Source organism: Streptomyces tuirus (assembly GCF_014701095.1).
In the GTDB taxonomy this organism is placed as follows: Bacteria; Actinomycetota; Actinomycetes; order Streptomycetales; family Streptomycetaceae; genus Streptomyces; species Streptomyces tuirus.
On the sequence record NZ_AP023439.1, the window covers coordinates 5994017 to 6108176 of the forward strand.

Annotated in this window: 103 protein-coding genes and 3 pseudogenes (2 of these 106 cut by a window edge); 51 read left to right on the forward strand and 55 right to left on the reverse strand. The window is 72.5% G+C overall.

Annotation, left to right across the window (positions count from 1 at the left end; translation table 11 throughout):
- A protein-coding gene (locus IGS69_RS27270) for a DUF692 domain-containing protein (protein WP_190903123.1) crosses the window boundary here: on the reverse strand, positions 1-891 show its 5' portion. Its footprint begins 573 nt before the window's first position; only the first 891 of its 1464 coding nucleotides appear in the window; it begins with the start codon at positions 889-891; the stop codon falls past the left edge of the window.
- 182 nt (positions 892-1073) lie between these two features.
- On the opposite strand from IGS69_RS27270, the gene IGS69_RS27275 reads away from it, so the two are divergent.
- The gene (locus IGS69_RS27275; RefSeq protein ID WP_190903124.1) at positions 1074-1646 is read left to right on the forward strand and encodes a potassium channel family protein; all 573 of its coding nucleotides are present in this window, start codon (positions 1074-1076) and stop codon (positions 1644-1646) included.
- Positions 1647-1661: 15 nt separating this feature from the next.
- Here IGS69_RS27275 and IGS69_RS27280 read toward each other — a convergent pair whose 3' ends face one another.
- The 4 genes from IGS69_RS27280 to IGS69_RS27295 all read right to left on the reverse strand — a co-directional run bounded on the left by IGS69_RS27280 (position 1662) and on the right by IGS69_RS27295 (position 4748).
- Positions 1662-2120: a DUF7144 family membrane protein gene (locus tag IGS69_RS27280; protein ID WP_190903125.1), complete on the reverse strand. Its 459-nt coding sequence runs from the start codon at positions 2118-2120 to the stop codon at positions 1662-1664.
- Between the two features lie 69 nt (positions 2121-2189).
- Entirely contained in the window at positions 2190-2951 is a 762-nt protein-coding gene (locus IGS69_RS27285) for a peptidyl-tRNA hydrolase (protein WP_190903126.1), read from the reverse strand.
- A 71-nt stretch (positions 2952-3022) separates the two neighbouring features.
- Complete coding sequence (locus IGS69_RS27290; protein WP_190903127.1) at positions 3023-3202, reverse strand: hypothetical protein; 180 nt, start codon at positions 3200-3202, stop codon at positions 3023-3025.
- Between the two features lie 28 nt (positions 3203-3230).
- On the reverse strand, positions 3231-4748 hold the full coding sequence (locus IGS69_RS27295) for an FAD-dependent oxidoreductase (protein WP_190903128.1): 1518 nt from the start codon (positions 4746-4748) through the stop codon (positions 3231-3233).
- An 85-nt stretch (positions 4749-4833) separates the two neighbouring features.
- On the opposite strand from IGS69_RS27295, the gene IGS69_RS27300 reads away from it, so the two are divergent.
- Positions 4834-5208 carry an ArsR/SmtB family transcription factor gene (locus tag IGS69_RS27300; protein WP_190903129.1) on the forward strand — a complete coding sequence of 125 codons (375 nt, stop codon included), beginning with the start codon at positions 4834-4836 and terminating at the stop codon, positions 5206-5208.
- Positions 5205-5690: an SRPBCC family protein gene (locus IGS69_RS27305; RefSeq protein ID WP_190903130.1), complete on the forward strand. Its 486-nt coding sequence runs from the start codon at positions 5205-5207 to the stop codon at positions 5688-5690. The genes IGS69_RS27300 and IGS69_RS27305 overlap by 4 nt, the downstream gene beginning before the upstream one ends.
- 80 nt (positions 5691-5770) lie before the next feature.
- On the opposite strand, the gene IGS69_RS27310 is transcribed toward IGS69_RS27305, so the two are convergent.
- The 5 genes from IGS69_RS27310 to zapE form a co-directional block, all read right to left on the reverse strand.
- Positions 5771-7153 (reverse strand): PhoX family protein, encoded by a 1383-nt coding sequence (locus IGS69_RS27310; protein ID WP_190903131.1) that lies wholly within the window; start codon positions 7151-7153, stop codon positions 5771-5773.
- 90 nt (positions 7154-7243) lie between these two features.
- Positions 7244-8164, reverse strand: a complete 921-nt coding sequence (locus IGS69_RS27315; protein ID WP_190903132.1) for a slipin family protein — start codon at positions 8162-8164, stop codon at positions 7244-7246.
- Positions 8165-8333: 169 nt separating this feature from the next.
- Entirely contained in the window at positions 8334-9818 is a 1485-nt protein-coding gene (locus IGS69_RS27320; RefSeq protein ID WP_190903133.1) for a SulP family inorganic anion transporter, read from the reverse strand.
- A gap of 8 nt (positions 9819-9826) precedes the next feature.
- Positions 9827-10408: a carbonic anhydrase gene (locus IGS69_RS27325; RefSeq protein ID WP_190903134.1), complete on the reverse strand. Its 582-nt coding sequence runs from the start codon at positions 10406-10408 to the stop codon at positions 9827-9829.
- Between the two features lie 706 nt (positions 10409-11114).
- Positions 11115-12218, reverse strand: a complete 1104-nt coding sequence (zapE, locus tag IGS69_RS27330) for a cell division protein ZapE (RefSeq protein WP_190903135.1) — start codon at positions 12216-12218, stop codon at positions 11115-11117.
- Between the two features lie 37 nt (positions 12219-12255).
- Here zapE and IGS69_RS27335 point away from each other — a divergent pair, with 37 nt between their 5' ends.
- From IGS69_RS27335 to msrB, 4 genes are all read left to right on the forward strand, one after another.
- Positions 12256-13071 (forward strand): pyrimidine reductase family protein, encoded by an 816-nt coding sequence (locus tag IGS69_RS27335; RefSeq protein ID WP_190903136.1) that lies wholly within the window; start codon positions 12256-12258, stop codon positions 13069-13071.
- Between the two features lie 248 nt (positions 13072-13319).
- Positions 13320-13793: a beta/alpha barrel domain-containing protein gene (locus IGS69_RS27340; RefSeq protein WP_190903137.1), complete on the forward strand. Its 474-nt coding sequence runs from the start codon at positions 13320-13322 to the stop codon at positions 13791-13793.
- A gap of 95 nt (positions 13794-13888) precedes the next feature.
- The gene (murC, locus tag IGS69_RS27345) at positions 13889-15280 is read left to right on the forward strand and encodes a UDP-N-acetylmuramate--L-alanine ligase (RefSeq protein ID WP_190903138.1); all 1392 of its coding nucleotides are present in this window, start codon (positions 13889-13891) and stop codon (positions 15278-15280) included.
- Positions 15281-15294: 14 nt separating this feature from the next.
- Positions 15295-15702, forward strand: a complete 408-nt coding sequence (gene msrB / locus IGS69_RS27350) for a peptide-methionine (R)-S-oxide reductase MsrB (RefSeq protein ID WP_190903139.1) — start codon at positions 15295-15297, stop codon at positions 15700-15702.
- Positions 15703-15836: 134 nt separating this feature from the next.
- Here the strand turns inward: msrB and IGS69_RS27355 are convergent, their stop codons facing one another.
- Positions 15837-18749: an ABC transporter substrate-binding protein gene (locus IGS69_RS27355; RefSeq protein WP_190903140.1), complete on the reverse strand. Its 2913-nt coding sequence runs from the start codon at positions 18747-18749 to the stop codon at positions 15837-15839.
- A gap of 642 nt (positions 18750-19391) precedes the next feature.
- Here IGS69_RS27355 and IGS69_RS27360 point away from each other — a divergent pair.
- Complete coding sequence (locus tag IGS69_RS27360) at positions 19392-20330, forward strand: Dyp-type peroxidase (protein ID WP_190903141.1); 939 nt, start codon at positions 19392-19394, stop codon at positions 20328-20330.
- Between the two features lie 14 nt (positions 20331-20344).
- On the opposite strand, the pseudogene IGS69_RS27365 reads toward IGS69_RS27360, so the two are convergent.
- The 3 genes and pseudogenes from IGS69_RS27365 to IGS69_RS27375 form a co-directional block, all read right to left on the reverse strand.
- A pseudogene (locus tag IGS69_RS27365) lies at positions 20345-21068 on the reverse strand (FAD:protein FMN transferase).
- 4 nt (positions 21069-21072) lie between these two features.
- A complete protein-coding gene (locus IGS69_RS27370; RefSeq protein ID WP_190903142.1) occupies positions 21073-21477 on the reverse strand; it encodes an FMN-binding protein in 405 nt (134 codons plus the stop codon).
- A gap of 13 nt (positions 21478-21490) precedes the next feature.
- A complete protein-coding gene (locus tag IGS69_RS27375; RefSeq protein ID WP_190904659.1) occupies positions 21491-22777 on the reverse strand; it encodes a ferredoxin reductase family protein in 1287 nt (428 codons plus the stop codon).
- A gap of 206 nt (positions 22778-22983) precedes the next feature.
- On the opposite strand from IGS69_RS27375, the gene IGS69_RS27380 reads away from it, so the two are divergent.
- From IGS69_RS27380 to IGS69_RS27405, 6 genes are all read left to right on the forward strand, one after another.
- The gene (locus IGS69_RS27380; protein ID WP_190903143.1) at positions 22984-23682 is read left to right on the forward strand and encodes a response regulator transcription factor; all 699 of its coding nucleotides are present in this window, start codon (positions 22984-22986) and stop codon (positions 23680-23682) included.
- Positions 23679-25136: a sensor histidine kinase gene (locus tag IGS69_RS27385; RefSeq protein WP_190903144.1), complete on the forward strand. Its 1458-nt coding sequence runs from the start codon at positions 23679-23681 to the stop codon at positions 25134-25136. Before IGS69_RS27380 ends, IGS69_RS27385 begins: the two co-directional genes overlap by 4 nt.
- A gap of 80 nt (positions 25137-25216) precedes the next feature.
- Complete coding sequence (locus tag IGS69_RS27390) at positions 25217-26338, forward strand: ABC transporter ATP-binding protein (RefSeq protein ID WP_190904660.1); 1122 nt, start codon at positions 25217-25219, stop codon at positions 26336-26338.
- Positions 26335-27039, forward strand: coding sequence for an ABC transporter permease (locus IGS69_RS27395; protein WP_190903145.1), 705 nt, complete (start codon positions 26335-26337; stop codon positions 27037-27039). Before IGS69_RS27390 ends, IGS69_RS27395 begins: the two co-directional genes overlap by 4 nt.
- A complete protein-coding gene (locus IGS69_RS27400; protein WP_190903146.1) occupies positions 27036-27701 on the forward strand; it encodes an ABC transporter permease in 666 nt (221 codons plus the stop codon). Before IGS69_RS27395 ends, IGS69_RS27400 begins: the two co-directional genes overlap by 4 nt.
- A gap of 78 nt (positions 27702-27779) precedes the next feature.
- Positions 27780-28736, forward strand: a complete 957-nt coding sequence (locus tag IGS69_RS27405; RefSeq protein WP_190903147.1) for an ABC transporter substrate-binding protein — start codon at positions 27780-27782, stop codon at positions 28734-28736.
- 66 nt (positions 28737-28802) lie between these two features.
- On the opposite strand, the gene IGS69_RS27410 is transcribed toward IGS69_RS27405, so the two are convergent.
- The 5 genes from IGS69_RS27410 to IGS69_RS27430 all read right to left on the reverse strand — a co-directional run bounded on the left by IGS69_RS27410 (position 28803) and on the right by IGS69_RS27430 (position 33803).
- Positions 28803-29387 carry a GTP-binding protein gene (locus tag IGS69_RS27410; protein ID WP_190903148.1) on the reverse strand — a complete coding sequence of 195 codons (585 nt, stop codon included), beginning with the start codon at positions 29385-29387 and terminating at the stop codon, positions 28803-28805.
- Positions 29374-29733 (reverse strand): DUF742 domain-containing protein, encoded by a 360-nt coding sequence (locus IGS69_RS27415; RefSeq protein WP_190903149.1) that lies wholly within the window; start codon positions 29731-29733, stop codon positions 29374-29376. The genes IGS69_RS27410 and IGS69_RS27415 overlap by 14 nt, the downstream gene beginning before the upstream one ends.
- Before the next feature lies 1 nt (position 29734).
- Complete coding sequence (locus IGS69_RS27420; protein WP_161365739.1) at positions 29735-30166, reverse strand: roadblock/LC7 domain-containing protein; 432 nt, start codon at positions 30164-30166, stop codon at positions 29735-29737.
- Positions 30167-30180: 14 nt separating this feature from the next.
- Complete coding sequence (locus IGS69_RS27425; protein ID WP_190903150.1) at positions 30181-32616, reverse strand: sensor histidine kinase; 2436 nt, start codon at positions 32614-32616, stop codon at positions 30181-30183.
- Between the two features lie 191 nt (positions 32617-32807).
- Positions 32808-33803 (reverse strand): substrate-binding domain-containing protein, encoded by a 996-nt coding sequence (locus IGS69_RS27430; protein WP_190903151.1) that lies wholly within the window; start codon positions 33801-33803, stop codon positions 32808-32810.
- 263 nt (positions 33804-34066) lie between these two features.
- Here IGS69_RS27430 and IGS69_RS35250 point away from each other — a divergent pair.
- Positions 34067-34275, forward strand: a pseudogene (locus tag IGS69_RS35250) (transcriptional regulator); the annotation flags it as partial.
- A 55-nt stretch (positions 34276-34330) separates the two neighbouring features.
- Here the strand turns inward: IGS69_RS35250 and IGS69_RS27435 are convergent.
- From IGS69_RS27435 to IGS69_RS27445, 3 genes are all read right to left on the reverse strand, one after another.
- Positions 34331-35575 carry a cytochrome P450 family protein gene (locus tag IGS69_RS27435; protein WP_190903152.1) on the reverse strand — a complete coding sequence of 415 codons (1245 nt, stop codon included), beginning with the start codon at positions 35573-35575 and terminating at the stop codon, positions 34331-34333.
- Positions 35576-35701: 126 nt separating this feature from the next.
- On the reverse strand, positions 35702-36151 hold the full coding sequence (locus IGS69_RS27440; RefSeq protein ID WP_190903153.1) for a DUF6114 domain-containing protein: 450 nt from the start codon (positions 36149-36151) through the stop codon (positions 35702-35704).
- The gene (locus IGS69_RS27445) at positions 36151-36822 is read right to left on the reverse strand and encodes a DUF6230 family protein (protein WP_190903154.1); all 672 of its coding nucleotides are present in this window, start codon (positions 36820-36822) and stop codon (positions 36151-36153) included. Before IGS69_RS27445 ends, IGS69_RS27440 begins: the two co-directional genes overlap by 1 nt.
- Positions 36823-37491: 669 nt before the next feature.
- Between IGS69_RS27445 and IGS69_RS27450 the strand changes: the two genes are divergently transcribed.
- Positions 37492-38133: a Tat pathway signal sequence domain protein gene (locus IGS69_RS27450; RefSeq protein WP_190903155.1), complete on the forward strand. Its 642-nt coding sequence runs from the start codon at positions 37492-37494 to the stop codon at positions 38131-38133.
- An 18-nt stretch (positions 38134-38151) separates the two neighbouring features.
- On the opposite strand, the gene IGS69_RS27455 is transcribed toward IGS69_RS27450, so the two are convergent.
- Complete coding sequence (locus IGS69_RS27455; protein ID WP_190903156.1) at positions 38152-39075, reverse strand: lytic polysaccharide monooxygenase auxiliary activity family 9 protein; 924 nt, start codon at positions 39073-39075, stop codon at positions 38152-38154.
- Positions 39076-39436: 361 nt separating this feature from the next.
- Here IGS69_RS27455 and IGS69_RS27460 point away from each other — a divergent pair, with 361 nt between their 5' ends.
- From IGS69_RS27460 to IGS69_RS27495, 8 genes are all read left to right on the forward strand, one after another.
- Positions 39437-41224: a S8 family peptidase gene (locus tag IGS69_RS27460; protein ID WP_190903157.1), complete on the forward strand. Its 1788-nt coding sequence runs from the start codon at positions 39437-39439 to the stop codon at positions 41222-41224.
- A 280-nt stretch (positions 41225-41504) separates the two neighbouring features.
- Positions 41505-42152, forward strand: a complete 648-nt coding sequence (locus IGS69_RS27465; protein ID WP_190903158.1) for a ScbR family autoregulator-binding transcription factor — start codon at positions 41505-41507, stop codon at positions 42150-42152.
- Between the two features lie 55 nt (positions 42153-42207).
- Positions 42208-43398 carry a damage-control phosphatase ARMT1 family protein gene (locus IGS69_RS27470; RefSeq protein ID WP_190903159.1) on the forward strand — a complete coding sequence of 397 codons (1191 nt, stop codon included), beginning with the start codon at positions 42208-42210 and terminating at the stop codon, positions 43396-43398.
- A 105-nt stretch (positions 43399-43503) separates the two neighbouring features.
- Entirely contained in the window at positions 43504-45699 is a 2196-nt protein-coding gene (gene cyc2 / locus IGS69_RS27475; RefSeq protein ID WP_190903160.1) for a germacradienol/geosmin synthase Cyc2, read from the forward strand.
- Positions 45700-45973: 274 nt separating this feature from the next.
- Complete coding sequence (locus IGS69_RS27480) at positions 45974-46540, forward strand: PDZ domain-containing protein (RefSeq protein WP_190903161.1); 567 nt, start codon at positions 45974-45976, stop codon at positions 46538-46540.
- A gap of 332 nt (positions 46541-46872) precedes the next feature.
- Positions 46873-48000: an aminopeptidase P family protein gene (locus IGS69_RS27485; protein WP_190903162.1), complete on the forward strand. Its 1128-nt coding sequence runs from the start codon at positions 46873-46875 to the stop codon at positions 47998-48000.
- Between the two features lie 46 nt (positions 48001-48046).
- Positions 48047-49072 carry an aminoglycoside phosphotransferase family protein gene (locus IGS69_RS27490; protein ID WP_190904661.1) on the forward strand — a complete coding sequence of 342 codons (1026 nt, stop codon included), beginning with the start codon at positions 48047-48049 and terminating at the stop codon, positions 49070-49072.
- A gap of 27 nt (positions 49073-49099) precedes the next feature.
- The gene (locus IGS69_RS27495) at positions 49100-49351 is read left to right on the forward strand and encodes a hypothetical protein (protein ID WP_190903163.1); all 252 of its coding nucleotides are present in this window, start codon (positions 49100-49102) and stop codon (positions 49349-49351) included.
- 13 nt (positions 49352-49364) lie between these two features.
- On the opposite strand, the gene treZ is transcribed toward IGS69_RS27495, so the two are convergent.
- On the reverse strand, positions 49365-51110 hold the full coding sequence (gene treZ / locus IGS69_RS27500) for a malto-oligosyltrehalose trehalohydrolase (protein ID WP_190903164.1): 1746 nt from the start codon (positions 51108-51110) through the stop codon (positions 49365-49367).
- A 173-nt stretch (positions 51111-51283) separates the two neighbouring features.
- Here treZ and IGS69_RS27505 point away from each other — a divergent pair, with 173 nt between their 5' ends.
- Together IGS69_RS27505 and IGS69_RS27510 are read left to right on the forward strand one after the other, a co-directional pair.
- The gene (locus tag IGS69_RS27505; RefSeq protein WP_190903165.1) at positions 51284-51835 is read left to right on the forward strand and encodes a DUF1707 and FHA domain-containing protein; all 552 of its coding nucleotides are present in this window, start codon (positions 51284-51286) and stop codon (positions 51833-51835) included.
- A gap of 177 nt (positions 51836-52012) precedes the next feature.
- The gene (locus IGS69_RS27510) at positions 52013-53344 is read left to right on the forward strand and encodes a M14 family zinc carboxypeptidase (protein WP_232543800.1); all 1332 of its coding nucleotides are present in this window, start codon (positions 52013-52015) and stop codon (positions 53342-53344) included.
- 21 nt (positions 53345-53365) lie between these two features.
- On the opposite strand, the gene IGS69_RS27515 is transcribed toward IGS69_RS27510, so the two are convergent.
- The 3 genes from IGS69_RS27515 to glgX form a co-directional block, all read right to left on the reverse strand.
- The gene (locus IGS69_RS27515; protein WP_190903167.1) at positions 53366-54616 is read right to left on the reverse strand and encodes a M14 family zinc carboxypeptidase; all 1251 of its coding nucleotides are present in this window, start codon (positions 54614-54616) and stop codon (positions 53366-53368) included.
- Positions 54617-54794: 178 nt separating this feature from the next.
- Positions 54795-57164, reverse strand: coding sequence for a malto-oligosyltrehalose synthase (gene treY, locus IGS69_RS27520; protein WP_190903168.1), 2370 nt, complete (start codon positions 57162-57164; stop codon positions 54795-54797).
- A gap of 106 nt (positions 57165-57270) precedes the next feature.
- Positions 57271-59445, reverse strand: coding sequence for a glycogen debranching protein GlgX (gene glgX / locus IGS69_RS27525; protein ID WP_190903169.1), 2175 nt, complete (start codon positions 59443-59445; stop codon positions 57271-57273).
- 235 nt (positions 59446-59680) lie between these two features.
- Here glgX and IGS69_RS35100 point away from each other — a divergent pair, with 235 nt between their 5' ends.
- Positions 59681-59872, forward strand: a complete 192-nt coding sequence (locus tag IGS69_RS35100; protein WP_190903170.1) for a hypothetical protein — start codon at positions 59681-59683, stop codon at positions 59870-59872.
- A 77-nt stretch (positions 59873-59949) separates the two neighbouring features.
- Here IGS69_RS35100 and IGS69_RS35105 read toward each other — a convergent pair whose 3' ends face one another.
- Entirely contained in the window at positions 59950-60120 is a 171-nt protein-coding gene (locus IGS69_RS35105) for a hypothetical protein (protein WP_190903171.1), read from the reverse strand.
- A gap of 174 nt (positions 60121-60294) precedes the next feature.
- Here IGS69_RS35105 and IGS69_RS27540 point away from each other — a divergent pair, with 174 nt between their 5' ends.
- Both IGS69_RS27540 and IGS69_RS27545 read left to right on the forward strand, forming a co-directional pair.
- Entirely contained in the window at positions 60295-61566 is a 1272-nt protein-coding gene (locus tag IGS69_RS27540) for an SAV2148 family HEPN domain-containing protein (RefSeq protein WP_190904662.1), read from the forward strand.
- A 151-nt stretch (positions 61567-61717) separates the two neighbouring features.
- Positions 61718-62440, forward strand: coding sequence for a 3'-5' exonuclease (locus IGS69_RS27545; protein ID WP_190903172.1), 723 nt, complete (start codon positions 61718-61720; stop codon positions 62438-62440).
- 24 nt (positions 62441-62464) lie between these two features.
- Here the strand turns inward: IGS69_RS27545 and IGS69_RS27550 are convergent, their stop codons facing one another.
- On the reverse strand, positions 62465-63328 hold the full coding sequence (locus IGS69_RS27550) for a phosphotransferase enzyme family protein (protein WP_190903173.1): 864 nt from the start codon (positions 63326-63328) through the stop codon (positions 62465-62467).
- 159 nt (positions 63329-63487) lie between these two features.
- Here IGS69_RS27550 and IGS69_RS27555 point away from each other — a divergent pair, with 159 nt between their 5' ends.
- Genes IGS69_RS27555 through mgt form a run of 4 tightly spaced genes read left to right on the forward strand, consistent with a single transcriptional unit; the run spans position 63488 to position 67805 of the window.
- The gene (locus IGS69_RS27555; RefSeq protein WP_190903174.1) at positions 63488-64450 is read left to right on the forward strand and encodes a carbohydrate ABC transporter permease; all 963 of its coding nucleotides are present in this window, start codon (positions 63488-63490) and stop codon (positions 64448-64450) included.
- Positions 64447-65280: a carbohydrate ABC transporter permease gene (locus IGS69_RS27560; RefSeq protein ID WP_190903175.1), complete on the forward strand. Its 834-nt coding sequence runs from the start codon at positions 64447-64449 to the stop codon at positions 65278-65280. The genes IGS69_RS27555 and IGS69_RS27560 overlap by 4 nt, the downstream gene beginning before the upstream one ends.
- Positions 65280-66554: an ABC transporter substrate-binding protein gene (locus IGS69_RS27565; RefSeq protein ID WP_190903176.1), complete on the forward strand. Its 1275-nt coding sequence runs from the start codon at positions 65280-65282 to the stop codon at positions 66552-66554. Before IGS69_RS27560 ends, IGS69_RS27565 begins: the two co-directional genes overlap by 1 nt.
- Before the next feature lie 48 nt (positions 66555-66602).
- Positions 66603-67805 carry a macrolide-inactivating glycosyltransferase gene (gene mgt / locus IGS69_RS27570; RefSeq protein ID WP_190903177.1) on the forward strand — a complete coding sequence of 401 codons (1203 nt, stop codon included), beginning with the start codon at positions 66603-66605 and terminating at the stop codon, positions 67803-67805.
- A gap of 24 nt (positions 67806-67829) precedes the next feature.
- Here mgt and IGS69_RS27575 read toward each other — a convergent pair whose 3' ends face one another.
- Positions 67830-68780: a zinc metalloprotease gene (locus IGS69_RS27575; protein ID WP_190903178.1), complete on the reverse strand. Its 951-nt coding sequence runs from the start codon at positions 68778-68780 to the stop codon at positions 67830-67832.
- A 198-nt stretch (positions 68781-68978) separates the two neighbouring features.
- Between IGS69_RS27575 and IGS69_RS27580 the strand changes: the two genes are divergently transcribed.
- The 3 genes from IGS69_RS27580 to IGS69_RS27590 all read left to right on the forward strand — a co-directional run bounded on the left by IGS69_RS27580 (position 68979) and on the right by IGS69_RS27590 (position 71700).
- A complete protein-coding gene (locus IGS69_RS27580; RefSeq protein WP_190903179.1) occupies positions 68979-69296 on the forward strand; it encodes a hypothetical protein in 318 nt (105 codons plus the stop codon).
- Positions 69297-69481: 185 nt separating this feature from the next.
- Entirely contained in the window at positions 69482-69874 is a 393-nt protein-coding gene (locus tag IGS69_RS27585) for a hypothetical protein (RefSeq protein WP_190903180.1), read from the forward strand.
- Positions 69871-71700, forward strand: a complete 1830-nt coding sequence (locus IGS69_RS27590) for a caspase family protein (protein ID WP_190903181.1) — start codon at positions 69871-69873, stop codon at positions 71698-71700. The genes IGS69_RS27585 and IGS69_RS27590 overlap by 4 nt, the downstream gene beginning before the upstream one ends.
- 65 nt (positions 71701-71765) lie before the next feature.
- Here IGS69_RS27590 and IGS69_RS27595 read toward each other — a convergent pair whose 3' ends face one another.
- Positions 71766-74018 (reverse strand): MMPL family transporter, encoded by a 2253-nt coding sequence (locus IGS69_RS27595; protein ID WP_190903182.1) that lies wholly within the window; start codon positions 74016-74018, stop codon positions 71766-71768.
- A 340-nt stretch (positions 74019-74358) separates the two neighbouring features.
- Here IGS69_RS27595 and IGS69_RS27600 point away from each other — a divergent pair, with 340 nt between their 5' ends.
- The 3 genes from IGS69_RS27600 (at position 74359) to IGS69_RS27610 (ending at position 76281) form a co-directional block, all read left to right on the forward strand.
- Positions 74359-74907: a DUF1697 domain-containing protein gene (locus IGS69_RS27600; RefSeq protein ID WP_190903183.1), complete on the forward strand. Its 549-nt coding sequence runs from the start codon at positions 74359-74361 to the stop codon at positions 74905-74907.
- On the forward strand, positions 74900-75274 hold the full coding sequence (locus IGS69_RS27605) for a nuclear transport factor 2 family protein (protein WP_190903184.1): 375 nt from the start codon (positions 74900-74902) through the stop codon (positions 75272-75274). The genes IGS69_RS27600 and IGS69_RS27605 overlap by 8 nt, the downstream gene beginning before the upstream one ends.
- A gap of 179 nt (positions 75275-75453) precedes the next feature.
- The gene (locus tag IGS69_RS27610) at positions 75454-76281 is read left to right on the forward strand and encodes a GvpL/GvpF family gas vesicle protein (RefSeq protein WP_190903185.1); all 828 of its coding nucleotides are present in this window, start codon (positions 75454-75456) and stop codon (positions 76279-76281) included.
- A 4-nt stretch (positions 76282-76285) separates the two neighbouring features.
- Here the strand turns inward: IGS69_RS27610 and IGS69_RS27615 are convergent, their stop codons facing one another.
- From IGS69_RS27615 to IGS69_RS27685, 15 genes are all read right to left on the reverse strand, one after another.
- Positions 76286-77026 carry a sirohydrochlorin chelatase gene (locus IGS69_RS27615; RefSeq protein WP_190903186.1) on the reverse strand — a complete coding sequence of 247 codons (741 nt, stop codon included), beginning with the start codon at positions 77024-77026 and terminating at the stop codon, positions 76286-76288.
- Between the two features lie 5 nt (positions 77027-77031).
- Positions 77032-77928 (reverse strand): ABC transporter permease, encoded by an 897-nt coding sequence (locus IGS69_RS27620; RefSeq protein ID WP_190903187.1) that lies wholly within the window; start codon positions 77926-77928, stop codon positions 77032-77034.
- Positions 77915-78703 (reverse strand): ABC transporter ATP-binding protein, encoded by a 789-nt coding sequence (locus IGS69_RS27625; protein WP_190903188.1) that lies wholly within the window; start codon positions 78701-78703, stop codon positions 77915-77917. Before IGS69_RS27625 ends, IGS69_RS27620 begins: the two co-directional genes overlap by 14 nt.
- 45 nt (positions 78704-78748) lie before the next feature.
- Positions 78749-79852 (reverse strand): ABC transporter substrate-binding protein, encoded by a 1104-nt coding sequence (locus IGS69_RS27630; protein ID WP_190903189.1) that lies wholly within the window; start codon positions 79850-79852, stop codon positions 78749-78751.
- 223 nt (positions 79853-80075) lie between these two features.
- Positions 80076-81410, reverse strand: coding sequence for a sulfate adenylyltransferase subunit 1 (locus tag IGS69_RS27640; RefSeq protein ID WP_190903190.1), 1335 nt, complete (start codon positions 81408-81410; stop codon positions 80076-80078).
- A 2-nt stretch (positions 81411-81412) separates the two neighbouring features.
- The gene (gene cysD, locus IGS69_RS27645; RefSeq protein ID WP_190903191.1) at positions 81413-82348 is read right to left on the reverse strand and encodes a sulfate adenylyltransferase subunit CysD; all 936 of its coding nucleotides are present in this window, start codon (positions 82346-82348) and stop codon (positions 81413-81415) included.
- Positions 82345-82881, reverse strand: coding sequence for an adenylyl-sulfate kinase (cysC, locus tag IGS69_RS27650; protein ID WP_190903192.1), 537 nt, complete (start codon positions 82879-82881; stop codon positions 82345-82347). The genes cysD and cysC overlap by 4 nt, the downstream gene beginning before the upstream one ends.
- A gap of 20 nt (positions 82882-82901) precedes the next feature.
- Positions 82902-83612 (reverse strand): phosphoadenylyl-sulfate reductase, encoded by a 711-nt coding sequence (locus IGS69_RS27655; RefSeq protein ID WP_190903193.1) that lies wholly within the window; start codon positions 83610-83612, stop codon positions 82902-82904.
- Positions 83609-83788, reverse strand: a complete 180-nt coding sequence (locus IGS69_RS27660) for a hypothetical protein (protein ID WP_053667764.1) — start codon at positions 83786-83788, stop codon at positions 83609-83611. Before IGS69_RS27660 ends, IGS69_RS27655 begins: the two co-directional genes overlap by 4 nt.
- Positions 83785-85482, reverse strand: a complete 1698-nt coding sequence (locus IGS69_RS27665; protein ID WP_190903194.1) for a nitrite/sulfite reductase — start codon at positions 85480-85482, stop codon at positions 83785-83787. The genes IGS69_RS27660 and IGS69_RS27665 overlap by 4 nt, the downstream gene beginning before the upstream one ends.
- Positions 85483-85611: 129 nt before the next feature.
- Positions 85612-85695: a putative leader peptide gene (locus IGS69_RS35110; RefSeq protein WP_311241247.1), complete on the reverse strand. Its 84-nt coding sequence runs from the start codon at positions 85693-85695 to the stop codon at positions 85612-85614.
- A 126-nt stretch (positions 85696-85821) separates the two neighbouring features.
- Positions 85822-86394 (reverse strand): GNAT family N-acetyltransferase, encoded by a 573-nt coding sequence (locus IGS69_RS27670; RefSeq protein WP_190903195.1) that lies wholly within the window; start codon positions 86392-86394, stop codon positions 85822-85824.
- Between the two features lie 67 nt (positions 86395-86461).
- Positions 86462-87772, reverse strand: a complete 1311-nt coding sequence (locus tag IGS69_RS27675) for a hypothetical protein (RefSeq protein ID WP_190903196.1) — start codon at positions 87770-87772, stop codon at positions 86462-86464.
- 175 nt (positions 87773-87947) lie between these two features.
- Positions 87948-89225 (reverse strand): helix-turn-helix domain-containing protein, encoded by a 1278-nt coding sequence (locus tag IGS69_RS27680; protein ID WP_190903197.1) that lies wholly within the window; start codon positions 89223-89225, stop codon positions 87948-87950.
- A 278-nt stretch (positions 89226-89503) separates the two neighbouring features.
- The gene (locus IGS69_RS27685) at positions 89504-91138 is read right to left on the reverse strand and encodes an acyl-CoA dehydrogenase family protein (protein WP_190903198.1); all 1635 of its coding nucleotides are present in this window, start codon (positions 91136-91138) and stop codon (positions 89504-89506) included.
- Between the two features lie 110 nt (positions 91139-91248).
- Here IGS69_RS27685 and IGS69_RS27690 point away from each other — a divergent pair, with 110 nt between their 5' ends.
- A complete protein-coding gene (locus tag IGS69_RS27690) occupies positions 91249-92430 on the forward strand; it encodes a YihY/virulence factor BrkB family protein (protein ID WP_190903199.1) in 1182 nt (393 codons plus the stop codon).
- Positions 92431-92501: 71 nt separating this feature from the next.
- On the opposite strand, the gene IGS69_RS27695 is transcribed toward IGS69_RS27690, so the two are convergent.
- On the reverse strand, positions 92502-93371 hold the full coding sequence (locus tag IGS69_RS27695; RefSeq protein WP_232543658.1) for an NmrA family NAD(P)-binding protein: 870 nt from the start codon (positions 93369-93371) through the stop codon (positions 92502-92504).
- 108 nt (positions 93372-93479) lie between these two features.
- Between IGS69_RS27695 and IGS69_RS27700 the strand changes: the two genes are divergently transcribed.
- Together IGS69_RS27700 and IGS69_RS27705 are read left to right on the forward strand one after the other, a co-directional pair.
- Positions 93480-94421: an AraC family transcriptional regulator gene (locus IGS69_RS27700; protein ID WP_190904664.1), complete on the forward strand. Its 942-nt coding sequence runs from the start codon at positions 93480-93482 to the stop codon at positions 94419-94421.
- Positions 94422-94534: 113 nt separating this feature from the next.
- Positions 94535-95224 carry a helix-turn-helix domain-containing protein gene (locus IGS69_RS27705; protein WP_190903200.1) on the forward strand — a complete coding sequence of 230 codons (690 nt, stop codon included), beginning with the start codon at positions 94535-94537 and terminating at the stop codon, positions 95222-95224.
- Positions 95225-95474: 250 nt separating this feature from the next.
- Here IGS69_RS27705 and IGS69_RS27710 read toward each other — a convergent pair whose 3' ends face one another.
- Complete coding sequence (locus IGS69_RS27710; RefSeq protein WP_190903201.1) at positions 95475-96518, reverse strand: hypothetical protein; 1044 nt, start codon at positions 96516-96518, stop codon at positions 95475-95477.
- A gap of 89 nt (positions 96519-96607) precedes the next feature.
- Between IGS69_RS27710 and IGS69_RS27715 the strand changes: the two genes are divergently transcribed.
- Both IGS69_RS27715 and IGS69_RS27720 read left to right on the forward strand, forming a co-directional pair.
- Positions 96608-97195 carry an SUKH-4 family immunity protein gene (locus IGS69_RS27715; RefSeq protein WP_232543659.1) on the forward strand — a complete coding sequence of 196 codons (588 nt, stop codon included), beginning with the start codon at positions 96608-96610 and terminating at the stop codon, positions 97193-97195.
- Between the two features lie 112 nt (positions 97196-97307).
- A pseudogene (locus IGS69_RS27720) lies at positions 97308-97966 on the forward strand (helix-turn-helix domain-containing protein); the annotation flags it as partial.
- Positions 97967-98028: 62 nt separating this feature from the next.
- Here the strand turns inward: IGS69_RS27720 and IGS69_RS27725 are convergent.
- A complete protein-coding gene (locus IGS69_RS27725; protein WP_190904665.1) occupies positions 98029-98424 on the reverse strand; it encodes a VOC family protein in 396 nt (131 codons plus the stop codon).
- A gap of 495 nt (positions 98425-98919) precedes the next feature.
- On the opposite strand from IGS69_RS27725, the gene IGS69_RS27730 reads away from it, so the two are divergent.
- A complete protein-coding gene (locus IGS69_RS27730; RefSeq protein WP_190903203.1) occupies positions 98920-99462 on the forward strand; it encodes a peptidoglycan-binding domain-containing protein in 543 nt (180 codons plus the stop codon).
- A gap of 36 nt (positions 99463-99498) precedes the next feature.
- Here the strand turns inward: IGS69_RS27730 and IGS69_RS27735 are convergent, their stop codons facing one another.
- Positions 99499-99924: a helix-turn-helix domain-containing protein gene (locus tag IGS69_RS27735; protein ID WP_190903204.1), complete on the reverse strand. Its 426-nt coding sequence runs from the start codon at positions 99922-99924 to the stop codon at positions 99499-99501.
- Between the two features lie 179 nt (positions 99925-100103).
- A complete protein-coding gene (locus IGS69_RS27740) occupies positions 100104-101150 on the reverse strand; it encodes a LacI family DNA-binding transcriptional regulator (protein ID WP_190903205.1) in 1047 nt (348 codons plus the stop codon).
- Positions 101151-101485: 335 nt separating this feature from the next.
- Between IGS69_RS27740 and IGS69_RS27745 the strand changes: the two genes are divergently transcribed.
- Positions 101486-103102, forward strand: coding sequence for a carboxylesterase/lipase family protein (locus IGS69_RS27745; protein ID WP_190903206.1), 1617 nt, complete (start codon positions 101486-101488; stop codon positions 103100-103102).
- A 177-nt stretch (positions 103103-103279) separates the two neighbouring features.
- Here the strand turns inward: IGS69_RS27745 and mmuM are convergent, their stop codons facing one another.
- The gene (gene mmuM, locus IGS69_RS27750) at positions 103280-104191 is read right to left on the reverse strand and encodes a homocysteine S-methyltransferase (RefSeq protein WP_190903207.1); all 912 of its coding nucleotides are present in this window, start codon (positions 104189-104191) and stop codon (positions 103280-103282) included.
- Between the two features lie 103 nt (positions 104192-104294).
- Here mmuM and IGS69_RS27755 point away from each other — a divergent pair, with 103 nt between their 5' ends.
- The 5 genes from IGS69_RS27755 to IGS69_RS27775 all read left to right on the forward strand — a co-directional run bounded on the left by IGS69_RS27755 (position 104295) and on the right by IGS69_RS27775 (position 110507).
- Positions 104295-105413, forward strand: a complete 1119-nt coding sequence (locus tag IGS69_RS27755) for an aminoglycoside phosphotransferase (protein WP_190903208.1) — start codon at positions 104295-104297, stop codon at positions 105411-105413.
- 31 nt (positions 105414-105444) lie between these two features.
- On the forward strand, positions 105445-106272 hold the full coding sequence (locus IGS69_RS27760; protein ID WP_190903209.1) for an MOSC domain-containing protein: 828 nt from the start codon (positions 105445-105447) through the stop codon (positions 106270-106272).
- 304 nt (positions 106273-106576) lie between these two features.
- Positions 106577-107713: a glycoside hydrolase family 43 protein gene (locus IGS69_RS27765; RefSeq protein WP_190903210.1), complete on the forward strand. Its 1137-nt coding sequence runs from the start codon at positions 106577-106579 to the stop codon at positions 107711-107713.
- A 227-nt stretch (positions 107714-107940) separates the two neighbouring features.
- On the forward strand, positions 107941-109623 hold the full coding sequence (locus IGS69_RS27770; protein WP_190903211.1) for a DUF2264 domain-containing protein: 1683 nt from the start codon (positions 107941-107943) through the stop codon (positions 109621-109623).
- 62 nt (positions 109624-109685) lie between these two features.
- Positions 109686-110507, forward strand: a complete 822-nt coding sequence (locus IGS69_RS27775) for an isocitrate lyase/PEP mutase family protein (protein WP_190903212.1) — start codon at positions 109686-109688, stop codon at positions 110505-110507.
- A gap of 26 nt (positions 110508-110533) precedes the next feature.
- On the opposite strand, the gene IGS69_RS27780 is transcribed toward IGS69_RS27775, so the two are convergent.
- The 3 genes from IGS69_RS27780 to IGS69_RS27790 form a co-directional block, all read right to left on the reverse strand.
- Positions 110534-111124 carry a TetR/AcrR family transcriptional regulator gene (locus IGS69_RS27780; protein ID WP_190903213.1) on the reverse strand — a complete coding sequence of 197 codons (591 nt, stop codon included), beginning with the start codon at positions 111122-111124 and terminating at the stop codon, positions 110534-110536.
- Positions 111125-111302: 178 nt separating this feature from the next.
- Positions 111303-112598 (reverse strand): jacalin-like lectin, encoded by a 1296-nt coding sequence (locus tag IGS69_RS27785; protein WP_385862848.1) that lies wholly within the window; start codon positions 112596-112598, stop codon positions 111303-111305.
- Positions 112599-112757: 159 nt separating this feature from the next.
- Positions 112758-114160: the final stretch of a glycoside hydrolase family 2 TIM barrel-domain containing protein gene (locus IGS69_RS27790; protein ID WP_190903215.1), read on the reverse strand. It continues 1510 nt past the right edge of the window; 1403 of the gene's 2913 nt are visible here — the last part of the coding sequence; the start codon falls outside the window, past its right edge; its stop codon occupies positions 112758-112760.

Here is a 114160-nt window from a genome sequence, read left to right on the forward strand (position 1 = left end):
ACCGTCGCCGCGGGTCCCCTCCCGCCGTCCGGCGGCCGAGCGGAGTTCCGTCTTCACGCGTTCGACGGCGCCGGCCTCCAGGGCCCGGCGGATCGCGGCCAGCTCGCTCTCCAGCTCCCCGGGCTCCGGGAAGTTCTCGTCCCGTTCCAGGAGGACACCCGGGGGCGTGACGCGGGAGGCGAGGTCCGTGAGGATGTCCAGGACCGGCCGGGGGACCGGGTGGGCGTGGCTGTCGTGCCAGACGCCGTCGCGTTCGACACCGCCCGCGACATGGACGTAGGCGATGGCCTCCAGCGGGAGTTCCGCGAGGGCCTTGGCCGGGTCCTCGCCGCGGTTGACGTGGTTGGTGTGCAGGTTGGCGACGTCGATGAGGAGGCGGACGCCCGTGCGGTCGGCGAGGTCGTAGAGGAACTGGCCCTCCGTCATCTCCTCGCCGGGCCAGCAGACCAGAGCGGCGATGTTCTCGACGGCCAGCGGCACCGGCAGCGCCTCCTGCGCGATCCGTACGTTCTCGCACAGGACGTCCAGGGCGTCCCGGGTCCGCGGGACGGGCAGCAGATGGCCCGCCTCCAGGTGCGGGGACGCCGTCAGCGGCCCACCCGCCCGTACGAACGCGATGTGCTCGGTGACCAGCGGGGAGCCCAGCGCCTCGGCGCGCTCGGCCAGCGCGGTCAGCCGTCCCGCGTCGGGCCGGTCCGCGCCCCCGAGGCCGAGCGAGACGCCGTGCGGCACCACGGTGACGCCGCGCTCGCGCAGCCGCCGCAGCGAGTCGGGCAGGTGCCCGGGGCAGACGTTCTCGGCCACCGCCTCGACCCAGTCGATCCCCGGCATCCGCTCCACGGCGTCCGCGATCTCCGGCCGCCACCCGATGCCCGTCCCCAGTCGCTCCATCGTCCCCTCCTCCACCCGGCCCGCTCCTCGAACGTGACGGGGGTATGGCCCAGCCGCCGGCCCCCGAACCGCGCCCCGCCCTCCTTCAGAGCAACATTTGAGGTTCGCCTGTCCCGCTCCCCGCCCCCACCGACGGACGCACAACGGTCGCGTCCCGCCCCGGTACGACGTAGACCGGACCCATGCCCGAAGGCAGCGAGCAGCCCCGCCACCCCGCGCGGACGCGGGAACCGGAATCGGGGCCGGCCGGTGTGCGCCGGCTGCGGATCGGGGCCGGAACCCTGCTCGTGGCGGCCGGCACCGCCTACTTCCTGCTGCCGCTGGAAGGGCTCGGCGCCGACCGGCCGTGGCTCGGCTGGCCGCTGTTCGTGATCTGCCTGGCGCTCGTCGCCGCGCTGCTGCTGCGCCAGGTGCGCGACGTCGTGCTGGAGAGGCCGCAGGCCCGCTCGGGCATCATGATCTCGCTGCTGATGTGCCTGGCCGTGCTGGTGTTCTCGTCCGGCTACTACGCACTCTCCCGGCAGCCGGGCCAGTTCACCGGCCTGCACACCCGGGTCGACGCCCTGTACTTCACCGTGGTCACACTCGCGACCGTCGGCTACGGCGACATCACCCCGCGCGGGCAGGAGGCCCGGCTGGTGACCGTCACTCAGGTCGTGTACACGTTCGTCTTCCTCACCGCGGCGGCCACCGCGCTGACCCGCCGTCTGCACAGCGTGGTCGCCCAGCGCGACCGGCGCCCGCCACCGTCCTGACTGGCCGGGGCGGTTCTACACCGGGCGGGAGGAGCGGTAGTTGAACACCGACCACAGGACGAACAGGCCGGTCACGATCATGATGATCGACCAGAACGGCTGGTACGGCAGCCAGAGGAAGTTCGCGATCAGCGCCAGGCCGACCACGACCGCGCTCACGGCCCGGGCCCAGTCGGCTCCGGTGAACAGGCCGAGCCCGGCCACCACCACGAGCACGCCGACGATCACATGGATCCAGCCCCACGCGGTCAGGTCGAACTCGAAGGAGTACTGGCCGAAGCTCGTGTACACCTCGTCGCCCGCGATCGCCGCGATGCCCTGGAGCACCGCGAAGAGGCCGTAGACGACCATGAGGACGCCCCCGAGGACGAGACCCCCGGCCGCCCAGTCGCCGGAATCGCCCGCGCCGGAGCCGTCGGGCGTCCGGTCACCGGGGGCGGGCGGGGCTGGGGGAGGGGGCGCGGCGCTGGTCATGGCTGCCTCCGGGGTCGGGTCGGCTGGTAACCCCACTGGAGCACTCGTCCGCGACCGGCGCGCCTGTGGCTACTCCGGACGGGTGGACGCCGCGCGACCGGACCCGTGCGGTTCCCGGCGCAGCGCCGGGTGGTCCGCGACGACCGTGCACGAGCCGGGCGCGATCTCCGTGAACCCCGCGTCGCGGACCAACGGAAGCCCCATGCCGGTCAGTTCGGACCAGCGGGCGGGGTCGGCCGGCCGGACGGCGAGCGGGAACCCCGCGTCGCGCCAGGCGGTCCGCTCCTCGTCGGACAGCTCCCACCAGGCCAGTTGTGCGGCATGCCCGGCCTGGGCCATGGCCTTGCCGGCCGACATGCCGAGGTCGGGGTTCAGCCACAGCACGGGGGCCGCCGGGTCCGCGTCCACGGGCGGCTCCGGGTCGTCGAGGTCGGTGCCGGACACCTGGAGCCTGGCCAGGTCCTTGGGCCAGGCGTCCAGGGGGACGGGCGGGTAGACCCGCACCTCGGCCGACTTGCCGGTGACCGTGATGCCGGGCAGCGCCTGGGCACGCCGCCACTCCGCGCCGCGTGCCCGCCGCACCACCTTGCGGATCCTGGCGTCCTGCCAGTCCCGCATCGCCCCGGCCCACTCGCCCTCGCCGGCCGACCGCTTGTCGGCCAGGATCGTCAGCACGGCCCGGGCGGCCGTCTCCAGCGCGTCCGTGCGCGCCGGCGGTTCCGCCTTCTCGATCCGCACGACCAGCGGCAGCACGAACTGCGGTGCCTCGTCGCGCGCCGAGGGTTCGGACCGGAAGGGACTGTCGCCCACGGGCGTCGGGTCTTCGCTCACGAAACCCAGTGTGCCAGCCGGGAGATCGTGCGGGAGAGCCGCAGGTGACCCCGTGGGCGGCCTCCCGCGGATCACCCCGAACAGGCGGTGCGCTGCGCCTCCTGCCACTCGCAGACGGGGCAGAGCGTGATGCCCTTGTACGACTCGGGGTGCTCCGTCGGCTCCCGGCACAGCACGCAGTCCGCGTACGGCGGCCCGTCCGCCACGGGTGGCCTGGTCGCGTCGATCAGGCAGTAGTCGTCGTCGCTCATATGTCCAGCCTAGGTCCGGGGCGAGCCGTCAGAGGTCCCGCTGTTCCAGGGGTTTGGTCGCCGGGCCCTGGATCACCTTGCCGTCCGTGTCGAAACGGGAGCCGTGGCAGGGGCACTCCCAGGCGCGTTCGGCGGCGTTGAAGTCGACTAGGCAGCCCAGGTGGGTGCAGCGGGCGGAGACGGCGTGCAGGCCACCGTCCTCGTCCCGGTACACCGCGACCCGGTGGCCGTCGGCCCGGACCACGGCGCCCTCGCCGGGCGGCAGGGACTCCACCGGCGGGGCGGGCCGCAGCCGGTCGCCCACGAAGTGCCCGGCGACCTTGGCCTGCGTCTTGAGGAACGTCGGCGCCTCACGCAGCTGGGGCTTGACCCGGCGCGGGTCGTACAGCCCGCTCCACTCGCACTCCTCGCCCGTGATCTGCGCCGTCAGCAGCCGGCCGGCCATGATGCCGCCGGTCATGCCCCAGCCGCCGAAGCCGGTGGCCACGTACGCGTGCCGGGCGCCGTGGTGCAGCGGGCCGACCATCGGCACGGTGTCCGTGGGCTCGGTGTCCTGGGTGGCCCACCGGTGGGTGACCTCCAGGTCCGGGAAGTGGCCGGTGGCCCAGGCGGTGAGGCGTTCGAGACGGGCCCGCGGGTCGGAGGTGCCCGGCGTGAAGTGCTCACCGGTGACGATGAGCAGCCGCCGGTCGCCCTGGTGGGGCGCGGTGCGCACCGAGCGGGTGTCCTCGTCGGGCGTGATGAACATGCCGTCCGGGTCCTGGTCGGCGGGGATCGTCCCGGCGACGACCAGTTCGCGGCGCGTGGACAGGCGGGCGAACAGCAGGGCCCGGTCGAAGATCGGGTAGTGCGTCGCGACGACGACGTCCCGGGCCCGGACGGTCGCCCCGGTCGCGGTCGACAGCCTGCACGGCTCGCCCTCGTCCAAGCCGAGGACGGTCGTGTCCTCGAAGATCCGCCCGCCGCGTTCCACCAGGTCGGCGGCGAGGGCCAGCAGGTACTTGCGCGGATGGAACTGGGCCTGCCCGGTGACCTGGACCGCGCCCGCCACCGGGAAGGGCAGCCCGGTCTCCGTCACGAACGAGGCGGGCAGTCCGGCCTCGGCCGCGGCCTCCGCCTCGGCGCGCAGGTGCGCCACCCGGCCCGGGTCGCGCGCGTAGGTGTAGGCGCTCCTCGTCTCCCACTCGCAGTCGACGCCCAGTTCCTCGGCGATCCTCGCCGCGTGCCCGATCGCCTCGGACTGGGAACGGGCGTAGAGCCGGGCGCCCTCGGGGCCGCGGGTGCGCCGCAGCTTGTCGTAGACGAGCGTGTGCAGCGCGGTGACCTTGGCGGTGGTGTGCCCGGTGACGCCGGCCGCGACTCGCCCGGCCTCCAGCACGGCCACGCTCCGCCCCGCCCGCGTCAGCTCCCACGCCGTGCTCAGGCCGGCGATCCCGGCGCCGATCACGGCGACGTCGACGTCCAGGTCCGTGTCCAGCGCCGGGTGGTGGCCGTCCGGTGCGGTCTCGAGCCAGTACGAGCTGCTGACCTGCTGTTCTTCGCCCATGGCCGGCGAGTACCCCCGTGCGTCCGCTTCAGTGTCGGGCGGGTCGCATTGCAGCGGGGGCGGAACAGGACTAACGTACAACCAAATGGTTGTAGATGAGTGGAGTGACGAGACGGTGGACCGGCTGTTCCACGCCCTGGCCGACACCACGCGCCGGGACATACTGCGCCGCTGCGTGCGCGGGGAGCTGTCCGTGTCCCGGCTGGCCGAGGCCTACCCGATGAGCTTCGCCGCGGTGCAGAAGCACGTGGCGGTGCTGGAGCGGGCGGGTCTGGTCACCAAGCAGCGCAGCGGACGGGAGCAGCTCGTGCGCACCGACCCCGACGCGGTGGGCCGCGCGCGCCAGGCCCTGGACGAACTCGAGGCGGCGTGGCGCGGGCGGGTGGACCGGATGGCCCGGCTCCTCGCCGAGGACCCCGGAACCGAAGAGAACGACACGACGGAAGGACCCGAGCGATGAGTGTCACCAGTGTCGACAAGGACCTCGACACCCTCACCCTCACCCTGGTCGCCGACTTCGCCGCCCCGGTCGAGCGGGTGTGGCGGCTGTGGGCCGACCCGCGGCAGCTGGAGCGCTGGTGGGGCCCGCCGACCTACCCGGCGACCGTGGAGGAGCACGACCTCACCCCCGGTGGAGAGGTCACCTACTTCATGACCGGCCCGGAGGGCGACCGGCACCGCGGCTGGTGGCGGATCACCTCGGTCAGCGAGCCGACGGCCCTGGAGTTCACCGACGGCTTCGCCGACGACGACGGCAAGCCCAAGGACGACATGCCGACCATGACCGTGACCGTGCGGCTCAGCGCCCGCGACGGCGGCACCCGCATGGAGATGCGCTCCCTGTTCGACTCCCGCGAGCAGATGGAGCAGATGGTCTCCATGGGCATGGAGGAGGGCCTGAAGCAGGCCGTCGGCCAGATCGACGCCCTGCTCGCCGCCTGAGGGAGTGCGGCCCCGTGCCTCGGTGGTCCGGCGGGGCACCGGGTGTCGCACCCGGTGCCCCGGTCGGAGCGGAGCGCCGGCTACCGGCGCCAGGGGCCCGTCACCGCGAACGTGGTGCCGGGCGTGTAGCAGTTGACGTACATCGTGTCGCCGTCCGGGGAGAAGGTCACCCCGGCGAACTCACCCCACTCGGGCTCCTCGGGGGTGCCGATGTTCTGCCGGTTGCGGGCCATCGCGTAGACCTGGCCGCGCCTGGTGACGCCGAAGACGTGCTGGGCGCCGTTGCCGTCCTCGCAGACCATCAGGCCGCCGCTGGGCGCCAGACAGATGTTGTCCGGCGACTCGCCCGGCAGCTGCACATCGGTGTCCGGGCCGAAGACGATCACCAGGGTGAGCCGGCGGCGCTCCGGGTCGTAGCGCCAGACCTGCCCGAAGTGGTCGGCGGCCGAACCGTCCGACCGGCGCGCGAAGGACGACACGAAGTACACCGAACGGCCGCCCCAGTAGCAGCCCTCCAGCTTCTGCGCGTGGGTGATGCCCTTGCGGCCGAAGTCCTGGAACCGGATCGGCGTCTGCGCGGCCTGCGGGTCCGGGACGTCGACCCACTCGATGTGGTCGAACTCGGCGCCGACGTCCTGGATGGACGACAGGTCCGGCACCCCGGGCACGCGCATGGCCTGGAGCCGCCCGCCCGCGCGCAGCGAACCCCTGCCGCCCAGCGGCCGGTCCGGCAGGAAGCGGAAGAAGAGACCGAAGGGCTTCTCGAAGGCGTCCTCGGTCTCGTACACCACACCGCGCCGGGGGTCGACGGCGATCGCCTCGTGAGCGAAGCGGCCCATCGCGGTCAGCGGCACGGCCCCGGTGCGGTGCGGGTCGGCCGGGTCGACCTCGAAGATGAAGCCGTGGTCCTTGGTGTAGCCGTTGGTACCGGCCTTGTCCTCGGTCTCCTCGCAGGTCAGCCAGGTGTGCCAAGGGGTGGGCCCGCCCGCGCAGTTCACGGCCGTGCCGGCGATCGCGACGCGCTCCGACTGCACCCTGTTGCGGGAGTCCAGCGTCAGCGCCGTACAGCCGCCCTTGCCGGCCGGGTCGTAGGTGAGGCCCTCGACGGTGGGGACCGGGGCCCTGCCGTCGGCGCGGTTCTCGTGGTTGCGGACCAGGTGGACCCGGCCGCCTCTGCCCGGGAAGGCCGACATGCCGTCGTGGTTGGAGGGCACCTTGCCCTCGCCGGAACGGAGTTGGTCCCCTTCGCGGGAGAGGATCCGGTAGCCGAACCCCTCCGGCAGGTCGAGGATGCCCTTGGGGTCGGGGACGAGCGGGCCGTAGCCGGTGCGGCCCATGCCCTGTGCGGCGGCGGTACCGGCGAAGAGTTCGGACAGGGCGCCGGAGAACGCGATCCCGACGCCCAGGGCGCCCGTTCCGGCGAGCATCTGACGTCGTGTGGCGGAGCGACCGGATTCGGTCATGGGGAAACCTTCCTGCTGGCGGACAGGAACTGTGATCCCGCTGTGTCTATCACCTGGTGCGGGCAGCGGGAACCACGCGCGTAGCGCGGGTCACTGCTCCACCGCGCGCCGCAACTGCTCCATGGCGGCTCCGGCCTGCTCAGTGAGGTCGGCGGCGCGCTCCCCGATCTCCGCGCGCTCCGTGCTCCCCGCGTGTCCCGACGCCTCCACCCGGCCCGGGCTCTCCGCCTGTCCCGAGCCCTCCGCGGGAGGCTGCCCGCCCCGCTCCAGGAACCGCAGAAGCTCCACCGGAATGGGCAGGACGAGGGTCGAGTTCTTCTCCGCCGCCACCGCCATCACGGTCTGCAGCAGCCGGAGCTGGAGCGCCGAGGGCGTGTCGGCCATCTGCCGGGCGGCCTGGGCCAGCTTCTTGGAGGCCTGGTACTCGGCGTCGGCGTTGATGAGCCGGGCCCGCCGCTCCCGGTCGGCCTCGGCCTGGCGGGCCATGGAGCGCTTCATGGTGTCCGGCAGGGAGACGTCCTTGATCTCCACGCGGTCGATGGTCACTCCCCACTCCACGGCGGGGCTGTCGATCATGAGCTCCAGGCCCTGGTTCAGCTTCTCGCGGTTGGACAGCAGATCGTCCAGCTCGCTCTTGCCGATGATGGAACGCAGCGAGGTCTGGGCCATCTGCGAGACGGCGAACCGGTAGTCCTCGACGTTGACGATCGCGGCCGCCGGGTCCACGACCTTGAAGTACACCACCGCGTCGACCCGCACGGTGACGTTGTCGCGGGTGATGCCCTCCTGGGCCGGCACGGGCATGGTCACGATCTGCATGTTGACCTTCCGGAGCCGTTCCACCCCCGGAACGATCAGATTGAAGCCGGGCAGCCGCACGTCCCCGTGCAGACGCCCGAGCCGGAAGACGAGCCCCCGCTCGTACTGCTTGACCACCCGCGCCGCGGAGGCCAGATACACCAGCGCGCCGGCCCCGACCGCGGCCACCACGCCGACCACCTCTTCGACCATGCCGACCTCCCCGTTCAGAGGTCCGAATCCGTCTGCTTCTGTAACGATATGCCTCAACCGAGACATGGGGCCATGCCCGGTGACCGGGCCGAACGGGGGCGGACGCGCGTGGTCCGGGGCGCGCCGGCTGCGCGCCCCGGACCCGTGCCCGGGTGATCCGGCCGGGCGGCTAGCCGGCGGTGACCTTCTGCGCCGGGGCCTCCTCGCCCTCCGTGACCTTCACCGGCTCCGTACCCGTGTCGCTGTGGCGTGCGGCCCAGTTCTCCAGGGCCGTGCGGCAGGCGTGGTCGAGGTGGTGCAGACCCGAGAGGTCCAGCTCGACCGGGCGGTCCTGCGGCAGGCCCTCCAGGCTGTCGAGGATCTTCGGCAGCCGCAGGAAGGTCGCGTTGCCGGACAGGTGGGCCTGGATCGGGCCGGCGCCCTTGTCGACGATCTCCAGCTTGATGTGCGAGGCCTCCCAGGCGGTCTTGACGACCGACAGGGCCAGACCGATGAGCACGCCCTCGAACATGTTCACCGCGACGATCGACACGGCGGTGACGACCAGGATGAGCGCCTCGCCCCGGTGCTCCTTCCACAGCGGCACGATCTTGGCGAACGGGATCAGCTTCCAGCCCGCGTGGACCAGGATGCCGGCGAGGGCGGGCAGCGGGATCAGCGCCAGCGTGCCCGGCAGCAGCGCGGCGAACAGCAGCAGCCACACACCGTGCATCACCCGGGACGCCTTGGTCCTGGCGCCCGCGCTGACGTTGGCCGAGCTGCGGACGATGACCGCGGTCATCGGCAGTGCGCCGAGCACACCGCAGACGGTGTTGCCCGCGCCCTGCGCCATGAGTTCCTTGTCGTACCGGGTGCGCGGGCCGTCGTGCAGCCGGTCCACCGCGGCGGCGCTGAACAGGCTCTCGGCGGAGGCGATCAGGGTGAAGGCGACGATCGTGCCGATGACGCCGACGCCCACACCGCCGAAGGCGTCCGGGCCGGGCGGCTGGATGGAGTCGAGCAGGCCCTTCACCTCGACCGTGGCGACCGGCAGGTCGAAGACGGCGTTGGCCGCGATCGCCAGGATCACCGCGGCGAGCGCACCGGGCACGGCCTGGGCCTTCTTCGGCAGCTTCTTCCACAGCACCATCACCGCGATGGTGGCCGCGCCGAGCACGAGGGAGGTGAGCGCCGCCGTGCTGCCGGCCGCGTCGACGGCGGCACCGGGCAGGCCCAGGATCTTGTCGACGCCGGAGGCGGGTGCCTTCAGTCCGGCCGCCGCATACAGCTGGCCGGCTATGAGGACCAGACCGATTCCGGCCAGCATGCCCTCGACGACCGAGACGGATATCGCGCGGAACCAGCGGCCGAGCTTCAGCGCGCCCATGACGAGCTGGAGCAGACCGGCGGCCAGCACGATGACGCCGAGCGCGGGCAGCCCGTAGGTGTCGACAGCCTCGAAGACCAGCACGGTCAGGCCGGCGGCCGGCCCGGACACCTGAAGGCTGCTGCCCGGCAGGAATCCGGTGACGAGGCCGCCCACGATGCCGGTGACCAGGCCGAGTTCGGCCGGGACTCCGGAGGCGACGGCCACGCCCACGCACAGCGGGAGTGCGACCAGGAACACGACGAGCGAGGCCGTGAAGTCCTGCCTGAGGTAGGGGAACTTGGTCATGCTGCCCCTCACAGCTTCTCGAAGGAGTCGGTGTCCGCGCGGTGTTCGCGCACGATGCCGGTGTGCACTTCGTAGAACCAGGCGCGCAGGCCGAGCCGCCCTTCCGCCAGCCGGCGCTCGACGCAGGGGTACGACCGCAGGCGCAGGACCTGGGCGAGGGCGTGGTTGCGCACGGCCTCGGCGACGGTCGGGTCGGCGGGGTCCGAGCAGGCGGGCTCGTCGGCGGCGCGGGCGAGCCAGTCGCGCACCGCCGGTACGGCGGCGAGGTCGTCGCCGCGCACCACCGCGCCCACGGCGCCGCAGTGCGAGTGGCCGCAGACCACGATCTCCTTGACGCCGAGGACCTCCACGGCGTACTCGATCGTGGCGGCCTCCGACGTGGGGTGCTCGAAGGAGTGCGGGGGAACGACGTTGCCCGCGGTGCGCAGCTCGAAGAGCTCGCCGGGACGGGCGCCCGTGATCAGGGCCGGGACGACCCTGGAGTCGGAGCAGGTGATGAACAGGACGTCGGGGGACTGGCCCTCGGCGAGGTGGGCGAACTCCTCAGGGCGCTGTCCGAAGATGCGGGCGTTGTCGATGAGGGGTTGCATGAGTGTGGTGACTCCTCCTGGCGCGCAGTGGGGGCGCGTCGGACGGGCATGACAGGGTGGGGGGAACTGCCGTACCGCTCAGCAGCGGAAGACCCGCAGGGCTGCCGGCAGGTGCGACACCGGGCATCTCGACGCGTGGTGGTGCGCCGCGCCGGGTCCGGCCGGTTCGGGCACGGACGGCTGGATGTCCCGTCGTAGTGGCCGCTCCGGCGCCGCGGGCGCGGAGTCGGCGGTGTGGGACCGGTGGCGGGTTCGCAGGGGACCGGTCGGATCCCCGTGGTGTCCGGAGCGGCAGGTGGCCGTCTCGTCGCGCGGGGCCTTCCCGGGGGAGTTGGGTCCGGGATGTGAGGTCGTGCCCGAGGGCTGTGTTCCGGGCTGAGCCTTGGCCTTGGCTTGACTGCTTGTATGCGCGGTTGCGAAGGACACGGTCGGAGCGAACAGCTGGAGGGCGAGCAGGGCGGCGGCGAGGGACGCGAGCCCGGTCCATGCCGCCCTGCCTCGGTACATGCGCCCCCCTCGCGGTGCTTCCATGCGTCTAGCGCGGACCAACAGTTGGTCAACGGCTGGTCAAGAAACACGTTAACCCTGCAAAGTCGTTTGCAGGGTTAACTTAACGTTTCAAGCTGAAGAGAGCCTGAAAACCGCAGATGGGATGGCTTGAACAAGCCCTAGCCATGGGCTAGTTGGCGCGGTAATGGAGTTGTGGTCAGCGGGGGTTCACCAGCGTGCCCGCGTCACGGGCCAGCGCGGTGAGCCGGGAGATGGCCCGGAAGTACTTCTTCCGATAGCCGCCGTTCAGCATCTCGTCACTGAACAGCTGGTCGAAGGGCAGACCCGACGCCAGCACGGGCACCTCGCGGTCGTAGAGCCGGTCCGCGAGGACGACGAGCCTGAGGGCCGTCGACTGGTCCGGGACCGGCCGCACACCGGTGAGGCAGACGGCCCTGATCCCGTCGGTCAGAGCCCCGTACCGGCTGGGGTGGACCCGGGCCAGATGCTCCAGGAGCGGCGAGAACGCGTCGAGGGAGGCGCCCTCGGTGGCGTGGGCGGCGCCGGTGACCTGTTCGTCGGAGTACGGCGCCGGTGCCTCGGGAAGACCGCGGTGACGGTAGTCCTCGCCGTCGATGCGCAGGGCCCGGAAGTGGGCCGACAGGCCCTGGATCTCCCGCAGGAAGTCGGCCGAGGCGAACCGGCCCTCGCCGAGCTTGCCGGGCAGCGTGTTGGAGGTGGCGGCGAGCGCCACGCCCGCGTCGACCAGCTTGCCGAGCAGCGTGGAGACCAGGACGGTGTCGCCCGGGTCGTCGAGCTCGAACTCGTCGATGCACAGCAGGCGGTGGCCGGACAGCGTCCGGACGGTCTGCTGGAAGCCGAGGGCGCCGACCAGGTTGGTCAGCTCCACGAACGTGCCGAACGCCTTCAGTTCCGGCTCGGCCGGGGTCGCGTGCCACAGGGACGCCAGCAGGTGCGTCTTGCCGACGCCGTACCCGCCGTCGAGATACACGCCCCGCGGGCCCGCGGGGGCCTTCTTCGGCGCCTTGCCGAAGCCGAACAGCCGCCGCTTGCCGGATCCCGCGGCCGCGCCCGGGCCGAGGCCCGCCGCGAAGCCCTCCAGGACCCGGACGGCCTCCGTCTGGCTGGGCTGGTTCGGGTCGGGGATGTACGTGCTGAAGCGGACCGAGTCGAACCGCGGCGGCGGCACCATCTCGGCGACCAGCCGGTCCGCGGGGACATGCGGCTCACGGGCGCACAGGGACAGCGGGGCCGGGTCGGTTATGGGGCCGGATCCGGAGGGGGCCAGGGGAGAAGACACGGTTCACCATGCTACGGCGCGTGGAACACTGCACGACATGCGACGTCTGTTCCCTGTGACCGATGAAACAGCAGCTCCGGCGCCGGGCGGCGGGTCCGGCGAGGGCGCCGGGCGGGAGTGGAGCCTGGCGGAGCTGGCCGCCGCGTACGCCTATCCCGAGCCGGGGCCCGCCGGGCCGGTGCCGTGGCTGCGCGCCAACATGGTCTCCACGCTGGACGGGGCCGCCCAGCACGACGGCCGTTCGCAGCCCATCTCCAGCGCCACCGACATGCGGATCTTCGGCACGCTGCGGGCGCTGGCGGACGTCGTGGTCGTCGGCGCGGAGACCGTGCGCAAGGAGGGGTACCGGCCGGCCCGCGCCCGGGAGGACTTCGCGGCGCTGCGGGAGGCGGCCGGGCAGCGGCCCGCGCCCGCCATCGCGGTGGTCACCGCCAGTCTCGACCTGGACTTCTCGCTCCCTCTCTTCACCTCGCCCCTGGTGCCCACCCTGGTCCTCACGGGCGCCGCTGCCGATCCGGGCCGCATCGCCACCGCCGAGAAGGCGGGTGCCCGGGTCGTGACCGCCGGGGACGGCATCGGAGTCGACCCCGCCCGCGCCGTCCGGGCCCTCGCCGGCCTCGGGCACACCCGGCTGCTCACCGAGGGCGGCCCACGGCTGCTCGGGCAGATGGCCGCGGCGGATGTGCTCGACGAGCTGTGCCTGACCCTCTCCCCGATGCTCACGGCCGGCGAGGCCCAGCGGATCGCCGGGGGGCCGGCGGTCACGGTCCCGCACCGCTTCGGGCTGGTGTCGATGCTGGAGGAGGACGGCTTCCTGTTCACGCGCTACGGGCGGTCCCGGACGGCGTACTGAAACGCCGGACCGGGGGTAGGAGGTGTCGGCGGCCGGGGAGTACGGCCGGTGATCGGTTCGTCCGGAAGCAGGGGTGAACCTCACTGCCAGTCCGTTAATCAGCGGAATATGCCGTTCTGTTTGGTTTCCGGAGGGCACACTGGATCCGGCAGTACCCGTGCCGGCACGGGGCAGGATGGTTTCCGCAGGCCCGGTGCGGTCCGCGGAGGAGTGGGGGCCACGGGCCCCCGGAGGAGAAGGGGCGCCTGGTGTTCACAAGCGTATTGATGATCGAGAAGGCGCTGACGTCGGCGGACGTGGAGTTCGTCACCACCTTGCACGGCGAGCAGCAGGTCGCCTTCCAGGTGCTGCTCCAGCCGCGCGGCGAGCAGGCGGACCGCCTGCTGCGGGCCATCGACGACGTGGCGCTCGGCGAGCTCGACGAGGCCGTGCGCGAGGGGGAGACGCCCGAGGGGGAAGAGGCCCTGAGCGTGGGCCAGCGGGCGCTGGAGGTGTCACTCGCCGCGCTGCGCACCTCGGGCAGTCCCGCGCAGGGACGGCTGATCGAGGACCATCCGCTGGACGCGCTGAAGTCCCTGGTGGAGGAAGCAGGCGCGGACGAGGTCATCGTGCTGACCGATCCCCACTACGTGGAGGAGTTCTTCCACCGCGACTGGGCGTCCCGGGCCCGTCACAAGGTCGGGGTGCCGGTGCTGAAGCTCTTCTCGCACAGCAAGGCGTAGGGGCGGGTCGCGGGTCCGCGGGCCCGGCGCGGCCCCGGGCGCTCCTGAAATAGGGTGGGTGCGCTCACTCTCGTCACCCGAACTTGGAGACACGCATGGCAGCCGGCCTTCCTCCCGCCATGGACCGACCGCACTTCATCGGGATCGGTGGGGCCGGCATGTCGGGGATCGCGAAGATCCTCGCGCAGCGCGGTGCCGTCGTGGCGGGCAGCGACGCCAAGGAGTCGGCCACGGCCGAGGCGCTGCGGGCGCTCGGGGCGACCGTGCACATCGGCCACGCCGCCGAGCACCTCGCCGACGACGCCAGCTGTGTGGTGGTGTCGTCGGCGATCCGGCAGGACAACCCCGAGCTGGCCCGCGCGGCCGAGCTCGGCATCCCCGTCGTGCACCGGTCCGACGCCCTCGCCGCCCTGATGGACGGGCTGCGGCCGATCGCCGTCGCCGGTACGCACGGCAAGACGACCACGACGTCGATGCTGGCCGTGTCGCTGAGCGAGCTGGACCTGAAGCCCTCCTACGCGATCGGCGGGGACCTGGACGCCCCCGGCTCCAACGCGCTGCACGGCGAGGGCGAGATCTTCGTCGCCGAGGCCGACGAATCGGACCGCAGCTTCCACAAGTACGCCCCCGAGGTCGCGATCGTCCTCAACGTCGAGCTCGACCACCACGCCAACTACGCGTCGATGGACGAGATCTACGCGTCGTTCGAGACGTTCGTGGACCGGATCACCGACGGCGGCACGCTGGTGATCGCCGCCGACCACGAGGGCGCCCGGGAGCTGACCCGCCGCGTCCGGGACCGCGACGTGACCGTGGTGACCTACGGCGAGTCCGACGACGCCGACGTGCGCGTCCTGTCGGTCGTGCCGCAGGGGCTGAAGAGCGAGGTCACCGTGGTGCTGGAGGGGCAGGAGCTGACCTTCGCGGTCTCCGTCCCCGGCCGGCACTACGCGCACAACGCGGTCGCCGCGCTGGCGGCGGGCGTGGCCCTCGGGATCCCGGCGGCCGACCTGGCCCCGGCGATCGCCGCGTACACGGGCGTGAAGCGGCGGCTCCAGCTCAAGGGCGAGGCCGCGGGCGTCCAGGTCATCGACTCCTACGCGCACCACCCCACCGAGATGACCGCCGACCTGGAGGCCATGCGCGCCGCCGCCGGTGACGCCCGGATCCTGGTCGTCTTCCAGCCGCACCTCTTCTCGCGGACCCAGGAGCTCGGCAAGGAGATGGGGCAGTCCCTCGCCCTCGCGGACGCCTCCGTCGTGCTGGACATCTACCCGGCGCGCGAGGACCCGATCCCCGGTGTCACGAGCGAGCTGATCATCGAGGCGGCCCGGGCCGCGGGCGCCGACGTGACGCCGGTGCACGACAAGGCGGACGTCCCGTCGGTCGTCGCGGGAATGACGAAGCCGGGTGATCTCGTTCTCACCATGGGAGCGGGCGACGTCACCGACCTCGGCCCGCTCATCCTGGACCGTCTGTCGAACTGAGGGGCTGGAGGCTCATGCCGTACGACGTGGAGAAGCCGGACGAGCAGTGGCGCGCGGAACTGACCCCGGGCGAGTACGCGGTCCTGCGGCAGGCGGCCACCGAGCCCGCCTTCACCGGTGAGTACACCGACACCAAGACCCGGGGCGTCTACTCCTGCCGTGCCTGCGGCGCGGACCTGTTCACCTCGGACGCGAAATTCGAGTCCCACTGCGGCTGGCCGTCCTTCTTCGACCCCAAGGACACCGACGCGGTGGAGCTGATCGAGGACCGGTCGCACGGCATGGTGCGCGTCGAGGTGCGGTGCGCCCGCTGCGGCTCGCACCTCGGGCACGTCTTCGAGGGCGAGGGATATCCCACGCCCACCGACCAGCGGTACTGCATCAACTCGATCGCGGTGCGGCTCACGCCCGACGCGGACTGAGCGGGTCAGGCGGTTCCTCCGGGCGAACGGCCCGGAGGAACCCGCAGGACCCGCTCGCGGTCGTGCTGCCCGGGTCCTGCGCGCACACCCGCGTGCTCCCGGGCGGAGTGGACGGCGTCCGGTGAGGGCCGTGCTCAGCGGCGGATCCGGCATTCCTTCTGGGTGAGGCGCTTGGTGTCCCCCGCGGTGCGCCTGCACAGCTCGTGCGTGTCGGAGGTGCCGTCGTCGCTGCGGCGGACCTCCTTGAGGACGATGCTGTGCCCCGTGCGGTCGCCGTACAGCGGGGCGCCGGTGAAGTCGATGGTGCCGGTGGCCATGCCCTCGATCCTCACGCTGCGCAGGTTCACCCAGGTCGAGGCACGGCTCTGCGGCCGGTCGCCCCGGGTGGCCGCCCAGAACAGGGCACGGGTCGCGTCATGGGCGAGGGCGGTCTGGCCGCTGGCCAGGGCGGGGCTGTCGTGGCGCAGGCGGTGGTCCCGCAGTCCGGGCAGGTGCTGGGCGGCGTCCTGGTAGAAGGCCGTTGCGGTGGCGGCCTTGCGCAGCTCCGCGAGGGCCGCGTGGTAGAGCGTGACCTTCGGCGCGACGGACTGGCCGCCGCCGGCGAAGTCGGCCTTGGACAGGTCGTCGCCGGTGAGGATGGCCAGGGGCTTCCCGGCGCAGCCCGGCTCAGTGCCCAGCTGGGTCATCAGGGGATCGATGTCCTCGACCCGGCCCGCGAAGTAGATGACGGAGGGGACCCGGCTGCCCCGGCAGATCTCCTGGGCGTGCGAGCGGAGTTCGGGCTTGCCGCCGGTCAGGGTGTAGCGGCGCTGAGGGAGCGCGGTGAAGCCCTGTCTTCGCAGCATCGCCTGGCCGTAGCGCGCCTGTTCGTCGGTGTAGAGGTCGTCGGTTTTCGCCGTGTCGCGGGCGAGGACGAGGGCGTACTGCCGCCGGTCCGGGGTGCGCAACTGGGCGGCGATCAGACCGAGTTGCCGGGTCTGCCACTCGTCGGTGGCGGCCAGGCTGAACCAGTTGGCGAACTCGCGGGGCAGATACGTCGCGGAGTTCGTGCCCGAGACGATCGGCAGGCCGGCCTCCATCAGGGTGCGGGTCGTCGCCCGGCTCGACTTCAGGTCACGGCCGGTGCCGACGACCCCCACCACGGTCGGGTCGTGGGCGGCGTACGCGGCGATCGCCTCGGCCATCTCCTCCTGGTGGCCCAGGTCCACACCGCCGTTGGCGATCAGGACGCGCAGCTTCACGCTGGAGTTCTCGTTGACGACGGCCTGGGCCAGATACACGCCGGCCAGTTCTTCCGCGCCCTTCACGAGCGAGGAGCCGGCCGCGGTGTCGGCGCTGAGCGGCCCGGCGTAGACGACGGTGACGTAGGTGCCCGCGTGGCCGTCGAGGACCTTCGCGTTCTGCCGGGCGATGCGGTCCTCCAGGTCGGCCACCGTCCAGGGCGTCTCGTCGTCGGCCGTGAGCGCCTTGAGGTCGTCGCCCGGCTCGGGCGCGGGCAGCCAGTCGGCGAACCGGAGTCCGTCCGTCGCTATGCCGATGCACTCGGTACGGCCGTCGGGCGCCTGCTCGCGCCGGGTGTCCCGGTTGGCGGTCAGCACGGACGCCGAGCAGTACCGGTCGTGCAGGGCGTCGGCCCGCATCACGGTGGCCGCGGACAGCAGGGCGATCACCAGGACCAGGGTGTGCAGGGCCCACACCAGCCGGGCCGGCGTCGGCCGGGAGGAGGCCCGCAGATGGTGGCGGCCCTCCTCGACAGGACCCAACTGGTCGTGAGGCAAAGGGATCTTCATCACCCACGGCAGGACGGACCGCTCCCGGCTTGGCGACTGCTCGGCGCGCAGGTTGCGGCCCCACTCCCGGTACCAGGTGCGCAGCCGCACACCGAACGTGGGCGGCGTCGCGTCCGGGACGGGCGCCGTCTGGACGACACTGCGCTCCAGGCGCTGCACGTCCTGCGCGCGCATCGCGGCGACCACGAGCAGCGGGTCGAGCTCGCTGCGCCGGCTGCGGACGTCGCTGATGGCCCGGATCAGCTCCACGCCGCCGTTGCGGTCGTCCGCGTGGGGCAGGAACAGCATCGGCGGGCGCGGGCGTTTGAAGCCGCGCAGGTCCCAGCTCCAGCGCCGGTGGTTGTCCCGCAGGTCCTCGCGCAGCGCCAGCACGCACAGCTGGAGATGGAAGTCGCCGCCCGCCCTGAGCGCCTCGCCCACGTCGTAGGCGCGGGCCGCGATCGCCTTCCAGGAGCGCACCGGCCGCAGCAGCGACACCTCGGTGGACTCCTCCTGGTCCGCCGCCCTCAGGAAGGTCGTCGTCAGGAACCAGCGGCTCTCCCGGCGCAGCCACAGGAAGATCGGCGCCCGCCCCGGCAGGACGTAGTTGAGGACGGTCAGCAGCAGCAGGAAGACCAGGCCGGCGCCGACCGCGACGTACCACTCGCTGCGGGCCAGCAGCGCGGCGAGCACGGTCACGAGGCTCGCCGGGAGGATGTGCGCCATGTCGAACAGCGGCAGGCCCGAGCGCCAGCGCGCGGCGTTCTTCGGCCGCCACCGCTGCTGCGCCAGCTGGTCCAGCAGCCGCCGGTGCTGGTCCTGCCCGGCCTCGGGGCTGCCCGGGGCGGGCGAGGGCCAGCTGTCGCCGAGCGCCGCGACCGCGTCGTCGATGGCGTGCACCAGCCGCAGCCGGGGAAAGGCGTAGCGCCGGTAGAGGGCCTTCCGGCCGCCCCACTTGCGCGGGTCGCTCAGTGCCCGCACCAGGGCCGCGGCCCGGCGCACCTCCGTGGAGCCCTCGTAGGCGTCCTGGGTCACCGCGCAGCGCGTGCCGTGCGCCTCCTGGCCCGCCTGCAGCTGCCGGACCAGTCCGGCCACCGCGTCGTCGTCCCGGCTCTCCTGCGCGTGCACGACGAACACCGGCATCGGCGGTTCGGTGCTCCTGCGGAAGTCCTGGATGAGGATCTCGAGCTGGTTCTGGAGATGACGCCCGGCGTCGCTCTCCGGCATGCCGTCATGGCCCCCAGGGCAGTCCGGCGGCGTGCGTTCGGCGTTCACCATGGGTAACCCCCGTTAACCTTCGGCGACCTACGAGGTTAACCGGTACGGATGGTGCGGGAGAGGGTGACGCACGAAACTCCTGTTCATCTTCGGCGTCCGGCAGTTCCTGCCGAGCTGCAACAGCTTCCTGTGACCGCTGGCTTGTTCGTGTCGGAGCAGCGGCAGTACGACCTGCGACACCGAGGCCCGGGCCCGCACCGGCCTCCAGCCGGGCCGGCCGGCCGGGGCGGCCGGGGGAGACGTACGACGAGTTCGGCAATCTGCGCGACCCGCTGCCCGTCACCGGCACGGGCGTGCTCCCCCTGCCGCCCGGCGCGCACGCCCTGCACTGGGCGGACGGACTGTCGCCGCGGGGCGCCGAGATCCATGAGGCGTACGAGCACCCGCACTTCGGCCGCCGGCCCGCCGCCACCCCACACCACCACGGCGCGGGACGCGCTGCCGGACGCCGTGTACGCCGACGCGGTGCCGCTCGGGCCGTGGGACGTCAAGGTGCTGCGGGAGGGTAGTCCACGCAACCATCCTTCTGACACCGGGAGTTCCGGCCGCCTGTTCGCTGGGCATCGTGTCAGGGGCGTGGGCCGCGCCGTCCCGGAGGGGGAGCGGGCGGGCCGTGCCGTCCGGGCGAAGGGATGAAAAGCCATGACGTCACCGCTGCCCTCGGGGGAAACGCTGCCGCAACCGGTCCTGAACCCGCCGGCGTCGGTCGCGGTGTTCCTGGTCGCCACGATCGAACCCGGCGGGGAAGGCGCCGTGCGGGAGGCGCTGGGAGCGCTGGCGGGCCTGGTGCGGTCCGTCGGCTTCCCCAGCCCCGACGGCGGGCTGGGCTGCGTCGCCGGGGTCGGATCCCGGGCGTGGGGCCGGCTGTTCGGTGGTCCGCGGCCCGCCGAACTGCACCCGTTCCGCGAACTGGCCGGGCCCCGGCACCACGCGCCGTCCACCCCCGGCGACCTGTTCCTGCACGTCAGGGCCGCCCGCACCGACCTGTGCTTCGCGCTGGCCGCCGAGCTGCTGCGGCGGCTGCGCGGCGCCGTCACCGTGCGGGACGAGACACAGGCCTTCTCCTACTTCGACTCGCGCAATCTGCTCGGCTTCGTGGACGGCACCGAGAACCCGGTCGGGCAGGCGGCGGCGGACGCGGCGCTGGTCGGGGAGGAGGATCCCGCCTTCCGGGGCGGCAGTTACGCGCTGGTGCAGAAGTATCTGCACGACGTGGACGCGTGGGACGCCCTCGCCGTCGAGGCGCAGGAGAAGGTGATAGGCCGCACCAAGCTCACCAACCTGGAACTGGACGCGCCCGGTTCGCACAAGGACGTCAACACCGTCCTCGGCCCCGACGGCGCGGAGCAGAGGATTCTGCGGTCGGCGATGCCGTTCGGCAGGCCCGGGCACGGGGAGTTCGGCACCTACTTCGTGGCCTACGCGCGCACGCCCTCGATTCCGGAGACGATGCTGCGCAAGATGTTCCTGGGCGGGCCGGGCTCGGGCCCCGACCCGCTGCTGGACTACTCGCGCCCGGTCACCGGAAGCCTGTTCTTCGTACCGCCCTCGGGCTTCCTGGAGGACCTGCCGGACAGCTGACGAGCGGCACGGGCTCACGCCGACGCGACCGGGCCCGCCACCCCCGGAAACCCGGCGCTGCGCAGCACCCGCCTGTCCGCGTCCACCGCGAACACCTCGCAGTTCTCGCGGGCCGCCGCCCATGCGACACCCTCGGCCCCGAGGGCGAACGCCGCCGTCGCGACCGTGTCCGCCTCCGCCAGGGTCGGGGCCACCACGGTCAGGCTGTGGAGGCCGGTCGCGGGGCGGCCGGTGCGGCCGTCGAGGATGTGGTCGCCGGGCGGAGGTCGCCACGGCCCGGTCCGTGACGTCGAGGACGGTGCAGAGCCGGCCGGCGTGCTCGGGATGGCGGACGCCCACCCGCCAGGGGCCGCCGGAGGCGATCACGTCGCCGCCGGCGTTGAGGCAGAAGCGCATCGCACCGGCCGCCACCAGCAGGTCGGCTCCCTTCTGCACCGACCAGCCCTTCACCACGGCGCAGGGGTCGAGGCGGCGGCCCGGGAGGCGGACGTCGAAGGCGCCCCCGGTCGCGATCCGGAACTCCTCGCACAGGTCCAGGACCTCGCGGAGCCCCGCACTCGGCACGCGGACCTCGCCCCGGTCCAGCCGGGACACCTCGCTGTCGGGGCGGAACGGGCTGAACCGCGCGTCGACTTCGCGCAGCCAGGCGAACAGGTCATCCACCGGGGCCCGCGGGAAGTCCTCGTCGTCGATCCGGACCGACACCGGGAACCCCATGACGTGCTCGACGCGGCGCATGCCGTCAGCCCCTCGCGTCGATGGCGGCCTGGAGCGACTCCTTGTAGCCGTCGCTGGTGACGGTCGCGCCGGACACCGTGTCGATGTCGGCGCTCTGCGCCCGGAGGGTCTCCTCGATCAGCTGCGGCACGGCGGCCGTGGTCTGCGGATGGTCCGGCTGCCGGAGCATCCGCACCGTGGCGATCTCGTCGCCGTCGAAGGTGACTTCGACCTGCACCGGCCCCTTCTCGGTGTCGACGGTGGCCCCCGGCACCACCGTGGAGGTGGTCCCGCCCGACGACGAGACGGAGGGCGTCGAGGCGGGCGCCGCGGCGGCCGGGGACGACCCGGTGTCGTGCGAGGGGGCGTAGCGCCACAGGGGGATCAGGCCCGCGACGCTCAGGACGAGGACGGGTATGGCTCGCTTCACGGCAGTCTCCTCGTCATCCGGCCAGGCTGAAGCGTTCGAAGTGGGTCTGCGGCCCGGGCACGCCCAGCTCGCGCAGGCTGCCGAGGACGGCGTTCATCATCGGCGGCGGGCCGCACAGGTAGACGTCCCGGTCGGCGATGTCCGGCACCAGCCGCGCCAGCTCCCGCGGCGCCAGCCGGTCGGGCACGGGCGGGCCGGTGACCAGGTGCAGCTCGGCGCCCCGGGCGAGCGCGAGGTCGCGCAGTTCGTCGTGGAGGACGGCGTCCCTCTCCGTGGACACCCGGTGGATCACGACCGCGTGGCCGTGCAGTTCCTCCAGCAGGGCCCGGATCGGCGTGACACCGACGCCACCGGCGATGAGCACGGCGTCGGGGCGGGTGCGGTGCAGGGTGGTGAAGGCGCCGTAGGGGCCCTCGGCGAACACGCGCGTGCCGGCCTTCAGGTGCCGCAGGGCCGCGCTGCCGTCACCGGCCCGCTTGGCGGTCAGGCGCAGCGTACGGCCGTCGGGGGCGGCGGACAGGGAGAACGGGTTCGCCTGCCACCAGCGGTCCTTCGTCAGGAACCGCCACAGGAAGAACTGCCCGGCCCGGGCGGGCAGCCGGTCGAGGTCGCGGCCGGTGATGTAGACCGACACGACGTCGTCGCTCTCGGGGACGACCGCCGTCACCCGGAGCCGGTGGCGGAGGTTGCGCCACAGCGGCAGCACCAGCCGGCCGGCGCACACCGAGGCCAGGGCCAGACCCCACACGCCGTACCAGTAGGCCGTCGCCACCGGCGACGAGGCGAACGTCGCCCCCGCGGCGACCTGGTGCGTGAACGCCAGCACCACCGCCACATAGGTGTACAGGTGGATGAAGTGCCAGGTCTCGTACGCCAGTCGGCGCCGGGCGCAGCGGGCCGAGACCGCGCCGACCACGACGATGATCGCCAGGGCGACGATCGCCCGCAGCACGCCCTCGACGGTCTCGGCGAGGTCCACCAGCTGGTTCACCGGGTCCAGCGACGAGGACCGCGCGTAGCCGAAGACGATGAACACGGCGTGCGACAGCAGCAGCCACAGCACCGAGAAGCCGGTCCAGCGGTGGAGGGACGTCAGCCGGTCCATGCCGATCCGCCGGTCGAACCACGGCAGTCGCGCCACCAGCAGCAGCTGGAACGCCATCAGCAGCGCCGCGTACAGCCCGGTCAGCCGGCCCAGCACGATCAGCGCGTTCGAGGCGAATCCGGCCTGCGCGAAGAACACGGCCACCACGACGGCGTTCGCCGGCAGCACCGCGTACAGGCCGGTGCGGCCCACCACTGAGGGGCGCACGCCCGGGCGGGTCGCCGCGGGGGGTTGTCGGAGGGTCGTCACGGTCGGCAGCTCCTCGATCGGCTCCTGGGACACCGAGCTTGGCGCGGGGGAGCTGTCGGGAAGCTGTCGCCCGGCTTTCGGGTCTCTATCGATCCCGCGGGGAGGAGGCAGGTGGCTATGGCGGCACGGGCCGCGTGCAGCACTATGAGCTCGTGGAGAAAGTACGACTTCTCGTCGTCGACGACGACCCGCCCATCGCCGATCTCGTCGCGACCGTCGCCCGCTACGAGGGCTGGGAGGCGGCCACGGCGTACACCGGCGAGGACGCGCTGAAGCGGGCCGCCGAGTTCCACCCGGACATCGTGGTGCTGGATCTGATGCTGCCCGGCGTGGACGGCTTCGGCGTCCTGGACCGGCTGCGCGCCTCCGGCACGATGGTGCCGGTGGTGTTCCTCACCGCGCGCGACGGCGTCGCCGACCGGGTCGCCGGCCTCACCCGGGGCGGCGACGACTACCTGGTCAAGCCGTTCGCCGTGGAGGAGCTGATGGCCCGGCTCCGGACCGTGCTGCGGCGCAGCGCCGGGCCCGCCTCCCAGCGGTCCGTGCTCCGGGTCGGCGACCTCACGATGGACGAGGACACCCGTCAGGTGCGGCGCGGCGCGAGGCTGCTGTCGCTGACCCCGACCGAGTACGAGGTGCTTCGCTACCTCATGCGCAAGTCGCCCACCGTGCTCACCAAGGCGCAGATCCTCGACCACGTGTGGGAGTACGGCTTCGGCGGGCGCTCCAACGTCGTCGAGCTGGTCGTCAGCCGGCTGCGCCGCAAGCTCGACGAGACCGACGACGGCGCCGCCGAACTGATCCACACCGTGCGCGGTTTCGGGTACGTGCTGCGGCAGGCCGCCGAGTGATCGCCCGGCTGCGCCGGGCCTACCGCCGCATGCGGCTCGGCACCCGGCTGGCCCTCGGCCTCGGCGCCCTGTCCCTGGTCGTGTTCGCCGTCGTCGGCACGGCCCTGACCACCTCCATGCGGGACTACCTGTCGGCCCAGCTCGACACCCAGCTCGCACAGGCCCAGATCGCCCAGTCCAAGAGCATCGCGGACTACGGCACCCTCTCGGGCAAGAAGTACTACAGCTGGTTCTACGCCGTGTACGACGTGTCGGACGGCACGCCCGAGCTGCGCAGGCCCGAGGACCCGGCCGATCTCCCCAAGGACGTCGACGACTTCACCTCCCTGGCCCGGGCGCAGACCGCGGCGCACACCGAACTCCTGCGCACCGAGCACCTCCGGGGCGCCGGCTCCTACCGGCTGCGCGCCTGCCAGGTCGAGCCCGGCGTGGTCCTGGTCAGCGCCGCGCCCCTGGCGGACATCGAGGACACCGTCGGGCAGCTGATCACTCTTCAGGTCGTCACCTTCGCCCTCGCGCTGCTCGCCCTGGTCGTGTTCGGCCGGCGGATGCTGCGCCGCGGCCTGAAGCCGCTCAGCGACATGGCGTCCACCGCGCACGGCATCGCCTCGCACGACCTGACCGAGTCGGCGGCCCGGCTGCCGCTGCGCGCCGACGGCCGGGACGGCGGGCCCGAGGTGGACGAACTGCGCACCGCCTTCAACACGATGCTGGAGCACATCGACGACTCCCTCGCCGTGCGCGCCGAGGCCGAGCAGCGGCTGCGCCGCTTCGTCGCCGACGCCTCGCACGAACTGCGCACGCCGCTGATGTCGGTGCGCGGTTACGCCGACCTCTTCCAGTACGCCGCGGCCAACGCCCCCGAGGAACGCGACCGGCACCTGGCCCGGCTGCGCGCCGAGGCCGCCCGCATGGGCATCCTCCTGGACGACCTGCTGCTGCTCGCCCGGCTGGACGCCGCGGAGGTGGAGGCGCCGCTGCGGCTGCGGGACGCCGACCTGGTGGAGCTGGTGGGCCAGGCCGCGGACGCCTTCCGCGCGGGCCGGCCGGACCATCCGCTGACGGTCCTCGCGGGTCCGGGGCCGGTGCGGCTGCCGATGGACCCGCTGCGCATCCGCCAGGTCGTCGACAACCTCCTGACCAACGCCGCGGTGCACACCCCGGCCGGCACGAAGGTGTCGGTGGAGGTGGCCGTCGTGCCCGGCGCCGCCGAGGTGCGGGTCGCCGATGCCGGGCCGGGCATCCCGCCCGACGACCGGGACCGGGTCTTCGACCGCTTCTACCGCGTCGACAAGGCCCGCAGCCGCGACCGCGGCGGCAGCGGGCTCGGTCTCGCGGTCGCCCAGTCGCTGGTCCGCGCCCACGGCGGCCGCATCGAGCTGACCAGCACACCGGGGGCGACGGTGTTCACCGTGCGCCTGCCCGTGAAGCACGTACGCCCTGCGGACCGGTGACAGGCGCCCTCTAGACTCGTCCGGAAACAGCCCGTACGACCATGGCCAATGCTTCCGCCAACCCGAAGGGCTCCGGCGCCTTGATACGGATCGAATCAGTCACCAAGCGGTACCCGGACGGCACGGTGGCTGTCGACCGGCTGTCCCTGGAGATACCCGACCGCTCCATCACCGTCCTCGTCGGACCCTCGGGCTGCGGTAAGACGACCACCCTCCGGATGATCAACAGGATGGTCGAACCGAGCGAGGGAACGATCCTCCTCGACGGCGAGGACATCCAGCGCCGCCCCGTCACCACCCTGCGCCGGTCCATGGGGTACGTCATCCAGAACGCCGGCCTCTTCCAGCACCGCACGATCCTCGACAACATCGCCACCGTGCCCCGCGTGCTCGGCTGGGGCAAGCAGAAGGCCCGGGCACGGGCGGCCGAGCTGATGGAGCGCGTGGGCCTCGACGCCGCGCTCGCCAAGCGGTACCCGTACCAGCTCTCCGGCGGCCAGCAGCAGCGCGTCGGCGTGGCCCGGGCGCTCGCCGCCGACCCGCCCGTACTGCTCATGGACGAGCCGTTCTCGGCCGTCGACCCGGTCGTCCGCAAAGGACTCCAGGACGAACTGCTGCGCATCCAGGACGAGTTGGGCAAGACCATTGTGTTCGTCACCCACGACATCGACGAGGCGATCAAACTCGGCACGACGGTCGCCGTGATGCGCGAGGGCGGCCACCTCGCCCAGTACGCGCCCCCGGCCGAGCTGCTGTCCCACCCCGCGGACGCCTTCGTCGAGGACTTCCTCGGAGCCGACCGCGGCATCCGGCGGCTGTCGTTCTTCCCCTCCGCCGAACTCCCCCTGACCACCGGCCCGGTGATCCCGGTGCACGCCACCGCCGAGCAGATCACCGCCGCGGGCGCCGCCTGGCTCCTGGTCACCGACGGCGAGGGACGGCCCCTCGGCTGGGCCGAGCCGGACGACCTGACCGCAGGCGACATCGACCCCGCCCGGCTCCAGGCGCTCGGCCGGCCCTTCGTCCCCGGCACCGACTCCCTGCGGGCCGCCCTCGACTGCGCCGTGCTCTCCCCGTCCGGCTGGGCCGTCGCCGTGGACGACACCGGCCGGACGACCGGCGTGGTCGCGCAGCAGACCATCGGCGAGGCCATCCGCAGCGCCCACGCCGGCCACACCGACGAGGCCAGGGTCGCGTCGTGAACGGCTTCTTCGACATCCCGAGCGACCTCCAGCACAGCTACGCCGGCCTGATCGGACTGCATCTGCGCGAGGCCCTGCTGCCCGTCCTGGCCGGGCTGCTGCTCGCCCTGCCGCTCGCCCAGCTCTGCGTCCGCTTCCGCTGGCTGTACCCGCCGGTGCTCGGCGCGACCACCATCCTCTACGCCGTCCCCTCGCTGGCCTTCTTCGTGGTCCTCATCGACTACACCGGCCAGACCGAGCTGACCGTGATGATCCCGCTGGCCGTGTACAGCCTCGTGGTGCTCGTGCCGGCCATCGTCGACGGAGTGCGGTCCGTGCCGCAGGAGACCCTGGCCGCGGCCACCGCCATGGGGTTCGGCCCCGTACGCCGTTACGCGCAGGTGCAGTTGCCGATCGCCGTGCCCGCCATCATCGCCGGGCTCAGGGTCGCCACCGTCTCCAGCATCTCCCTGGTCAGCGTCGGCACCCTCATCGGCAACCAGGGCGCCCTCGGCAACCTGCTCGCCGACGCGCAGAAGTACGACCGGCCCGAGCTGGCCGTGAACTCCGTGATCACGACGGCCGTCCTGGCCATCCTGTGCGACGCCCTGCTGGTGCTGCTCCGCGTCGCGCTGACCCCGTGGATGCCGAACGGCAGCCGCAGGCGCCCGAAGCCGAGCACGCGGCAGCAGCTGCCCGCCCCCCAGGACGTGACCCGGTGAACGTACTCAACTTCGTCAACGCCTTCTTCAGCGACGGCGCCCACTGGCACGGCTACGACGGCATCCCCCAACGCCTGCTCGAACACGTCCAGTACTCGGTCCTGGCCCTCGCCCTCGCCGCCGCGATCGGGCTGCCCATCGGCCTGCTGACCGGGCACACCGGGCGGGGCGGCAACGCCCTCGCGTTCATCGCCACCGCCGCCCGCGCGCTGCCCAGTTTCGGCCTGCTGGTGCTGATCGTCATCGTGATGGGCTTCGGCCTGCTGCCCGTGATGATCCCCCTGGTCGTCCTCGCCGTGCCGCCGATCCTGGTGACCACCTACGAAGCGGTCCGCACCGTCGACCCGTCCCCGGTGGACGCCGCGCGCGGCATGGGCATGCACGAGTCGCGGATCCTCTTCCAGGTGGAACTGCCGGTCGCGCTGCCGCTGATCCTGAGCGGTCTGCGCTCGGCGGCCATCCAGATCGTCTCGACGGCCACCATCGCCGCCTACGTGAGCCTGGGCGGCCTCGGCCGGTACATCGTCGACGGGCTCTACCAGCGCGACTACGAGAAGGTGGTCGGCGGCGCCACCCTCGTGGCCGTCCTGGCCCTCGTCACGCTGGCGCTGTTCTGGGCGGCGGGCCGGGTGGCCGTGTCACCAGGAGTGCGCAGACGCTGAGGCCCGGCCCCGGGTCTGTAACAAACCGTGACCAGCACGCTCTTGACTGATCACAAAGCGGCTGGATTGGATCGTTGAATGACATCTACCGCGAAGAGCAGCAGGTCCAGGACGAGGCACACCGGCGCGGCGGCCGTCGCGCTCACCGCCGCTGCGGCGCTGCTCGCGGGCTGTTCGTCCGGCGACTCCTCCGACAACCCCCTGGCCGGCGAGAAGGCGAAGGCCGGCACCGTCGTCGTCGGCTCCAACAACTTCGCCGAGAGCACCCTGCTCGCCGACATCTACGGCGAGGCACTCAAGGCCAAGGGCCTCAAGGTCTCGTACAAGCACAACATAGGCAGCCGCGAGACGACGTACGGGCTGATGAAGAACGGCTCCGTCACCGTGCTGCCGGAGTACAACGGCTCGCTGCTGGCCTATCTCGACCCCAAGGCCGAGCAGAAGTCCGTTGAGGCGGTGAACGCGGCCGTCAAGGCCAAGCTGGACAAGAAGCTGACGCTGCTGAAGTCGTCGCCGGCCGAGGACAAGGACTCGGTCAGCGTGAACGCCGCGACCGCGAAGAAGTACAAGCTCACCTCCTCCTCCACCCTCGCCGACCTCAAGGAGGCCGCCCCGGAGCTGGTGATCGGCGGTTCCCCCGAGTTCCAGACCCGGCAGCAGGGCCTCAAGGGCCTGAAGTCCGTGTACGGCCTGGAGTTCAAGTCCTTCAAGGCGCTCGACGCGGGCGGCCCGCTGACCCAGGCGGCGCTGACCAGGAACACCGTCCAGGCCGCGGACCTCTTCACCACGGACCCGACCATCGTGAAGGAGAAGTTCCTCGTCCTGAAGGACCCGGACAACTTCTTCGGGTTCGCCAACGTGACCCCGCTGGTCAACAAGAGCGGTCTGCCGCAGAAGGGCGTCGACGCACTCGACGCGGTCTCCGCCAAGCTGGACACCAAGACGCTTCTGGAACTCGACGCGCAGGTGCAGCTGGAGAAGAAGGACCCGCTGGACGTGGCGACGGCGTGGCTGAAGTCGGCCGGCCTGAACTGACGGGCCGCTGACCACCGGACCCGGGCGGCGGGAACCGCCCGGGCCGGTACTCCCGGCGGCCGGCCCCTACGCCTGCACCGCCGACGCGATCAGCTGGTCGATCAGGGCGATCAGCACGTCCCGGCACGACTCCCGGTCCCGGGCGTCGCACAGCAGCACCCGCACGTGCTCCGGCACCGCGAGCGCCTCCCTGATGTCCTCCGGCGGATACGGGTGTTCGCCGTGGAAGCCGTTGACCCCGACGACGAACGGGATCTTCCGGCGCTCGAAGAAGTCGATCGCCGCGAAGCTCGACTCGGGCCTGCGCACGTCGACCAGGACCACCGCGCCGAGCGCGCCGAGCGCCAGGTCGTTCCACATGAACCAGAACCGCTGCTGCCCCGGCGTGCCGAACAGGTACAGCACCAGGTCCCGGCTGATGGTGATCCGGCCGAAGTCCAGGGCCACGGTGGTGGCCCGCTTCTCCTCGATGCCGTCGAGGTCGTCGACGCCCAGACCGGCCATGGTCAGGGGTTCCTCGGTGCGCAGCGGGACGATCTCGCTGACCGACCCGACCATGGTGGTCTTGCCGACGCCGAAGCCCCCGGCGATGAGGATCTTGACCGTGTCGGGTGCCGAAGACGCGTCAGGGGCAAGGTCAGAGCCGGCCAAGGCCGTCCCTCACTTTCTGCAGCAGGTCCAGGTCCGGAGTGGTACGGGAGACGAGGCGCGGCGGGCGGACGGTGATGCGGCCCGCCTCCAGCAGGTCGCAGAGCAGGATGACGACCACGCTCACCGGCAGGTCGAGCCGGGCGGCCACCTCCGCCACCGCGACCGGCTCCGCGCACAGCCGCAGGATCCGGGAGTGCTCGGGCTGGCACCGGGCCACCGTGACGGGCGGCGGATCGACCGCCGTGACCGTCGAGATGAGCGTGAAGTCGGCGCGGCTGGGCCGCGTCCGGCCGCCGGTCAGAGCGAACGGCCGGACGAGCCGCCCCGCCGGATCACCTACGTCCACCTCACACGCCGGGATCGACGACGAGGCCGGCCGTGCCCCGCGGCGCCGCGCTGAGGTGCTCGCCGATCTTCTTCACCAGCATGTTCATCTGGTACGCCACCACCCCGACATCCGCGCCCGGCCCGGTCAGCACGACCAGATGCGCACCGGGACCGGCGGAGGTCAGGATCAGATAGCTGTTGGCCATCTCGATGAGCGCCTGGCGCACCGGACCGCCCCGGAAGTCCATGCTGACGCCCTTGCTGAGGCTCATCAGCCCGGACGCGGTCGCCGCGAGCCGCTCGGCGTCGTCGCGCAGGAAACCGGTGGACTTGCTGACCACCAGGCCGTCCTCCGAGAGCACCACGGCCTGGTTCACGTCGGCGACCCGCTCCACGAGGCCGGTCAGCAGCTGGTCGAGCTGGGTGTGCGTGGCGGGGATGGGGCGTGTCATGGGGGTGTCCTTCGTCAGCGGTCGGCGGGCGGAGTCGAGGGGACGGGGCCGGCGGCCTGCCGGGGGACGGCGGCCACCTCCTCGTCGTGGGGCGGCTCGGCGTCGTCGTCACGGGCCCGGAGCGTGCCGCGCTGGAAGCCGGCCAGGGAGGACGCGGCGGCCTCCGCGGAGAAGTCGTCGAGGGAGCCGGCGTCCTCGGCGGGCGCGGGCTCCTCCCGCAACTCCTCCACCAGACTGGTCTGCGGCACCCTGCGGGGGAGCGGGGCGAGACCGTCCCCGCGGGGGACGACCTCGCGCGCGGCGGACGGCGCGGCGGAGGCGGTGCGGGCCGTGACGAGGGGCCGGGGCTCGCGGGCGGACCCGGCGGCGCGTTCGGCCTCCCCTCCGGGGCCCCCTGCGGTTGCCCCTCCGGTCGTCCCTCGCGCGTCGGCGCGCTGCGGCGATCCGCCCGGCCCGGCGTCCTTCGCACCCCGTCCGTCCACCGCCACCAGCCCGTCCTCCGGGGTGTCGCCGTCCTTCGCGTTCTCCCGCACCACGATCTCGTGCGGGATCAGCACGATCGCGGTGGTCCCGCCGTACGGCGACGAACGCAGGGTGACGGCGACGCCGTGCCGGTGGGCCAGCTGGGCGATCACGAACATGCCGAGGCGCAGGTCGTCGGCGAGGGCCACCACGTCGAACTGCGGGGGCACCGCCAGCTGTTCGTTGAAGGACGCGTAGTCCTCCTCCGACATGCCGAGGCCGCGGTCCTCGACCTCGACGGCCAGGCCCTTGGCCACCATGCCGGCCCGTACCGTCACGGGGCTCGGTGCGGGGGAGTACGCGGTCGCGTTGTCGATGAGCTCGGCCAGCAGGTGGATGACGTCGGCGACCGCGGGCGGCGCGACGGACACCTCCTCCTCGGTGAGCACCTCCACCCGCTGGTACTCGGCGACCTCACCGACCGCGCTGCGCAGGATGTCCATGAGGGCCACCGGCTCGGTCCAGCTGCGGCCGGGCCGTTCGCCGCTGACGATGACGAGGTTCTCCTCGTAGCGGCGCAACTGGCTGGCCGTGGAGTCCAGTTCGTACAGGCCCTTGAGGATGTCGGGGTCGGTGTGCTCGCGCTCCAGCGTGTCGAGCTTGCTCAGCTGGAGGTTGACCAGGTTCTGGCTCTGCCGGGCGATGCCCAGGATGATCTTCTGGAAGCCGCGCCGGGTGTCGGCGAGTTCGACCGCGGTGTGCACGGCCGTGCGCTGGGCGGTGTTGAACGCCCGGGCCACCTGGCCGAGTTCGTCATGGCCGTAGTCCAGCTCGGGCGTCGCCGACTCCGGGTCGACCGTCTCGCCCCGGTCCAGCCGTGCCACCACGTCGGGCAGCCGCTCCTGCGCGAGGCTGACCGCGGCCCGGCGCAGGCCGCGCAGCCGCAGGGACAGCGAGCGGGTGATCCGCCAGGACATGCCGACGCACAGCAGCAGCGCGAACAGCCCGGCGGTGCTCAGCAGCGCCGCCTTGAGCAGCAGGGCGTCGGCCTTGTCGGCACTGCGCTCCAGCAGCCCCGCCGTCTGCTGCTCGATGAGGCCCGCGTACTGGTCGGACAGCGTGTCCATGGCGGCGGACCACCGCTTCTGCGCGTCGGGCAGGGCGATCCGGCCGGCGGAGCCGCCGGCGTTGCGCGAGGCCAGCACCTGGTCCTCGACGGACTGCAGCGTCTGCCACTCGCGGCTCACCAGGATCCGCTCGGTCTGCGTCTTGGCGTCGCCCGTCAGCTGCGGCAGGACCTGGTCCTGGACCAGCCAGCGCCGGGTGTTCACCAGCTCCGTGAACTGCGTCCAGGCCCGGTCGTCCAGGTGCCCGGTCGGCCAGGCCAGCGTCAGTTGAGCGTCCTCCCGCGAGACCAGCTCCGCCGCGTGCTCCAGACCGACCAGCGGGCCGGCCTGCGAGGTGAGGTCGCCGTCGTCGACCTGCGACAGCTCCTGGAAGGCGTGGATCTGGTCGTCGATGATCGACGAGTAGTGGTCCAGCGCCTGCTGCGCGGTGATGTCGGTCGGGTTGTCCACCTGGTCCCGGTAGTACTCCAGGCTGCCCACCGAGCCCAGCACCGAGTACAGCCGGTCGGATATGCGCGAGGGCGCCTTCTCGATCTCGTCGGCGTGCTCGACCAGCTTGGCGACCGCCTTGTCGGTCTCCGCGCGCTGCCTGTCGATGGCTGCCCGGGAGCCCTTCGGCGTGGCCAGCCAGGCGGCCGACAGGCTGCGTTCCCGCTGCAGCGCCAGCGTCGCGTCGGTGCCCATGGCGCCGGTCGACCGGCTGAGGTCGGTCTGGTCGCGCAGCCGGAGGCTCTCCGAGAACATCTGGATCGTCGTCACACCCCACATGGCGGCGAGGGTGACGCTGGGCACGAGGGCCAGGAGCACCAGGGAGAGGCGTATGGAACCGAGACGGCGCCGGGCACCTGTCCGTCGAGACATCGTCGTCCTAGGGCGATCAGCGGGCGGTGAGGAGCGGGGAGGCGGAGCGGTCGGGGGGTGTGGGGGACGGGCGCGGGGGTGGTGCCGTCCCTGGCACGGCACATGGGATGGGCAGGATGTTATCCGTACAAGTGGACGTGCGGGCCGGGCCTGACCGAATCTTTGGCGACACCGTCACAGGAAGTGTCCGGTCACCGGGTTCCGGCGGCCGCGAACCGCGCCACGGCGGACACGTTCGACCTCGTCACGAAGGCGGGTCCGGTGAGCACCGGGGCCGTTCCGCCGCCGCTGACGTTGCCGTTGGTCCGGTACAGCCACAGGGCGTCCACCGCGAGATAGCCCTGGAGGTAGGGCTGCTGGTCCACGGCGAACTGCACGTCGCCGTCCTTGACCGCCTTCACCAGGTCCTTGTTCAGATCGAAGGTGGCGACCTTCGCCCGGCTGCCGGACTGCCGCACGGCCTCGACGGCGCTCAGGGCGAACTGGGCGCCGTTGGTCACGACCTCGTCGATGCTCGAGTCCTGCCGCAGCCGGGAGGCGATCGTGGCGGTCACCGCGTCCGGGTCGGTGCCGTCCACGTACAGGTTGTCGGTCTGTCCGCGGAAGGTCTTGCGCACCCCCGCGCAGCGGGCCTCCAGTGCGACGTTGCCCCGCTCGTGCACCACGCACAGGGCGTGCTCGGCCTTGAGGTCGTCCAGCTTGTCGCCGACGGCCCGGCCCGCGACGGATTCGTCCTGGCCGAAGTACTCCAGGAGCCCGGTCGGACGCCAGGCGTCGATACCGGAGTTGAGCCCGACGACCGGAATGCCGGCCGCCTTGGCCTGGGCGACCGGACCGCGCATCGCCGCCGGCTTGGCCAGGGTCACCGCGATGCCGTCGGCCTTGTCACGGACCGCGTCCCGCACCAGATCGGCCTGCGCTGCCGGGTCCGCGTCACCGACGTACGTCAGGTCGACACCGTCCTTGGCGGCCGCCGCCTCGGCACCCCTGCGCACCAGGTCCCAGAAGGCGTCCCCCTGGCCGCCGTGCGTCACCAGGGTGACCCTCATCCCGCCGCCCGGCCCGCCCGCCGCGTCGTCGGCCGCGCCGAGCGCGGAGCAGCCGGACACCAGCAGGCACAGGGCGGACGCCAGGGCTGCGACACTGCGGCGTCTGACGGAGGTGTGTGGCGGGGGAGCAGTCTTCATGAGGGGCGGACCTCGCTGTGCGGCCGAGCAAGAGCAGGGTGAGAGTGCAGGCGGGGCCGCAGGGTGCACCGGGCGCATGACTCTCGCTGGCCCGGAGCCAACCGTGTGTGACCACCGGTCGTCAAGTGAGCAGCCACATGCCGTGAGTTGGTGCTGCCGCATCGTGATGATCTGTCCGGCCGGTCGAACGAGGATCGCCGCGGATGCTCTCACCTCGGCTTTCCGTACCGTCCGTGCGGTTCGCCCAGGCCGGGCGGACCGGCGTGACGGCGGCGGAAAGTGAGCGCGGCGGAGGGTCCGATCCGCCGGCCTCGTCCGCCCGGCCGCACATCGTCCGGACGCAGCCCAGGGCGAGAGCGACGTGACCGGGCTCGCCGAGCGGATCGGCGGGGCCCTGCCCGCGGTCAGCCGGCACCTCACCGAGCTGGAGCCGGCCGGAGGGCGCCGTAGAGCGATTCCCGGGGCACGGCGCCCGCCGCGGGCGCCGTAGAGCCGACTCCCAGGACACGGCGCCGCCGCGCCGCCCGTCAGCCCGTCAGAACCGGCAGCGACCGATGGCCGTGCGAGATGAAGGAGTCCACCGGCGGCAGCCCTTCCTCCGGCGCTGCGAGAGCCAGGCCGGGGAATCGCGCGAAGAGCGCGGGCAGGGCCACCCGCGCCTCCAGCCGCCCGAGCGGGGCGCCGAGGCAGTGGTGGACGCCGTATCCGAAGGCCAGATGATCCTTCGAAGCCCGTGTGACGTCGAAGACGGCGGCGTCCGGGCCGTGCTGCTGCGGGTCGCGTCCGGCGGCGGCGTACGCGGCGAGGATCGCCTCTCCCTTGCGGATCACCGCGCCGTCCGGGCCGCCCAGTTCCCCGAGGGGCAGGTCCTCGACCGCGTACCGCAGCGGCAGGCTGGCCACCGGCGCCTCGGCCCGCAGCGTCTCCTCCACGACGTCGTCCCAGGAGGCCTGCCCACCGAGGACGAGCGCGAGCTGGGCGGGGTGGCCGAGCAGCGCGTGGACGGCGTTGTCGAGCAGGTTGACCGTCGTCTCGTGACCGGCGCTGATGACCAGCATCAGCGTGTCGAGCAGCTCCTGCTCGCTGAGCCGTGTGCCGCCGTCCTCCTCGCGGGCCGAGATCAGCGCGGAGGTCAGGTCGTCACCGGGCGCCGCCCGCTTCGCGGCGACCAGTTCGCCGAGGACGGCGTAGAACCGGGCGTAGATGTCGGCGACTTCGTCCGGTTCCGCCGAGGTGTGGAAGACGCCGTCCACCACGATCCGCAACTCGGCGCCCAACTCCTGTGGCAGGCCGAGCAGTTCGCCGATGACCCGGATGGGCAGCGGGTAGCAGAACTCCTCCCGCAGGTCGACCGCGCGGCCTCCGGCCCCCGCCTCTTCGACGTGGTCGAGGAGCGTCGCGGTGATCTCCTCGATGCGGGGCCGCAGCGCGGTGGTGCGGCGGGCGGTGAACGCCTTGGAGACGAGGGTGCGCAGGCGTTTGTGCTCGGTGCCGTAGGCCGTGAACATGTTCCGCACCGCGACCCAGGTGTACAGCGGCCAGTCCGGCGAGACCTCGCCGTCGATCCAGCGCTGCCAGTGCCGGCGGGGGTCCTTCGACACCCGCGGGTCGGTGAGCAGCCGCTTCAGGAGCGGGGCGCTGCTGATCGCCCAGGCCGGGACACCGTGGGGGAGTTCGACGGGCGTGACGGGTCCGCGCTCACGGATGCGGGCGGCCTCGCCGTGGATGTCGCGGCCGGTCGGGTCGATCACCATCGGGTGGCTGAACTCCATCGGAACTCTCCCTGGGCTGACGGCTGTTCGCGGAGCGCGCGCAAGCCCGGCGGGCGAGCGCGCGAGACGTCCAGCCAAGTGGCCGCGGCCGGGCCGCGCCAGGGGGCCGAGGATCCATGACCTGATTCAGGCGGTCCGGCCGGCCTCCCGCTCCAGGGGCCGCGCCACGGCCTTCGCGGCCCTGGCCTCCTTCCGGCGCCGCCTGCGGCTGACGCGGGGTTCCTGGTCCGGGAGCCAGCCGAAGGCGAGGCAGCTGCCGGTCACGCCCAGGAGCAGGCCGATGAAGAAGCCGCCCAGGTTGGAGGTCAGCCAGGTGCCGAGGGAGACCAGCACCCCGATGACCGAGTAGAACAGGCGCTGGGCGGGGTTGAGGAGGATCAGCACGCCGCACAGCAGCATCACGACCGGCAGCAGGTAGCCGGCCAGGCCCTGCATGCCGACGTGCACGATGACGTCCAGCGACGCCTTCAGCGTGAGCAGGACCTCCACCCCGCCGAGGGCGAGCAGCAGCCCGCCCCAGAAGGGACGGGCGGCCCGCCACTGCCGGAAGGCGGGCCGGACCCCCTCGCGTGGCATCAGCACCCCGATCCGCTGAAGCCCAGCTTCAGACCGGGCAGCTTGAACACGCCTGCGGTGGTGGCGTAGTTGGTCTGCCGCAGGTCGGCGATGTGCACGGTGTCGGACTGCTGGCTGAACACGCCCTTCGGCCCGCGGCCGTTCGGCCCTGCCTTGTCGAGCGTGCCGGCGTCGTTGCCGATCTCGATGTTGGTGAACGCGGCGTCGCCGGTCAGCTCGGTCGAGTCGGTCGTCAGGTCGCTGGCACGGACCTTCTGAGCCCCCTCACCCGCCCTGATGACCAGGTTCGTGCCGCCGAGGTCCACGCTCTGGCACAGCTTGGAGAGCGTCGCGTTCTTGATCACGGACGTGACGACCAGCACCTGACCGCCGGTGTCACCCGCGTTGGGGCTGCCCTCGGCCATCTCGTCCAGGCCGCCGAACTGTGCGAAGCCGGTGCCGTCCAGCTCGGTCGCGGTGACCGTGAACGGCATGCCGGAGATGGCGAACTGCACACCCAGCGCCCCTTGGGCCGTGAGGACCGCGAGGCCCGCGGCGGCCAGGGTGGCCGGTACCGCCATCACCGCGGCCCGGCGCGCCCGGACCCGCCCGCGTCGCGCGGGAGCGGCACTGGCGTCCGGGGCGGCGGCGCCGTCCGGTCTTTCGGGGGTGTGCCCGGCGGGGGAGGTCATGTCTGCTCCAGGTGCGTGTCGGTGCGGATCGGACGTCGGTGGCACGTTGCCCTGGCGCGGACATCGACCGCGTGCGTACGTCTCCCGCAACCCCCGGCGGTTGCAAGGGCTTTCTCGTCACGCCGCAGTAGCCATCGGTGAAGTTACCGGCGGTTACATGAAGGGTCAAGGGAAGTGTGGACAAAGAGTGTTCCTTGTGCGCCGCGGGTGAGCAGCCCCTCTCCCGAAACGCTCATCTCGCGCACAACTCCCTTGCTGAGCCTTGACGTTGACGGATACTCAGGTCTACAACTCTCCTCGTCCCACCGGATCCGTGGCGCCGGATCCGCCACGCGGCACGTCCATGTGTCCCGGACCCGCCCGTCCCGGTACGGGCAACTCGTCGCCCGGTGCGTCCGCACGGGCTTTCCATGCCCGAGTCCCCCGCCACGGCATGGCCGCCTTCCCTGGAGCCGTGCCACCAGCCACCCCCCGCCCGGCCCGGCCGGAGGTCCCTTCCCGTGTGGGCCTCCGGCCGGTGCCGGCCTGCCGTTGCCGGCCCGTCACGTACGGAGAAGGCGTGACGAGCCGGCAACGGCGGACGCCCGGCAGCGCCCCCACCCCCCCGCCATGGAAATCGGCAGCACTCCCCACCCCTTCACCCCCCACCATGGAAAGAGGTACACCCGCATGCGTACGCGCACCCTCCTCGCCCTGACCGCCGCCGTCGCCGCCCTGGGCCTCGGCGCCCCCGCCTCCGCCGCCGACACCCCCGTGCTGACCACAGCCGACGGCGCGGCCGTCGCGGTCGGCGACGCCCTCGACGCGTCCCTGGCGAGCGGCACCGCCGCCACCTTCTACTCCAGCGCGACCGGCACCAGCGGCATCTCCTGCACCCAGTCGGCGTTCTCCGCCACCGTCACCGACAACCCGGCCGCCCCCGGTACCGCCACCGAGACCCTGACCAAGCACAGCTTCGACACCACCGGCTGTACCACCAACGTCGTCGGAGTGACCGGCGTCAGCGGCATCACCGTCGACAACCTGCCCTACACCACCAGCGTGTCCTCCGGCGGCACCGTCTCCGTCACCCCGGCCGCCGGCTCCACCGTCCAGTCCACGGTCAAGCTGCGCACCCTGCTCGGCACCATCACCTGCGTCTACCAGGCCCCCGGCCTGAGCGGCACGGCGAGCAACGCCGACAACAGCATCTCCTTCACCAACCAGCAGTTCACCAAGGTGTCCGGCTCGTCGCTCTGCTTCGCCAACGCCTTCTTCACCGCCACGTACGCCCCGGTGACCAAGGGCGGCGTCGCCGTCAACGTGAACTAGGGCAGCGGGAGCGGTAGTTCAGCGTCGCCGTAGCCGTACGGCGAGGGCGGCGCCGCCGGTGAGCAACAGCACCGCCGCGGCGCCGCCCGCCAGCACGGGCGCGGACGGGCCGGAAGCCGGAGAGGACGTACTGGCCAGTGGCGTCTCGTCGCCACCCCGGGGCCGCGCGCCGGGGGAGTCCTGCACGGCAGGGCTCGCCGCCGGCTCCTCCTTCTCCGGCTCCGTCGTCTGCCCGGGCTCCTTCTGCCCGGGCTCCTTCTTCTTCTGCTCGGGTTTCTCCTCGGGCTGCTGCTCCTTCTTCGCCGCCGGGAAGACCACGTCCGAGCACGAGTAATAGGTGTCCGGCGTACTGCTGTTCTGCCAGACCGTGTACAGCACATGCCGCCCGCTCCGGTCGGACGGCAGAGTGACCCGGAAGCGGTACACGCCACCCGTCAGCGCCGGGTCCGTCACCGTGGCGAACGGCTTCTCGGGCAGGTCGGACCAGTTCAGCGGCCCGGCCGGATCGTAGCCGGGCTTCGTCAGATACATCCGGAACGAGCCGGTGTGCGGGATCGTCGAGACGTACCGCATCGTCAGCGTCGCGCCGGGCGTCATCCGCGTCGACGGCCAGTCGGCGCGGGCGAGATCGAGGCCCCGGTAGGCGAGCAGGCCCCCGCTGCACAGCTTGCCGTCCGGGATGACCTCCCGGTCCCGGCCGCCGACGTTCGCCACCCGCAGGTTGTCCCAGGCCGTGAAGGGCGCGCCGTTCGCGGCGACGGCCGCACGGCACGCGGCCGTTCCCGCACGCTCACCACCCTCCGGGGAGCAGGCCACCACCCGGCTCACCGGGTCCGTCGGGGCCCCGTGCGCCCGCGCCGGCCCGGCCGCCCACAGCGGCAGCAGCACGGGGGTCACGAGGGCGGCCGCGAGTGCGGCGCGGTGTGCGGTCGTACGGGGCATCCGGCTGCTCTCCTCGGCCCGGGGCGGCACGTTCGGTAGGGGAGTACGGGAAATCGGCCCGACGCGTTCATCACGCCACGACCTGCTCGAAAAGGGGCCATTGAGCGGTCGACCGCCCGCCATAGAGGGTGTGGTTCCAGCCGGATCGAGGGTTTCCCCCGTATCCCGCTGACCTCCCCTTTGCCTATCGTTCGAGCACTGCTGACCCACAGGTAACCCCGAACGGGTCCGCTCGCACCCCACGCCTGGCCGGCCACCGCGTCGCTCTTCGCTTTTCGAACCACCCCCCTGCGCTTCGACGACGAAGCGAGTCCACCGCCGCTCCGTCCAGCCCGGAGTCCGGCCACGAAAGGCAACGACCGTGCGTACCTCCCCACAGCTCAGACGGAAGCTGATATCCGTCGCCGCAGTCTCCGCCGCCCTGCTGACCGCGGTCCCCGCCTCGGCCGCAGTCGCCCAGGAGGCCGCCCCCCGCCCGGCCGCCCAGACCGAGGCCGCCCCCGGTGTCCAGGCCGAGCGCCTCATCGTCGGCTACAAGTCCGGGGCCAGCGAGGCCACGTCCAACAAGGCGGCGGCCGCCGACGCCGAGTCCAAGGCCGAGAAGACCGGCGAGGACGTCGACTTCCAGCGCCGCCTCGGCACCGGCGCCGCACTCGTCGAGCTGGGCACCCACCCCACCCGTGCCTCCGTCGCCGACGTCGTCGCCCAGTACAAGGCCGACCCGCAGGTCGCCTACGTCGTCCCGGACCGCCTGAACAAGCCGACGGCCGTCACCCCGAACGACACCGAGTACAGCAAGCAGTGGGACCTGTTCGAGTCGACCGCGGGCATGAACGTCCCCGGCGCCTGGGACACCACCACCGGCAGCGGCGTGACCGTCGCCGTCATCGACACCGGCTACGTCACCCACTCCGACCTGGCCACGAACATCGTCGGCGGCTACGACTTCATCTCCGACACCGCCGTCTCCGTCGACGGCAACGGCCGGGACAGCAACCCGGCCGACCCGGGCGACTGGTACAACGCCAACGAGTGCGGCCAGGGCATCGCCGCCTCCGGCTCCTCCTGGCACGGCACCCACGTGGCCGGCACCATCGCCGCCGCCACCAACAACGGCAAGGGTGTCGCCGGTATCGCCCACGGCGCGAAGATCTCCCCGGTCCGCGTCCTCGGCAAGTGCGGCGGCTACGACTCCGACATCATCGACGCCATCACCTGGGCGTCCGGCGGCACCGTCTCCGGCGTGCCCGCCAACACCAACGTGGCCAAGGTCATCAACATGAGCCTCGGCGGGGGCGGCGCCTGCTCCAGCGCCACCCAGAGCGCCATCAACGGCGCTGTGAGCCGCGGCACCTCGGTCGTCGTCGCGGCCGGCAACGAGAACCAGAACGTCTCGAACGCCTCCCCGGCGAACTGCAGCAACGTCATCGCGGTCGCCGCGACCAACCGCTCCGGCAGCCGCGCCTCGTACTCCAACTACGGCTCGCTCGTCGACATCGCCGCCCCCGGCGGTGAGACCCGCACCTCCACCGCCAACGGCATCCTCTCCACGCTGAACTCCGGCACGAAGACGCCGTCGAGCGAGAACTACGCCTACTACCAGGGCACCAGCATGGCCACCCCGCACGTCGCGGGCCTCGCCGCGCTGATGAAGTCGGCCAACTCCGCCCTCACCCCGGCGCAGATCGAGTCGGCCATCAAGGCCAACGCCCGTGCCCTGCCCGGCACCTGCTCCGGCGGCTGCGGCGCGGGCCTCGCGGACGCCGCCAAGACGGTCCAGGCCGTGAAGGGCGGCACGTCCACCGGCACGACGTTCTCCAGCACCGCCGCCGTCGCCATCCCGGACAACGGCGCCGCGATCGAGTCGCCGATCAGCGTCACCGGCCGCAGCGGCAACGCCCCCTCGGCCCTCCAGGTCGGCGTCGACATCACCCACACCTACCGCGGCGACCTCGTCATCGACCTGGTCGCGCCGGACGGGTCGGCGTACCGCCTGAAGTCCGCCGCGGCGGACTCCGCCGACAACGTGAACACCACCTACACGGTGAACGCTTCCAGTGAAGCGGCCAACGGCACCTGGAAGCTGCGCGTCCAGGACACCGCCGCCCAGGACACGGGCACGCTCAACAGCTGGAAGCTGACCTTCTGATCCTCCTTCGGAAACGCTGAACGAGGCGGGCCACAAGCGGGCGGGCCGGCCGGTGCGGATGGGGCACCGGCCGGCCCGCCTTTACGTCTGGCCCCACATCCCTCACAGTTAGATACCGGACGCGCTGTTTTCTTTCACCAGTCGCGCTTGTTTTGCCGGATGTGCACCCGCACTCCGGCACACTGGAGTGATGAGTGCCGTCTCAGGGTGAGTTATCGTGTACGGGCGGTAAAAACAAACGGCATGACCCGTTCATTTCCGTCCCGGGAGAGTTCAGCCGATGGCCAGGCAGTTGCGAGCCGAGCAGACCCGCTCGACGATCATCACGGCCGCCGCTGACCTGTTCGACCGTCGCGGCTACGAATCGACCAGTCTCAGCGACATCGTGGAACACGCGCACGTCACCAAGGGCGCCCTGTACTTCCACTTCGCGGCGAAGGAGGATCTCGCCCACGCGATTCTGGAACTCCAGTCGCACACCGCCCGCCGGCTGGCGACCGAGACCGACAACCGCGGCCACACCTCCTTCGAGGCGCTGATGCGCCTCACGTTCGGCATCACCCGCATGTCCGTCGACGACCCGGTGCTGCGGGCCGGCCTGCGGCTCGCCACCGGCGGGATCCGCCCCCGGCCGCCTCTGAGCCACCCGTTCACCGAGTGGCTGGACATCGTCACGGCCCGGCTCGTCGGGGCGGTCAAGGAGTCCGACGTCCACCCCGACATCGACATCGACGGCGTGGCCCACTCGTTGGTCTGCTTCTTCGTCGGCACCCGCGTCGTCGGCCGCTCCCGCGAGCCCGTGGCACGCCAGCCCCGCCGGACGGCCGAGATGTGGAACATACTCATCCGCGGCCTGGTCCCGGTGACCCGCCGAGCCCGCTATCTGAGCCTGGCGGCACGCCTGGAGCGGGAGATCGCGCCCGTGTGACCCGAGAGCAGGCGGCTCGACCCCTGCGAGGGGCACGCGCGTTACGGTGTGGCCCATGCCCGACACCCCCTCCGCGCCCCTGCTCCTCGGCAACCAGCCGGGCTCCTTCCCCCACAGTGTGCTGGCCGAGCGGCACCCCGCGATCATCAAGCAGGTCCGCGAGGCCTTCCCCTACGAACCCGCGCAGCACCGCGCCCTGGACGAACTGCTCGCCGAGTGCACCGAGGGCGAGATCGAACCCCTCCCGGCCGACGCGCACGACCGGGACCTCTGGGAGGCCTGGGGGCTGCGCGAGTACACGGGCCGGTCCTGGTTCGACGTGCCGTGGCTCTGGTCCGAGAGCTGGTTCTACCGCCGACTGCTCCAGGCCGTGGGCTACTTCGGCCCGGGCCCCTGGCAGGGCATCGACCCCTTCCGCCCCTTCAAGCTCGCCGAACTCGACTCCGCCGAGACCGACGAGGAACTCGCCGCACTCGACGACCTCGCCGCCCGGCCCGCCGCCGAACAGGCCCGGGCCCTGCTGCACGGCTCCCTGTGGGGCAACCGGGCCGACCTCGGCTTCCGCCTCTCCGCCGAAGGCGCACGGGCAGCGGACGCCGCGCCCGGCCTGGTCGCCGACGACAGCGACCGGCTCTGGTCCCTGCTCGACGCCGCCGGACCGGGGGCCCGGACGCTGTGCCTGGTCGCCGACAACGCGGGCCGCGAACTCGTCCCCGACCTCCTCCTCACCGCCCACCTCCTGGACAGCGGCCGCATCGCACGGGCGGTCCTGCACCTCAAGCCGTACCCGTACTACGTCTCCGACGCCACCACCGCCGACGTCGTCGACGCCGTGCGCCGGCTGACCGGCGCCGGGGGAGCGGCCGCCGCGTACGGCGGGCAGTTGTGGTCGGCCCTCGCCGACGGGCGCCTCACGCTGCGCGCCCACCCCTTCTCCAGCGCCCCGCTGCCCTACGAGGAGATGCCCGGCGACCTGCGCGACGAGTTCGCCTCGGCCACCCTCACGATCATGAAGGGCGACCTCAACTACCGCCGCCTGGTCGGTGACCGGCTCTGGGCCCCGACCACGCCGTTCGCCGACGTCACCGCCCACTTCCCCGGTCCGGTCGCCGCCCTGCGCACCCTGAAGTCCGACGTGATCACCGGCCTCGACGCGCAGACCGAGGCCGCCCTGGACGCGGCCGAGGGCCGGCGCTGGCGCACCGGTGGCACGCACGCGCTGATCCAGGTGAGGGCCCCCGGCTAGGTCAACTCTTCTCCACCACACGCGCGTTCACGTCCGCTTCACGCGATGGTGTGATCATGTCCCGCCCCGCGGATGCCGCCGCGGGGCGCCGGGTAGGGCCCGGCCATGACGCAGCCGTTCGAACTCCCGCACTTCTACCTGCCGCATCCCGCGCGGCTCAACCCGCATGTCGACGAGGCCCGGGCCCATTCGACCGCGTGGGCGCGCGAGATGGGCATGCTGGAGGGCTCCGGCGTCTGGGAGCAAGCCGACCTGGACGCGCACGACTACGGCCTGCTGTGCGCCTACACCCACCCCGACTGCGACGGCCCCGCCCTGTCCCTGATCACCGACTGGTACGTGTGGGTCTTCTTCTTCGACGACCACTTCCTGGAGATGTACAAGCGCAACCCGGACCGCGTCGCCGGCAAGGCGCACCTGGACCGGCTGGCGCTGTTCATGCCGCCGGACCTGTTCGCTGCCGTGCCGGAGCCGCGGAACCCGGTCGAGGCGGGCCTCGCCGATCTGTGGGCGCGCACGGTGCCGGTGATGTCCGAGGACTGGCGCCGCCGCTTCGCGGTGGCCACCGAGCACCTCCTCAACGAGTCGATGTGGGAGCTGTCCAACATCGACGAGGGGCGGATCGCCAACCCCGTCGAGTACATCGAGATGCGCCGCAAGGTCGGCGGTGCCCCCTGGTCGGCGGGGCTCGTGGAGTTCGCGACCGCCGAAGTGCCCGCCGCCGTCGCGGGGACCAGGCCGCTCAGGGTGCTGATGGAGACGTTCTCCGACGCCGTGCACCTGCGCAACGACCTGTTCTCCTACCAGCGCGAGGTCGAGGACGAGGGGGAGAACAGCAACGGCGTGCTGGTCCTGGAGACCTTCTTCGGCTGCACCACCCAGGAGGCCGCCGACACCGTCAACGACGTCCTGACCTCCCGCCTCCACCAGTTCGAGCACACGGCGTTCACCGAAGTGCCCGCGGTGGCCCTGGAGAAGGGGCTCCGGGCGGACGAGGTCGCGGCCGTGGCGGCGTACACGAAGGGACTGCAGGACTGGCAGTCCGGCGGCCACGAATGGCATCTGCGCTCCAGCCGCTACATGAACGAGAACGCGGCGCGCGGCGGGCGCCCCTGGCCGGGATGCACCGGCATCGGCACCTCGGCCGCCGACGTGCGCGCCCTGCTCGCGACGGCCGGGGCCATGGGGGCAGCTCCCGCGCCTTCCGGGCAGCGGGGGAGGCTGCGCTCCCACACGCACGTGCCGTACCAGAAGGTCGGGCCGTCGCGGATCCCCGACATCCCCATGCCGTTCCCGCTGCGGCTCAGCCCGCACATGGACCACGCCCGCCGCGGTCTGCGCGACTGGGCGGACCGCATGGGCCTCCTCGCCGAGGGCGTCTGGGACGAGGACAAGCTCCGCGCCTACGACCTCGCCCTCTGCTCGGCCGGTCTCGACCCGGACGCCACACCCGAGGCCCTCGGCCTCAGCGCGCAGTGGCTCGCCTGGGGCACCTACGGCGACGACTACTACCCCCTGGTGTACGGCCACCGCCGGGACCTCGCCGCCGCCCGGCTGACCACGGCCCGCCTGTCCGACTGCATGCCCGTCGACGGCGCTGCGCCGCCCCCGGCCAACGCCATGGAGCGCGGCCTGGCCGACCTGTGGGCGCGCACCACCGCCCGGATGGCGCCCGAGGCGCGGCAGACGCTCAAGCACGCGGTGAACGTCATGACCGAGAGCTGGGTGTGGGAGCTGTCCAACCAGGTCCTCAACCGGGTGCCCGACCCGGTCGACTACCTGGAGATGCGCAGGGCGACCTTCGGCTCCGAACTCACCCTGAACCTGTGCCGGCAGGGACACGGCCCGGCCGTCCCGCCCGAGGTCTACCGCAGCGGCCCGGTCCGCTCCCTGGAGAACGCCGCGATGGACTTCGGGTGCCTCGTCAACGACGTCTTCTCGTACCAGAAGGAGATCGAGTTCGAGGGCGAGATCCACAACGCGATCCTCGTCGTACAGACCTTCTTCGGCTGCGACTACCCGACCGGGCTCGGCATCGTGCACGACCTGATGAGCCAGCGCCTGCGCCAGTTCCAGCACGTCGTCGAGCACGAACTGCCCCTCCTGTACGACGACTTCCGGCTCACGAAGCAGGCGCGCGCGGCCATGGCGACGTATGTGGCGGACCTGCGGAACTGGATGTCCGGCATCCTCCACTGGCACCGCGAAGTGGACCGCTACAAGGCCGAGTGGCTGTCCCGCCGCACCCACGGCTTCCTCCCGGACCGCCCACCGGCCGTGCCCGTGCCCGCACTCCGCTGAGGCGGCGCTTTCCCACGCACCACTCGCGCCTGACGAGCGCGGCTGGAAGGACGTCCTCAGGGTGCCCGGGAACCGGATGCCGCGCGTCATGGGGACGTTCGACGGCGCGCACGGGGGTCACGGGGAGGGCCGCACCGGCTGATCCCTGACCGCGCCGGGCCCCGGTCAGTCTCACTCGTTCGTGGCTCGTCGGCCGACGGTGCGCCGGGTAGAGCACCTGCCGTGATCGTTCCGGGATCCGCCGGAGGCGATCGGTACCATCCGGAGGCGAGCCATGGAACAGACAGCGCTGCGACCCAAGCCGATGCCGGGCCGGGAGCCCGAGGGGGCCGCGCCGGTGACGGGGTCCGGCCCGACGCGGCCCCGTCCGCACGCCGCGCGGCGACGGGGGCGGCGGCTCCTGAACGTCCTGCTCGCCGGGTTCGCCGGTGCGGTCCTGGTGCTCTCCGGGATCGGCCTCGGGACGATGGGCACCGCGGTGCTCGCCAAGGGCGGGCGCTTCGACCCGCGAGGGTGGCAGCACACACCCTCGCCGCCCGGCCCCACGCCCGCCGCCGCGGCACCCTCCGCGCCCGCCGCCGCGACGCTCGGCGTGCAGGTCATGGACGCCCGCAAGCCGGGGGCCGTGGTCGTGGGACTGCACGTCCCCGGGCCCGCGCAGGCCGCCGGTCTGGTGCGCGGCGACGTCGTCCTGGCCTTCGGCACGACCCGGATCGACACCGCCGCCGATCTCGTCAGGGCCGTCGCCCGCGCCCGCCCGGGCGCCGAGGTCCGGCTGACGGTCCGCCACCGCAGCGGCGGCTACGAGCAGCTGACCCTCGTGCCGGCCGTCGCCGCGTGAGGCGCGCCCTCACGGCACCACGCGGAAGTGACCGGTGAGCCGCCCCGAGTCGTCCAGGACGTGAAGGCGAGCCCGGGCGGCGCCTCCCGGCCGGCGCTCTGCTCGGGCCTGCTCCTCGTACTCCCGCTGCGTGCCGCGAGTACCAGCACCGTCGTACACCCCCTCGATCACCGTGTGATGGAAAAATGCATCTATGCATGAGGTGTAACGCTGGGGCGAGCCGCTGCCGCCGGTCAGGTTGCCGGGGTGAATGCCCGCGGACGGCTCGCGCCGCCCCCTCGGTCCGGGCAGGATGCTGCCCGTAGCCCCTTCGCCCGTCCTGGGAGGCCCGGATGACCGGAAGCACGGCCGCGTCCTTCACCGCCGACGACTACCGGGCCCGCATGGAGCGCGCCGCGCGGACGGCCGCCGACGCCGGTCTGGCGGGCCTGCTGGTGGCTCCGGGCCCGGACCTGGTGTGGCTCACCGGCTACACGCCCCCCGCGGTCACCGAGCGGCTCACCCTGCTGGTCCTGGCCGCCGGGCAGGACCCCGTGCTCGTCGTCCCCGCCCTGGAGGCCCCGGACGCGCGCCGCGCCGCCGGCGCGGCTGCCCTGACCCTGCGCGACTGGACCGACGGCAAGGACCCCTACGCCGCCACCGCCGCCCTCCTCGACGCCTCGGGCCGGTTCGGCGTCAGCGACAACGCCTGGGCCCTGCACCTGCTGGCTCTCCAGCAGGCGATGCCCCGCAGCTCCTACGCCTCGCTCACCGAGGCTCTGCCGATGCTGCGGGCCGTCAAGGACGCGGCGGAGCTGGACCTCATGGCCGCCGCCGGAGCCGCCGCCGACGCCACGTTCGAGGAGATCCGGAACGTCCCCTTCACCGGGCGCCGGGAGTCCGAGGTGGCCGCGGACCTCGACCGGCTGCTGCGCCGGCACGGCCACGAGCAGGTCGACTTCACCATCGTCGCCTCGGGCCCCAACGGCGCCAACCCGCACCACGAGGCCGGCGACCGCGTCATCGCCCGCGGCGACATGGTCGTCCTCGACTTCGGCGGACTGCGGGACGGCTACGGCTCCGACACCTCCCGCACGGTCCACGTCGGCGAGCCCACCGACGAGGAGCGGCGCGTGCACGACATCGTGCGCGAGGCCCAGGAGGCCGGCTTCCGCGCCGTGCGCCCCGGCGCCGCCTGCCAGGACGTCGACCGGGCCGCCCGCGAGGTCATCGCCGCCGCCGGCTACGGCGAGTACTTCATCCACCGCACCGGACACGGCATCGGCGTCACCACCCACGAACCGCCGTACATGATCGAGGGCGAGGAGCGGCCCCTCGTGCCCGGCATGTGCTTCTCCGTGGAACCCGGCATCTACCTGCCCGGCCGGTTCGGCGTCCGCATCGAGGACATCGTGACCGTCACCGGGGACGGCGGGCGGCGCCTGAACACCACCGCGCGCGAGCTGGTCATAGTGGAGTGAGGCCCCGATGTCCCCAGCTCGCCTCCCGAACGGCAACGGCACGACCATGACCCAGGCACCCACACCCACCGCGGACACCGTCCGCCGGCTGGTCCTGTCCCTCCTCAAGGACGCCAAGCAAGGCAAGAACGGCAAGGACTCCAAGGACTCCGAAGGCACCGAGGGCACCGAGCTCGCCCGGGAGGGCCGCGGCGGCAAGGAGCCCCGGACGGGCGGGAGCGGCTCCGGCCCCGACGTCCGGCCCGCGGGCCCGGGCGCCGATCCCGTCACCTGGTGGGTCGGCACCCGTCATGTGCTGCGGCTCGCACCCGACCGGGAGGCCACCGTGCGCCAGCGCCGCGAACTGCGCCTGCGCGACCTCGTCCGCCCGCACGTCCCGGCGGCGGTGCCCACCAGCGTCGCGCACGGCGAGTGGGCCCCCGGGCTGAGCTACACCCTGGACACCAAGGTGCCCGGCGGCTCGGGGGAGGACCACGACGTGTCCGCCGTCGGCGAGGCCGACCTCGCCGCGCTCCTCACGGGTCTGCGCGAAGTGCCGGTCCGGCAGGCCGAGACGCTCGGAGTGCCGCGCGCCGCGCCGCGCTCCCTGGAGGCACTGCGCCGGGCCGCCGTACGCGCCGCCGAACGCCTGGCCGCAGCCGACGAGTTCGACGCCACACGCCTGAACCAGCTGACCCCGCCCGCCGCGTCCCAGCTCGCCGCCCAGCCCGCCTCGGCGGTCCTCACCCACCACAGCCTCACGGGCGGGCACCTGGTGGTCAGCGCCGACGGGCGGGTGCGCGGCGTGCTGGGCTGGGCCGGCGCGGTCGTCGGCGACCCGGCCGAGGACATCGCGGGCCTCGCGCTCGCCGTCGGCTCACCCGCCGCCGTACGCGCCGCCACCCTCGCCGGCTACGGCGCCCGCCCCTGCCTGCGCGGCCTGTGGCTCGCCCGCTGCGACACCGTCGTCCACCTCGCCGAGAACCTCACCGGCAAGGACGCCGGCCTGCTGCGGACCCGGCTGCGCCGCGCCTGGGAGCCGATCCTGCTGGAACGGGTGACGGACCTGGGGGAGGCGGACGACGCCCTGTGACGGGCCGTCCGACCTCGGCCCCGGCCGGTGCGCCCGGCCGGTGAGGCCGGGGGAGCAGCCCTGCGAGGCGTCGGCGAGGAGCGTGTCCGTCGCCGTCACGCCCGGCGGCGGCGCGCCCCGGCCGGTCCGCACCGCCGTCGTCACGCCACGGCGACGTCATCGCCGTCGTCACCCCAGGGCGACGTCATCGCCGTCGTCACCGCCGTGGACGGCGCCCGCAGCGCGAGCCCCGCGGTCCTCGCGCCCGTGATCGAGGCACCGGACGCGAGACTCCGCTGACGCCCCGAGCCGCTCAGTCCTGGGCGAGTACCACGGCCGACTCCCCGGGCAGTCGCACGACCCCGTCCGCCCCGGGCTTGTCCACCGGCCCCCACGCGGCCAGCACGCGCGCGTGGGGCACGCCGAGCGGCAGCACGGCCGGCTCGGCGGCCAGGTTCACCGCCACCAGGACGTCCCCGCGCCGGAAGGCGATCCAGCGGCGCTCCTCGTCGAAGGCCACCTTGGTGTCGGCGAGGTCGGGGTCGGTCAGATCCGGCTGCTCGTGACGCAGGGCGAGGAGCTGCCGGTACCAGGCCAGCATGCGCGCATGGGGCTCGCGTTCCGGCTCGGACCAGTCGAGGCAGGAGCGGTCCCGGGTCGCCGGGTCCTGCGGGTCGGGCACGTCCTCCTCCTTCCAGCCGTGCGCGGCGAACTCCCGCCGCCTGCCCCGCCGTACGGCGTCCGCGAGCTCCGGGTCGGTGTGGTCGGTGAAGAACTGCCAGGGCGTGCCCGCCGCCCACTCCTCGCCCATGAAGAGCATCGGTGTGAAGGGCGCCGTCAGGATCAGCGTGGCCGCGCACGCCAGCAGCCCGGGGGAGAGGAGGGCCGAAAGCCGGTCCCCCTGGGCGCGGTTGCCGACCTGGTCGTGGGTCTGGCCGTAGCCGAGCAGCCGGTGCCCGGCCACCCGCGTGCGGTCCAGCGGGCGCCCGTGGTGGCGCTCCCGGAAGCTGGAGTACGACCCGTCGTGGAAGTAGCCGCCGGTCAGGGTCTTGGCGAGCCCGCCGAGCCGGGCGCGCGCGAAGTCGGCGTAGTAACCCTGCGACTCGCCGGTCAGCGTGGTGTGCAGGGCGTGGTGGAAGTCGTCGTTCCACTGCGCGTGCAGCCCGAGGCCGCCCTCGGCGCGGGAGGTGATGAGCCGCGGGTCGTTCAGGTCCGACTCGGCGATCAGGAACAGCGGCCGGTCCGTCTCGGCCGCCAGGGAGTCCACGGCCTGCGACAGCTCCTCCAGGAAGTGGTACGCGCGGGTGTCCACCAGCGCGTGCACCGCGTCCAGGCGCAGCCCGTCGATCCGGTAGTCGCGCAGCCAGGCCAGCGCGCTGCCGATCAGGAACGCGCGCACCTCGTCCGAGCCCGGCGCGTCCAGATTGACCGCGGCGCCCCAGGGCGTGTGGTGGGTGTCCGTCAGGTACGGGCCGAAGACGGGCAGGTAGTTGCCGGACGGCCCGAAGTGGTTGTGCACCACGTCGAGCACCACTCCGAGGCCGAGTTCGTGTGCCCGGTCGACGAAGCGTTTCAGCGCCTCGGGGCCGCCGTACGGCTCGTGCACCGCCCACAGCGAGACACCCTCGTAGCCCCAGCCGTGCGTGCCGGGGAAGGGGCACAGGGGCATCAGCTGCACATGCGTGACGCCGAGTTCGGCGAGATGGCCGAGCCGCTCGGCGGCCGCGTCCAGGGTGCCCTCGGGCGTGTACGTCCCCACGTGCAGCTCGTACAGCACCGCTCCGGGCAGCGGACGCCCCCGCCACCTCGCGCGCCACGCGTACCGCTCGTGGTCGACGACCGCGCTCAGCCCGTCCGGGCCGTCCGGCTGCCGCCGCGACCGCGGATCGGGCAGCACCGGCCCGTCGTCCACCGCGAAGCCGTACCGGGATCCCTCGCGCGCCTCGGCCTCACCCCGCCACCACCCCGCCCGTTCCGGATCACGCTCCAGCGCGTGTGTGACGTCGTCGCACCGGAGCGTCACACGGTCGGCCTGTGGTGCCCACACCTCGAACTGCACGGACGGTTCCCCTTCGTCTGCTCACCGTGATGTAGCCCGTCCATGGTGCGTCAAAAGAGATCAATCCGCTGGTGCATCCACCCATTTGCGGCGGGTCTACCCGGGTACGCGCGCGGGGCGGCCGATTTCCCGTTTTCTGGACAGCCCGGCCGCGCTGCCCGACAATCACCAGCGTGACGTCGTCCTTCGAGTTCAACACGTTCCCCGCGCGGCTCTCCGACGCGGAGCGGGACCGGGTGCTGAAGGTGCTGCGGGACGGCGTCGCCGTGGGCCGCCTCTCCCACGACACCTTCGTCCACCGCATGGAGCTGGCGCTCGCCGCCCGCCGCCCGGACGAACTCGCCGCGCTCACCGCCGACCTGCGCACCGAGAGCCGCCTCTCGCGCCTGGTGTTCGGCACCGTCGAGGCCGTCTCCGGCTTCTCCGTACGGCTGCGCAGGGCCTGGCAGGCCGAGCGGCTGCCCAAGCTGCAACTGCCCCACCCGTCGCACGGCCATCCGCTGCGCATAGGCCGCGACCCCGCCAGCGGACTGCGCCTCAACCACGAGACAGTCTCCCGCGTGCACGCCGAACTCCGTCACCAGGGCGGCATGTGGGTCCTGCGCGACCTCGGCTCCACCAACGGCACGACGGTGAACGGCAGGCGCGTCGTCGGCGCGGCGATCGTCCGCGAGGGCGACCAGGTCGGCTTCGGCCGGATGACGTTCCGGCTGTCCGACGGCTGACCGGAAACCGAGCCACGCCTCACCTCTGGCCTGGGGGTTACCGAAAGCCGGTCCCGGAGCCCTGGCCGAAATCCCGTTGCCGCCCACGGTGTTGACGTACCCCTGAAGTCGTGACTGACTGTGCGTACGCCATCTACTTTTGGTGAACCGACGGCACCGCATTCGGGGAGGTGTGCCCTGCCGCCCCTGCTGCGCTACCCGACCGTCGACGAACTGGGCGCCCGGGCCGCCGCCCTCGCCGCCCGCCACCCCCGTGACGCCCGGCTGCGCCAGGTCGGCACCTCCCGCGCGGGCACCCCCCTGTGGCTGCTCTCCGTCGGCCACGGCAGCCGCCAGGCCCTGGTCGTCGCCGGCCCGCACGCCAACGAACCGGTGGGCGGCGCCACCGTGCTCCGCCTGGCCGAGCGGGCCCTGGCCGACCCACGGCTCACCGAGGGCGCGGACGCCACCTGGAACCTGCTGCTGTGCCTCGACCCGGACGGCTCGCGCCGCAACGAGGGCTGGCTGTCCGGCCCCTACACGCTCGGCCGGTACGTCCGTCACTTCTTCCGGCCCGGCTTCCTGGAGCAGCCCGAGTGGCTGCCCGACGGCGCGGCCGGCGCCGCCCTGCCGGAGACCCGCGCCCTGCTCGGCCTCCAGGACGAACTGCGCCCGTTCCTCCAGTGCTCCCTGCACGGCGTCGACATCGGCGGCGGCTTCGTGGAACTCACCCACGACCTGCCCGGCCTCGACCGGCGCCTCGCCCACATCGCCGCCCGGCTCGGCATCCCCCGCGAACTCGGCGCGTACGACGCCCTGTACTGGCCCGGCCTCGGACCCGCCGTCTACCGGATCCCGCCGCCGCGCCGGGCCGGTCTCGTCGCGGCCATGACGGAGGCCGCCGTCGAGTCCACGTGGTACCACCCTTACCAACACGGCACCGTCACCGCGGTCGTCGAGGCGCCCATGTGGGGCGTGACGGCCGTGGCGGACGGCTCCCCGCCCGCGGACCGGGACGCCGTGCTCCGGGCCGTCAGCCGCAGCCTGCGCCACGACACGGGCCTCCTGCGGCACGTGCTGGCCCGGATCCGGCCGCACCTCGCCACCACGCCCGACGCCGCCCGCCTGCTCGCCCCGGTCGACGACTACCTCCTGGTCTGCCCCGGCCTCGCCGACGCCTGGGACCCCGACACCGGCGACAGCCCGGGCCATCCCCTCCCGGCCCTGAGCACCGCCCACCTGGTCGCCCTGCGCATCTCCGCGCGGCGGCTCGCGCTGCGCACGGCGGGACTGCTGCACCAGCTCGTCCGGGCCGCCGGCCGCGACCCCGGCGGGGTGCTGCCGGAGCTGGACCGGCTCATCGACCAGTGGTGCGCCGAGTACCGCGACGCCTGTGGGGCGCGCTGGATCCCGGTGGCCCGCCAGGCGGAGTACCAGGCCCGGGTGGTGCTCGCCGCGTTCGAGCTGGCCGGGCGGCACACGCGCGCGTGCCCGGGTCCGGGCCGGCCCGTGCCGCTGCAACAGGACTGAGGAACCGGACGGGGACGCCGGCTACCAGGCCCTCTCGCGCGCGTGCAGCGCCGCCGCGACGACCGTGCGGGACTGGTGCTCCACCTGGTGCTCCAAGGGCACCCAGCGGGCGCGGAAACGCTCCGCGAAAGCGTCGCTCCAGGTCGAGACGAGCTCCTCGAGCTGTTTCGCCGCCGCGTCGTCGGTCCCGCGCAGCACCCGCAGCAGCATGGCCGCCGCCCGCAGCGGCACGCGGCGCGCGAACGCGTCCACGCTGCCGACATACGCCCGGGTGCGGTCGGCGGGCGGCGTGTGGAGCAGGTCCGAGGCCAGGCCCGGCACCAGCTCCAGCCCCCACCGGGCGGCCCGCAGCAACGGCCCGTCCAGCTCCGCCAGCCGGGGCAGCACGCCTTCCAGCACGCGTGACACCTCCAGCGCGTCCCGCTGCAGCCGGCGCGCCAGCAGCCCGATCGCGGCCGCCGGAGCCGGATGCGGAGCCGGGTCGTCGACCAGGTCGCTCGCCCACATCGGCACCTCGACGACCGCGGTCAGCCCGCCGTAACGGTGGGCGTGGAACCAGGTGCTGTGCCGCGCGTCGTCCGGCAGGCTGGGGTACGCCGGCCCGATCCCCGGCGCGGGCATCACATGGACGCCCGGCCCGGAGGCGGGCCAGCCCGCGGCGTCCGACGCGCCGGTCTCCACCGGGATGTGCAGCTCGGCGGCGGACTTGGCGAACGGCTCGGCGAGCCCGGGCACGTCCCTCGTCAGCTGCACCCAGCTGCCGCCCAGGTCCGTGCCGTGCAGCGTGACCTGGAGGTAGGGGCGCAGTTCGTCGATGACGCCCGTCAGGGCCCGGGTCTCGGGCGGCAGCCGGTCCGGCGGCAGCACGGACGGCGCCCACTCGGGCTGCTCCGGGCCCGCAGGCCGGAAGAAGCCGAGGTGGTAGTCGAAGAGACTGCGCGGCGCCGGCGTGACGTGCAGGCTCGCCCCGTCGGGGTCCGCGCACAGCAGGAAGTGCCAGGAGATGCCGTCGCGCAACTCCCGCTGCTGCAGGACCCGCCGGGCGAGCGCGAGCAGAGTGCAGGAGCCGGTCGGCTCGTTGGCGTGGGCGCCGGCCACCACCAGTACGGCACGGCGGGCCCGGCCCACGGACAGCAGGTGCAGAGGCCTGCCCGCGCGTGAGGCACCCACCTGCCGCAGGGCGCACACGCCGGGGCGCTGAGCGGTCAACGCCCGGGCGGCAGAAACCTGTTCGGTCACCGTCGGGTAGCGCAGCTCCGGCAGGACACTCACCCCCGTCACATCCGCCCGAGTTCGCCATCGCAGTACCCCACGGCCATGGGGCGGTGTCAAGGGCGCGACCGGGGAGCCGGCCGGGGCGCCCGGAAGCATTGGCCGCCGGGGCAGGCGCCGCACCGGGCGCGGCCGCCTCCCACCAGGGCCTCGGACACCACCGGCCGGCCATCCCGCCCTAGTCGCCCACCCTCTCCAGCAACGCCACCGGCATCCCCGCGAACAGCTCCGCCACGCGCGCGTGCCCCGAGAACTCCCGGCCCGGCTCCAGCACGTCCGCCCACCGGCCGGGCGGCAGCGGCAGGCGCGTGTCCCCCCAGCCGCCCGCCTCCGCGAGCCGCAGGGACAGTCGGGTCACGGCCGTCAGCACCTCACCGGAGCGGGCGAACGCCAGGCAGTGCTGAGCCGCCGGTCCCTCGGCCGGCAGCGCCTGGTACGTCGCCGTGTCGCCGAAGGCGCCGGGCCGCCGGGCCCGCAGTCCCAGCGCCGCCCGCGTCACCGCCGCCTTCTCCCCGGACGTGCCGCCGGACTCCGCGGGCGGGAAGTCCACCGCCCGCCGGTTGTCCGGGTCGACCAGCGCCCGGTACTCGGCCTCCGTGCCCTGGTAGACGTCCGGGACGCCCGGCATCGTCAGCTGCACCAGGGCCGTGCCCAGCACGTTCGCCCGGATGTGGGGCGCCAGCGACTGGCGGAACGCGGCGATCCGCTCACCCGGCGCCCCGCACGGCCCGGCCGCCACGAACCGCTCCACCGCCTCCTCGTACGGCGGCTCCTGCTCGGTCCAGCTGGTGTACAGGCCCGCCTCCCGCACATGCTTCAGCAGCGCCCCCTGCACCCGCTCCCGCACCCCGGAGGCCGGGCCCAGGCCGAACACCGTCTGCCAGGCCGCCCACGCCAGCTGCGCGTCCGGCACCCCCTCCCCGGTGCGGGTCACGTCCGCGAGCACGTCCGCCCAGCGGTGCGGGCACTCGGTGAGCACGTGCAGCGCCGCCCGGACGTCCGCGCTGCGCTTGGTGTCGTGCGTGGTGGCGACCGTGCCGGTCACCGGCCAGTCGCGCTGCACGCGCGCGCAGTACGCGTGGAACTCCTCCGGCGACAGCGCGGGAGCCCCCGGATTCCCGCCCACCTCGGTCGCCGACAGCAGGGGCACGTACCGGTAGAACGCGGTGTCCTCCACGGACTTGGCCCGCAGCGCCGACGAGGTCTGCGCGAACCGCGTCCGGAACTCCAGCTGCGCGGGACCGTCGCCGTACCGCCCCAGCACCAGGTCCCGTACGACGTCCACCGCACCGGCCTCCTCGGGCACGGCGAAGGCCTGCCGGGCCTCGGCTGCGGCCTCCTCGGTGACCACGGACGCCGCGTCGGCGGACTCGTAGGGCCGGTAGACCTCCATCCGTACCAGGAGCTCCTGGAGCGCCGTGCGCAGTGCCCAGGGGGCGCGGTCGCGCAGGGCCGGCTCCGGGGAGGAGGCGCACAGCCGGCTCGCCACCCGCGTCAGCCGGTCGGTCTCGGTGGCCAGCTCGTGCGTGAGGACCTTGTACGCCGCCCGCCGCACCGTCGCCTCCCACTGCCCGCCCCGGTCCGTCTGCGGGGCCGCGAAGCGCCGGTACTGCCCCAGCAGCTCCCCGAACCCGGCGGGGTCCGTGAAGACCCCGTCCACGTGCCGCAGGGCGTCGTACCCGGTGGTTCCCGCCACCGGCCAGGACGCCGGCAGGTGCTCACCGTCGGCCAGGATCTTCTCCACCACCGTCCAGCGGCCCCCGGTCGCCTCGTGCAGCCTGGCCAGGTAGCCGTCGGGATCCGCGAGCCCGTCGGGGTGGTCGATGCGCAGGCCGTCGATCACGCCCTCGTGCAGCAGCCGGAGGATCGTGTCGTGGGTGGCCTCGAACACCTCCGGGTCCTCCACCCGCACCCCGATGAGCTCCGAGATGCTGAAGAACCGCCGGTAGTTGAGCTCGGTCCGGGCCAGCCGCCACCACACCGGGCGGTACCACTGCGCGTCCAGCAGATGCGGCAGCGGCAGGTCCTCGGTGCCCTCGCGCAGCGGCAGGACGTGGTCGTGGTAGCGCAGCACGTCACCGTCGACGCGCAGCTCGTCGAGCACCTCGCCCAGCGGCCCGCCGAGGACCGGCAGCAGCACCTGGCCGTCCTGCGCCTCCCAGTCGATGTCGAACCACCGGGCGTACGGCGACTTCGGGCCCTCGCGGAGCACCTCCCACAGGGCGCGGTTGTGACGGGGGGCCATGGCCATGTGGTTCGGGACGATGTCCACCACCAGGCCGAGCCCGTGCTCGCGCGCGGTGCGCGCCAGTGCCCGCAGCCCCTCCTCGCCGCCCAGTTCCTCGCGCACGCGCGCGTGGTCGACGACGTCGTAGCCGTGCGTCGAGCCCGGCACGGCCTCCAGGACGGGGGACAGATGCAGGTGCGAGACGCCGAGCGACGCCAGGTACGGCACGACGGCCGCGGCTGCTCCGAACGGGAACTCGGGCTGCAGCTGCAGCCGGTACGTGGCCGTGGGCACCACCGGGTCAGGTCGCTCAGGTGTCATGGAACGTACGTACCCGCCCGGCCGCCGTTCGTGTCATCCCCCGCGCCAGGTGCGCCGCGCGTCGCCCGGACGGGTGGCTTCCGGGCGACGCGCACGCGCTGGGCGGTCAGACCGGCCGCTGGAGCACCGTCATGCTCCGGTCCGGCAGGGTCAGCCGGTCCCCGGCCTGCACCTTCGGGCCGGTCTCCGAGGGGACGCCGGCCGGGAGGGCCGTGTCGACCACGACCTCCCACTGCCGCCCGTGGTTGACCGGGATCACGAACTCCAGCGGTTTCGGCGAGGCGTTGAACATCAGCAGGAACGAGTCGTCGCTGATGCGCTCCCCGCGCGGGCCCGGCTCGGAGATCGCGTTGCCGTTGAGGAACACGGTCAGCGCCGACGCCTGCGCCGAGTCCCAGTCCCGCTGGGTCATCTCCCGGCCGTCCGGGGTGAACCAGGCGATGTCGGACAGGTCGTCGTGCGTGCCCTCCACGGGCCGGCCGTGGAAGAAGCGCCGCCGGCGGAAGACCGGGTGGTTGCGGCGCAGCCACACCATCGCGCGCGTGAAGCCCAGCAGCTCCCTGCTCGGCCCGCCCGGCGTGTCCGAGTCCTTCGCGTCCCCGCCCTGGGCGTCCTCGCCCCGTGCGTCCTCCTCCTGCGGCCACTCGACCCAGGCCAGCTCGTTGTCCTGGCAGTAGGCGTTGTTGTTGCCGCGCTGGGTGCGGGCGAACTCGTCGCCGTGGCTGATCATGGGCACGCCCTGGGACAGCATCAGCGTCGCGATGAAGTTCCGCATCTGCCGGGCGCGCAGCCGCAGCACGTCCGGGTCGTCGGTCTCGCCCTCGACCCCGCAGTTCCAGGAGCGGTTGTGGCTCTCGCCGTCCCGGTTGTCCTCGCCGTTGGCCTCGTTGTGCTTGTCGTTGTAGGACACCAGGTCGTGCAGCGGGAAGCCGTCGTGGCAGGTCACGAAGTTGATCGAGGCCAGCGGGCGGCGCCCGTCGTCCTGGTACAGGTCGGACGAGCCGGTCAGCCGCGAGGCGAACTCCGCGAGGGTGCGCTGCTCGCCCCGCCACAGGTCGCGCACGGTGTCCCGGTACTTGCCGTTCCACTCGGTCCACAGCGGCGGGAAGTTGCCCACCTGGTAGCCGCCCTCGCCGACGTCCCACGGCTCGGCGATCAGCTTCACCTGCGAGACCACCGGGTCCTGCTGCACCAGGTCGAAGAACGACGACAGCCGGTCCACCTCGTGGAACTGCCGGGCAAGCGTCGCGGCCAGATCGAAGCGGAACCCGTCGACATGCATGTCCGTCACCCAGTACCGCAGCGAGTCCATGATCAGCTGGAGCACGTGCGGGGACCGCATGAGCAGGGAGTTCCCGGTCCCGGTCGTGTCCATGTAATAGCGGGGGTCGTCGGTGAGCCGGTAGTAGCGCGAGTTGTCCAGGCCCTTGAAGGACAGCGTCGGGCCCAGGTGGTTGCCCTCGGCGGTGTGGTTGTAGACCACGTCGAGGATCACCTCGATCCCGGCCTCGTGCAGCGCCTTGACCGCCGACTTGAACTCCAGCACCTGCTGGCCCCGGTCGCCCCAGGACGCGTAGGCGTTGTGCGGGGCGAAGAAGCCGATGGTGTTGTAGCCCCAGTAGTTGTTCAGGCCCATGTCGACCAGGCGGTGATCGTTCACGAACTGGTGTACGGGCATCAGCTCCAGGGCGGTGACCCCGAGCTCGGTGAGGTGCTCGATGATCGCCGGGTGCGCGAGGGCCGCGTACGTGCCGCGCAGCTCCTCCGGGAGGCCCGGGTGCCGCATGGTGAGGCCCTTGACATGGGCCTCGTAGATCACCGTGTGGTGGTACTCGGTGCGCGGGCGCCGGTCGTCGCCCCAGTCGAAGTAGGGGTTGACCACGACCGACGTCATCGTGTGCGGCGCCGAGTCGAGATCGTTGCGCCGGTCGGGATCGTCGAAGTGGTAGCCGTAGACCTCCTCGCCCCAGCGGATCGAACCGCTGATCGCACGCGCGTACGGGTCGAGCAGCAGTTTCGCGGAGTTGCAGCGCAGCCCGCGCTCCGGGGCGTACGGGCCGTGCACCCGGAACCCGTACCGCTGCCCCGGCATGATGCCCGGCACATACGCGTGCCGCACGAACGCGTCGCTCTCCCGGAGCTCGATCGCCGTCTCCGAGCCGTCGTCGTGCAGCAGACACAGCTCTACTCGGTCCGCGGCCTCCGTGAAGACCGCGAAGTTGGTACCGGCGCCGTCGTACGTGGCACCGAGTGGATACGCCTCGCCAGGCCAGACCTGCATGGATACGACTCTTTCAGGTGTGCGGCGCCGGTGGGGACGCCTTGGTCCCGAGTCTCCCCGAAAGTGAGGGAACCTCCTATGACGTATGTCCCTCTTACCGGGTGACCAGTGCATACGCGGTATGCCGAACTATTGGGGCAGACACATACTCCCGGGGCCAGGGGGAGTAGGGGGACGACGTGCGCACCCTGGTGCACCGCCACCTGGGGAAGGCGGTGGCCGGTACGCCATCGCGGTGGCCGGGACCGCCGTGCTGGTGGCGGTGACCCTGCCGGGCACGGCGGGGGCGGACGACAGCGGGGTCCGGGCGGACCGGTCCGCCCGGCAGCGGGCGGGCGCCGCGGGGGCGGGCGGCCGGGCCGTGTCGCCGGGCGTCGTGGAGGCGGCCCCGACGAGGAACGGAAGGGCGAGGGCCGCGACCCGCTGACCGACGACGAGCCGGAGCGGGCCGGGAAGATCGCCCTCGGCAAGCGGGCCGGGAAGATCGCCCTCGGCAAGCAGCCCTTACGCGGCAGCGAGAGCGCCGACGGGGATCGCGGCCCGCAGCGGCTCGGCGTCGATCTCGCCGAACCCGGGGCCGACGAGGCCGGCAGGCCGGACGCGCCCCGGCGCGCCGGCCAAGGAACCGGCCGGCGACAGCAAGGCCTGCCGCCGGCGGAGCCCATGCCCGTCCACTGGCAGGGCTTCTCCATCGCCCCGCGCGACGTCACCGCTATGAATCCGCTCACTCCGGCCGGGCCCGGCCGGCAGAACGGCCACTGGCGGCCGCGGAGTTGAGAACTACCGTGGCCATCCGGCTGCACCGCCGACCGCTCCCGGAGTACCCTTCCTTGATCGTTGACAAGGGGAGTGCTCGGGGGAGCGGAAGGCGGTGCGCGGGTGGGCTCGGGAGGGCGGGAGCTGCCCCCTGGTGACGAGGGTCACGAGGGGAACTCCACTGACGTCCCGACCGGTGCCGTGTCGCTGGCGCGGCCGATGGACGCGACGGGTTCGATCGGCCCGGAGCTGGACTGGGACGCCGACGCCTGGCGCGAGGTGCGCACCCGCGCCCAGCGGGCCGGCCGGGCCTACATCTGGCTGAACCTCGTCGAGCAGCGGCTGCGCGCGGTCGTCGCCGCCGTGCTGCGGCCCGTCTACCAACCCGTGCACGGCGAGGACTGGGTGGTGGCCGCCGCGGGGCCGGCCGGCCAGGAGTGGGTGCAGCGCGCGGTCGCGGTCCGCGAGGTCAGCCGTCGCAAGGGCTATCTGCTCGACCCGGCCGACGACAACGTGCTCTCCTTCCTCACCCTGCCGCAGCTGCGCGAGCTGATGGTGCAGCACTGGCCCTGCTTCGAGCCCTACTTCGACGACCGCCGCGACGTCGAGCTCGCCCTGGACGAGCTGGAGGTCACCCGTAACGTCGTCTCCCGCAACCGGGCCCTGTCCGAAGCCGTCCTGAACCAGGCCGAGCGCGCCTCGGCGCGGCTGCTGGAGATGCTCGGCGCGGACGGTGACGTGCCCTCGGCGCGCAGGCTCCCCGTCGACGCCGTCGAGGACCTGGTCGGGGACCGATACGCCGACGTGGTCGCCGTGCACTCGGACCGGGTGCGGCTGATGCGGCAGTTCCCGGCCGAGGACATCTTCGGCGGCGCGCGCCGTCTGGACGCCATCGGCATCGGCCTCAACCTGCTCGTGCAGAACTTCTCCGGCCGGCGCCTGGTGCGGCTGGCCGAGTCCGGCTGCCGGGCGCGGCTGCTGTTCCTCAACCCGGCCTCCAGCGCGGTCAAGCGCCGCGAGCGGGAGCTCGGTATCAAGCGCGGCGAGCTCAGCCGGGCCGTCGAGATGAACATCCTGCACATGCGCCGGGTGCGGGCCCGGCTGCGCGACCCGGGTGCCTTCGAGATCCAGGTCTTCGACGAGACACCCCGCTTCACGGCGTACCTGGTGGACGGCGACGGGGCGGACGGCATCGCGGTCGTGCAGAGCTATCTGCGCCGTACCCGGGGCATGGAGGCACCGGTGTTCGTGCTGCGCAACGGCAGCAAGGTGGTCAAGTCGGGCGACATGGATGAAAGCGGCCTCTTCCCCACGTACCGCGAGGAGTTCGAGGTGATGTGGGCGGATTCGCGGCCGGTGTCATGAACTGTGCCCGGGTGTGCGGTGGTTGTCGGGGCCGCCGCCGGGGCTGAGCGGAACACCGGCCGGGGTAACCGGAACGCGGTCCTTCGATTGTCAGTGGTGCATGGGAAGGTGGAGACCACTGGGGGACGCACCACAAGAAGGGGGACCGCCCATGGGCTGGCACCGGGAGCTGCTGATCGGCTTCGACCTGGAGACGACGGGCACGGATCCGCGCGAGGCGCGCATCGTCACGGGGGCCGTGATCGAGGTCAGGGGCGGAGAGCCGATCGGGCGCCGGGAGTGGCTGGCCGACCCGGGAGTGCCGATCCCCGAGGACGCGGTGGCGGTGCACGGCATCAGCAACGAGCGCGCGGCGGCCGAGGGCAGACCGGCCGACCAGGTGGCGGACGCCCTGGCCGACGTCCTCACCTCCTACTGGAAGACGGGCGTGCCGGTCGTCGCCTACAACGCGACCTTCGACCTCACCCTGCTCTCCGCGGAGTTGCGGCGCCATGGACTGCCGTCCCTGCGCGACCGCCTGGGCGGCGTGGACCCGGCGCCGGTCATCGACCCGTACACCATCGACCGCTGGGTCGACCGCTACCGCCGCGGCAAACGCAACCTCGAAGCGGTCTGCGCCGAGTACGGCGTCGTCCTCGACACCGCCCATGACGCCCTGGCCGACGCTCTGGCGGCGGCCCGGCTGGCCGGGGCGATAGCCGACCGCCACCCCAAGATCGCGATGCTCGGCCCGGCGGCCCTGCACCACCGTCAGATCGAGTGGTACGCGCAGTGGGCGGCGGACTTCCAGAGCTTCCTGCGCGGCAAGGGGGACCTGACCGCCTTCATCGACGGGACGTGGCCCCTGCGGGAGTTGGCGGACGAGCCCGTCTGAGCCGGCTTCGGGCGGGGTCGCGGGTCAGAAGGGATACCACCGCACGGTCTCGTCCCCGTCCCGCAGGGACCGCACCCGCCGCTCGAACTCGGCCCGTGCCTTCGGGTTGCTCGGCGCGTGCTGGGCGACCCACGCACAACTGGCCGTCTCCCGGGCCCCGCGCAGCACACCGCAGCCGTCCCATCCGCGCACGTCCCATCCGTAGGTCTGCGTGAACGACGTGTACGCCTCGTCCGGCAACCCGTACCGGTCGTGGGACAACGCCATCACCACGAGATCGTGCTCGCGCAAGTCCGCGGACACCGTCTCCAGATCCACCAGGACGGGCCCGGCGGGTCCGACGTGCACATTGCGCGGCAGCGCGTCCCCGTGGATGGGCCCCGGCGGCAGGTGCGGCGTGAGCGCGGCGGCCTGCGCGGCGTACCCGTCCCGCCGCTCGCGCAGGTAGGCCGCGTCCGCGGGATCGATCGCATCGCCGGCGAGCCGCAGCCACCGCTCCACCCCGCCCAGCAGATCGCGGGCCGGGAGTGCGAAGGGAGGGAGAGGCAGGGCATGCACGACCCGCAGCAGTTCGGCCAGATCCCGCGGCTCGGCGGGCCGCACGGCGTCCGGCAGCCGATGCCACACCGTCACCGGATGCCCGTCGACCAGCAGCGCCTTCGGCTCGGCCGCCCGCACCGCCGGCACGCCCGCCTCGGCGAGCCACACCGCTACGTCCAGTTCGCGGCGCGCCCGGTCCAGGAGTTCGGCGTCGCGGCCGACCTTGACGACCAGGTCACCGGCGGCGAACACGGCGTTCTCGCCCAGGGCGAGCAGCCGCGCCTCCCGAACCGCACCGGGCAGCACCCCTGCCGCGGCCAGTACGTCCCGCGCGCGTGCCTCGTCCATCGTCCGCCTCCGTCGTCCGTGCTTCGACCATCGGGTTCCGGCCATTCACCGGCCAGTGTCGCATCGGCACAGGTCGGGCGGCGTACGCGGTGCCTTGACGAGGCACATGGCCTTCACGAGCATGACCAGGCCGGACGAGCGTGCAAGGGGGCTGATTCCGTGACAACGGCGACCGAGGCTTCTCCCCCTTCGCCGCCTTCGCCACCGAGAAGAAGGGCCGGCCGCGGAACGGGCGGGAGGCGGCCCCGGCAGGCCGCCGACCACGGCGCGTGGTTCCTGGTGCTGCCCGCCCTGATCCCGATCCTCGTCCTCAGCGTCGGACCCCTGCTGTACGGGATCCTGCTGGCCTTCACCGACGCCCAGTCGGGCCGCACCGCACCCACCCAGTGGATCGGCGCCCTCAACTTCCGGGACCTGCTGCACGACACGCTGTTCTGGGAGTCGTTCCGGATCGGGCTGGTGTGGGCGGTCGGCGTCACCGTGCCGCAGTTCCTCCTCGCGCTGGGCCTCGCCCTGCTGCTCAACCAGGACCTGCGGCTGCGCTGGCTGGCCCGCGCGCTGGCGATCATCCCGTGGGCCATGCCCGAGGTCGTCGTCGGCATCATGTGGCGGCTCGTCTACAACCCCGACGCGGGCATCCTCAACGAGACCCTGCGCGACATCGGCCTGGGCGGCGGCCGGGACTGGCTCAGCGGACTGGCGACCGCGCTGCCCGCCGTGATCCTCGTCGGCGTCTGGGCGGGCATGCCCCAGACGACGGTGGCGCTGCTCGCCGGGCTGCAGAACACCCCACGCGAACTGCACGAGGCGGCGGCGGTCGACGGCGCGGGCCCCTGGCGCCGCTTCCGCACGGTCACCTGGCCCGCCCTGAAACCCATCGCCCTCGCCATCACCGCCCTCAATCTCATCTGGAACTTCAACTCCTTCGCCCTGGTCTACGTGCTGACCAGCGGCGGCCCCGGCGGCCGGACCCGGCTGCCGATGCTCTTCGCCTACGAAGAGGCCTTCCGCTACGGACAGTTCGGCTACGCGGCGGCGATGGGCTGCGTGATGGTGGCCGTGATCTCGATCGCCCTGGCCGTCTTCCTCGCCGGCCGGCTCAAGGGAGGTGACGACGCATGAGGACCAGCACACCGGCCCGCGCCGGCCAGTACACCGCACTGCTCGCGTACCTCGTCTTCCTCGCCTTCCCGTTCCTCTGGCTGCTCTCCACCGCGTTCAAGCCGCCGCGCGAGCTCGGCAGCCTGCACCCGACCTGGATCCCGGAGGACCCCACTCTCGCCAACTTCCGGCAGGCCTTCGACGAACAGCCGCTGCTGCAGGCGGCCCTCAACTCCCTGCTCGCGGCGCTCGCGGCGGCGGTCATCGCCGTGCTGATCGCGACACCGATGGCCTACGTCGTCGCCCGCCGCCGCACCCGGCTGGCGAAGGCCGTGACGGGCTGGGTGGTGGTCAGCCAGGCCTTCCCGTTCGTCCTGCTGATCATCCCGCTGTTCCTCGTGCTGAAGAACCTCCGCCTGATCAACTCCGTGCCGGGCCTGGTGCTGGTGTACGTGGTGTGGGCGCTGCCCTTCGCGCTGTGGATGCTCGCCGGGTATGTGCGGGCCGTGCCGCCCGAATTGGAGGAGGCCGCCGCGGTCGACGGGGCCGGCCGGCTGCGGACGCTGGTGTCGGTGACGGCCCCGCTGCTCGCCCCGGGCATCGTGGCGACGGCGCTGTTCGCGTTCATCACCGCGTGGAACGAGTTCTTCTTCGCGCTGGTGCTCCTCAAGACACCGGAGAAACAGACGCTGCCCGTGGTCCTCACCCACTTCATCGGCGCCGAGGGCGTCGCCGACCTCGGCCCGCTCGCGGCGGCGGCGTTCCTCGCGACCCTGCCCTCGCTCGTCGTCTTCGCGATCATCCAGCGGCGGATCACGGGCGGCATGCTCACCGGGGCGGTGAAGAGCTGATGCGCGCCCGCCTGCTCGCCCTGGTCCTTCTGCTGCTGCTCGCGGGCTGCTCCTCCGGAGGCACCCGCGACGACGGCCGGATCACCCTGCGCTTCCAGTCCCTGGCCTGGCAGGAGGAGTCCGTCGAGGCCAACAAGCGCCTGGTGGAGGAGTGGAACGCCACCCACCCGGACGTCCGGGTCGAGTACGTCCAGGGCTCCTGGGACAGTGTCCACGACCAGCTCCTCACCGCCTTCGAGGGCGGCGAGGCGCCCGACATCATCCACGACGCCTCCGACGACCTCGCGGACTTCGCCTACGGCGGCTACCTCGCCGATCTCACCGGCCTGCTGCCCGCGAGGCTGAAGTCGGACATCCCGCGGCGCAGTTGGCAGACCACGACCTTCGGGGACGGCGTCTACGGCGTGCCGTTCCTCCAGGAACCCCGCGTGCTCATCGCCAACGCGACGTGGCTGCGCACGTCCGGCGTACGGATCCCGACCCCCGCGAAGCCCTGGAGCTGGGCCGAGTTCCGCCGGGTCACCGAACGCCTCAGCGGCCGGGGGAAGTACGGCGTCGCCTGGCCGCTGAAGGAACCCGTGTCCGCCACGCTCAACCTCTCCCTGTCGGCGGGCGGGCAACTCTTCCACCGGGGTCCGGACGGCAAGGTGACGGTGCGCTTCGGGACGGGCGACCAAGTGGTGCCGCGCACGGTCCATGCCCAGGCGAACACCGACCGCAGTGCCTCGCCGACGACCCTCGGCAGCGGTGGTTCCGACACCCTGCCCGGCTTCTTCGCGGGCCGGTACGCGATGGTCCCGCTCGGCTTCTCCTACCGTCAGCAGATCGTCCAGCAGGCCCCCAGGGGCTTCGCATGGCAGGTGCTGCCCGCCCCGGCGGGGGCCGGCGGACTCACCCAGGGCGTCAGCCCGCAGACCCTCTCCATCGCCGAGGACTGCCCGCACAAGAAGCAGGCCGCCGAGTTCCTCGACTTCCTCCTCAGGCCGCCGAACATGGTCCGCCTCGCCCTCGGCGACTGGATGCTCCCCACCGGCACCGAGGCGCTGAAGGACCCCGCCCTGCACCGGACGAAGGACGGCTGGGCCACCGGCACGGCCCTCGCCGGGCACCTGAGACCGGCACCGGCCCAGTCCGTGCGCGGCTACCCCGAGTGGAAGGACAAGGTCGCCACCCCCGCGCTCCAGGAGTACTACAGCGGAGCGATCGGCATCGACGAACTCGGCCGACGACTGGAGGAGGACGGCAACCTGGTGCTGGCGCGCTACCAGCGCTGAACTCCCAGGATGTTGCACGAGACGTCTCGTCTCGCGTAGGGTCGGCGCATGACCAGTCGCGCCCACATCGCCATGTTCTCCATCGCCGCCCACGGCCACGTGAATCCGAGCCTGGAAGTGATCCGCGAGCTCGTGGCACGCGGCCACCGGGTGACGTACGCGATCCCGCCCGTCTTCGCGGGCAAGGTCGCGGACACCGGCGCCGAGGTGAAGCCCTGGACCTCGACGCTGCCCTCGCCCGACGACGACCCGGAGGCGTGGGGGAGCACCCTGCTGGACAACGTGGAGCCCTTCCTCGCCGACGCGATCCAGGCCCTCCCGCAGCTGATCGAGGCCTACGAGGGCGACGAGCCGGACCTCGTGCTGCACGACATCGCCTCCTACCCGGGCCGGGTCCTCGCCCACCGCTGGGGCGTCCCCGCGGTCTCCCTCTCACCGGCCATGGTCGCCTGGGAGGGGTACGAGGAGGAGGTCGCCCGGCCCCTGTGGGAGGAGCCGAAGAAGACCGAACGGGGCCGCGCCTACTACGCCCGCTTCCAGGCCTGGCTCGAGGGGAACGGCATCACGCAGCACCCCGACGACTTCGGGGGCCGGCCAGACCGCTCGATCGTCCTGCTCCCCAAGGCGCTCCAGCCGAACGCGGACCGTGTCGACGAGCGCGTGTACTCCTTCGTCGGTGCCTGCCAGGGTGACCGCACCGCCGAGGGCGACTGGCAGCGCCCGGCCGCCGCGGAGAAGGTCGCGCTCGTGTCCCTCGGGTCGGCCTTCACCAAGCAGCCCGGCTTCTACCGGGAGTGCGTCAAGGCGTTCGGCGATCTGCCGGGCTGGCACCTGGTGCTCTCGGTCGGCAAGCACGTCGACCCGGCCGGGTTCGCGGACGTTCCGGCCAACGTCGAGGTGCACTCCTGGGTGCCGCAGCCGGCCATCCTGAAGCAGGCCGACCTGTTCGTCACGCACGCCGGCGCCGGCGGCAGCCAGGAAGGCCTGGCCACCGCGACGCCCATGATCGCCGTACCGCAGGCCGTGGACCAGTTCGGCAATGCGGAGATGCTCCAGGGCCTGGGCGTCGCCCGCCGGATGTCCACGGAGGAGGCGACCGCGGAGACCCTGCGCGCGGCGGCCCTGGCCCTGGCCGGCGACCCGGAGGTGGCCCGCCGCCTGAAGGAACTCCAGGCGCAGACGGCCCGGGAGGGCGGCACCAGGCGCGCGGCCGACCTCATCGAGGCCGAACTCGCCGCCGCCCGCGGCTAGGACCGCCCTCGCGTCAGGCCGTCGTCACACCGCGACGGCCTGACGGGTCAGGTTCAGACGGGCGTTGTCGAGCGTGGCGTCCATGCGCGCCGACTGGCCCTTGGTGAACATGAACATCGCGGCGTCGTCCGTGTAGTCCATGTAGTTCATGAACATGTCGCCGTCCGGTCCGTTGCCGCACGTCAGATGGGGGAAGGTGGGCGAACCGACGTTGGCGCCGCCCTGGTTGGGGGTGTCCGCCACGAAGTCGCTGCCGCTGCAGCCCTCGTCGTCGTCGCCCCAGATGTGCCGCAGGTTCAGCCAGTGCCCGATCTCGTGCACGGCCGTGCGGCCACCGTCGAACGGCGCCGTGGCGGTGCCGGTGGTCCCGAGGGCGGTGTGGGTGACGACCACGCCGTCCGTGGAGGCGGCGCCGCCCGGGAACTGGGCGTAGCCCAGCAGTCCGCGGCGCAACTGGCAGACCCAGAGGTTCAGGTAGATGTCCGCGGGCCAGGCGTCCTGGCCGCCGCTCAGGCTGAACTTGACCAGGTCGTCGGTGTCCCAGTCGTCGACCGCGCTCTCGGTGCGTGTGATGCCGTCCGTGGGGCGGCCCAGCGGGTCGGTCCGGGCCAGGTGGAACTGCAGGCGCGCGTCGGCCACCAGGTCCTGCCAGACCGCGGGCACCTTGCCCACGTCCGGGTTGCTCGCGCGGAAGTCCTGGTTGAGCACGTCGATCTGACTGTGGATCTGGGCGTCGCTCACGTTCTGTTCGGCGTTGCCGTGCACCACGTGCACGACGACGGGGATGTCGATCAGGCCTTGCCGGGCGGTGATCTGGTCCATCGACTCGTAGGCGAACGCGGTGTTCTCGATCAGGGCCCGGTTCTCGGCGTACTCCGGGTTCAGGGTGAGGAGTCTGCGGTGCACCTCCATGGCGCCGCACCAGCGGCTGTAGTCGGGCGAGGTGGCGCGAAGGAATGCCTGTGCATCGGACATGGCGTGCCCTTCGAGGGGAGCGGGCTTGTGCCGCGCACGCGGCTGCGGAACTGCGCGTCTGAACGCGTCGCGAGGGGCGGGCGCCGTCGGGCGGAGCGGTCGGTTGCCCGTTCCCTCCGAACCCATACACTGATAATTCTAGTCATTTCGGAGCAAGAGACAATGCGGACGGTGTCGGACGAGTGAGGTGGCCGGGTCATGCGAGAGCCCCCGTCGGCCCTGTTCCGTTCGTGGCTCCACTCCTACGAGGAGGACCACGAGGACGTGCGGGTCTACCGGCCGGACGACTTCCCCTTCCCGCCCGCGCGGGGGCGCCGCGGCATGGAGTTCGCACCCGACGGCGGCTTCGTCGACCACCCGCTGGGACACGGTGACGCCCCCGGAGCCGTGCCCGGCCGCTGGCGGCTCGTGTCGGACCGTCACCTCGTGCTCTCCTTCGGGGGCGCGCGCCCGGAGCGGGAGCTGGAGATCGTGCGCTGCGACGAGCGGGTGCTCGAGGTGCGGCGGCTGGTGTAGGGCCCGTGCGCGCGCCTCGATCATCGCAAGTTGAACGAGGAACCTTAACGTTGAGCCGTCAACTTCACCCTGCCCCGGGTGACTTGCCGCCCCGCTCTGAGCAGCGGAAACTGTAAGTGATGACGTAGAGCCCACCGACACTCCGACTCTGCGCCGCCCCGACGGACGAACAAGGGGGTGACCCGGTGGAGAACGAACTGCACATCCTCCTCACCGAAGAGGACGCCGAAGCCGAGCGCGTCGAAGAGCTGACCGGCTATCTGCGCGAGGAACTGCTCGATCTCGACGTGGACGACGTCACCACGCTCCCCGGCGGCCAGGCCCCGCCCGGAACACGCGCCGTGGACGTCACCCAGATCGGCGCCCTGCTGGTGACCCTGGGCAGCTCGGCCACCGCCCTGAACCAGGTGATGACCGTGATCCGGTCCTGGATGGGCCGTCGCCACGACACCCACCCGTCCCTGCACCTGCGGATGGGCGACGACGTCCTGGAGGTGTCCGAGGCGACCGACGACCAGGTCACCGAGGCGTTCAGGATCTTCGTCGAGCGCCATTCCAGGGCCGGAGCCGAGCCATGACGGATTCCAGACACGCGCTGATCATCGCCAACGACCGGTACGCGGACCAGGGACTCAAGAAACTCAAGGCGCCCGCCCAGGACGCCGCGGCTCTCGAACGGGTGCTGCACGACCCGCAGATCGGCGACTTCGAGGTGGAGGTCGTGCACAACGCCTCGGCCGACCTCATGCGCAGACGCATCCAGGGCTTCTTCAACGACCGGCGCCGCGCCGACACGCTCCTGCTGCACTTCTCCTGCCACGGCCTCAAGAGCGAGTCCGGCGAGCTGTACTTCGCCGCGAGCGACACCGAACCCCCGCTGCTGGCCGCCACGGCTGTCGCCTCCCAGTTCGTCCGCGGCTGCATGTCCGGCACCCGGGCGGGCCGCAGCGTCCTGTTCCTCGACTGCTGCTATGGCGGCGCCTTCTCCCGGGGCTCGGCCTCCGTGCGCGCCTCGGGAGACGTCAATGTCCTCGAGTCGTTCGCGAAGGACGAGCCGGTCAGTGGGCGGGGCTGGGCCGTCATCACCGCGTCCGACTCCATGGAGTACTCCTTCGAGGGCGACGAACTCGCCGAGAACTCCGCCCCGCGGCCCTCGGTGTTCACCCACGCGGTCGTCGAAGGCCTGGAGACAGGCGAGGCCGACCTCGACGCGGACGGCAACGTCTCCCTCGACGACCTGTACGAGTACGTCTACCGGCACGTACGGGAGCAGAACCCCCACCAGACACCGAAGAAGGCGGCGGAGCTGCAAGGGGAGCTGCATCTGGCACACAGCCGGCGCGGCGGCATCAAGATCGTCGCCATTCCCTCGCCGTCCGCACTGCAGGCGGCTCTGGACAGCGACGAATTCCTCAGACGGCAGGGCGCCGTCACGGAGTTGTGCAAGCGACTGCGGCGCCCCGAGCTGCCCGTGGCGGAAGGGGCGCGTCAGCACCTGGGGGAGGTCGCCCACGACGAGGTCCAGCCGCTCGCCGATCTGGCGGCCGAGGCCCTGAGCACGATCCGCCTGGCACCGTCCCCGGACCGCCTGGACTTCGGCCGGATCCCGAGGGGCTCGACCTCTCCCGGACTTCCCGTGACCATGCAGGGACCGCCGCTGGCGCGGCACTGCGTGGCCCAGCCCGGACAGCCGTGGCTGCGGGTCGATCCGGCCCGGAGCGGCCTGGAGGTCCACGTCGACACGACCGCCGCGGGGCACCTCTCCGGCGACATCACGCTGAAGGGCGTGGCCGACGAGTCCGTGATCCACGTCGAGGCGGAGGTGACCCCGGCGGACGGTCCCCCGACGCCCGGACCGCACGCCCCGAACGACTCCACGGCGCCGAAGCCCCCGCCGGACGACAAACGGCGCACGGTGGTCATCGATCCCCCGCGCATCCCGTCCGAGCCGAAGGAGCCGCCCAAGCCCAAGGAGCCGCCCAGGACCACCGAAGACCGGGAGCGAACGGACCGCAAAACCCCCTCCCGGCGCGCTCCCGCCCTTGCCGGTGCCGCTCTCGCCCTCGCCGTCACGTCGCTCGCCATGCTCTTCATGACCATCCAGCGGGGAGCCGTGGCCATCGCGGCCCGGGCCGACGCGGGGGAGACCGGCAACGTCGAGGACAACATCCGCGAGTACGGAGCGCTCACGCCGCTCATCGTGTGTCTGATCACCGGTGGGGCGGCTCTGGTCGTGGGCGCGTTCGCCCGGCACGACCTGGGCACCCGGGGGGAGCACTACTCGACGCAGGCGGCGAGCGGTACGCGGACACTGACCTCGGTCGCGAAGGGACTGGCGATCCCCACGCTGGCCCTGGCCGTCCTCGCGGGCATCGCCTATCTGGTGGGCAGCGCTCACTGGTGAGCGCCTGACGCTGTGCTGGAGCGGGCTCGGCACTCCGGCGCAGCTGGGGCACGCCATCGCGGCGATCAGACCTTGAGGGGCTCGCCCTCGTCGTCCCGCGCCACCGGTGCGGCGACCGCCTGCGGCGTCTCGTCGTGCGTGAGGTCCGGCAGCCGGTGCAGCCACTTCGGCAGATACCAGTTGCGCTCGCCCAGCAGCGCCATCACGGCCGGCAGCAGCACACCACGGATGATCGTCGCGTCGATGAGCACCGCCGCCGCGAGGCCGACGCCCATCTGCTTCATGGACTGCATGGACAGCGTCCCGAAGATCGCGAACACGGCGACCATGATGACCGCGGCACTGGTGACCACACCGGCCGTGGTGACCACGCCGTGCCGGATCGCGTCCTTCGTCGCCAGGCCCCGCAGTCGCGCCTCGCGGATCCGGGAGACCACGAACACGTGGTAGTCCATCGACAGGCCGAACAGGATCACGAAGAGGAACAGCGGCAGCCAGGTGATGATCGCGCCGACGCCCTCCGCGCCCACCAGCGACGCGCCCCAGCCGTGCTGGAAGACCGCGACGAGAATGCCGTACGCGGCGCCCACCGACAGCAGGTTCAGCACGATCGACGTGACCGCGATGGTCAGCGAACGGAACGACAGCAGCATCAGCACGAAAGCGAAGACCACGACGAAGGCGAACACCGGGACGACCGCGCCCGCCAGCTGGTCGTTGAAGTCCTTCGACCCGGCCACCTGCCCGGTGATGGGCGCCTCGACCCCCTCGACCTTGCCGAGCGTGGCCGGACGCACCTCGTCCCGCAGCAGGTCCAGGCTCGCGCCCGCCTTGTCCTGGTCGGAACCGCCCACGAGCGGGACGTAGACGAACGCGACGTTCTGCGCGTCGTGCAGCTTGATCTCCACCGGACCCCGCGAGGCGCCCGAACTGATCGCCCGGTCACGGAAGTCGGCGAGCGCGGACTTCACCTCCGGCGCGTTGATGTCATGCGCCTTGACGATCACCTCGGCCGGCTCGGAACCGCCCGGGAAGGCGTCGTTGAGCCGGTTGTACGTCTGCACGATGGGCAGCGAGTCGCCGAACTCCTGGTCCAGGGTGAGCTGTTGCGTCTTCATGCCGAGCGCGGGAGCCGTGATGGCCAGCAGCGCACCGGCCGCCACGGCGACGGCGACCACCGGCTTGGCCAGCACGCGCCGCAGCACGGCCGTCCAGAACCGGCTGTCCTGACGGCCGCCGCCCCGCTCGCGCCGCCGCAGGAACGGCAGACGGCCCTTCTCGACGCGCTCGCCCAGCAGCGACAGCAGCGCGGGCAGCACGGTCACGGACCCCACCATGGCCACGGCCACCACCATCAGCGAGGCCAGGCCCATCGCCTCGAACTCGGCGAGCCCCGTGAACAGCATGCCCGCCATCGCCACGCACACCGTGATACCCGAGACCACGATCGCCCGGCCGCTCGTCGCGGCGGCGATCCGCAGAGCCGTCTGCGCGTCCCGGCCGGCCTCGCGCTCCTCGCGCTCCCGGCGCAGGTAGAACAGGCAGTAGTCGACACCGACCGCCATGCCGACCAGCAGCATCACGGAGTTGGCGGTCTCGCTCATCGGCATGACGTGGCTGACCACGCCCATGAGGCCCATCGTCGCCATGATGGCGGTGACCGCCAGCGCCACCGGCAGCAGCGCCGCGACCAGCGCCCCGAAGGCGATGAGCAGAATGCCGAAGGCCACCGGCACCGCGGAGTACTCGGCCTTCTTGAAGTCCTCGCCGAACGCGTCGTCGAACGTCTTCATCATGCTGGCGGCGCCGATCTCCTCGATCCGCAGAGCCCCGTGATCCTCCTGGACGCCCTCGACGGCCTTCAGCACCGGCTCGACCCGCTCACCGGCGGTGTCCGGCTCGCCGCGCATGTCGAACTGCACGAGCGCGCTGCGGCCGTCCTTCGAGATCGTCTTCGTCTCGTACGGCGAGGTCACCTCGGTGACCCGGCCGGTCCCCTCGACGGCCCGCACGACCGCGTCGACGGCGTCCCGGAACTCGGGGTCCGTCGCCTTCAGCTCACCGCCCCTGGCCTGGATCAGCACGGTCTCACCGGCCGGCTCGTCGATGCCGGCGTCCTCGACGATCCGCGCGGCGGTGTGCGTCTCGCCCTTCAGCTGGTCGCTGTCCTTGACGTCGACCCGGCCCGCGGCCGAACCGAGCCCCATCGCCAGGACGACGAACAGCACCCAGATGCCGACGGCAGCCCATCGGTGCCTGGCGCTCCAGCCGCCGGCCCGGGCGGCGAGGCCCCGCACCCGTATGTCTCCGTTCCCCATGACGGGCCTGCCCCCTCGTGATGCGGTGGCGGCCCCCTGCCGCCCCCTTTCGCTTCGAAGGTAGGGGCCGGACAAAGCCATCTCGTCGTGCTGCCCGGTGAAGTGGGGGAGCCGGAACTCATCCCGACGGAGCGAGCCCTGTCCCCACTGGGGAGGACCTCCACGGACCGTGGTCCCTTACACCTATCCCCGGACATGTCCGGCTCCGCGGGTGTGAGGATCCTGGGTAAACGGTTGTGCCCCGCAACGACCGGTGAGTAATTTACGGGGTCGGGCAGCTGCCCGCGGCGGCCGTCGTGCCCACCCCCACGGGGCACGACGGCCGCCTTATCGTGAGCGGATGACGACGACATACGCGGCCCTGCTGCGCGGCATCAACGTGGGCGGCAGCAGGAAGGTCCCCATGGCCGACCTGCGCACGCTCCTGGCGGACCTCGGCCTCGGCGACGTCCGCACGTACCTGCAGAGCGGCCAGGCCGTGTTCTCCTCCGGCCACGGCGACGAGGAGTCGCTGGCCGGTGAGATCGCGGGGGCCGTCGACAAGCGCTTCGGCTTCGGCGTCGACGTGATCGTGCGCGATCACGCCTATCTGCGGGCGATCGCCGACGCCTGCCCCTTCCCCGCCGACGACTTGGAGCCCAGACAGCTCCACGTCACCTACTTCTCCGCCCCCGTCACCCCCGACCGCTTCGCGGAGATCGACCAGGAGGCCTGCCTCCCCGAGGAGTTCCGCCTCGGCGACCGGGCCCTGTACCTGTACGCCCCGGACGGCCTGGGCCGCTCCAAGCTGGCCGAGCACCTGTCAAAACCGCGCATCACCAGGGGCGTGATCGCCACCAGCCGCAACTGGAACACGGTCGTCAAGCTGGTGGAGATGACCGGTGGCTGAGCACAACCCGGCCGTCGAGGCCGCGATGGAGGGCGAACTCGCCCTGCTCACCCCGAAGGTCCGCCGCTCGCCCGACCGGGTCGGGGCGCTGCTGCACCCCGAATTCCACGAGTTCGGCGCCTCCGGCCGGCACTGGAGCCGGGCCGCCATCATCGCCTCCCTGGCCGCCACCACCGAGCCCGGCGCCCGGCCCGTCGCCGTCTCCGCCCTCAGGGGCGTGCAGCTCGCCCCCGACCTGGTCCACCTCACCTACGACACCGAGTACGACGGCAGCCGCGCGCACCGCAGTTCGCTGTGGCGCCGCACGGAGGGCCGCTGGTTGCTCTGGTTCCACCAGGCGACCCCGTACAGCGAACGGGCCACCTGACACGCGGGCCCCCGGCAGGGCGTGCACGACGTCCCGCCGGCCCTGCCCCCGGGGGCCGGGCCAACCCGTCGGCCGTTCCCGTGAACACCTGCGCCGTCCGCTGCGTACCTACCGACGGACGGCACGAGAACGGAGTCTCGCGAGAGGAATCGCACGGCCACCGACAGGAGCCCGCAGTCATGAGCGACACGAACCTCGTCTACGCCTACGCGGTCATGCGCCGCACCCCCGAGGCCGCTGCGGCCGCGGCCCACCTGCGCGGTGTCGCCGGAGAGCCGGTCCACTTGGTCGACCCGGCGATCACCAGCCCGCCGCTCGCCTTCGCCGTCGGCCACGTCCCGCCCGCCGACTACGACGACGCTCCCCTCCAGGCCCACCTCGACGACCTGGACTGGCTGGAGTCGACGGTCCGCTCCCATCACGCCGTGGTGGCCGCCCTGGTGGCCTCCGGCGCCGCCGTGCTCCCCCTGCGCCTCGCCACCGTCTACCCCGACGAGGACACCGCCCGGCAGGCCCTCGACACCCGCCGCGGCTACTTCCTCTCCCTGCTCGACCGCCTCACCGGCCACGTCGAACTCGGCGTCAAGATCTATGCCACCCCCGACATCATCGCGCCCGAGGCCGACACCGATCCCGAGCAGGACCCGGCCACGGGCCTCGGTGTCGGGCGTGCCTACCAGGTGATCCGCCGCCGCAGACAGCGCAGGAACGAGGAGGCCTGGCGCACGGTCGCCCAAGCGGCCGCCCGCCTCACCGAAACGGCCCGGACCCTCGCCGTCGACCGTGTCACCCACACCCCCGAACGCGGCAGCCTGGCGGGCACGGCCCCCGGCACCAACATCGGCAACGACGCCTACCTCGTCCCGAAGGACCGCGTCACCGCGTTCCGCACGGGCATCCTCACCGCCGCCCAGGGCGTCCCCGGCCTCCGCGTGGAGATCAGCGGCCCGTGGGCCCCCTACTCCTTCGCCCTCCAACCGGAACCGCAGGAGGAGACGGCGGCGTGACCCCTCAGGCGCTCACGGCCGCCGGCAGCGGCATCCGGGCCGCCTCGTACCGCTGAAGCACCACCCGCGCCACCTCCGGCGCCGCTCCCAGGACATCCGCCAGGACATCCGCCTCGGCCGCGCCCCGGGCGATGCGGTCCGGGAGGAAGCCGGGGGCCAGGACGTACGGGGAGACGGCGATGCGGGAGCAGCCGAGTGCGCGCAGTTCGCGGACGGCGTCCTGCGTGCGCGGAAGGGATGCGGAGGCGAACGCAGGCCGCACGGCGCACCAACCGGTGTGCCGCCACTCCCGCGCGATTTCTGCGATCACTGCGATCGCCTCCGGGTCGGTGGACCCCGCCGAGGCCAGCACGACCCCGGTCGAGGACTTGTCGGCGGGGGTCAGGCCCGCCTCGTACAGGCGCCGTTCCAGCGCTGCCAGGAGCAGGGGCGAGGGGCCCAGGACGTCCGCCTGGTGGATGCGCAGCTGCGGGGGCGCGTCCGCGAGGACCGCGGGGATGTCCGCCTTCGCGTGGAACGCCCGGGTGAGGAGGAGGGGCAGGGCGACGACGTCGCGCACACCCTGCACCGCCAGGGACTCCAGGACCCCCTGCACCGAGGGGACGTTGAAGTCCAGGAAGCCCGTCTCCACCCGCACGTCGGGGCGCGTCGCGCGCACCCGGCGTACCAGGGCGTGCACCGTCGCGGCATGGCGCGGGTCGCGGCTGCCGTGGGCGATGACGAGGAGGACGGGCTTGTTCGTCATGGGACTCAGCTCTTCACCAGCAGGCCGCGGCTGCGCAGCACCCACCGCTCCAGCGGGCTGAAGATCAGCAGGTCGATGGCGATGCCGACGATCAGGATCAGCAGGATCGCCTCGAACACCATGGCCATGTCGCTGGCGTTGCGGCCGTTCTCCAGCAACTGGCCGAGGCCGACGCCGAGGTCGGGGAAGGACGCGATGATCTCGGCGGCCATCAGGGAGCGCCAGGAGAAGGCCCAGCCCTGCTTCAGACCCGCCACATAACCCGGCAGGGCGGCCGGCAGGACGATGTGCCAGGTGCCCTTGAGGCCCCTGGCGCCCAGCGTGCGGCCGGCGCGCAGGAACAGCGGGTCCACCTGGTCGACGCCGGAGACCAGACCGTTGGCGATCGACGGGACCGCGCCGAGCAGGATCACCGCGTACATCATCGAGTTGTTCAGACCCAGCCAGATCACCGCCGGCGGCACCCAGGCGACCGACGGCAGGGACTGCAGGCCCGACAGGATCGGGCCGATCGCCGCGCGGACGAACTTCACGCGGGCCACGATCAGGCCCAGCGGCGTGCCGATCAGCAGGGCGAAGAGGAACCCGAGCAGGCCGCGCGAGACGCTGGTCCAGATGTAGTCGAGCAACTCGCCCTGGAGCCACGCCGTCCGCACGACGTCCCACACCGCGGACGGCGCGGGCAGCTTCGTCGGGTCGTCGACGACCTTGAATGAGACCAGCGCCTGCCAGACCGCCAGCACCAGCGTGATGGCGAGGACGGGCGGCAGGATCTTCTGGACGAAGGTCTGCCGGAACGGCGTGCGGAGCGTCTGCCTCGACTCCAGCGCGTCGAGGCCCGCCTCCAGCCCGGCGAGATCGTTGCCGTCCTTGGCGACGGTCGTCGAATCAGTGCTGGCCATGTCGGCGGATCTCCCCACGCAGTTCTTCGGTGATCTCGACGGACAACTCCGCCACGGCGGTGTCCTCGATGCGGCGCGGGTGCGGGATGTCCACCCGCCACTCGCGGGCGATGCGGCCCGGGCGGGAGGACAGCAGCACCACGCGCTGGGCGAGCCGGACCGCCTCGCGCACGTTGTGCGTGACGAACAGGACGGACACCTGCGTCTCGCGCCAGATGCGGGTCAGCTCGTCGTGCAGCACGTCCCGCGTGATGGCGTCCAGTGCCGCGAACGGCTCGTCCATCAGCAGCAGCTTGCTCTCCTGGGCGAGCGCACGGGCCAGGGCGACGCGCTGGCGCATACCGCCCGACAGCTCGTGCACCCGCTTGCCGTGGGCGCCCTTCAGCCGCACCAGTCCGAGCAGCTCCTCGGCCCGCTCCCGGCGCTCGGCCTTCGGCACGCCCCGCAGCTTCAGGGCGAGTTCGATGTTCTTGCCCGCGGTCAGCCACGGGAACAGCGCGTGCTCCTGGAACATCAGCGCCGGCCGGCCGTCCGTCTCGATCTCGCCGACGGTGGGGCGGTCCAGGCCCGCCACCAGGTTGAGCAGTGTGGACTTGCCGCAGCCGGAGGCCCCCAGGAGGGTGACGAACTCTCCGGGCGCGACATCGAGGGTGATGTCGTCCAGGACGAGCTGCTGTCCGGCGGGGCCCGGATACGATTTCGACACGTGTGCGATCCGGGCGGCGTGCGTGGCCGACTCGGTGCCGTCGGCGGCCTTGGCGAGGGTCGTGGCCATGGTCGTCACCTCCTGGGACTCTTCATGCGGCTTCGGGATGCGGGCTTACTTCACGCCGAGACCGGCGTCGTCGACCGCGGGCTCGCCCTCGGCCTTGAGGACCTTGTTCAGCGGCGCGAGGTCGTAGATGCCCTTCAGGTCCGGCTGCTGCAGCAGGCCCGCCTTCACCGCGTGCTCCGCCTCGGTGTTGAGGGTGGAGGCCAGCGGGTCGTCGGTGAACCGGATCGACTTCCACGCCGGGTCCAGCACCTCGGCCGGCAGCGCCTTGCCGGAGTCCGTCTCCAACTGCTTGTTCGCCGCCGCCTTCGCCGCGTCCGGGTTGGCGTTGATCCACTTGTTGGTCTCGACCGAGCCCTTGAGCACGGCCTCGACGACCTTCGGGTGCTCCTTCAGGAAGTCCTGACGCACGATGATGTTCGTGATCACGAACTTCTCGTCCGGCCACAGCGTCGACTCGTCGAGCAGCACCTTGCCGCCCTCGGCGACCAGCTTCGACGCGGTCGGCTCCGGCACCCAGGCGCCGTCGATCGACCCGGCCTGGTAGGCGCCCGGGGTGACCTTGTTGTCGCTGCGGACGACCGTGACATCGCCCTTGCCGCTCTGCGGGTCGACCTTCCAGCCCTGCTCCGCGGCCCAGTTGAGGAACGCCACGTCCTGCGTGTTGCCGAGCTGCGGCGTCGCGATCCGCTTGCCCTCGACGTCCTTCAGCGACTTGATCTTGTCCGGGTTGACCACGAGCTTCACACCGCCGGACGCCGAACCGCCGATGACGCGCAGGTTCTTGCCGGCGGACTTGGTGTAGCCGTTGATCGCGGGGGAGGGGCCGATCCAGCCGATGTCGATGGACTTGGAGTTGAGCGCCTCGATCTCCGAGGGACCGGCGTTGAAGACGGCCGGGTCGACCTTGGTGGCGCCGAGCGCCTTCTGGAGGATGCCCTTCTGCACGCCCACCAGAGCGGTGCCGTGGGTCAGGTTGCCGAAGTAGCCGATCTTGACGGAGTCGAGTCCGTCGATCTTCTTCGCCCCGGCGGCGACCTCGGCGGCGCCGTCGTCCTTGGCCTGGGAGCCGTAGCCGCAGGCGGCCAGCGTGAGCAGGGGAAGCGCGGCGATGACCGCGAGAGAGCGGCGAAGAGCGGATGGAGCAGGCACGGGAGGTGGTCCTCTCGCCAGGCCCGGCGGTCACGGTCTCTCAGGTCGTGGCCGGGAGGTCGGCAGGTTTTCGTCTACGGCGGTGGGGGGTGAGGGCGCGCAGGCAGTGCGCGTACGTCAGCGCACACATCGCGCAACTCCGCCCTGCCCGCTCCCGAGAGCCCCGCTGCCGACGCGGCCGCCCTCCTTGGCGAACATCGAGTAGAAGTCCGGGGAGGTCATGTCAGAAGTCCCACCCGTCGTCCTCGGACTCGTCCTTGACCGGCTCCGGCGCCGCGAAGGACTCGCCGACCATGCCGGCGGTGAGGGTCTGGCCGTCGTTCGGGTCGATCAGGATGAACGAGCCGGTGCGGCGCGAGTCGGCGTAGGAGTCGACCGGCAGCGGCTCGGCGGTACGGATTTTCACCCGGCCGATGTCGTTGGCGACGAGCTGTCCCGGATGCGGGTGCAGGGACAGGTCGTCGAGCGTGAGGCGGGAGGGGATGTCCTTGACGATCGCCTTGACCGTGCGGGTGCCGTGCTTGAGCAGCACCCGGTGCCCGACCGTCAGCGGGGCGTCGGCGACATGGCAGACGGTCGCCTCGATGTCCTGCGTGGTCGCGGGCGCGTCCTTGCTCGGCACGATCAGGTCACCGCGCGAGATGTCGATGTCGTCCTCGAGCAGGAGGGTCACCGACTGCGTCGTCCAGGCCACGTCCACCGGCTCGCCCAGCAGGTCGATGCCGGAGATCTTCGAGGCCCGGCCCGACGGCAGCACCGTGACGGACTCGCCCACGCGGAAGGAACCCGCCGCGATCTGACCGGCGTAACCCCGGTAGTCCGGGTGGTCCGGGCCCTGCGGCCGGATCACGTACTGCACGGGCAGCCGGGCGTGGCAGTGGCTCAGGTCGTGGCTGACCGGCACCGTCTCCAGGTGCTCCAGCACGGTCGGGCCGCCGTACCAGTCCATGTGCGAGGACGGGTCCACCACGTTGTCGCCGACCAGCGCCGAGATCGGGATCGCGGTGACCTCGGGCACGCCCAGCTCGGTCGCGTACGCCGTGAACTCCTCGGCGATGGCGGCGAACACCTTCTCCTCGTAGCCGACGAGGTCCATCTTGTTGACCGCGAGGACCACGTGCGGCACGCGCAGCAGCGCGGCGATGGCGGCGTGCCGGCGGGTCTGCTCGACGACGCCGTTGCGGGCGTCGACCAGGATCACCGTCAGCTCGGCGGTGGAGGCGCCGGTGACCATGTTCCGCGTGTACTGCACATGGCCGGGGGTGTCGGCGAGGATGAACCGCCGCCGGGGCGTGGCGAAGTAGCGGTACGCCACGTCGATCGTGATGCCCTGCTCCCGCTCGGCGCGCAGGCCGTCCGTCAGCAGCGCGAGGTCCGGCGCCTCCTGGCCGCGGCTCGCGGAGACGCGCTCCACGGCCTCCAGCTGGTCGGTGAGGACCGACTTGGAGTCGTGCAGCAGCCGGCCCACGAGGGTGGACTTGCCGTCGTCGACGGAGCCGGCGGTGGCGAACCGCAGGAGCGTGGTCTCCGCGAGTTCCTCGGTGGTGATGGTGCTCATCTCTAGAAGTACCCCTCGCGCTTGCGGTCTTCCATCGCCGCCTCGGACATCTTGTCGTCGGCGCGGGTGGCGCCGCGCTCGGTCAGCCGGGAGGCGGCGATCTCGACGATCACCTTCTCGATGGTGTCGGCCTCGGAGTCCACCGCGCCCGTGCAGGACATGTCACCCACGGTCCGGTAGCGCACGAGCCGCTTCTCCACGGTCTCGCCGTCCTTCGGCCCGCCCCACTCGCCGGCGGTCAGCCACATGCCGCTGCGGGCGAAGACCTCGCGCTCGTGCGCGTAGTAGATCTCCGGCAGCTCGATGCCCTCGCGGGCGATGTACTGCCACACGTCCAGCTCGGTCCAGTTGGACAGCGGGAACACCCGGACGTGCTCACCGGGCGCGTGCCGGCCGTTGTACAGGTTCCACAGCTCCGGGCGCTGCCGGCGCGGGTCCCACTGGGAGAACTCGTCGCGCAGGGAGAACACCCGCTCCTTGGCCCGGGCCTTCTCCTCGTCGCGGCGGCCGCCGCCGAAGACGGCGTCGAACTTCTCCGCCTGGATCTTCTCGGTCAGCGGCAGCGTCTGCAGCGGGTTGCGGGTGCCGTCCGGGCGCTCCTTGAGCACACCGCGGTCGATGTAGTCCTGCACGGAGGCGACGTGCAGCCGCAGCCCGTGCTTGTCGACCGTGCGGTCGCGGTAGTCGAGGACCTCGGGGAAGTTGTGCCCGGTGTCCACGTGCAGCAGCGAGAACGGCACCGACGCCGGCCGGAAGGCCTTCAGCGCCAGGTGCAGCATGACGATGGAGTCCTTGCCGCCGGAGAAGAGGATCACCGGCCGCTCGAACTCGCCCGCCACCTCGCGGAAGATGTGCACCGCCTCGGACTCGAGGGCGTCGAGGTGCGACAGCGCGTACGGACTGCCGGTCTCCTCGGAAACGGTGGCGACGGTCGTCATGCCAGTCCCCTTTCGGTCAGCAGGGCGAACACGGAAGCCGCGGACTCCTGCACGGTCTGGTTCTGCGACTCGATGCGCAGATCGGGCGACTCGGGCGCCTCGTACGGGTCGTCGACCCCGGTGAGTCCGGTGAGCTCACCGGCGGCCTGCTTGGCGTACAGACCCTTCACGTCACGCTCGCTGCACACCTCGACGGGCGTCGCGACATGCACCTCGACGTACCCGGTGCCGTTCGCCTGGTGGCGCTTGCGCACCGCCTCCCGGCTGTCCTGGTAGGGCGCGATGACCGGGACGAGGGCCAGCACGCCGTTGCGGGCGAGCAGCTCGGCGACGAAACCGATGCGCTGCACGTTGGTGTGCCGGTCCTCGCGGCTGAAGCCGAGGCCCGCCGAGATGAACTCGCGGATCTCGTCGCCGTCGAGCACCTCGACCCGGTGGCCCTCCTCGCGGAGCCGGCCGGCCAGTTCGTAGGCGATCGTGGTCTTGCCGGCGCTCGGCAGACCCGTGAGCCAGACGGTGGCTCCGGACGTCACGTCACTCTCCTGAATCGTCGTCATCCGTGCAGTCCGCACTCGGTCTTGCTGCGGCCCGCCCAGCGCCCGGCGCGCGCGTCCTCGCCCTCCAGGACCCGGCGGGTGCAGGGGGCGCAGCCGACGGACGCGTAGCCGTCCATCAGCAGCGGGTTCGTCAGGACGCCGTGCTCGGTGACGTACGCGTCCACGTCGTCCTGGGTCCAGCGGGCGATCGGCGAGACCTTGACCTTCTGCCGCTTGTCGTCCCAGCCGACCACCGGGGTGTTCGCCCGGGTCGGGGACTCGTCGCGGCGCAGCCCGGTCGCCCAGGCCCGGTAGTCCTTCAGGCCCTGCTCCAGCGGCTGCACCTTGCGCAGCTTGCAGCACAGGTCGGGGTCGCGGTCGTGCAGCTTCGGGCCGTACTGCGCGTCCTGCTCGGCGACGCTCTGCACCGGGGTGAGCGTGATGAGGTTGACGTCCATCACGGCCTCGACGGCGTCGCGGGTGCCGATGGTCTCCTCGAAGTGGTAGCCGGTGTCGAGGAAGACCACGTCGACGCCCGGCATGGCGCGGGCGGCGAGGTGGGCGACCACCGCGTCCTCCATGGAGGAGGTCACGCAGAACTGCTTGCCGAACGTCTTCGCCGCCCACTGGAGGATCTCCAGCGCGGAGGCGTCCTCAAGGTCGCGGCCCGCCTGCTCGGCGAGCTGCTTCAGGTCCTCGGTGGCGCGCTCTTCCTGAGCGGTCGTCATATCTGTGCCCCTCCGGAATCGGATCGCTTCAGCCCCTGGGCCAGCAGGCCCAGGAACTTCAGCTGAAAGGCCCGGCTGCACGCCGCGCATTCCCAGGCGCCGTGCCCCTCCTCGCTCGGCCGCAGGTCCTCGTCACCGCAGTACGGGCAGTAGAACGGGGCCATCCGCTCGCTCACGACAGGGCCTCCTCGCCGGCCCGCGCCGCCCAGGTGGCGAACCGCTCGCCGTCCTCGCGCTCGGCCTGGAACCGCTTCAGGACGCGCTCGATGTAGTCCGGCAGTTCGTCGGAGGTGACCTTCAGACCGCGCACCTTGCGGCCGAAGCCGGCCTCCAGGCCCAGGGCGCCGCCCAGGTGCACCTGGTAGCCCTCGACCTGCTCGCCCCGGTCGTTGAGCATGAGCTGGCCCTTGAGACCGATGTCCGCGACCTGGATACGGGCGCAGGCGTTCGGGCAGCCGTTGAGGTTGATGGTGAGCGGCTCGTCGAAGTCCGGCAGGCGGCGCTCCAGTTCGTCGATCAGCTGCGCACCGCGCTGCTTGGTCTCGACGATGGCCAGCTTGCAGAACTCGATGCCGGTGCACGCCATGGTGCCGCGCCGGAAGGAGGAGGGCCGGGCGGTCAGGTCGAGCGCCTCCAGGGCCTCGACGAGCGACTCGACCTTGTCCTCCTCGACGTCGAGGACGATCATCTTCTGCTCGACGGTGGTGCGCACCCGGCCCGAGCCGTGGGCCTCCGCGAGGTCGGCGATCTTCGTGATCGTCGCGCCGTCGACACGTCCCACGCGCGGGGCGAAGCCGACGTAGAACCGGCCGTCCTTCTGCCGGTGCACACCGATGTGGTCGCGCCACAGCTGGGACGGCTGCTCGGGGGCAGGGCCGTCGGTCAGCCTGCGCTTCAGGTACTCGTCCTCCAGCACCTGCCGGAACTTCTCCGGGCCCCAGTCGGCGACGAGGAACTTCAGCCGGGCACGGTTGCGCAGCCGGCGGTAGCCGTAGTCGCGGAAGATCGAGATGACGCCCTCGTAGACGTCCGGCACCTCGTCGATCGACACCCAGGTGCCCAGGCGCACGCCCAGCTTGGGGTTGGTGGACAGGCCGCCGCCGACCCACACGTCGAAGCCGGGACCGTGCTCGGGGTGGACGACACCGACGAACGCGACGTCGTTGATCTCGTGCACCACGTCCAGCACCGGCGAGCCCGAGATCGCGGTCTTGAACTTCCGGGGGAGGTTCGAGTACGCCGGGTTGTTCAGGACCCGGCGCTTCATCTCCTCCAGGGCCGGTGTGGCGTCGATGATCTCGTCCTCGGCGATGCCCGCCACCGGGGAGCCGATCATCACACGCGGGGTGTCGCCGCAGGCGGTGACCGTCGACAGGCCCACGCCCTCCAGCCGGTTCCAGATCTCGGGCACGTCCTCGATCCGGATCCAGTGGTACTGCACGTTCTGCCGGTCCGTGATGTCGGCGGTGCCGCGCGCGAACTCCTGCGAGACCTCGCCGATGACCCGCAGCTGCTGCGTGGTCAGCGCGCCGCCGTCGATCCGGACGCGCAGCATGAAGTACTCGTCGTCCAGCTCCTCCGGCTCCAGGACGGCCGTCTTGCCGCCGTCGATGCCGGGCTTGCGCTGGGTGTACAGACCCCACCAGCGCATGCGGCCGCGCAGGTCGTTCGGGTCGATGGAGTCGAAGCCCCGCTTGGAGTAGATCGTCTCAATGCGTGTCCGCACATTGAGACCGTCGTCGTCCTTCTTGAACTGCTCGTTGCCGTTCAGTGGGGTGTGGTGCCCCACGGCCCACTGACCCTCACCGCGGTGACGGCTCACCTTGCGGCGGGGAGTCGCGGCAGCAGGGTTCTGCGGGGTGGCGGCCATGGTTGATACGTCCTTCGGGACAGGCGAAAATGCGGCTCTGACCTGCGCATGCGTGCGCATGGGCATAGGGCGCGTCATTGCGCAGGGGTGAGGCAGGAAAGGAAGATGTCGGGCGCGGGCTGAGTACGCTCAGTGCGCCGGACAGATGGCGCTGGACATGCGGCCGAGGTCGACGTGCCGCCGACTCACCAAGGCAATTCCAGTTCCAGACATGACGGAAGCGTGTCACGGCGATCTGGACACAGTCCAGCTTCGTCCAAGATGCGGACACCCTTGTCTCGCAGAGCAAGACAAGGGTGTCGTTGGTCACATCGGGGGCTTCCGGGGTGTCCGACCAGGTCAGACGGGGAACGCCCCAGGCCACGGTCCCGGAGTGGCGACGTCCGCCTCCTCCTCGACCTTGGTGTCGAACAGCTTGAAGCCCCGCCGCTGGTAGTTGTCCATCGCGTGCTCGCCGTCCTTGCTGCAGGTGTGCAGCCAGACCCGCTTCGTCGGGGTCAGTCCGGCCCAGCGGTCCGCGAGGTCCCAGGCCCGGGCCGCGCCGTACGACAGCAGGTGCCCGCCGATGCGCCGGCCCCGGAAGGCGGGCAGCAGCCCGAAGTAGACGATCTCCACCACCGCGTCGTCCTGCGCCTCCAGTTCCACGAACCCGGCGGGCGTGCCCCGGTCGTACGCCACCCACGTCTCCACGCCGGGCCGCTCCAGGTGCTCCACCCACCGCGCGTACGACCAGCCGAGCCGGTCCGTCCAGCGGATGTCGCCGCCCACCGACGCGTACAGGAACCGGCTGAACTCGGGCGAGGGCACCTCGGAGCGGACGACCCGGACGTCCCCGTCCGGCGCGACGGCCGGCAGCAGGTCGGTCGGGGCGGTCTGCTCCAGGGACCAGGTGGTCACGGCGATGGTGGTCATGCGAGCCAGAAAATCATCTGACCACCTGGTCTGTCGATCGGTCCCCGGCCCGGGCGACCGGCGCCGGTCAGTCCAGCGCCCGGTCGATCGACGTCAGCGGCAGCGCGAACAGCATCCGCCCCGACTGGGACCACACCTCGCCCGTCGCCTCCCAGTAGGACAGGGAACCCGACCCGCCGCTCCAGCAGTGCCGCGTCCCGTCCGTGCCGCACTCCGTGGCCCCCGCGCCCTCGGTGTCCTGGCGCCACAGCGTCCCGTGCCCGCCCGGGCTGCCCGCCGCGCGGCCGAGGTACCAGCCCGAGCGGTGGGCCAGCACGCCCCGCACGTCGGCCGTCTTCGTCTCATAGGCCTCGACCGGGGCCGCCTCGCCGGAGAAGTCGGTGGTGAGCAGGCCGGTTCGGGCCGGGTCGCGGCTCAGCGCGTAACGCCACAGCCGGGTGTGCCGGTCTTCGTCCGCGGGCACCCACTCGCTCGCGACCAGACTGTCGGGGGAGGTGCTGCGGTCCAGGGAGACGGTGGCCGGGCGGGAGGTGCCGTCCCCGCGGGGCAGGGTGTACGAGCCGACGGCGGGCAGCACGAACCGGTAGCCGTGCGCCGCCCAGCCGCCCCTCACCCGGCCGACCGCGTCGGACTCGACGGTGGCGCGCTGGATGCGGTCCATGTCGTAGACGTACAGCGCGTCCCGGTCGCCCTCGCGGGTCGTCACCAGCAGCTTGTCCTGGTACCAGACCATGCCGGACAGCGGGGAGACCAGCCCCCGGTAGTCCCGCCCGCCGTCCACCGGCACGGCCAGCAGAGCCCAGGTGTAGCGCAGCGCGCCGGGGTCGTTCGCGTCGACGAAGGCGACCTTGGCCAGCCCCTGCCCGGGGGACGGGCCGTCCAGGGAGCCGCCCGCCGCGCCCCTCGTCCAGCCGGAGAGGATCACGCGGTTGCCTCCCCAGAGGCCGTCGTCGTCCGCGTCGCCCGACGTCGTGACCGCGCCGGCCCGCCAGCCCCGGGTGTCGGAGCCGCCGAAGCAGTACGCGCGTGTGGCCGCCGGCTCCACCGGCAGGCTGTGCCTCTCGGCCGTCGAGCAGCCGGCCGCGTTCCGCAGCGGCAGATCGGCGCCCTCCAGCACCGCGCCGACGCCGACGGGCCGGCCCATCTTCGCCGCGAGCCGGTCCAGCCACTGTTCGGGCACCCGCTGCTCGGCCAGCGGCAGCCGCCCGGCCGCGTCGGACGCGGCGACCGGCTTCAGAGCCCCGGGGGCGTCGGCGACGGTGGCCTGCGAGGCGCTGATCAAAGTGGCGGCGGCGGTGAGCGCGAGAGCCGTCCCGGCCAGGGTCGCGCGCAGCGCCCTGCCCCGCCTGCGCCGCCGGTGTCTGCCGCGATGCTTCATAACGTCCTCCCGAGACGGACCAACTGCGCCTGGTGATCCACACGTTGGCGGAGGAGCAGGTGGGGCGGTCCGTAGAGGGATGCTACGGCAGACAGGGGGGTCGGCGGACGAAGACCCTGCAAATATGCGAAAGATGCACCTCTCGGGGCGGCTTGTACGCCACGCGCGGTGAACCTCAGGGCGCCGCCGAGGACCTGCGTTGCCTGCTCACCTCCGGTGCGGTCGAGTGCGGCAGCAGATCCAGCGGATCGTCCGGAAGCAGCACCTCGACCTCGGCCGCCTCGGCGAACCGGTACGGCCGGTGCTCCAGGAACGCCCCCAGATACCGCCGCACCCGCGACATCTCGGCACGCACCGTCACCGTGCGGGAAGGGTCGCCGAACACGTCCCCGGCCAGCTCCGAGGCGCTGCGGCCGCAGCGGTGGACCGCCAGAAGGTACAGCAACTCCGCGTGCCGGGGACTCAGTTCCCTGCTCCAGGAGCCCGCCCCACCGAGCACCTCCACCGACCAGCGCCGCGCCTGCCGGAGGTCCAGCACGATCCGGGCCGGGCCGCGCCGGCCGGCCTCGTCGTCGACCACCCGCAGCAGCCAGCCCCCGGCCAGCGGCTCCACCGAGCACAGCCCGAGCGCCGGCAGCCATCTCGGGCCCGCCGACAGCGACTTCGGCAGCGCCACGCGCCGTGCGTACGGCATCCCGCTGACCGCGGCCGTCCAGCCGTCCGGGTCGACGACCAGGGCACGGCCGGCGAGCCGGGCCAGCACCGGCGCCGCCACCGCCCGCAGCCGCTCCAGCGACTCCGTGTGCATCTCCCGCAGCCGGGCTTCGGCGAGTTTGGCCACCGAGCCGACCCAGGAGAGCGTCGCCGGATGCATCGTCTCCAGCGGGCCGCTCACGTCCACCACGCCGAGCAGCCGGCCGTCCCGCGGATCCGTCAGGGGAGCGCCCGCACAGGTCCAGCAGGACTGGGAGCGCACGAAGTGCTCGGAGGCGAAGACCTGCACGGGCCGGCGCACCACCGCCGGGGTGCCCAGGCCGTTCGTGCCGACGACGTCCTCACGCCAGTCCGCGCCGAGTTCGAAGCCCAGCCCGTCCGCCTTGCGCAGCACCGGCGGACTGCCCTCGCGCCACAGCACCCGGCCGTCCTCGTCGGCCACCACCATGATGTGGTGCGCCACGTCCGCCGCCGCCAGCAGCCCCTCCCTCAGCACCGGCAGCACATGGCGCAATACCGACGTCTCGCGCCGCCGCTGCACCTCCTCGCGGGGGAGCGGATCCGCCCGGACGTCATGGTCGGGATCGACACCGCTGCGCATCATCCGCTCCCAGGACCGCTCGATCACCGGACGCGGCGCCACCGGAGCGGGCTGCCCCGCCAGCCGGGCGGAACGCACCTGGCTGAGGACCCGGGCCGCACGCGTGCTGTCCACGGCGGCCAAGTGCGTGACGTCCATCCGCGTGCGCCCTCCTGAGTCGCTTTTGACTGTGCGTCTCATAGTGCCGCCTGCCCCGCCGGCCCGTGCACCGTCCGCACACAGTCAGCAGCAAGTTGCAACCCCTTGCAACCCTGGTGGACGGCCCGGCCGTGTCCGAAACTTGAGCGGCGCCGTGCCGAGCGGCGTTCAGTGGCTCGAACGGGCCAGTGCTGCGGGGGTGGTGCCGTGTCGGCGCAGCACCACCCTCGCTTTTTCGCGCGCCGGAACCTCCGCACACGCGGAACAGCGGGACCGGTTCAGGACACCGGACGCGCCCGTTCCACCACCGACGCCAGGTCCAGGGTGTGCGGCAGCGTCCCGAACGCCGCGCCCGAGTCGCCCCCGAGCCGTCCCGCGCAGAACGCGTCGGCGACCTGCGGTGGCGCGAAACGCACCAGCAGCGACCCCTGGAGCACCAGCGCGAGCCGCTCAGCCAGCCGACGCGCCCGCCCCTCCACGCCCTCCAGGTCGGCCAGTTCGGTCAGGAGGCTCTTGATGGCCGCGTCGAGGCGGTGATCGGCGCCGCGCGCCTGCCCGACCTCCCGCAGATACGCGTCCAGCGCGCCCGGCTCCCGCCGCAACGCCCGCAGCACGTCCAGCGCCTGCACATTTCCCGCGCCCTCCCAGACCGAGTTCAGCGGCGACTCGCGCACCAGCCGGGGCATCTGGGACTCCTCCACGTACCCGTTGCCGCCGAGACACTCCGCCGCCTCCACGGCAACGGGCGGGCACCGCTTGGTCACCCAGTACTTGGCGGCCGGCACCGCGATCCGCAGCAGCGCCCGCTCCTGCTCGCCGCCGTCGTCGTACGCCGCCGCGAGCCGCAGCGCCAGCGTCGTCGCGGCCTCCGACTCGAGCGCCAGGTCGGCGAGGACGTTGCGCATCAGCGGCTTGTCCACGAGCTTCCCGCCGAACGCCTCGCGGTACGTGCAGTGGTGCACCGCCTGCGCCACGGCCTGCCGCATCAGCCCCGCCGAGCCGAGCACGCAGTCCAGCCGGGTCGCCGCGACCATCCCGATGATGGTGCGCACCCCGCGCCCCTCCTCCCCGACCCGGCGCGCCCACGTCCTGTCGAACTCGACCTCGGCCGACGCGTTCGACCGGTTGCCGAGCTTGTCCTTGAGCCGCTGGATCAGGAACACGTTGCGCGTGCCGTCCCCGAGCACCCGCGGCACCAGGAAGCAGGTCAGCCCGCCCGGAGCCTGGGCCAGCACCAGGAAGCCGTCGGACATCGGCGCCGAGCAGAACCACTTGTGCCCGGTCAGCTCGTACGTCCCGTCCTCGGCGAGGGGCCGCGCCGAGGTGGTGTTCGCCCGGACGTCGCTGCCGCCCTGCTTCTCCGTCATGCCCATCCCGAACAGCGCCCCGGCCTTGAGGTGCGCGGGCCGCAGCTCACGGTCGTAGACCATGGACGTCAGCAGCGGCTCCCACTCGGCGGCCAGGTCCGGGTCGGTGCGCAGGGCGGGGACCGCCGCGTGCGTCATCGACAGCGGGCAGCCGTTGCCGGCCTCGACCTGCGTCCACACCAGGAAGGCGGCGGCCCGCCGCAGATGCCCGGCCGGGCGGTCCCAGGCCGCCGTCAGACCGGCCGAGGCCCCCTTGCCGAGCAGCCGGTGCCAGGCGGGGTGGAACTCGACCTCGTCGAGGCGGTTGCCGTACCGGTCGTGCGTGTGGAGCCGGGGCGGGTTCTCGTTGGCCTGCCGCCCCCACTCCTGCACCTGGGCCGAGCCGGAGGCCCGGCCGAGTGCCGCCAGCTCGCCGAGGACGTCGTCGCGCAGCTCCGGATCGAGATGCCGGTCGACCGCGTCGGTCAGGGACCGGTCGGCGGAGAAGACGTCGTACCCGACCAGCGGCGGGACCTGGTTCGTCACGGTGTGGGTGCTGCCTGCCATGGTGCGAACGTACCCCGGGGCAGCACCTTGGCACCCGGTGAAACCGGACCGGTCGGCGAAGACCCGGCCTGTGGGTGAGTGGGCCAGGGCACGGCGGATACCGTTAGGGGGTGCAGCCAGCAAGTGAGACCCCCGACACGCCCTCCGGGCGCCTCCACCGGGCGCGGGCCCTGTACCGGAACGTTTCCAAACGCAGGACCGCCTGGCTGTTGGTCAAGGACACCGTCAACTCCTGCGTCGAGTACCGCATCCTCGGCCTCGCGGCCGAGGCCGCGTTCTTCACTCTGCTGTCGGTGCCGCCGCTGCTGCTGAGCATGATCGGACTGCTCGGCTACGTCGACGCCTGGACCGGCGCCGACACCATCCAGAGCCTCCAGACCAACCTCCTGGAGGCCTCCCGCACGGTCCTGTCCGACCAGGGCGTCCGCGAGATCGCCCAGCCGATCCTGCACGACGTGACGAAGGGCGGCCGGCCCGACGTCATCTCCATCGGCTTCCTCTTCGCCCTGTGGTCGGGCTCTCGCGCGGTGAACGTCTTCATCGACACCATCACCGTGATGTACGGCCTCGACGGCGTCCGGGGCATCGTCAAGACCCGTCTGATGGCCTTCCTGCTGTTCATCGTGGCCCTGCTGATCGGCTCGGTCGCTTTGCCGCTGATGGTGGCCGGGCCGGACGCCGTGGTGCGGATCGTGCCGTGGTCGACGACGGTCGTCCAGGTCCTCTACTGGCCCACGGTGATCCTCCTGTCGATCGCCTTCCTGACGACGCTGTACCACGTGTCCGTCCCGGTGCGCTCCCCGTGGATCGAGGACGTGCCGGGCGCGCTGGTCGCCCTCGGCATGTGGGTGCTGGGCAGCTTCCTGCTGCGGATCTACCTGACCAGCACGGTCGAGGGCCCCACGATCTACGGCTCCCTCGCCGCGCCCGTCGCCGTGCTGCTGTGGATCGGTGTGTCCGCGTTCGCCGTGCTCGTCGGGGCCGCGGTCAACGCCGCCATCGACCGCGTCTGGCCGGCCGCCGCCACGGCCGCGGCCCGCGAGGCCAACGAGCGGCTGCGGCAGGCGCAGGTCGCCGAGTACGTGGCCCGTGCCGGCGCCGCGGGCGAGGGCGACCCCGACATGCCCTCCGAGTTCCCGGAGCGCTGGTCCCGCTTCCTGCCGCCCGAGGACGTCTCGGCCCGCCTGCGCACCCATGTGAAGAGCACCCACGCCAAGAACAGCCACGTCAAGCACACCCACGCGAAGAGCACCCAGGTCGACGGGGAAGGGCCGCCGTCCGAGGAGAAGTGACGGCCGCCGCCCTCGGGCCTTCGCCGCCATCTCCCTTCTCAGACTTTCCAGGTCCCCGCGGCGGCCTCCTCTCAGGCCTTCCAGGTCCCCGCCGCGGCCTCCTCGCGCACGAAGTCCCCGAAGTCCCGGGGCGGGCGGCCCAGGACCTCCCGCACGCCGTCCGAGAGGTGCGCGTTGCGGCCGTCGAGGAGGGTGTCGAAGATCGCCGTCATGCCCGCCACCTCCTCCGGCGGCACACCGAAACCGACCAGCGCCTCTCCGTAGTCCCGCGTCGGGACGGCCCGGTACGTCAGCGGCCGCCCCGTCGCCCCGGCGATCTCCGCGACGGCCTCCCCGAAGGTCAGCAGCCGTGCCCCGGAGAGCGTGAGAGTCCGTCCCACGTACCGGTCGCCGGACGTCAGAGCGGCCACCACGACGTCCGCGATGTCCCGCACGTCGAGGAACGGCTCCCGCACCTCGTCGGCCGGGAAGACCAGCTCACCGCTCTCCCGCAGCTCCGCCACCAGCGGCCCCTCGCTGAAGTTCTGCGCGAACCACGCGGCCCGTACGACCGTCCAGTCCGCCCCCGAGGCGTGCAGCGCCTTCTCGGTGGGCAGGGCCTGGTCCTCGCCTCGCGCGGACAGCAGCACCAGCCGCCGCACCCCGAGACCGACCGCCTCCCGCGCGAGCGCGCCGACCGCCTCGGCGGCACCCGGGGCGCCGACGTCCGAGGGGTGGGCGAGATAGGCCGCGTCGGCGCCGCGCAGGGTGTCCGCCCAGGTCGAGCGGTCCCACCAGTCGAAGCCCGTCGCCCGCGACGCCGCCCGCACCGTGAGCCCGGCCGCCTCGGCGGCCCTCGCCACCCGGCTCCCGGTACGGCCCGAGGCGCCGGTCACCACCACCGTCATGCCCGGTGTGTTCCCTGCCGCGTTTCGTGTCGTGTTCTCCGCCGTGTTCGTCATGCTCCCGAGTCAACTGCCGTACCCCGCACGGAACCATCGCTGAACGGCTCATTCCCATACGACCGCGTCTACGCTGGTCGCATGGACCCGCCACGCTCGAACACGGTCATGCGGGGGGACCCCCTCGCCGGTCTGCTGGAGGGGCCCCGCGCCCGGGGCGCGTTCATGATCAGGGCCTGCTTCGACCCGCCGTGGGCGGTCCGCGTCGAGGACCGGGCCCCGCTCACCGTGATGCTCGTCGTGCGCGGCGAGGCCTGGATCGTGCCCGAGCGGGGCGAGAGGGCGCGGCTCGCGGCCGGGGACCTCGCGATCGCCCGCGGCCCGGACCCGTACACCTGCGCCGACGCCCCGGGCACGGCACCACAGGCGGTGATCCTGCCGCACCAGGAGTGCCGCTACCCCGACGGGCGGCCCCTCAACGGCTCGATGGACCTGGGGGTGCGCACCTGGGGCGACCGGCTCGACGGGGACACCGTGATGCTGATCGGCACCTACCCGGTGCAGGGCGAGGTCGGCGGGCGGCTGCTGGACGCCCTGCCGCCGCTGCTCACCCTCACGTCCGACGTGTGGGACTGCCCGCTCACGCCCTACCTCACCGAGGAGATCACCCGCGACGAGCCGGGGCAGGAGGTCGTCCTGGACCGGCTGCTGGACCTGCTGGTCATCGCCGCGCTGCGGGCCTGGTTCGCACGCCCCGAGGCCGAGGCGCCGGCCTGGTACCGGGCCCTCGCCGACCCGGTCGTGGGCGGTGTCCTGCGCCTGCTCCAGGACGACCCGGCCCACCCGTGGACCGTCGCCACGCTCGCCGCGAAGGCCGGGGTGTCCCGGGCCGCGCTGGCCCGCCGCTTCACGGGCCTGGTGGGCGAGCCCCCGATGAGCTACCTCACCGGCTGGCGCCTCGCCCTCGCCGCCGACCGCCTGCGCGACTCCGCCGACACCCTGGACGCGGTGGCCCGCAGGGTGGGCTACGGCAGCGCGTTCGCCCTGTCGACGGCGTTCAAGCGGGTGTACGGGGTGAGCCCGGTGGAGTACCGGGGGCGGGTGGCGTAGGGGCGGGCGCGGGACCCCTGCCCGCTGTCGGAACGGCGCCGGTGCCTGGTGCCTTGCGCCTGCTGTCCTCCTGGCCCCTGCCTGTCACCCGCTCGCGGCGTAGCCTGGCCCACGTGTACGTGGAGCGGGCGTCGCGGTTGCCCGGGGCGGTCGTGTGGACCAACACCCCGTCCCGGCCCGGGGTGGGGCGGGTCCTGCCCGACGGGTGCATGGATCTGCTCTGGCACGACGGGCGGCTGATGGTCGCCGGGCCCGACACCCGCGCGTACCTCCCCGGCGGGACGACCGGCCCCTGGGCCGGAGTCCGCTTCTACCCGGGCACGGCACCCGCGCTCCTGGGCGTGCCGGCGCACGAGCTGCGCGACCGGCGCGTCGAGCTCACGGACCTGTGGCCCGCCTCGCAGGTACGGCGTCTGGCCGACCGGGTGAACGCGGCCCCCGACCCGGCGAGCGGTCTGGAGGAGCTGGCACTGCGGCAGGCCGCCGCCGCCGAACCCCCCGACCCACTGCTCCGGCAGGTCGTCACCGCCCTGGACGCGGGCCGCCCCGTCGCCGCCACTGCCGATGAACTAGGCCTGGGCGCACGCCAGTTGCATCGCCGCTCGCTGTCCGCCTTCGGCTACGGCCCCAAGACCCTGGCCCGCGTCCTCCGGCTGCGGCGCGCCCTCGCACTGGCCCGGGCCGGTGTGCCCTTCGCGCAGACGGCCGCCCGGGCCGGTTATGCCGACCAGGCCCATCTGGCCCGCGATGTGAGGGAGTTGGCGGGGCTGCCGCTGGGGGAGCTACTCCGCGGCGGTGGCTAGTGCTGTGACCACATGGGTTCGCCGGGTTCGCCGTCGAACCCGCTGACCCTTGACTGCGCAGGGCGACGGTGTAGCCGTTGCGCGCGAATTTGCGGCCCATCACCGCCAGGCAGCACACGCCAAGTATGGCTGAACTGCTCATCTGGTGGTCTCCCACTCAATCGCAAGGTCGGGTTCCTGGGCGTTGGAGTGACCATGTCGGCGTATCGTCATACCGTGCGCACGGCACGACATGTCCGGGTGTGCGGGTTCAACACCCGTCGAGTCGCCACAGGTAGACGAGCGTCTGGTCCTGGGAGACCGTGTACCAGGTGCCGTGGCCCGCCCCGCGAGCGCTCCCGTGGACGGGGAAGGGGTAGGCGATCCGGCCGCGCAGCGTCATGGTGGCTGGGTCGACGAGCCAGTGGCGGGGGTCGCCGGTGTCGTACTCGGTGCCCACGACGGCGGCGTCGTCGTGGGGGAAGGCCGCCTCGTAGTCCCAGCGCGCGTGGTCGTCGCCCGGGGGCGGCGGCACCGCGTCCGCGGCGGCGAGTCGCCGCAGCTCCTCGCCGTCCTCCGCCTGGCAGAGGTAGAGGCACCACTGCCCCGGATCCGTGGCCAGGAAGTGCCGGCCTGACGGGCTCACGGCGAGGAGTACCTGCTCGTCGAGTCGCCGGACGGAGAGCGTCCGGCCGTCCCAGTGCCCCCACAGGGCGGATGAGTCCTCGTCACCCTCGCCGACGGTCAGGCCCATGTACGCGGGGTCTGGGTGGGGGGTGGGGAACGAAGACCCCGTCGTCCCCGTCCCGGCCCGGCCCAGGACCGTGCCGTCGGCGGGGTCCAGGACCAGCCACTCCTCCAGATCGTGCCCCGAGTCGCTGCGGACGTGCGCCCAGAGGAGCTTGCCGTCGGGGGAGAAAGCAGCCGAACCAGTGTCGGCGTGGCGGTGGTAGTGGTCGTCGGCGTATTCGACGAAGGAGGTGTGGGCCTCTTCGCACACGGCGGAGGACCAGCAGCCATGCCGGAACTCCCACAGCACGGCACCCGCACCGTCCACTGCCCGCAACGCGTGCACGCCGGCGAACACGGCCACGTCCCCCGCCGGGGAGACCGTCACCGAGCCGAATCGACGTGGCCACGGCGCGGGGAAGCGGACCTCCGGCCCGTTCCGGTCCAGGTCGCGGACGGACACCTCGGTGTCGCCGCGCTGCACCAGCAGCCGGTGGCCGGGCCCCCACAGCACGTGCGGGGCGTCCGCCGACGCGGGGTTCAGCAGTGTGGGGATGGTGGCGAGGAGACGGGCGGAGACAGGCACGGAACTGGACCCCCACGGACGGCATGGACGATGTGTGTGGGATGGTTCCACAGTTCGTAACGAGGCGTCGTCGGAGGGGAGTCCACCAGGTGGCCGAGGAGAACGGCTCGGGGCAGTACACCCCTCACTGGGTGCGCCCCGGCCATTGGGCTGAGGACGACACGCTCGACCTGCCCGCGGCGGACGCGCCCGAGGTGGCCGACTGGCCCCCGCCGGTACGGGAGGCGTTGGAGGTGGCCCGCGGGTACGGGCTGCCGCACGGGGACACGATGTGTCTGCCGGTGCCCGGCTCGGCGCCCTTCTCGCGCGTGGCAGGCCACTTCTGGACTCTCGGACTGACCGATACATGGCCCGCTCCTGAGTACGTACTCGACGAGACGGGCCGTGTGTGGGTGCTCGCGGAAGGCGTCGATCCCGCCAAGCGGTTCGTCAACTCCTCCATGATCGCCTTCCTCGACGCGCTCGCCGCCTGGGAGTACCGCTGCGAACACGTCGACGACTTCGACGACTTGGAGCCGCCGGACAACTACGAAGGCGACGACGACCCCGCCGGGGAGGCCCGGGTCGCCTTCGGGATGAAGATCAGGGACCGCCTGCGGGAGCTCGACCCGCCCGCGTTCGAGATGGACACCTGGTGGGACCGGGTCTACGAGGAGGTGGGATACGACGCGATCTGACAGGCAGTCACCATGAGCGAGATCGACATTTTCGAATTGCTTCGCAAGATGATCCTGCTCCAGTGACCCTCCGCGACCGCTCCCCAAGATCTGTGCCAGAGCCCGTTCTCGCGTCGCGAAGCTGGTGCAGGCCGATGAGGACACCGTCCGGGATGTGATCCACCGGTTCAACGAGATCGGCCTGGCCTGTCTGGACCCTCGGTGGGCGGGAGGCCGTCCCCGCCTACTCAGCCCGGACGACGAGGACTTCGTCGTGGCGACGGCCACCACCCGCCCGACCAAGCTCGGTGAGCCCTTCACTCGCTGGTCCATCCGCAAACTCGCCGATTACCTGCGGAAAGTGCACGGCCGTGTCATCCGGATCGGCCGCGAGGCGTTACGGTGCCTGCTCGCCCGCCGCGGCATCACGTTCCAGCGCACCAAGACGTGGAAGGAGTCGCCCGACCCCGAACGCGACGCCAAGCTGGACCGCATCGAGGAGGTGCTGGAGCGTTTCCCGGACCGTGTGTTCGCGTTCGATGAGTTCGGGCCGCTCGGGATCCGGCCCACCGCCGGGTCGTGCTGGGCCGAGCAGGGCCGGCCCGAGCGGCATCCCGCGACCTACCCCGCACCCACGGCGTGCGCTACTTCCATGGCTGCCATTCGGTCGGCGACGACAGGCTGTGGGGCGTCAACCGCCAGAAGAAGGGCGCCGTGAACACCCTGGCCGCGCTGAGGTCGGTCCGCGCGACCCGCCCGGACGGCGCCGGTGTCCAGGACACCGTCAGTGCCAAAGCCTCACGACCGCTCACGCCGTTCGGTCGAACCCCATCCGACACTGTGAACGTTTGCGGTCAGGGCACTAGCGGGGCGTACAGATCCACTCCGTTGCCGTCCGGGTCGTGGACGACGGCGTACCGCTGCCCCCAGAAGGCGTCCCATGGCTTGAGCTCGCCGTGGTACCCCGAGCCGACCAGTTCGCCGTAGAGCGCGTCCACCTCCTCCGGTCCGTCGCAGCGCAGGGCCAGCGAGGCCCGGCCCCCGCCCGCGGGCGGCCGCCACTCGGGCAGGAAGGAACGCACCGTCTCCTCGGTGTCGAACATCAGCCGCAGCCCGCCGGGCAGTCCGGCCTCGGAGTGCGGCTGGTCCTCGGCGCCGTCCGGGAAGGCGAACCCGAGCCGGCGGTAGAACGCGACGGAGGCGGCCATGTCGGAGACGACCAGGCCGATGGCATCGAATCGTGCAGTCATGGAGCCACCGTAGGCAGCCCCGCGACATCCGGTCTTGAACGAATCGGACACCTGAGCCGACACCGAGGCGGACACCTGAGCCGACATTGAGGCGGACACCTGATCCGACACTGAGGCGGACATCTGAGCCGACCGCGAGGCGGACACCCCGGTTCGGCCGAGCCGGGCGAAAATCTCGGTCTCCGCAGGGGCATCCCCCATGGCCCCCCATCCGGACCCGGCGGCCCTCGAACAGCCCCTGGACGACCGCGCGGCCGTCGTGTTCCTCTCTTGCCGCGCCTACCGCCGCCGGCCCCGCGACCCGGGCGGCCCCGGGCCGACCCGTCCCCGGGTGGGACACGCGCCGCCCCGCGCCTGAACCGTCCCTGGGCGGTCCGGGTCCGCGGCCAGGGCTCGCCGGGAGTGCCCTCGGCCCCCGACGCTGTGCGGGCCAGACGAGACGAGCCGCCCCAGGGGAAACCCGCAGGGGGACGGCGGTTCGGAAAGGACAACCGCATGAGCATGCGTAATCGGGCCGTGGCGATGGTGACGACGGCCGTGCTGCTGGGAGCCGGGGGGACCGGCATCGCCCTGGCGCCGGCGGCGAACGCCGCGCCCGCCTACTTCGGCATCGACGGCAAGGGTGCCGTCACCAACGACTGGGAGGACGAGGAGAACCTCGGCGTCGACGGCTACGCCAGGGGCAACGCCATCGCCCTGTGGGAGACGGTGCTGTGGGCCGACGGCGCCGAGTGGGAGGACGACGAGGGCGAGTGGCAGCCCTTCAGGAAGAGCCGGATCGACGGCTCGTTCGGGCCGGAGACCGAGTCGGCGACGCAGTGGTGGCAGAGCCGGCACAACCTCCCCGAGACCGACGGCACCGTCGACAGCGAGAGCTGGGACTTCGCCCAGACCCGGCTGCAGAGCCTGCCGGGCAACATCGTCCAGTACAAGGGCCTCGTGCGGAACGTCAACTTCAAGCGCGTGGGCGGCAAGTACCAGGTGAAGCTGAAGAACGTCGGGCCGTGGAAGTACGCCCACTACCGCACGCTCGGCTGAGCGACACCGTCGCCGGGGAGCGGAAGGCCGTCACGGTCACCCCCTCCCCGCCGGCAACACCCACAGCAACCCGGCCAGCAGCACCACGATGACCCCGAACGACACCAGGGCCGCCGCCCGCCAACGCCGGTACTCGGCACCGGCCGGCGGCTCGTCCGGCATCCGCTCCGCCGGCTCGCCCGCCACCGCCGCCCCGTGCGGCCACGTCCGGTCGGCCAGATCCCACAGCGTCAGCAGCCGCGCCTGCTCCGCCCCCGCCATCCTGCACAGCGCCTGCACCGCTCCCCGCGGCGGCTGCTTCGCCCCGCTGAGATACCGCTGCCACGACGACTTGCTGTAGGCGGTGCGCCGGGCCAGCTCGGCGAGGCTCAGACCCGTACGGTCCTTCAGGGCCCGCAGCTGCTCGACCAGGTGCCGCGCCTCCCTCGGCAGTACGTCCGGAAGCGGCCGCCAGCGTGTCATGGTCGTCCCCCCACTGCTCGCCGCCGCCCCGCCCCCGGGCACCGGCCCCTCCCCACCGCATCGTTCGACGCCGGCCCGTCCCGGCGAGTTCCCCCCGATGGCGGGCGCGCGACGCGCACAAGGGGGTGTGCGGCGGACACCCGCACGACCACGGTTCGGGCGGGAGCACCTCCCGGGTGTCATGCGAGCGGCGGCGCCGCCGTACTCGCCCGCTCCACCAGCCGCGTCGACAGCTCCGTCCGCGTGCTCTCCGGGTGATGGCCGTCCATCAGGCGCAGCAGCGACCGCAACGCCGTCGCGGCCATCTCGGACAGCGGTTGGCGCACGGTGGTCAGGGCGGGGGAGGCCCAGCGCGCCTCGGGCAGATCGTCGAAGCCCACCACACTGAAGTCGGCGGGGACACTCAACCCCCTTTCGGCCAGGGCCTCGTAGACCCCCAGCGCCATCCGGTCCGAGCAGACGAAGACGGCGGTCGGCGGCTCGGGCAGGTCGAGGAGTTCCCGCATGCGGCTGCGGGCCACGCTCTCGTCGAAGCCGGCGTGCCGGACGTAGTCGGCGCGGTGGCGGACCCCGGCCGACGCCAGCGCCGAGCGGTACCCGGCGACCCGGGCGCTGCTGCACATCGTGCGCCGGGGGCCGGCGATGACGGCGACCCGCTCGTGGCCCAGGGACAGCAGGTGCTCCGTGGCCGTCAGCCCGCCCCGCCAGTTCGCCGCCCCCACCGAGACGACGCCCTCCGGCGGCTCCTGCACCGGGTCGATCATCACGAACGGGATGCGGTGCTGCTCCAGCCACGCGTACTGCGAGTCGCTCAGTTCGGCCAGGTTGAACAGGACCCCGGAGGAGCCCCGGGCGACCAGCTTGTCCAGCCAGCCGCGTTCCGGGCGGCCGGCCCGGGAGCGGATCAGCGCCGCCGACACCACGACCTCCAGGCCCGCGTCGTGCGCCGCCTCCTCCACGCCGTGCAGTACCGCCCCCGACCAGGAGCTCTCCAGCGAGTGGACGACCAGGTCGACCAGCCGGGGTGGCTTCGCCGCGTCGAACCGGGGCCGGCGCACGTAGCCGAGCCGGTCGAGGGCCTCGGTCACGCGGCGGCGGGTCTCGGGTGCCACGTCCTCACGGCCGTTGACCACCTTCGACGCGGTCGGCACCGACACCCCCGCCTCGCGCGCCACGACCGCCAGTGTCGGACCGGCCGCCACGCTCGCACTCGCCGTACGCACCATCGGGGAACCCACCTCTCCGGCCCGCCCGTGGGCCGTGGAAAGTTTCGACCAGCGCTGCCCACGGCGGTCGCGAGATCCGGCCGGGCAGAAAGCGCTTCCTACTGTAGGTGCGGCGCAGGACGCCGGGAAGTGAAAGGGAATTCGCTCCGGTTCGGCACGCTGTGCGCGAAGTCGCCGTGTGTGTCCGGTAACTGACCGCGCCGCGTGACTGTGCACGCAACGTGACCGCGTAACCCGAACGGCTCTCTCATTCGCTCGTGCGCCGGAATACCGGAACACAATGAGTTGCTCTGATCTTCACGGTGCACGAGCGCGGTGAGGAGGCTGGTGAACGCATGACGGCAGACCAGGCGGATCCCGTGGCGGATCCCGTGGTGAGTACGCCCCATGGTGCCCTGCGGGGCCGGTACGAGCGCGGTGTCGCGGTCTTCCGCGGCATCCCGTACGCGGCCCCGCCCTTCGGCCCTCGCCGATTCCGCCCGCCCGTGCCGCTGCCGCCCTGGGACGGGGTCCGCGACGCCGGCGCCTTCGGCCCCACCCCGCCGAAACCGCCGTACTCCGACGCCTTCGCCCACTACCTGTCCGACCCGGTCGTGCCCGGCGACGACTGCCTCAACCTCAACGTCTGGACCCCGCAACCCGATCCCGGAGCCCGGCTCCCCGTCCTCGTCTGGTTCCACGGCGGCGCCCTGACCAGGGGATCTTCTGCGGTACCCGTCTACGACGGGCATGCCTTCGCCCGCGACGGCGTGGTCTGTGTATCCATCAACTACCGGTTGGGCGTGGAGGGCTACGGACTGTTCCCGGACACGCCCCCGAACCCCGGCCTGCGCGACCAGATCGCCGCCCTGACCTGGGTCCACGAGTCGATCGAGGCCTTCGGCGGCGACCCCGGCCGCATCACCCTGTTCGGCCAGTCCGCCGGGGCGATCAGCATCGGCGCCCTCATCGCCGCACCGCAGACCCAGGGGCTGGTCCGCCGGGCCGTCCTGCAGAGCGGGCCGCCCGAGGCGTCCGAGCGCGCCAAGGTACGGCGCATGGTCCGCAGGATGGCCTCCCGGCTGAGGATCCCCGCCACCGCCGAGGCCTTCGCCGCCGTCGACCGCGACCTGCTGCTGCGCACCCAGGCCGAGGTGAGCAAGCTGAGCAGCCCGGTGGTCGGCGGCCCCGCGTTCGGCCTCGTCATCGACGGCGACGTCGTCCCCCGCGACCCGCTGGAGGCTCTCACGGACGGCGGCGCGGCCCCCGGCGTCGAACTGATGCTGGGCTGGACCCGCGACGAGTACCGGCTCTGGCTGGTGCCGGGCGGGCTCCTGGAGCGTGTCGACCGGCTCGGAGCCGTCGCCCTCGCGGGCGCCATGGCCCGCTGCCACTGCGGCAGCGAGGTCCCGCGCGGCTACCGCACCCTGCACCCCGAGGCCGGCACCTCGGAGATCGTCGGACAGCTCGTCACCGACCACCTGCTCCGCATCCCCCTGCACCACCTGGCCGACGCCCGCACGGAACCGTCGTACGTCTACGAGTTCGCCTGGCCCTCGAACCTGCCCGGCCTCGGCTCCTGCCACGCGCTGGAGCTGGGCTTCGTCTTCGACACCGGGGACGTCGCCGAGTCACGGAAACTGGCGGGGGAGGGCGCGCCGCAGGAGCTGGCGGACGCCATGCACACGGCCTGGGTGCGGTTCGCCACGGACGGCGACCCGGGCTGGGAACGCTGGGACGACGCGCACCCGGTGCGGGTGTTCGGAGACCGCGCACCGGACGCCGAGGACGGGCTCGCCTACACCGCCCACGGCCCCCGGGACCGCGAACTCGCCCTCTGGAAGGCCGACGCGCTCACACCTGCGGAGCCCGCACCCACGGTGGTCCCGGCCGACGTCTCACCCACCCGCAGCGCCGAACTGCGGTCGGCGGTACGGCGACTCCGCCGCGCCGGGGCCCTGCGACGCCACTGACGAGACGTGCACCGGCGTCACCGGCGGCGATGTCCTTCAGGACGAAGGCGAGGGTGGGCGTGTCGGCCCCGGCGCTCGCCTTCGCCCGGGCGCCGGCCACGTGGTCCAGAGCGCGGACCGCCCGCATCACGCTCCGGGGTGTGCGCGTACTGCCGGGACCGTGCGCGGTGCGCCGGGTCACGCCGCTTTCAGGGCCTGCGCGATGTCGGCGATGCCCTCCGGCCCCACCCGGCAGCAACCGCCGATCAGCCGGGCTCCCGCCTGCTGCCAGCCCGTCACCTGGCCGGCGGTGAAGGTGGAGCGGCCGGCCCAGGCACGCGCCTCGGCGTCCCAGGTCTCGCCGCTGTTGGGATAGACGACGACCGGTTTGCCGGTGACCCGCGCGGCCGTCGCCGCCGCGGCCTCCACGTCCTGCGGGGCACAGCAGTTCACCCCCACCGCGATCACCTCGTCCGCCTCCGCGGCCAGGGCGAAGGCCTCCTCCAGCGGCTGCCCGGCCCGTGTGCGGCCACCGGCGACCGAGTACGTCAGCCAGGCCGGCACCCCGAGTCCGCGCACCGCCCGCAGCAGGGCCGCGGCCTCGTCGGCGTCCGGGACGGTCTCCAGCGCCAGGACGTCGGGCCGGGCCTCGGCCAGCACCTCCAGGCGCGGCCGGTGGAAACGTTCCAGCTCGTCCACGCTCAGCCCGTAGCGGCCCCGGTACTCCGAGCCGTCCGCGAGCATCGCCCCGTACGGACCGGCCGACGCCGCCACCCACAGGGGCCGCGCGACGCCCGCCCGCCGGGCCGCCTCCCGGGCCGACTCCACACTCAGCGCCATGAGTCCGGCCGCCCGGCCACGGCTGATCCCGCGCTTGGCGAACCCCTCGAACGTCGCCTGGTAGCTGGCGGTGATCGCCACATCCGCCCCCGCCCGGAAGTAGGCGAGGTGCGCCTCGGTCACCGCCTCCGGCTGCTCGGCGAGCAACCGCGCCGACCACAGCTCGTCGGTCAGGTCGTGCCCGGCCGACTCGAGCTGGTTGGACATGCCGCCGTCGAGGACGACCGTCCCGGCGGCGAGGGCCTCGGCGAGGGAGAGGGTGCTGGTCATGCCACCGACGGTAGTCGAGAACCGGCGGCGGACCCCGGCCGAGTGTGTCCAGTGGCTGCGGGGACGCAAGGACACGGCGGAGGCGGCGGCATAGCATCGGGGGATGCCCGAGGTCGCTGCAGCGCAAGCCGAAGTACGTGAGGTCCTTGGAGTCCCCGCGGCCAGGGCGGTGTTCGAGCCGCTCACCCACAATCCGTGGAACGGCGTCACGGCCGGGGTGTGGCGGGTCACCGGCGGCGACCGCTCGGCCGTCCTGAAGGTCCTGACGCGGACCAAGGAGACCGACGTCAGCTGGTCGGCGTCCAACGATCCGCGCCACTGGAACTTCTGGCGCCGCGAGGCGTACGTCTACGGCTCCGGCCTCGCCCAGGTCTGGCAGCGGCACGGCATCCGCGCACCCCGGCTCCTGGAGTGCGCCGAACGCCCCGACGGAGACGTGGCGTTGTGGCTGGAGGACGTGCCGGGCGGACCCGCCACCGTCTGGCCCCTGGCCCGTCACGTCGACCACGCACACCGCCTGGGCGTCGCCCAGGGCACGGTGGGCGCTGGGCAGGACGCCGCGTGGCTCTCGCGGCGCTTCCTGCGGGACTACACGGCGGGAAAGACCACGGGCGAGGCCCTGCTCGACACCGACGAGGCGTGGCAACACCCCCTGGTCCGACGGCACTTCCCGCCCGGCCTGCGCGAGGACATGGTCCGCCTCCACCACGACCGCGAATGGTTCCTCACGGTCATGGAGTCGCTGCCCCGCACCTTCTGCCACCTCGACCAGTGGCCGGCGAACCTCCGCTCGGACGGCCCCGGCGCGGGCGTCCTGCTCGACTGGGCGTTCACCGGCGACGGCGCACTCGGCGAGGACCTCGGCGCCTACCTCCCGGACTGCGTGTTCGACCTGTTCGTCCCCGCCGCCGACCTGCCGGGCCTGGCCAAGGCGGCCTACGACGCCTATGTGCAGGGACTGCGCGAGAGCGGCTGGCGCGGCGACGAAGCCCTCGTACGGCTCGGCGTGTGCGCCTCCGCGGTCAAGTACGACTGGCTCACGGCACTGATGCTGGCGCGGGCGGACGAGCAGCCGGTGGCCTACGGCGGCGAGGGCACCGTCTCGGCCGAACTCCGCTACCGGGAACGGGGAACGGCCCTCGCGTTCCTGGCCGAATGGGCGGCCGAGGCCCGACTGCTGGCTCCCCGGCTCGGGTTCCCGGAAGCCCCCACCGGCCGCTGAACCGCCGCACCGCCGTACGGAACGGAAGGTCATGGCACGAGTCGTCGCGTTGTCGTACTACCCGGTCAAGGGCTGCGCCGGTACGTCGGTGCGCGAGGCGCTGCTGACCCCGGCGGGACTGGCGCACGACCGCAGCTTCATGGTGGTGAGCGAGGAGGGCGTGTACCGGACGCAGCGCCGCGATCCTCTGCTGGCCGTCATCCGCCCCCTCATCACCCCCGACGGCGGCCACCTCACCCTGACCGCGCCCGAGGCCGGGCCTCTCCACCTCCGGGTGGACACCTCCGGTACCCGGCAGAAGGTGGACCTGTTCGGAACAGCTCACCAGGGCATCGACCAGGGCGACGAGGCAGCGGACTGGCTCTCGGACCTGCTCGGCGTACCGAGCCGGCTGGTACGGACCCCGCCGGAACACCACCGCGTGACCGACGGCCTGACACCCGGCACCTCCGGCTACGCCGACAGCTGCGCGCTGCACGTCCTGTCCCGCTCCACCCTCGGCCTCCTCGACACCAGGCTCACCGCCCGCGGCGCCAGCCCTCTCCCCGTCGACCGCTTCCGCCCCAACCTCGTCGTCGACGGCTGGGACGAACCCCACACGGAGGACCGCGCGCACAGCCTGCGCATCGGCACCACGGAACTGGGCTACGCCAAGCTCGCCATCCGCTGCGCGGTCACCCTGGTCGACCAGCACGCCGGCACCCGGACGGGCCCGGAGCCCCTGCGCACCCTCGCCGGCTACCGCCGCGCCGCGCAGGGCGGCGTCGCCTTCGGCACGAAGTACGCGGTGCTCCGGCCCGGCACGGTGGCGTTGGGGGACGAGGTGGAGGTCACGGTGTGGGGCGAGTCCGAGCTGTGAGGACCGCCCGTCACCGCCGCGCGCGGCCCGCATGCTGCCCATGTCTCCGCCGGTGACAGGAAATCGGCGCTCGCTGTACCCGGAACGAGCCCGGCGGATTGGTCACCGAGCCCGGCGGATTGGTCACCGAGCCCGGTGAATTCGTCGCCGGGCCGGGCGGGTTCGTCCTGTCAGACCCGTTGACCTCCACGTGCCACCCCCTTACCTTTTCGGCGTTCGTAATGACAGATGGTGTTCGAAATCCCGGACTGTCGCATGTGGCGACGACGCCGTGTGTCCCCCAGTGAGAGGCAGGCCCCACCGCATGAGCCGCGACCGCGACCACGCTCTGCCCGAACCCCCCAGCCGCAGAATGCTGTTGAGGGGCGCCGCGGCCGCCGGCGCCTTCGCCGCCGTCCCCGCCCTCCCCGGCGTCGCCGAGGCGGCGTCCCAGGGAGAAGCCGCTGCCGGACCAACCGCTGCCGGACCGACCGCCGGGCACCCGAAGCCGGCCCCCTTCGTGAACCCCCTGGTCCGCAACCGTGCCGATCCGCACATCAACCGGCACAAGGACGGTTTCTACTACTTCACCGCCACCGCCCCCGAGTACGACCGCATCATCCTGCGCCGCTCCCGCACCCTGCGCGGCCTCGGCACCGCCGACGAGTCCGTCATCTGGCGCGCCCACGCCACCGGACCCATGGGCGCCCACATCTGGGCGCCCGAGCTGCACCGCATCGGCGGCAAGTGGTACATCTACTTCGCCTCCGCCCCCGCCGAGGACGTCTGGGCGATCCGCATATGGGTGCTGGAGAACGCCCACCCCAACCCCTTCCAGGGCACCTGGGTGGAGAAGGGGCAGATCAAGACGGCGTGGGAAACCTTCTCCCTGGACGCCACGACCTTCACCCACCGGGGCAAGCGCTACCTCGCCTGGGCCCAGCACGAGCCCGGCCTGGACAACAACACCGGCCTCTTCCTCTCCGAGATGGCCGACCCCTGGACCCTGAAGGGCCCGCAGGTGCGGCTCTCCACCCCGGAGTACGACTGGGAGTGCGTCGGCTTCAAGGTCAACGAGGGCCCGTACGTCCTCCAGCGCAACGGCCGCCTCTTCATGACGTACTCGGCCAGCGCCACGGACTTCAACTACTGCGTGGGCCTGCTGACCGCCGACGCCGGCAGCCACCTCCTGGACCCCCTGAGCTGGACCAAGTCGCCGACCCCGGTCTTCACCAGCAACGACACGACCAAGCAGTACGGCCCCGGCCACAACTGCTTCACCGTCGCCGAGGACGGCCGCACCGACGTCCTCGTCTACCACGCCCGCCAGTACAAGCACATCAACGGTGACCCGCTGAACGACCCCAACCGCCACACCCGCGTCCAGAAGCTCGGCTGGAAGCGCGACGGCACCCCCGACTTCGGCGTCCCGGTCGCCGACACGCAGGCGCCAGGCGCATGACATGAGACGTGCGCACGCCGCCCGGCGTACGGCTCGCAGACGGCGTTCGTCCTGCCCGTGCAGGGCCTCTGCGGCCTGCACGGGCCTCGTCCGTGACGAACTCGTCGTCCCGCATCTGGTGCCGGAGGGCTCGGTGCGGGTGGGATGGACCCCTGGGGCGCCCCGACCGGAACCGGGGCGCTCCAGGTCTCATCCGTTCCGGCCGGCCCGAGCACGAAAGACACCCGATGCAACTGCCCCGCGCCGACCGCACGACGTCCCCGTTCACCGGTTACACCCGCGCCCACTGGGAGGCCGCGGCCGACTCCCTGCTCGCCGCGGTCGAGCCGTACGCCACCGAGGACCGCGCGCTGTACCACCTGCCCGGGGACCGAGCCAGTTGGTCGGGCCGCCTCTCCGACGGCCTGGAGGGCTACGCCCGCACCCTGCTGCTCGCCGCCTTCCGCCGCGACGAGAAGGCCCTGGAGCGCTATGCGACCGGCCTCGCCGCGGGCGTCTCGGGCGTCTGGCCCCGCATCGAGGACCGCGGCCAGCCCCTGGTGGAGGCGGCGTCCGTCGCCCTGGCCCTCCGCCTCACGCGGGACCTGCTCTGGGACCGCCTGGACGAGGGCGTACGCGGGCGGACGGCCGCCTGGCTGGCCGACGCCCTCACGGCCGAGCCCTTTCCCTGCAACTGGGAGCTGTTCCCGGTCACCGTGGGCGGCTTCCTCGCCGAAATCGGTCACGAGCCGGACGCCTCCCGGGCGGCGATCGACCGCGGTCTGGAACGCATCGAGCAGTGGTACGCCGGCGAGGGCTGGTACACCGACGGCGACGGCCGCACGTACGACTACTACAACGGCTGGGCGATGCACCTCTACCCGGTGCTGCACGCCTGGCTGGAGCAGGACGAGCGCCTGCTGGCGCTGTACGGCGACCGCCTCTCCCGGCACCTCTCGGACTACGCCCGCCTGTTCGGCGGCGACGGCGCCCCCATGCACCAGGGCCGCTCGCTGACCTACCGTTTCGCCACGACGGCCCCGCTGTGGCTGGGCGCGCTGACCGGCCGTACGCCCCTGCCGCCCGGCGAGACCCGGCGGCTGGCCTCGGGCGCGCTGAAGTACTTCCTGGACCGGGGCGCGGTGGACGACCGGGGCCTGCTCTCCCTCGGCTGGCACGGCCCCGACGAGTCCGTCCTCCAGGGCTATTCGGGCCCGGCCTCCCCGTACTGGGCGAGCAAGGGTTTCCTGGGCCTGCTCCTGCCCGCGGACCACGAGGTCTGGACGGCGCCGGAGGAGGCCGCCCCCGCCGAACGCGCCGACCGCGTCACCCCCGTCGGGCCGCCCAACTGGCTTCTGCAGTCGACCCGTTCCGACGGTGTGGTCCGCCTCCACAACCACGGCAGCGAGGACGTCCGCTACGACCCGTACTACACGCGGCTGGCGTACTCCACGGTGACGACGCCCTCGGACGCGTACGACAACAGCGTCCTGGTCGCCGGCGACCCGGGCCGCACCGGCATCGAACCGCTCGGCGTGGGCGAGGGCTGGGCGGCATCCCGGCACACCGCCGGCGGGGGAGCGCGGGTGACCAGTGTGGTGCTGGCGCGTGGAGCGGTGGAGGTGCGGGCGCATCTGGTGGAGGGGGCGGCGCCGGGAACGGCGGTCCGGGTGACCGGGTGGAGCGCATCGGAGGGCGCCCGGGCCGAACTGCTGCCCGCGGTCGGCCTCGACGACGACCTCACGGGTGTCACCACCGGGGACGCCACCCTGTTCGTCGCCCTGGCCCGGCTCACCGCCGAGGCGGACCCCGCCCCGCTGACGGAAACCGTCGCCGTAACCGCTTCCGGCGAGGGCGAGTTGACGGTTCGCTGGAGCGAGGGGCCGGACGTGCGGGTCCGGCTGGACGGGGCCGGCGTGCTCGTCGACTGAGGCCCGCGACCCAACCGCTCTCTTCGGTCCGCGCCGAAGCGAGCGGGGCCTAGCGTGGCGGCATGACCACAGACCCGCAGCGGAAGACCTCCGGCCCGGCGGCAGCCGCCACCGCCTTCGCCGGCCTGCACCACGCCGGGGAGCCCCTGCTCCTGCCCAACGCCTGGGACCATGCGTCCGCCCGGGCCCTCGCGGGGCAGGGGTTCCGCGCGGTCGGGACGACGAGCCTGGGCGTCGCCGCGGCCGCCGGTCTGCCCGACGGGGCGGCGGCGACCCGGGAGGAGACGCTGCGGCTGGCCATGGCCCTGGGGTCCGGGCCGTTCCTGCTGTCCGTCGACGCGGAGGGCGGATTCAGCGACGACCCGGACGAGGTCGCGCAGTTCGCACGGGAGCTGTACGCCGTCGGAGCCGTCGGCATCAACCTCGAGGACGGCCTCGGACCGGCCGCCCGCCACGCTGCGAAGATCGCGGCGGTCAAGCGGGCCGCTCCCGGCCTGTTCGTCAACGCCCGAACCGACACCCACTGGCTGGGCGACGGCGACGGCACCCTCGCACGCCTGGACGCCTACCGGCAGGCGGGCGCGGACGGGGTGTTCGTACCCGGCCTCACCGACCTGCGCGCCATCGAGGCCCTGGTGCGCCACCTGGACGTGCCCCTCAACGTCCTCTACTCACCCGGCGGCCCGGCCGTCCGGCATCTCGCCGACGTCGGCGTACGCCGCGTCAGCCTCGGCTCGCTGCTGTACCGGCGAGCGCTGGGCGCGGCCCTGGAGGCGGTGGCGGACCTGCGTGCGGGCCGCACACCGACGGGCCCGACACCGTCGTACGACGAGGTGGCGGGATGGGCCGCGCCAGGTCGCGGGCCCGGCCCGGTGCTGCCGTAGTTTCCGATCGTTGCCCGGGCGCGTGTTCAGCCATCGGATGTTCTCTTCTCGCTGGGCCAGTTCCGCAGCAGTACGTGCAGGGCGTCGATCGCCCTGTCCCAGGAGACCTGCACGTCACGGGGCGCGCCGAAGGCGCCGCTGGACTCCAGGGCGCAGTAGCCGTGGAAGGTGCTGCGCAGCAGGCGCACGGCGTCGGTGAGGTCGGGTTCCTCCAGGCCGTAGGCGCGGAGCATGCCGTAGGTGACGTCGGCGGTGCGGCGCACCGCGGGGGAGTCGGTGACGATCTCCGGGTCGATCCGGAGCTGTGTCGCCGCGTAACGGCCCGGGTGCTCCAGGGCGTAGGTCCGGTAGGCGGCGGCGAAGGCGGCCAGCGTGTCCCTGCCGGGCGCCCGTCCCTCGACGGCCTCCGCGATCCGGTCGATCATCTCGCCACCGGCGAGGAGGGCCATCCGGATCCGCAGGTCCCGCAGACTCCGGACGTGGGTGTACAGACTCGCGTCCTTCACCCCGAAGCGACGGGCCAGGGCGGAGAGGGTGACGCCCTCGAACCCGGCCTCGTCGGCGAGGTCGGCCGCGGCCGCGACGAGGCGCTCGGGGGTGAGACCGGCTCTGGGCATGGGGGGTTCGGGGTCACCTCTCGAAGAGGGGCCGGGTCGTCGGTGAGGCCCCACGGGAGCTGGGAGCGATCGTAGCCGCCGGTGAGGGCGTGCGGACGTCACACCCCACCGGTCACACCTCACCGGTCACGCCCCACCGGTCACGCCGCACGGGTCCTGCCCCACGCGTCACACCCGCTCAGCGGATCGGCGCGTACACCACCCCCAGCTTGTCCAGCTCGTCGCCCGCGCGGCCCGTGAAGCCCACGATCTGCCGGCCGGAGGGGGCCGTGAAGGTCTGCGCGTCGGACGTGGCCGTGCCCGCGGACAGGGTGCGGTCGCGGTCCGTCGTGAACGACGCCGAGAACAGACGTGTACGCCCGTCCTTCTGACCCCGAGTCAGCTTCACCGAGGTGAGGTGTTCACCCGCGGCCAGGGTCAGGGACGTCGCGGTGCCGCCCGTGCCGCCGTGGGTGAGGGTCGGGCCGCCGTCGTGGGTGAGGGACACGGCGTCCAGGCGGGCGCCGCCGCGCAGGGTGAGCGTGCGCGGGGACGGGACGGACGGCAGGTCGTCCGCGTCGTTGAAGGCCGTGCCGTGCGGGCCGCCGAAGAAGTCGCTGGCGCGCAGCGACGGGTCGAGCGTGTAGGAGAAGTCGACCGCGTGCGGGAAGTGGTCGGAGAGGTTGCCGCCGGCCGGGTCCAGGAAGGACGCCCAGGCGTTGCTGTAACGGGTCGCGTTCAGGCTCAGCAGCCTGCTGCCGCGGTAGAGGACCTTGTCCACGACCTCGCAGTCGTCCGGCGGTGCCGTGGTGGGGCAGAGGAGCGCGCCGCCGCCCTGGGCCGGGGGCGTCCCGCCCTTCACACGCTGGACCCATGCGTCGGTCAGGCCGTTCTCGCTCACGAGCGTGCGGATGTTGTCGCCGGAGCGCGTGTACCGCGTGTTCGTGTCGCCCATGACGATCACCGCGTTGCCGGACGAGTTCGCTTGGATGAAGCCGGAGAGCTGCTCGACGTTGGCGCGGCGGGCGGCGAGCGCGTCGTCGGTGTCGTCCGCGTTGGTGTGCACGTTGTAGAGGTCCAGGAAGACACCCTCGGCGAGCCGGACCCGCGCCACGGAGAACCCCTTCGGGGTGAGGCAGTTGGTGCCGGTGCACTTGTTCCACTTCACGCGCTGGAAGTCCTCGAAGGGATGGTCCGAGAGCGTGTTGAGGCCGTCTCCGAACGGGACGCCGCCGCTGGTCGCGGTGCGGTGGGCGTGGTCGTCGCCCGCGTACAGGGCGGCGTGATAGTTGAAGTCCTCCTGCACGTTGACGATGTCGTACGCCCCGAGGCGCGGCGAGATCAGCGGTGTGTTCTTCGCCGGGTTGCCGGAGCTCAGGCCCTCGGGGAGCCCTGCGATGTTGTAGGTGAGGACGCTGAAGGAGCCGGACTCCGCGGCGACGGCGGGTGTCGCGCCGGTGGCGGCCGGGCCCGTGACGGCCAGGACGGCGGCCACGACAGGGAAGCCGAGGCGGCGGACGGTGGTGCGGAAGGTACGGGACAGCCCGCGGACCTCGATGGCGACACTCAACCGACCCACCAACTCCCTTGAGGTGAACACAGCGGCGGCCGGCCGGCACAAGGGCCGACCGGCGGCGGAGGACATTCGTCCTTCTTACCTGGTGGTCGAGAACACGAACGAGAACTCCGCCGGCTCCGCCTTCAGGAAGTACTGCGGCAGCGGACCCGGGCCGCAGGACTGCGAGCCGATGCCGTGCTGCCCGTGGTCGAGATTGACCCACACCGTGTCACCGGCCGTGAGGTCGGTGCGGTGCCGGGCCGCGTCCAGCTGCTCGGTCGTCCAGCGCCGCGCCGTGAACCAGAACTCCGGATCACCCTCGATCCTGAGCCCGCCGAGCTCCACCCAGCGGACATCGGCCCGGGCACCGTTCTCCTGCGGGCGGACGTACGGCGTCTGCAGCCCGTCCACCGTCGACTGCCAGCGGCCGACCATGGACGCCTTGCCGGTGTCCGGGTACGCCTCACCGGGACCGCCGCCGAACCACTCCACCCGGTCCGCCTCCGCCAGCCCGAAGCGGACACCGAGCCGGGGCAGCGGCACCGTCCACTCGCCCTGCGGCGTCACCGACACGGTCAGCCGCAGCCGCTCGCCGTCGGACGTCCAGCGGTACACCGTGTCCAGGCCCGTCTCGCGGGCGGCGGGCGCCACCCGGGTCCGGACGGTCAGCGCGTCGTCGCCCGCCTCGACGGAGATCAGGCGGTGGCGCATCCGGTGCAGGCCGAGCGTGCGCCACAGCGTCCCGTAGCGGGTGTCGGTCTGCCACTCGGCGCCCTCGTCGTTGTCGGTCGGCGCCCGCCACACGTCCAGCCGCGGCGTCGCACCGACCTCCACCCCGCCGATCGTGAGCAGCGCACCGGTGCGGGCGTCGAAGCCTGCCGGGCCGAGCGTGATCCGGTCCCCGTCCGGCACGGGCCGGTCGGTCGCGGGGAAGGACGGCAGCGGCCGTGTCCCCACCGCGAACTGGCCCCAGGCCACCACGTGGCCCTTCGCGGCCCAGGGCGTGTCGTCCGCGAGCAGGGCCCGCACCGTCCACTGCCGCTCGCCGCCCCGGCCGTCCGCGGGCGGTTCCGGCAGCTTCACCTCGGCGCTCTCGCCCGGCGCGAGCGCCGGCACCGCGAGCGAACCCGACTCGACGGTCTCGCCGTCCACCTGGCACGACCACTCGAAGGCCAGGGCCGACAGGTCAGCGAAGTCCTGCTTGTTGGTGACGTGCACGGTGCCGTTGGCGCCTCCCCCCAGCTCTCGGCCTGGCTCGAGCAGGGGGGACCCCCAGCCCTCGATCCGGACCGGCTCGATGACCTTCTTGTACTCGATCAGGCCCGGCGACGGCGTCCGGTCCGGGAAGAGCAGCCCGTCGCACACGAAGTTGCCGTCGTGCAGCTCCTCGCCGAAGTCACCGCCGTAGGCGTAGCCCAGCTCGGCGTGCCGGACGCCGTGGTCGATCCACTCCCAGACGAAGGCGCCCTGGAGCCGCTCGTACTTCTCGAACAGCTCCT

Excerpts from the sequence above, each read along its gene's own strand:
- IGS69_RS27275 (WP_190903124.1), top strand. The coding sequence starts at position 1,074 with ATGCCCGAAGGCAGCGAGCAGCCCCGCCACCCCGCGCGGACGCGGGAA.
- IGS69_RS27280 (WP_190903125.1), bottom strand. The coding sequence starts at position 2,120 with ATGACCAGCGCCGCGCCCCCTCCCCCAGCCCCGCCCGCCCCCGGTGAC.
- IGS69_RS27290 (WP_190903127.1), bottom strand. The coding sequence starts at position 3,202 with ATGAGCGACGACGACTACTGCCTGATCGACGCGACCAGGCCACCCGTG.
- IGS69_RS27295 (WP_190903128.1), bottom strand. The coding sequence starts at position 4,748 with ATGGGCGAAGAACAGCAGGTCAGCAGCTCGTACTGGCTCGAGACCGCA.
- IGS69_RS27300 (WP_190903129.1), top strand. The coding sequence starts at position 4,834 with ATGGTTGTAGATGAGTGGAGTGACGAGACGGTGGACCGGCTGTTCCAC.
- IGS69_RS27305 (WP_190903130.1), top strand. The coding sequence starts at position 5,205 with ATGAGTGTCACCAGTGTCGACAAGGACCTCGACACCCTCACCCTCACC.
- IGS69_RS27310 (WP_190903131.1), bottom strand. The coding sequence starts at position 7,153 with ATGACCGAATCCGGTCGCTCCGCCACACGACGTCAGATGCTCGCCGGA.
- IGS69_RS27315 (WP_190903132.1), bottom strand. The coding sequence starts at position 8,164 with ATGGTCGAAGAGGTGGTCGGCGTGGTGGCCGCGGTCGGGGCCGGCGCG.
- IGS69_RS27320 (WP_190903133.1), bottom strand. The coding sequence starts at position 9,818 with ATGACCAAGTTCCCCTACCTCAGGCAGGACTTCACGGCCTCGCTCGTC.
- IGS69_RS27325 (WP_190903134.1), bottom strand. The coding sequence starts at position 10,408 with ATGCAACCCCTCATCGACAACGCCCGCATCTTCGGACAGCGCCCTGAG.
- IGS69_RS27335 (WP_190903136.1), top strand. The coding sequence starts at position 12,256 with ATGCGACGTCTGTTCCCTGTGACCGATGAAACAGCAGCTCCGGCGCCG.
- murC (WP_190903138.1), top strand. The coding sequence starts at position 13,889 with ATGGCAGCCGGCCTTCCTCCCGCCATGGACCGACCGCACTTCATCGGG.
- msrB (WP_190903139.1), top strand. The coding sequence starts at position 15,295 with ATGCCGTACGACGTGGAGAAGCCGGACGAGCAGTGGCGCGCGGAACTG.
- IGS69_RS27355 (WP_190903140.1), bottom strand. The coding sequence starts at position 18,749 with ATGGTGAACGCCGAACGCACGCCGCCGGACTGCCCTGGGGGCCATGAC.
- IGS69_RS27360 (WP_190903141.1), top strand. The coding sequence starts at position 19,392 with ATGACGTCACCGCTGCCCTCGGGGGAAACGCTGCCGCAACCGGTCCTG.
- IGS69_RS27405 (WP_190903147.1), top strand. The coding sequence starts at position 27,780 with ATGACATCTACCGCGAAGAGCAGCAGGTCCAGGACGAGGCACACCGGC.
- IGS69_RS27420 (WP_161365739.1), bottom strand. The coding sequence starts at position 30,166 with ATGACACGCCCCATCCCCGCCACGCACACCCAGCTCGACCAGCTGCTG.
- IGS69_RS27425 (WP_190903150.1), bottom strand. The coding sequence starts at position 32,616 with ATGTCTCGACGGACAGGTGCCCGGCGCCGTCTCGGTTCCATACGCCTC.
- IGS69_RS27430 (WP_190903151.1), bottom strand. The coding sequence starts at position 33,803 with ATGAAGACTGCTCCCCCGCCACACACCTCCGTCAGACGCCGCAGTGTC.
- IGS69_RS27435 (WP_190903152.1), bottom strand. The coding sequence starts at position 35,575 with ATGGAGTTCAGCCACCCGATGGTGATCGACCCGACCGGCCGCGACATC.
- IGS69_RS27440 (WP_190903153.1), bottom strand. The coding sequence starts at position 36,151 with ATGCCACGCGAGGGGGTCCGGCCCGCCTTCCGGCAGTGGCGGGCCGCC.
- IGS69_RS27445 (WP_190903154.1), bottom strand. The coding sequence starts at position 36,822 with ATGACCTCCCCCGCCGGGCACACCCCCGAAAGACCGGACGGCGCCGCC.
- IGS69_RS27450 (WP_190903155.1), top strand. The coding sequence starts at position 37,492 with ATGCGTACGCGCACCCTCCTCGCCCTGACCGCCGCCGTCGCCGCCCTG.
- IGS69_RS27455 (WP_190903156.1), bottom strand. The coding sequence starts at position 39,075 with ATGCCCCGTACGACCGCACACCGCGCCGCACTCGCGGCCGCCCTCGTG.
- IGS69_RS27465 (WP_190903158.1), top strand. The coding sequence starts at position 41,505 with ATGGCCAGGCAGTTGCGAGCCGAGCAGACCCGCTCGACGATCATCACG.
- IGS69_RS27470 (WP_190903159.1), top strand. The coding sequence starts at position 42,208 with ATGCCCGACACCCCCTCCGCGCCCCTGCTCCTCGGCAACCAGCCGGGC.
- cyc2 (WP_190903160.1), top strand. The coding sequence starts at position 43,504 with ATGACGCAGCCGTTCGAACTCCCGCACTTCTACCTGCCGCATCCCGCG.
- IGS69_RS27480 (WP_190903161.1), top strand. The coding sequence starts at position 45,974 with ATGGAACAGACAGCGCTGCGACCCAAGCCGATGCCGGGCCGGGAGCCC.
- IGS69_RS27485 (WP_190903162.1), top strand. The coding sequence starts at position 46,873 with ATGACCGGAAGCACGGCCGCGTCCTTCACCGCCGACGACTACCGGGCC.
- IGS69_RS27490 (WP_190904661.1), top strand. The coding sequence starts at position 48,047 with ATGACCCAGGCACCCACACCCACCGCGGACACCGTCCGCCGGCTGGTC.
- treY (WP_190903168.1), bottom strand. The coding sequence starts at position 57,164 with ATGACACCTGAGCGACCTGACCCGGTGGTGCCCACGGCCACGTACCGG.
- glgX (WP_190903169.1), bottom strand. The coding sequence starts at position 59,445 with ATGCAGGTCTGGCCTGGCGAGGCGTATCCACTCGGTGCCACGTACGAC.
- IGS69_RS27545 (WP_190903172.1), top strand. The coding sequence starts at position 61,718 with ATGGGCTGGCACCGGGAGCTGCTGATCGGCTTCGACCTGGAGACGACG.
- IGS69_RS27550 (WP_190903173.1), bottom strand. The coding sequence starts at position 63,328 with ATGGACGAGGCACGCGCGCGGGACGTACTGGCCGCGGCAGGGGTGCTG.
- IGS69_RS27560 (WP_190903175.1), top strand. The coding sequence starts at position 64,447 with ATGAGGACCAGCACACCGGCCCGCGCCGGCCAGTACACCGCACTGCTC.
- IGS69_RS27565 (WP_190903176.1), top strand. The coding sequence starts at position 65,280 with ATGCGCGCCCGCCTGCTCGCCCTGGTCCTTCTGCTGCTGCTCGCGGGC.
- mgt (WP_190903177.1), top strand. The coding sequence starts at position 66,603 with ATGACCAGTCGCGCCCACATCGCCATGTTCTCCATCGCCGCCCACGGC.
- IGS69_RS27575 (WP_190903178.1), bottom strand. The coding sequence starts at position 68,780 with ATGTCCGATGCACAGGCATTCCTTCGCGCCACCTCGCCCGACTACAGC.
- IGS69_RS27580 (WP_190903179.1), top strand. The coding sequence starts at position 68,979 with ATGCGAGAGCCCCCGTCGGCCCTGTTCCGTTCGTGGCTCCACTCCTAC.
- IGS69_RS27590 (WP_190903181.1), top strand. The coding sequence starts at position 69,871 with ATGACGGATTCCAGACACGCGCTGATCATCGCCAACGACCGGTACGCG.
- IGS69_RS27595 (WP_190903182.1), bottom strand. The coding sequence starts at position 74,018 with ATGGGGAACGGAGACATACGGGTGCGGGGCCTCGCCGCCCGGGCCGGC.
- IGS69_RS27600 (WP_190903183.1), top strand. The coding sequence starts at position 74,359 with ATGACGACGACATACGCGGCCCTGCTGCGCGGCATCAACGTGGGCGGC.
- IGS69_RS27610 (WP_190903185.1), top strand. The coding sequence starts at position 75,454 with ATGAGCGACACGAACCTCGTCTACGCCTACGCGGTCATGCGCCGCACC.
- IGS69_RS27615 (WP_190903186.1), bottom strand. The coding sequence starts at position 77,026 with ATGACGAACAAGCCCGTCCTCCTCGTCATCGCCCACGGCAGCCGCGAC.
- IGS69_RS27620 (WP_190903187.1), bottom strand. The coding sequence starts at position 77,928 with ATGGCCAGCACTGATTCGACGACCGTCGCCAAGGACGGCAACGATCTC.
- IGS69_RS27625 (WP_190903188.1), bottom strand. The coding sequence starts at position 78,703 with ATGGCCACGACCCTCGCCAAGGCCGCCGACGGCACCGAGTCGGCCACG.
- IGS69_RS27640 (WP_190903190.1), bottom strand. The coding sequence starts at position 81,410 with ATGAGCACCATCACCACCGAGGAACTCGCGGAGACCACGCTCCTGCGG.
- cysD (WP_190903191.1), bottom strand. The coding sequence starts at position 82,348 with ATGACGACCGTCGCCACCGTTTCCGAGGAGACCGGCAGTCCGTACGCG.
- IGS69_RS27655 (WP_190903193.1), bottom strand. The coding sequence starts at position 83,612 with ATGACGACCGCTCAGGAAGAGCGCGCCACCGAGGACCTGAAGCAGCTC.
- IGS69_RS27665 (WP_190903194.1), bottom strand. The coding sequence starts at position 85,482 with ATGGCCGCCACCCCGCAGAACCCTGCTGCCGCGACTCCCCGCCGCAAG.
- IGS69_RS35110 (WP_311241247.1), bottom strand. The coding sequence starts at position 85,695 with ATGTCTGGAACTGGAATTGCCTTGGTGAGTCGGCGGCACGTCGACCTC.
- IGS69_RS27670 (WP_190903195.1), bottom strand. The coding sequence starts at position 86,394 with ATGACCACCATCGCCGTGACCACCTGGTCCCTGGAGCAGACCGCCCCG.
- IGS69_RS27675 (WP_190903196.1), bottom strand. The coding sequence starts at position 87,772 with ATGAAGCATCGCGGCAGACACCGGCGGCGCAGGCGGGGCAGGGCGCTG.
- IGS69_RS27680 (WP_190903197.1), bottom strand. The coding sequence starts at position 89,225 with ATGGACGTCACGCACTTGGCCGCCGTGGACAGCACGCGTGCGGCCCGG.
- IGS69_RS27685 (WP_190903198.1), bottom strand. The coding sequence starts at position 91,138 with ATGGCAGGCAGCACCCACACCGTGACGAACCAGGTCCCGCCGCTGGTC.
- IGS69_RS27695 (WP_232543658.1), bottom strand. The coding sequence starts at position 93,371 with ATGACGAACACGGCGGAGAACACGACACGAAACGCGGCAGGGAACACA.
- IGS69_RS27700 (WP_190904664.1), top strand. The coding sequence starts at position 93,480 with ATGCGGGGGGACCCCCTCGCCGGTCTGCTGGAGGGGCCCCGCGCCCGG.
- IGS69_RS27725 (WP_190904665.1), bottom strand. The coding sequence starts at position 98,424 with ATGACTGCACGATTCGATGCCATCGGCCTGGTCGTCTCCGACATGGCC.
- IGS69_RS27730 (WP_190903203.1), top strand. The coding sequence starts at position 98,920 with ATGAGCATGCGTAATCGGGCCGTGGCGATGGTGACGACGGCCGTGCTG.
- IGS69_RS27735 (WP_190903204.1), bottom strand. The coding sequence starts at position 99,924 with ATGACACGCTGGCGGCCGCTTCCGGACGTACTGCCGAGGGAGGCGCGG.
- IGS69_RS27740 (WP_190903205.1), bottom strand. The coding sequence starts at position 101,150 with ATGGTGCGTACGGCGAGTGCGAGCGTGGCGGCCGGTCCGACACTGGCG.
- IGS69_RS27745 (WP_190903206.1), top strand. The coding sequence starts at position 101,486 with ATGACGGCAGACCAGGCGGATCCCGTGGCGGATCCCGTGGTGAGTACG.
- mmuM (WP_190903207.1), bottom strand. The coding sequence starts at position 104,191 with ATGACCAGCACCCTCTCCCTCGCCGAGGCCCTCGCCGCCGGGACGGTC.
- IGS69_RS27755 (WP_190903208.1), top strand. The coding sequence starts at position 104,295 with ATGCCCGAGGTCGCTGCAGCGCAAGCCGAAGTACGTGAGGTCCTTGGA.
- IGS69_RS27760 (WP_190903209.1), top strand. The coding sequence starts at position 105,445 with ATGGCACGAGTCGTCGCGTTGTCGTACTACCCGGTCAAGGGCTGCGCC.
- IGS69_RS27765 (WP_190903210.1), top strand. The coding sequence starts at position 106,577 with ATGAGCCGCGACCGCGACCACGCTCTGCCCGAACCCCCCAGCCGCAGA.
- IGS69_RS27770 (WP_190903211.1), top strand. The coding sequence starts at position 107,941 with ATGCAACTGCCCCGCGCCGACCGCACGACGTCCCCGTTCACCGGTTAC.
- IGS69_RS27775 (WP_190903212.1), top strand. The coding sequence starts at position 109,686 with ATGACCACAGACCCGCAGCGGAAGACCTCCGGCCCGGCGGCAGCCGCC.
- IGS69_RS27780 (WP_190903213.1), bottom strand. The coding sequence starts at position 111,124 with ATGCCCAGAGCCGGTCTCACCCCCGAGCGCCTCGTCGCGGCCGCGGCC.